Consider the following 111,574-nt stretch of genomic DNA (forward strand, 5'->3'; position numbering starts at 1 on the left):
ATACATTGATGGGCCATTTGAGTCTGCACCCAATGCGCTCATATGTAGATAACGTTTTAGGCCGTGCAACTGCATAGCAGTGATAATATTTTTGGGAAGCTCTACATGCGCAGCTTCAAATACTTTTCCATAAGGCTGTGCAGGCTTGTCATGCAGTACGCCCACTAAATTAATGACTGCACCACCAGGCTTGATTCGCGAGCAAAGCTCTTGCAAAACATCAAACTCATGCACATCAGCATCTTCTAGATGCACTTTTGGCAGCATACGTAATTCACGTGCAGATACTAAGTGTCTAGTCGGCAATAAAACAGAATAGCCCTCAGATTGCAACTGAGCAGCCAAAACTCTACCGACAAAACCGTTACCGCCAATTAGCAGAATGTCATATTTCATAAAACTCCTATGCAGTTGAAATACTAAGGTAGCTCTGATGCGTTTGCTGCTTTAGGAGCGATTACCCCTAAACGCTGTTTTAAAGACTGTGTCTGACCGTGCATCACCGATGAATAATACGTTGCATTCGCCAAAACGTTTTTTACATAGGTGCGCGTCTCATTAAATGGAATCGTTTCTGCAAAGATCGCGCCTTCAGTCGGGCTAGTGAGTTTTTCCCGCCAAGTTTTAGATCGTGATGGTCCAGCGTTATAGGCGGCAGATGCGAGAACCCAAGATCCATCTAAATCTACCAAGACCATATTCAAATAATTACTGCCCAAAGTTAAATTAGTATTAGTGTCTGCCAGCTTGTCATTGGTATACGAAGTCATACCAATTTTCTTGGCAACATACTTCGCTGTATTTGGCATCACCTGCATTAATCCTGAGGCACCAACTGATGATGAGGCATTCATGATGAAGCGTGACTCTTGGCGAATCAAGCCATATGCCCACGCCAAGTTCAAATCAATTTGTTTGGCAATTGGTGATAGCTCATCGCGATAAGGGGTTGGGTAGCGTAAGCTAAAGTCATGCTCTTGCTTAGTACGATCAGCCGTATTCACAACGCGGTCGTACAAACCAATCCGCTTAGCGTATTCAGCGGCTGCAAGCAACTGCTTATCACTCATATTACGCAACTCCCAATTCCAGTCGCGATTACCTTCAAAGCGCAAATTCATGGCATAGAAGCGCTCACCCCTAATAAAGCCTTTGCGCTGAGACATGGATTCGATTTCTGCATCACTCACTTTGGTTCTTGCAGGCGCATGATTCGATTTACCCAAGTCTTCGCGAGCAAGCTGTCCATAAAAGTTGTACTGGTCAGCAATGAGTTCAAGGTTCTCCCGTGCTTTTTCATTTTGGCTATCAACTTTTAATGCACGTGCATACCAATAAGTCCAAGCGGGATCTCTACTACGAACGACAGGATTCATGCCTTCAATTGCGTTCTTTACCAGCACCCAGTCTTTTGCGCGTAGACCTGCTCGCACTTTCCACTCTTGCCCTTCAGTTGAAAGAAGGTCGTTATAGCCCAGTTCTTGTTGAAAACGATATGCATCATCCGCATTCGGATCTAATTTCTTTGCAAGGAACTGACCAATTACGCCCCAAGCTACGGCCTGGTTTTCTTTGCTATAGCGCGATGCATTTTGAGAAAAATCTCTAAATGCTTTTGCAGGGTCTGCTTTGGCTACCTTCACAATATCAGCAATCGGATCTTCACCACCCAGGCGGCGTGACATGGTGTCAAAACCCATTTCACTAGCAGCACGGCCAATTGCCTTAGCCTCACTCGGCGTCATTCCCCCAGTAACAACTAGGGCGGGTACCAATTCTTGGCAAGCCTGACCAAAATTACGTGGATCTAATAGTATTGCGCGGGCATCGATTGCGACTTTAGTTGGGTTCTCCCCCTGCGCCAATTTTGACTGCAGTGCATAGCACTTCACTTGCGTGTCGTCATCCAAAACAAACTTCGGATATTCAGCATCAAAACTTGACCAATCTTTTCGCTTACCTAAAACGAGTAGCCAATCATTACGCATCCGATCAGCCAGAGCAGTACCTTGATATTGATTTAGAAAAGCCACTACCTGTGAGTCCACATTACTATCGGCTCGCGCCACACCAGCACTATCAAATAGCTGAGGTTTGATACGGAAATAGCTTACATAGTCTTCATATGGGTAATTGGAGAGGCTAGCAGCTAAGGTTTGCGCACGGACCGCATCATTTCTTTTGGCCGCTTCACGCAACTCAATAAAGGTGCGATCACCCTCAGTAACTTCAAAGGCTGAAATTCTGCTCACTTTAGCGGGAACGGTTTTCTTCACCTTCTCAGCAAAAATACTGGGCGAACTGCTCAATAGAGCCAGAAATAGAATTCCGCCCGCAGCTTTTTGCCAAATACTAAAAACATCAAACCTCTTTTTCACCGTCTAGCCTTATCGATTTACTATATCCCTCAATTTTCGCCTGATAATGGTCGATATGCACGGCAATTCTCCAAAATCGCTACGGCAGGACTTACTTGCCCAAAGGAAACAGTTTGCGGCTAGCGCAAGCTATCCCATGGCACGAGAAGCTATTTTGACTGGCTTAGCTGGTTTTCTGGCCGACCATGACACTCAAGTTCAATCTCTTGCCTTGTATTGCCCCATACAAGATGAACTGGATCTTCGGCCGACACTATTAGCTTGGGCCGAGGGCAATAAAGCTAGAACGCTAGCACTCCCTTTTGCGCGCCCCGATAAACATTTAGATTTTTATGCCTGGCAAGCGGGTGACTTACTAATTCCAAGTCGCCACGGCGTGCCGGAGCCAGACCCGAATAACCCTCGTAGACATCAAGTCACTCCAGACTGCATCTTGATTCCCTGTGTAGGCTGGTCAGAATCCAGCGTGGGTAATAAAACGCGTTATTGGCGACTTGGGTATGGGGGTGGATACTTTGACCGCACCTTAGCCCAACTACGTAAAGCTAAACCAAGCCTACTGTGCGTAGGCATTGGCTTTGATTGGCAAAAATTAGATGATGCTCAATGGCAGGCTCAAACACATGATGAGCCTTTGGATGCCATGCTGACTGAGTCAGGCCTATTAATTACTTATTGAGACTGAGATTGTCTGCAATCGCCAAAACAGCATCTGCTTGATTCAAGGAATAGAAATGCAATCCTGGTGCGCCAGCAGTTAAAAGTTGATCGCAAAGATCAGTCACCACTTCCTCACCAAACGCACGAATCGAAGCGGTGTCATCGCCATAAGACTGCAAACGCAAACGAATCCAGCGCGGAATTTCTGCGCCACAAGCATCTGAAAAACGCAGTAACTGGGTGCTATTGGTAATCGGCATAATTCCAGCAATGACTGGCTCAGTAACGCCCAAGTCATAAGCCTCATCCACAAAGCGGAAGTAAGCATCGCTGTTGTAGAAATACTGAGTTACTGCTGAATTAGCGCCAGCCTTCATCTTCTGCACAAAGAAGTCAACATCTGTTGCAGGCGACTTAGCTTGAGGGTGTGTCTCTGGATAAGCTGCAACATCAATGTGAAACCAATCACCCGTTTCTGCACGAATAAATTCCACTAACTCGTTAGCGTGATGAAACTCGCCATACTGACCCATGCCAGATGGCAAGTCACCACGTAAAGCTACGATACGTTTAACGCCTAAAGCCTGATATTGCTTCAACATCTCGCGCACGCTTTCACGTGAGCTACCAACACAAGATAAGTGGGGAGCAACTGCTGCACCAGCAGCATGAATATCGCTCACTACTTTTAGTGTGCCAGATTGAGTAGAGCCACCGGCACCAAAAGTCACAGAATAAAAAGCGGGCTTCAGCGTTTCACTAAAACGCTCGCGCACTAGATGCAACTTGCTCTCACCTTCAGGTGTTTTTGGAGGAAAGAATTCAACGCTTAATTCCATGATCTTGGGCCTGTATCTCTATTTCTCTATTGAACAATATCTAGCAATGTGCAGATTAATAACGGTAGTGGTCAGCCTTATAAGGGCCTTCCTTCGTTACGCCAATGTAAGAGGCTTGCTGATCTGACAGTACAGTTAGCTGTGCATTCAATGTCTTGAGCTGCAAACGAGCAACCTTCTCATCCAAATGCTTAGGCAATGTGTAAACGCCGACTGGGTATTTATCTGTGCCAACTGCATTCCACAACTCGATCTGTGCAATCACTTGGTTCGCAAATGAAGAGCTCATGACATAAGATGGGTGACCTGTACCGCAACCAAGGTTAACCAAACGGCCTTTAGCCAAGATGATGATGCGCTTCTCAGGGTTTCCATTGGCTGCTGGGAAAATTACGTGATCAACTTGTGGCTTAATTTCTTCCCACTTGTATTTCTCGATACCAGCCACATCAATCTCGTTATCGAAGTGTCCAATGTTACAAACGATAGCTTGGTTCTTCATCTTCACCATGTGGTCATGTGTAATCACATGATAGTTACCAGTTGCTGAAACAAAGATGTCTGCCTTATCTGCAGCGTAGTCCATTGTCACTACGCGATAGCCTTCCATCGCTGCTTGTAATGCACAGATTGGATCCACTTCAGTAACCCAAACTTGAGCAGACAAAGCACGTAGAGCTTGAGCTGAACCTTTACCTACATCGCCGTAACCACAAACCACGGCAACCTTACCGGCAACCATTACGTCAGTAGCACGCTTGATCGCATCAACCAAAGATTCGCGGCAACCATAGAGGTTATCGAACTTACTCTTAGTAACAGAATCATTCACGTTAATTGCTGGGAACTTCAAGTCACCTTTTGCGAACATCTGATAGAGACGATGTACACCAGTAGTAGTTTCTTCAGTTACGCCTTTTACTTTTTCTAAGCGTGTGGAATACCAAGTTGGGTCTTGTGCTAATTTCTTTTTAATGGCAGAAAACAAAATGGTTTCTTCTTCGCTTGTTGGGTGATTCAAGCAAGCCTGATCTTTTTCAGCACGTGCGCCAAGGTGCAGTAGCAAGGTTGCATCGCCGCCGTCATCCAAAATCATATTGGTGAAGCCGCCATCAGCCCACTCAAAAATACGGTGGGTGTAATCCCAATACTGCTCAAGAGTCTCGCCCTTGATGGCAAACACTGGTGTGCCATTTGCAGCAATTGCTGCAGCAGCGTGATCTTGTGTGGAGAAAATATTGCAAGAGGCCCACTGCACTTCAGCGCCGAGCGCTTCAAGCGTCTCGATCAATACTGCCGTTTGAATGGTCATGTGCAATGAACCAGTGATGCGTGCACCACGCAATGGCTGCTGCGATGCAAACTCGTCGCGAATTGCGATGAGACCTGGCATTTCAGTTTCAGCAATGGCAATTTCTTTACGACCAAAATCAGCCAAAGAAATATCAGCAATAGCGCAGCGGGTTGCTACAAAGTTGTTTAAATCGGAAACGGTACTCATGAATGCTCCAGCTAAAGACGATCCAATGCTGGAGTAGGAACTCGCTAGCCATTGAATCATGGGTTAGCGAGCGCAGTTGCAATTAGCAAACTCTGGGGTTACCTAGGAGTCCACTCCCTTCAAGCCTGGGGAAACACTGGTTCTCAGTATTCCTTGCAACGCTCCTTGAAGGTATGACGAAATTGTAATCAATTTCGCCATATTTCGCCTCAATACCACTACATACTGCAAATTTACTGCCTAGAAAGCAGATTACAAGCCGGCTGCTGCACGTAAGGCAGGCGCCTTATCGCACTGCTCCCAAGTAAATTCTGGCTCTTCACGACCAAAGTGACCATAAGCAGCAGTCTTACGATAAATCGGACGTAATAGGTTCAGCATCTTGACGATGCCCTTTGGACGCAAGTCAAAGTGCTCAGAAACCAGCTGTGCAATCTTCTCGTCAGAAATCTTGCCAGTACCGAAAGTACTCACCATTACTGAAGTTGGTTTAGCCACACCAATCGCGTAAGAGATCTGAATCAAGCACTTGCTTGCCAAACCAGCAGCAACGACGTTCTTTGCCACATAGCGACCAGCATACGCAGCGGAACGGTCAACCTTGGAAGGATCCTTCCCAGAGAAGGCGCCACCACCGTGAGGAGCTGCACCGCCGTAGGTATCCACAATGATCTTGCGACCTGTCAAACCACAATCGCCTTGCGGGCCGCCGATCACAAATCGACCTGTTGGGTTTACTAAGAAATTAATCGCGCCTTTGATCAAATGCTTTGGCAACACTGGTTTGATGATTTCTTCGATCACTGCTTCGCGCAATTTCTCGAGAGAGATTTCTTCATCATGTTGTGTGGAGAGAACTACTGTATCGATTGAGTCAGGCTTGCCATCCACATAGCGCAAGGTCACTTGAGACTTCGCATCTGGACGCAACCAGTTCAAACGGCCGTCACGGCGAAGTTGAGACTGACGCTCTACCAAGCGGTGGGACAAGTGAATTGGCAAAGGCATGAGCTCTGCAGTTTCATCACAGGCGTAACCAAACATCAAACCTTGGTCACCAGCACCTTGGTCTAAGCCGTCATCATGAGCCTTGTCTACACCCTGTGCGATATCAGGACTTTGCTTGTCATAAGCAACCAACACGGCACAACCTTTGTAATCAATACCGTAGTCAGTATTGTCGTAACCAATTTCACGCAAAGTATTACGAGCTACTTGAATGTAATCCACATTGGCATTCGTTGTAATCTCACCAGCCAACACTACTAAGCCGGTATTACACAAAGTTTCTGCAGCAACGCGCGCAGTTGGGTCCTGAGCCAGGATCGAATCCAAGATGGCATCAGAGATTTGGTCTGCTACTTTATCGGGGTGACCTTCAGAAACCGATTCTGAGGTAAAGAAGTAATCATTTGCCATTGCATATTCCTTTAAAAATTAACACGATCATTGGGACAACTCGACGTGCCAGGAATTTCAACGGCGACGCTTTAGCAGAATTTATGAATCGCCCTGCAAGTTGCCTTAACTCAGCGATGGTGCAATTTTATCCGAAAAATGCTTTATTTATCAAGCTAGATCGGAAATTTGGCCCTAGCGCTGGCATTGAATATCATTAGAGGGTGCGCAAATTCCTTCTTAAGCTAACCCTCGCTGCAATAGCGGTATTACCCTTATTCCTAGTTCAGGTAATTGGGGCTGCTTTAGGGGTTCTGGCTTATGTGGGCTCCAAGCAATATCGATCACTTTTTCGTCCTCAATACGAGGCCGTTATTAAAAGTCATCATTTGCCCCTGCAAATCTGGCGTGCGACTGCTGCATCTGGGCAACTCTTCTCTGACAGTTTGTGGATTTGGCGAAATCCCAAAAAAGCACTTTCCCTTGTTGAAGTACAAGACTGGGATCTCGTTGAAGCAGCTATCAATGAAGGACATGGCTTAGTCATGCTCACACCCCACCTTGGCGGCTTTGAAATTATTCCTCGGGTACTTGCGCAGCACTTCCCCGCCACCATTCTTTATCGTCCGTCCCGCCAAGAATGGCTTAACGAAGTGGTGGAAGAGGGTCGCGCTTACCCCAATATGCATTTCGTACCAACGAACCTTAATGGCGTTCGTCAAATGACGCGAGCGCTGACACGTGGTGAAGCAATTGGCATTCTTCCAGATCAAGTCCCGAGCGGTGGTGAAGGTGTGTGGGTTCCTTTTTTTGGACGCCCTGCCTACACAACTCCACTTCCTGCACGCCTAGCCAATCGCAATAACACACCGGTTGTGATGTTTACTGCCAAACGTAAAGGGCTTGGTAAAGGCTGGCTCATGCAAGCTAAGAGACTAGAGCCGCTTTCTGAAGACTCGACACTCGCAGCCACTGAACTCAACGTTGCCATTGAGAATGCAATCCTAGTTGCACCCAATCAATTCATCTGGGCCTATAACCGCTACAAACATCCCAGTGGAGCGGAATTACCACCGAGTAACTAGTTAATAAATTTATAATTTATTCAACATGACCTGGTTACAAAACGTTTTCAATTTTCTAGCACTCAGCTTACTGCGCCTGTTTGCTTTTTTGCCTTATGTTCTCACTATTTACATAGGTTATGGCCTTGGCTGGTTGGCGGCGCATATACCCAATGAGCGTGCCAAGGTTGTTAAAACAAACCTACGTCTTTGCTTTCCTAATCTGAGCGAAGATGAAATTCATTCGCTTGCATTAGAACATTGGAAGTTATTCGGACGCAGCGTCATCGAGAGAAGTCGTATTTGGCTTGGCAGCGGAAAGCAGATCACCAACATCGTCAGCATCAATTCTGAGATTACGCTGGGGGATCGCAAACCACGTCTACTAATCAACCCACACTTTGTTGGGCTTGAAGGTGGCTTCATGGCACTATCGGTATTAGCAAGTCAGCATGATTGGCCTCGTGGTGCTGGCCTCTACCAAAATATGAAGAATCCTTTTTTCAATCAAAAAATGATTGAATGGAGAAATCGTTTTGGGGGGAAATCAATCGAGAGACAAAGTCGCTTGCGCGATTTGATCCGGGAAATTCAAACCGGGAACTTTATTTTTATTGCGCCTGACATTGATCTCGGTCCACGTGACTCGGTTTTTGTTCCCTTCTTTCGAATTCAAACCAATACCATCACCTCAGTCTCACGCCTGGCTAGGCTCAGCGGTGCAGAAGTGTGCCTCATGACCACAACCTTAAATGCTGATCGGATGGGATATACCTGCAACATCAGCGCGCCCCTTCCCAATTTTCCAACAGATAATGTTGAGGCAGATACCGCACGCCTGAATAAATATATCGAAGACCTTGTTCGCGAAAGGCCTGCAGAGTACTATTGGGTACACAAGCGCTTTAAACATAGGCCGCCTGGCGAGCCTAGCCTTTACAACTAATTGGAATTCTTTTGAGCACGAATTTAAACCTGTCTTCACGCAAATTACGCTTCACCAAAATGCATGGTGCGGGCAATGATTTCATTGTGCTCAATGGGATTGATCAAGATCTCAGCGCTATCACTCGTGAACAATGGCAAAAGCTTGCCCATCGCCAGTTTGGTATTGGTGCGGATCAAATCCTGCTGGTTGAAAAAGCCACGCGCCCTGATGCCGATTTTCGTTATCGTATTTTTAATTCTGACGGTGGCGAGGTAGAGCAATGCGGTAATGGCTCGCGTTGCTTTGTTCGCTTTGTTCTCGACCAAGGTCTATCAACTAAAAATCCTTTGCGCGTTGAAGTTGCGCATACAGTGCTTACACTTAAATCTCATGAAGATAGCCAGGTGGAAGTGGATATGGGCGCGCCGATTTTTGAGCACAGCCAAATTCCATTTAATGCGAGTGGCCTAGCAAGTAAGCAAGAGTTTCATGAAATGCTCTATGCATTACCTATTGCTACGCCTGCTGCACACGATAGCTGGATAGGTGTTTTGTCGATGGGTAATCCCCATGCAGTTCAAGTGGTGGGTGATGTTGACAGCGCACCCGTTCTCGAAGAAGGTCCGTCAATCGAGAGAGATCCGGTATTTCCAAAAAGAGTGAATGCTGGCTACATGCAAGTGATCAATCGCAATGAAATTAAATTGCGCGTCTATGAGCGGGGCGCTGGTGAGACTCTTGCTTGTGGCACTGGCGCATGCGCTGCAGTAGTCTCCGGCATTCGTCGAGGCTTACTTGACTCCCCCGTCAAAGTGCACACCCGTGGCGGTGATTTGCAAATTGCCTGGGGCGGAATGTTTAATGAAGTGGCCCAGAGCGTCATCATGACTGGGCCAGCCATCACCGTGTTCGAGGGTGAAACACAAATCTAAAGGGTAGAACTGCAGAAACTACTGCTACTGCTCTTTAAATTAAATTCCGTATTTCTCGCGATAGGCTTTCACTGCTGGAAGATACTTTGTTAACTCGGCATTGCTCGAGGCAGTTAAGAAGGCCATCAGGTCTGCCAGGTTTGCAATTGCTACAACCGGCAAACCAAACTCTTGCTCCACTGCTTGCACTGCTGACTTATCGCCAATCTCTGTAGCCGTACCGGACTTCTCCATACGATCCAAAGCAATCAATACCGCCGCCGGCTCAGCACCCGCATCCCGAATCAACTTCACAGACTCGCGTACAGATGTCCCGGCTGAGATCACATCATCAATGATGACCACCTTGCCTTTAACTGGAGCACCCACCAGTGAGCCTCCCTCGCCATGATCTTTGGCTTCTTTACGGTTGTAGGCATATGGAACATTGCGGCCAGCATCGGCTAAAGCAATTGCAGTGGCAGCAGCCAAAGTGATGCCTTTATAAGCTGGGCCGTACAGCATGTCATATTGAAGACCAGACTCTTGCAAAGCCTTGGCGTAATACTTTCCTAGCGCACTTAGGCGGGTACCATCATTGAATCCGCCCGCATTAAAGAAATAAGGAGAAAGGCGCCCCGCTTTAGTTTTAAACTCCCCAAACGACAAAACATTTGCCTCCAAAGCAAATTGAATAAAGTTATCTTGATTAGAATTTTTTGAGCTCATAGGCCTATATGTTACGCATCATTTCTGCCAACCTCAACGGTATCCGCTCCGCGGTCAAAAAAGGCTTTATGCCATGGGTGGTGAAGCAAAAGGCGGACTTTGTCTGTATGCAGGAGCTCAAGGCTCAGCAAGACGATTTAGAAGATGCCATTCTGAATCCGGATGGGCTACACGGCTTTTTTCATCATGCCGAGAAAAAAGGCTATAGCGGGTGCGGCATCTATACCCCCCATAAGCCAGATGAGGTCCTATATGGCTATGGCAATGAGGAGTTCGATGCTGAAGGTCGCTATGTCGAGGCTCGATTCAAAAAGCTCTCTGTCATCTCGGTATACATGCCCTCAGGCTCAAGCTCGCCAGAAAGGCAGGAAGCAAAATATCGTTATCTAGACTCTTTCTTGCCACACTTGGTTGAACTCAAAAAGTCAGGGCGCGAAATTGTGCTGTGTGGGGACGTCAATATTGCCCACAACGAGATTGACCTTAAAAACTGGAAAGGCAATCTGAAGAACTCAGGATTTTTACCCGAAGAGCGCGCTTGGCTGACAAACCTATTTGGCAAAATTGGCTACGTAGATGTCTATAGAAAACTAGAGCCCGAAGCGACTGACGCCTGCTACACCTGGTGGAGTAATCGGGGTCAAGCTTATGCAAAGAACGTGGGCTGGCGCATCGACTATCACATCACTACCCCAGGAATTGCGGGGAGCGCTAAAAATACTGCGGTGTATAAAGAAGAGCGTTTCTCAGATCATGCACCACTCACAGTAGATTACGACTGGTCTATTTAGCGACTTGTGAATCGTGTTTTTTGAATTCCACTACTTTGAAGTGGATGGTGAGCCAAATCAGAATTAAGACCGGCGCTCCAATAATTGCGGTACTGATAAAAAAACTTGCATAGCCAAAGTTATTTACAAAAACGCCAGAAAATCCAGCCAGCCACTTTGGCAATAAGAGCATCATGGAGCTAAATAATGCGTACTGCGTTGCGGAGTACTGGATATTCGTCAAGGCCGATAAGAATGCGATGAACGCTGCCGAAGCTATTCCGGAACTCAGGTTATCCGCAGAGATCACCCAAACCAAGCCATGCAAATCGTGGCCCTGTGTCGCAAGCCAAGCAAATAATAAATTGCTGACGGCCGATAAAATTGCACCCAGCAACAAAATGCGCATCACACCAAAACGTAAAGTGAGTACACCCCCAAGGAAGGCTCCAACTAATGTCATCACTACTCCAAAGACTTTACTAACAGCTGCGACCTCATCTTTGGTGTATCCCATATCTACATAAAATGGGTTAGCCATAATTCCCATCACCACATCACTAATACGATAGATGGCAATTAAAGACAAAATCAAAATAGCGTGCCAACCGTAACGCTTAATAAAGTCGGCAAATGGTTCAATCAAGGTTTGATGTAGCCATGCCTTTGCATTGCGCGCTTTTGCAAGCTCAATACGAACCGGCTCTTTACTAAATAAGGTAGTAATGACCCCCACCCCAATCGAGAGCGCCATACAAAGATAGGCAAATTGCCAGGCAGCCGGATCATATCCAGCAAGCCCAGATTCAGCACGGGCAGCCAACCAGAGAACACCTGCACCAGACCAAATCAATGCGAGGCGATAGCCCGTTTGATAGGTAGCGGCTAATGCTGCTTGATGATCACTATCTGCAGACTCAATCCGAAAAGCATCTAAAGCAATATCTTGCGTTGCAGAACCAAAGGCAACCAGAAGAGCGCACCACACAATTGGTGTGAGTTGAGCTTTGGGATCAATGCTGGCCATGCCGACCAAGCCAAGAATAATGAGCAACTGCGCAAAAAGCAGCCAGCTACGTCTTCTACCAAATAATGTTGATAACAAAGGGATGGGCAATCGATCTACTAAAGGGGCCCACATCCACTTAAACGCGTAGATCAAACCAACCCAAGTCAGATAACCAATCGTGCTGCGATCAATACCAGCCTCTCTTAGCCAAAAGCTCAAGGTTCCTAAAATAAGCAGCAAAGGTAGACCGGCGGAGAAGCCCAAGAAGAGCATTCGGAGGCATGGCCATTCGAGATAAACCCGAAAATCTTTCAGCCAGGACTGAAGGGCACTAAGCACGTCGAACGCGGAACAGCGCTAGGCTTCCAAAAAGATTCGGCATCAAAGTAACCTGACGACCCTCATGCAAGATGCATTGATCCAGAATTTGGAGACCCAAGCTTGAGGCTAATTTTTCAAAATCAGCAACGGTAAGAACGCGCACATTAGGCGTGTTGTACCACTGGTAAGGCAAGCTTTTAGAAACTGGCATACGGCCAAAGCCAACTGCTAGGCGGTGTGACCAATGGCCAAAATTTGGGAAAGAAACAACTGACTCCTTGCCAACGCGCACCACTTCACGCAAGATCTTTTCAGTTTCGTGAATGGTTTGTAGTGTTTGAGAGAGTACAACCGTATCAAAACTATTGTTCTCAAAAAGTGCCAAACCGCCTTCAAGATTTTGCTGAATGACATTCAAACCTTTTTGCACACATGAGAGTACACGGGCATCATCAATCTCAACGCCATAAGCATGGACTGGCTTTTGTTTCTGCAAATACTCCAAGAAACTACCATCGCCGCAACCCAGGTCTAGCACTTCACTATTGGGCGCAATCCAGTTCGCTATCGCGGCAAAGTCAGCGCGCTTCATGATTTAGCCTCAAGCATTTGTTTGAAATAAGCACGAATCAGATTGTGATAACGCGAGTCATCTAATAAGAAAGCATCATGCCCATGTGGTGCATCAATCTCTGCATAACTCACTTCACTCTTATTACTGAGTAAAGATTCCACAATTTCGCGGCTGCGATTAGGGGGGAAGCGCCAATCAGTAGAAAAACTCACGACCAAAAACTTAGCTTGCACTTCTGCTAGAGCGCGATTGAGACTTCCTTCATAACGACGAGAAGGGTCAAAATAATCTAGCGCCCTGGTAATGAGTAAATAAGTATTGGCATCAAAGTAAGTAGAAAACTTATCGCCTTGATGGCGCAAATAACTCTCTACCTCAAATTCCACATCAAAGCTAAAGCGGTAGTCTTGAGATTCGCCGTGAGGTCGTTGTAATTCGCGCCCAAACTTTTCTGCCATATCATCGTCAGATAAGTAGGTAATATGTCCAACCATACGAGCCAACTTTAGACCACGCTTTGGCACCACGCCATGCTCGTAATAATTACCACCATGAAAATCTGGGTCAGACAAAATAGCATTACGCGCTACTTCATTGAACGCGATGTTTTGCGCACTCAGTTTTGGCGTCGAGGCAATAACCAAACAATGCCCAAGGCGTTTTGGAAATTGGATAGACCATGCTAATGCCTGCATTCCACCCAAGCTTCCACCCATGACTGCAGCAAAACGACGTATACCCAATTTATCAGCCAAACGCGCCTGAGTATTGACCCAATCCTCAACCGTGATGACAGGGAATTCTGCGCCATAAGGCTTTTTAGTGGCAGGATTGATGCTCATTGGCCCGGTCGATCCGAAGCAAGAGCCTAAGTTATTAACCCCAATAACAAAGAAATGATTTGTATCTACTGGCTTGCCTGGCCCAATCATGTTGTCCCACCAGCCGATATCTTTTGCATCATCGGGATTGGGTCCTGCTACATGGTGTGATGCATTGAGCGCATGACAAACCAGCACGGCATTACTTTTATCGGCATTCAGCTTGCCGTAAGTTTCAATAACTAAATCGTAGCTCGATAAGATGGCGCCACTTTGCAAAGGCAAGGGCTCGGCAAAGTGGATAGTGTTTCTAGAGAGATGTAACTCGCTCATTCGGACAGAAGAATGCGAAGGCTAATATCAGATGCTTCGGTTGGCAGCTTCTTAAAGCCGCTTCGAGCAAATCGATGCCAGCGACCTAGGACGCAACTCATCAACATAGCTGCTCGGACACTAACCTCATCTTGACTTACATTCGCCCAAGCACCGCCTTGGGTTTGAGCAATGCGTAAGGACTGCTTGAGAGATGCCTCCACGCGATCCAGTACCTGTGTAATACGCTCTTGCAGGCGATCATCCTCTTGCAACAAAGCATCACCCAAAAGTACGCGAGTCATGCCAGGATTCTTTTCTGCGAAGAACAACAGCATCTGCAAAATCCCGCGAGCTTGTGCAAGCCCAGATTCTTCTTTTTGATTAATCTGATTAATCAAACCAAAAACTGTTTGCTCAATAAATGAAATCAAGCCCTCAAACATCTGCGCCTTACTAGCGAAATGCCGATAGAGCGCCGCTTCTGATACCTGAATTTTTGCCGCTAATGCTGCAGTAGTGACTCGCTCACCCTTTGGGTTTTGCAACATCTCTGCCAGCACCTGCAAGATCTGTAGACGACGTTCACCAGGACGCGGGCGCTTGCGTGTCTTACCCTCTTCGGCAACCGTCGCTTCGATCTCTGATGCAGTAGGGTCTAAGGAATCACGCATATCTATATCTCTTATCCACTCTCAGCGGGAGCGAATCATTGTTCCAAAAGCTTGTTCAGTCAGAATCTCAAGCAACAGTGAGTGCTCAATTCGACCATCAATGATGTGAACAGAATTCACACCACTCTTTGCCGCATCTAATGCAGAGGAAATCTTTGGCAACATTCCACCAGAAATCGTTCCGTCAGCAAACAAACCATCAATTTCACGTGCAGTCAGATCGGTTAAGAGTGTGCCGGCCTTATCCATCACGCCCGGAATATTGGTCATCATGACCAATTTCTCTGCATGCAAAATTTCTGCCATCTTGCCAGCGACTAAGTCAGCATTGATGTTGTATGCCTGACCTTCTTCGCTAAATCCAATCGGAGAGATCACTGGAATAAATGCGTCATCTTGCAATGCTTTAACAACTGCCGGATTAATGGCTTCAATCTCACCAACAAACCCTAAATCAATAGTGCCGCCTGCTTTCTTTTCATCGGCAACCAACATCTTCTTCGCACGAATCAAGCCACCATCTTTACCAGTCAAACCAACCGCCTGGCCACCGAAGTGGTTAATCAACATCACAATATCTTGCTGTACTTCACCGCCGAGAACCCACTCCACCACTTCCATGGTTTCTTCATCGGTTACGCGCATACCTTGAATAAAGGTGCCGGTCTTACCAATCTTCTTGAGGGCTTCATCAATTTGCGGACCGCCACCATGCACCACTACTGGGTTCATACCAACCAGCTTAAGCAAAATGACATCGCGCGCAAAACTTTCTTTCAGGCGCTCTTCGACCATCGCATTCCCGCCGTACTTAATCACAATAGTCTTACCGTGATAAGCGCGAATGTAAGGCAAAGCCTCGGCCAAAATCTCCGCCTTAAGTAAGGGTGGGATTTCGCTAATAGATGGGGATTGCTTAGTCATTGCTACTTGTGTATTCAGTCTAGTAATTAATCGCCAAACAATTTTTGACGAAGTTCACGACGCTCTTGCGCCTCCAGTGAGAGATTGGCTGTTGGACGTGCAATTAAACGGTTCAAGCCAATCGGCTCGCCTGTCTCCTCACACCAACCATAATCACCAGACTCAATGCGGGCCAAAGCCTGCTCAACTTTTTTCAAGAGCTTGCGCTCACGATCACGTGTGCGCAGCTCAAGTGCATGCTCTTCCTCGATCGTTGCACGGTCAGCAGGATCAGGAACCAAAATGTTTTCACGCAAATGCTCTGTAGTTTCAGAAGCATTTTTCAAAATATCGTCTTTTAAAGTCAAGAGCTTTTGACGGAAAAAATCTAGCTGAGCCGCATTCATATAGTCCTTTTCGGACATCTTGAGCAATTCAACTTCTGTTAAAGGGGCACCCTTAGCAGCCTTTGCACTTGCAGCCTTAGTGGGCGCTTTTGCTGTAGCCGTAGCTTTCGTTGGTGTTTTTACCGTCATTTCGTTCTTTCCATGGATCTAAACCATTATTACTTCATTCTGCCAAACTTTTACCGCCCTTTTGCCAATATTTATCAATATTGACCGTGGCGCCGGATTGTACTTGATATTTCTTAGGCCAAACACCCTTCAAGCCCAGCCAGCAGGGTGTCTTTAGGCAAATCAATGCCGATAAAAACCATCCGCGTTTGCTTTGGCTCAGCACCCCAAACACCCGCTAAATCACTTCCCATCATCTGATGAACCCCCTGGAACACGACTTTTCGGTTGCTACCCTTCACATAGAGGACGCCTTTATAGCGCAACATCTTCTCTCCGAAGACCTCCAAAATACCCCCCAGGAAGTCCTCTAATTTTTTATGATCAAAGGGTTTATCACTACGAAAAACGAAGGATTGAATGCGGTCTGTATGGCCTGCATGGCCATGATGGTCGTGACTATGGTCATGCCCACAAGTGCTGTGATCATGGTGGTCATGGCTATGATCGTGGCCACAAGTAGCGTGATCATGATCGTCTTGCTCTAGGAAATGAGGGTCAATATCGAGCTTGGCATTCAAATTAAAGCCCTTAAGATCCAAAACAGCGTCTAAGGGCACTACCCCTTTAGATATACCCTGAATTGGGGCGCGGGGATTCATATGCATTAAACGATTGCGTAAAGCATCCACTTCAGCCGGCGTTACCAAATCCGTCTTAGTAATGAAGATCTGATCGGCAAAGCCTACTTGGCGCTGCGCCTCTTCATGCTCTGTGAGCTGCTGTGGGCCATGCTTGGCATCCACAAGAGTGACCACCGCATCCAATACGTAATGATCCGCAACATCATCGTCCATAAAGAATGTTTGGGCTACCGGGCCTGGATTAGCCACACCAGTAGTCTCAATGACTACGCGATCAAAACTAATCTTTTTATCTTTACGCTGCTCCCAGAGTGAATTGAGGGCCTCCACTAAATCGCCGCGGATCGTGCAACAAATACAGCCATTACTCATTTGCACAATGTTCTCTTGATTGTCTTGAACCAAGATGTCGTTATCAATATTCTCTTCGCCGAACTCGTTTTCAATCACGGCAATTTTTTTGCCATGCTCTTCAGTCAAGATGTGTTTGAGCAAAGTCGTTTTGCCGCTACCTAAAAAGCCTGTAAGAATTGTTACTGGAATTAACGCCATGATCGATCCATTCAAAATCTATAAATACATTCCCTAAATAGGAAACCTTCTATCTTACCGAGTTCCTCACGCTTTGCCAGCCTTTGCGCGTGGATGGGCTTTATCGTATGCCTGCGCTAGGTGCTGGAAGTCTAAAGAGGTATAAATCTGCGTGCTGGCGATACTGGCATGCCCCAGCATCTCCTGCACCGCCCGCAAATCTTGGGACGATTGCAATACATGACTTGCGAAGCTATGGCGCATCATGTGCGGATGCACATGGGTCGGCAGGCCGGCACGCATCGCCAAGGTGCGCAGACGAGCCTGCACAGTCCGAGGGGATAGGCGCGCACCTGTAGCAGAAATAAACAAAGCCATTGATACATCTGCTTGCTCCAGTTGATCGCGGACCGCACGCCAGACTTTGAGGGATTGCATTGCAGGTCCACCAATCGGGACTGAGCGACGCTTGCCACCTTTACCCAACACCGTGACTTCTGCAGCATCCCAATCCAACCAGCCGGCTGACTCCTGTTGGCGATCTTTGCTTTGCATCACATCAATGCCCAACAGCTCTGATAAACGTAAGCCTGATGAATACAGCAAATCAATGATCGCTGCGTCACGTACAGTCTCGAGATCTTTTTTTTCTTCGGCTTCTTTAACGGCTTGGTTTACTAGAGAGAGTGCCTGCTCAACCGAGAGCGCCTTAGGCAAAGACTTCAGACGTTTGGGCGCCTTCACATCATCGACAGGATTAGCGACTAGATTGGCGGTTACCTTTCCTGCCTGCGCATCGCGACGTGCATCTTTCTCGGTCAACCAGTCATACCAGCCGCGCCATGCAGAAAGCGCTCTAGCAATCGTACGGGATGATTTTCCTTTGGAATGTAAGCGACCCGCCCAGCGACGCACATACGCATTTGTGACTTTTAATAACTCAATGGAATCATCTGCTGCCAATTCCTGCAGCTCACCCAGATCCATGCGGTACGCTTTGAGCGTATGGGGTGAGAGCTGCCTTAAAACATGCAGCTCGTGCAAATACTCTTGCACTAAGGGGTGAAGATCAGCTGGTGCTTGGCTCATAAGCCTGGATACGATCCAAAGCTGCAGCAGTGAGTTCGGCAATTTGACGTAAATAAAATGCGCCCATATCCGCAGTAAAGCGAGTTTCATCTTTGCTGGCCAACAAAAGCACTGCTGGTGATTGCGCCGCACCAATACTCTTGCCTAATGGCAGGCCAATAGCCACCATACTTTGCCACTCAGGATCAATGCTCACTTGAGTTGCCAGCAAATCTACGCTCGCTGCAGCCAGCTCTTTAGCAGAGCCACAAAGCGGCGTATCGATCCAAGGACCAAATGCTGTATTGGGTGACAAGAGTTGTGCAGCTTCCACCTCAAATACCTCTGCCAAACCCGCAGTCACTGCAGACTCTACATCTGCCTTCGTGTTGGCACCTATCAGGCGTAACAACCAGGCTACTAGGCTCTGTTGAGTTTTGTCATTGCGGCTACCGAAGTGCAACATCTCACTCAGGCGGCGGTTCAGCTCTTGGTTTTGTGTGCGCAACAAAGTCATCTGGCGCTCTTGCAATGAAATGGCGCGATCTTCATGTGGATGCTTCAAGCGGATTTCATTTAAGAGATTGGCATAGCGCTCAAAAAAACCTGGGGTAGCGCGTAACCACTCTGCCACCAATTCTTCTTGCTCGGCCTGCTTGGGATCGATTGCGCTCATCTATGTCTTTCTTGCATATTTTTTATTTAACTTTTTAGCCCAGCTTTTTACGCAACAGCTCATTCACTTGCCCTGGGTTGGCTTTACCTTGTGAGGCTTTCATAATCTGGCCCACCAAAGCATTAAATGCTTTTTCCTTGCCAGAGCGGAACTCCTCAACAGACTTTTCATTAGTTGCCAACACTTTATCGATCATGGCTTCCAACTCACCGCTGTCACTAATTTGCTTTAAACCTTTAGCTTCAATCACTTCATCAACAGTGCTAATGGCTTTACCAGCAACTGCCTCCTCCCACAAAATCGCAAAGATATCCTTAGCAATCTTGTTAGAGATAGTGCCATCTGCTACGCGAGTTAATAGCGGTGCTAAATGCCCTGCTTTCAAGGGGGCATCTGCGGTAGCAATACCAGCACGATTCAATGATGAAGCAAACTCACCCGCAATTAAGTTGGCCGCAGCTTTTGCCAAAGGCTTACCAACAATGGCGAGCAGCTCTTCAAATACTTTTGCAGTGTCGCGATCTTGTGTGAGTAATTGCGTATCGTATGCACTTAAACCAAACTCACTTTGCCACTGCTCACGAAGCTGTGCTGGCAAAGGGGGCATCTTGCTGCGCACATCTGCAATCCATGCATCATCAATCACTACCGGCAATAAATCTGGGTCTGGGAAGTAGCGATAGTCATTCGCATCCTCTTTGCTTCGCATGCTGCGAGTTTCTTGACGATCGGGATCGTACAAGCGGGTTTCTTGCACGACTGTGCCACCATCTTCAATTAATTCAATTTGGCGACGCACTTCATATTGAATCGCTTCCTCTAAAAAGCGGAACGAGTTCAGATTCTTAATTTCGCAACGGGTACCAAATTCTTTTTGGCCTACTGGTCGAACGGATACGTTGGCATCACAACGGAAAGAGCCTTCTTGCATATTGCCATCACACACCCCCAACCAAACTACGAGTGTATGTAGCGCTTTTGCATAAGCGACTGCTTCAGCAGCACTGCGCATCACCGGCTCTGTCACAATTTCTAACAATGGTGTGCCGGCACGATTCAGGTCAATGCCGCTAGAGGCTTCGCCATGTGGGCCTAAGAAGCCCTCTTCGTGAACCGACTTACCAGCATCTTCTTCCATATGGGCGCGTGTGAGCTCAACTACTTTGACTTGATCGCCGACCAATATCTCTAAATGACCACCTACAACTACTGGGAGATCCATCTGACTAATCTGGTATCCCTTTGGCAAGTCAGGGTAGAAATAATTCTTGCGCGCAAAGATACTTGCTGGAGAAATCTTTGCGTTTACTGCCAAACCAAAGCGAATGGCATGCTCAACTGCCTGACGATTCAATACTGGCAAAACGCCAGGTAAAGCCAAGTCAACTGCACAAGCCTGGGTATTGGGGCCCGCACCAAAGCGCGTACTTGCACCACTAAAGATTTTTGATTGCGTTTGAAGCTGTGCGTGAGTCTCTAGACCAATCACGATTTCCCATTGCATCATGCCACCTCGCTTGCTTGACGCAAATGCCAGTCAGTACTTTGCTGATATTGATGAGCCACCTGAAGTAAGCGCGCCTCAGAAAAATAATTGCCAATGAGCTGCATACCGATAGGTAGCTTGCTTGAATTAAATCCACAAGGAACGCTCATCGCCGGTAACCCGGCTAAGTTCGTTGAGAGCGTATAAATATCCTCTAAATACATTTGCACTGGATCTTTTGATTTTTCACCTAGGCGCCATGCAACATCGGGCGCAACTGGCCCCAAGATCACATCGCACTTCTCAAATGCTGCCTGAAAATCTGCGGCAATAATGCGACGAATTTTTTGGGCCTGTAAATAATAGGCGTCGTAATAGCCATGACAGAGCACATAAGTGCCAACTAAGATACGCCGCCTCACTTCTGCTCCAAATCCTTCGGTGCGTGATTTCTTATACATGTCAGATAAATCACGATATTCATTTGCGCGGTGTCCGTAACGCACACCATCAAAGCGACTCAAATTACTTGAGGCTTCAGCTGGGGCTAAAACGTAATACACCGGAATGGACAACTTAGTCTTTGGAAGGCTTACTTCTAGCAACTCTGCACCCAAATCTTGCAATGCTTTTGCTGCTGCATTGACAGCATTAGCCACTTCAGGCGCAAGCCCTTCTGCAAAGAATTCTTTTGGCAAGCCAACCCGCAAACCTTCTAAAGGTTTTATAGAGTTTGCATTACCCTCTTTCCAATTTTGTGTGAGGTAGCGGCTGTAATCTTCTCCAGAATCGGCAAGCGAAGTAGAGTCGCGCGAGTCATGGGAAGACATTGCTGTAAGCAATAATGCGCAATCTTCAGCCGTTTTACCCATCGGGCCGGCTTGATCCAATGAAGAGGCGTAGGCAATCATCCCGTAACGAGATACGCGCCCGTAACTTGGCTTGATTCCGGTTAATCCACAAAAAGCAGCTGGCTGACGTATCGATCCACCCGTATCTGTGCCCGTTGCAATTGGCGCCAATCCTGCGGCCACTGCGGCTGCTGAGCCTCCAGAGGAGCCGCCGGCTACGTAATCTGAGTTCCACGGATTTAGAACTGGGCCATAAGCTGAATTTTCATTTGAGGAGCCCATTGCAAACTCATCCATATTGGTCTTGCCAAGGCAAACCATGCCGGCACCATTTGGATTCAACTCATCTGGGATTCCAAGATTTGAGACTACGGTGGCATCAAATGGACTGAGGTAACCCTCGAGCATTTTGGATGCTGCAGTGGACTTCCAGCCGCGCGTCACAAAGACGTCCTTATGCGCAACTGGGATACCCGTTAATTTTCCGGATTTACCTGAGGCAATGATTTTATCTGCTTTAGATGCTTGCTCTAAACTTAAGTGAGTGCTTACATCAAGGTATGCATTGAAGCGCTTTCCAGCCTCAATACGATCTAAAAAATACTTTGTCAGCTCGGTACTAGAGACCTCTTTTGCTGCCAACGCTTTGGCCATTAAGGCTATGGGTGTTTGGTGCCAGCTCATTCGATCACCCGTGGGACTAAGAAGTAGCCATCTTGCACGGCTGGGGCGGATTGCATATTTTCTGCACGATGGTCAGTTTCAGTAACGCCATCTTTGCGCAAAGGTTGCGCCAAATCACGCAGAAAGAGGATGGGGTGAGCTAAGGGGGCAAGACCGGTTGTATCGACAGCTTGCATTTCTTCAACTAAGGCAAAAACTGCCTGTAATTGGGGCAAGACTGCTTCGGCTTCTGCCTGACTTAACTCAAGGCTGGAAAGGTGCGCAATGCGCTGGACATCATCAAGTTTCATGGTGCTCTAGAGTATCATCGCTATATATATTTTTTAACACTTAATTATTTTCCCACTACATCATGTTTGGTTTTTTCCGCAGCTACTTTTCCAATGACCTAGCCATCGACCTAGGTACCGCCAACACCCTAATTTACATGCGTGAACGGGGTATTGTGCTTGATGAACCATCGGTCGTAGCAATTCGTACTGAAGGCGGTCCAAATGGCAAAAAAACCATTTTGGCAGTTGGAAAAGAAGCTAAAGCGATGTTGGGACGCGTTCCCGGAAATATTGAGGCGATTCGCCCGATGAAAGACGGCGTTATTGCCGATTTCACGATTACCGAGCAAATGCTCAAGCAATTTATCAAAATGGTGCATGAGAGCAAGCTGCTAAAGCCAAGCCCACGCATCATTATTTGCGTACCGTGTGGCTCTACTCAAGTTGAGCGTCGCGCTATTCGCGAATCGGCTTTGGGCGCAGGCGCGTCACAAGTATTTTTAATTGAAGAGCCAATGGCTGCTGCGATTGGTGCAGGCTTACCAGTTTCCGAAGCCGCCGGCTCCATGGTTGTTGACATTGGTGGCGGCACAACGGAAGTGGGCGTGATGTCATTGGGCGGAATGGTTTACAAAGGCTCTGTTCGTGTTGGAGGCGATAAGTTTGATGAAGCCATCACCAATTACATCCGCCGTAATTACGGAATGTTGATCGGCGAACAAACTGCCGAGTTGATTAAGAAAACAATTGGGTCTGCATTCCCCGGCGCTGAAGTGCGCGAGATGGAAGTAAAGGGTCGCAATCTTTCTGAAGGTATTCCACGCAGCTTCACTGTGACTAGTAATGAGATTTTGGAAGCCTTAACTGACCCATTGAATCAGATCGTGACAGCAGTAAAAGCTGCTTTAGAACAAATACCTCCTGAGCTAGCATCTGACATTGCCGAGCGGGGCATGATGCTTACTGGTGGTGGCGCACTATTGCGTGACCTCGATCGCTTGCTCTTAGAAGAAACTGGCCTTCCTATCCATGTTGCAGAAGATCCCCTCACTTGCGTCGCACGTGGTTGCGGCATCGCCTTAGAGCGCATGGACAAGTTGGGCGGCGTGTTCTCTCAAGAGTAATTGACCTAAGCGTCGATTAGGGAATTGCAACATAGCGCTCCTCCTCTTTTCAGACAAGGCGTTCCGGCTTTAGTCAAACTGATTGTCTGCCTGTCGATCAGCATCGCATTGATGTTGATCGATTTTCGCTATAAGGCACTCGATCCAATTCGCAACAATGTCAACTGGCTGTTGCGCCCACTAGAGTATGTGATGATGATGCCGCGCAATGTTTATGAAGTGACATCAGAATATTTCACTAGTCGCGGAACACTCGATAAAGAAAACCAAGAGATGAAAGTCCGCCAAGCTGAACTTTCTCTGCTTGCGAATCAATCTGAATTTCTTTTAATAGAAAATCAAAATTTGCGTCAGCTCATCGACTTACAAAATCAAGTTCCCTATAAAACATTGTCGGTGGAAATTTTATTCAATCCACCCAATCCAATTTCTCAACGGATTGTGATTAATCGGGGAAGTGCCGACGGACTAAAGCAAGGCAGTCCAATAGCCAACGACTCCGGTATCTTGGGTCAAGTAGTGCGTCTCTACAATAACTCTGCCGAGGTTTCATTATTAGAGGATCGTGACTTTGCAGTTCCTGTACAGGTGGCTCGCAATGGCTTGAGAGCAGCGGTATTTGGAGCTGGGCGTGGCAACCCCTTAGAGCTTCGCTATTTACCCGTGGCCAGTGATTTAGAAGTAGGTGACGTACTCATTACCTCTGGTATCGACGGCGTTTATCCGCCAGGTTTTGCCGTTGCAGTCATTAGTCGCATTGAGCGTAATGCGGATAAAAACTCATCGAATGTATTTTGTGTGCCAATTGCCCCCGTCAATCGCTATCGCCAGGCTTTAGCCCTTCTTTATGATCCCCAGTGGGATGCCAATGCTTCTACTGGCAGCAATAAATTAGGCGCACCGATAGTTAACGCTCCAGGCCGCCGTCAAACTCGTGCGCGAGGCATGCAATGATCGATTTTCAAAGCGGCTATATTCTGCGACCGGTTAATCCAGTCTTTATTTATTTCAGCTTACTTTGTGCGCTGTTGCTTTCACTGCTGCCAATTGGTAATTACAGCTGGGTTCCCGACTGGCTCATTATTTGTATCGTCTTTTGGAATATCCATCAACATCGCTATATTGGGGTGGGCACCGCATTCTTTCTTGGGCTCTTGATGGATGTGCATAACTCTGATCTGCTGGGCTTGCATGCTTTTAGCTACTCATTGGTCGCCTACCTTGCGATCTCTTGGCATAGACGAATCATTGTTTTGAATGTTCTCACCCAGGCGATGCACTTACTGCCGATTTTCTTACTAGTTTCATTATTCCCTGTAATCACTCACTGGCTATTGAGTGGTGAAGTCTATTGGTGGGCATTAACCGGTGCTGTCCAAGCAATGATTGAGACATTGCTATGGCCTGTAGCAACGCAAATTTTGCTTTCGCCCCAACGTCGACCCATTGATGTTGACCACAATCGTCCGCTTTAAAGCGCTGCATGGTTTCATTTAAAAAACCAAACCTCGATTCATTTCAAGAGCGCATTCATATTGCGACCTTGTTTGTTACCTTTTGCTTCCTCCTACTCATCACTCGATTGGTATGGCTACAACTGGTAAGCCATGGCAAATATGCTCTGCTAGCAGAAAGTAATCGTATTGCCCTTGTTCCTGCCCCCGCAAATCGTGGTCTATTGATCGATCGAAATGGGATTGTTATTGGCCGAAACTATTCAGCATTGACTTTGGATGTGAATGCTGAAGAGCTAAAAGGTAATGTTGATGAGCTCATTGATGAGCTCTCCCAAATCGTATTGATTTCCCCTAGGGATCGTCGGAATTTCAAGCGCTCACTTGAAGATTCTAGAAAAATGGGCACCTTTCCCCTGAGATCGATGCTTACTGAATCCGAAACAGCGCGATTTATGGCTAATCGCTATCGCTTTCCAGGTGTTGAAATACGTGCACGAAGCTTTCGCGAGTACCCTTACAACGAACTAGCCTCGCATCTGATTGGTTATATTGGGCGTGCTTCCAAACGCGATATCGAGCGCATGCAAGTTGAAATCGATAATTCCAAAGCCGGTGATCCTGACGCGCTCCAAACTTCATTTCTACCAGGGATTCAATATGTCGGGAAGATTGGCATAGAGCAAAGTTACGAAACAGTATTACGTGGCACACCAGGGTACGATGAGGTTGAAATTACTGCAGGGGGCAAACCAGTACGCACCCTCGCAAGTTCACCATCGGTTCCAGGAAAAAACGTCGTGCTATCGGTTGATATCAAGCTGCAATATTTAGTTGAACAACTCTATGGAAATTTCCGCGGTGCATTTGTGGCAATTGAGCCAGAGACTGGCGATATATTGGCCTTTGTATCAAAGCCCAACTTTAATCCTAATGATTTTGTAGAGGGCATTGATTCAGTGACCTGGAAGGAGTTGAATGACTCCCCACAAAAGCCACTCTACAACCGCCCACTTAAAGGGATCTACCCGCCAGGATCAACATACAAACCCTTTATGGCTCTTGCCGCTTTGGAAACCAAAAAACGCACCCCGACTCAAACGATCTCAGACCCAGGCTATTTTGAATTTGGTAATCATACTTTTCGAGATGACAAAAAAGGGGGTCACGGTTTGGTAGACATGCAAAAGTCTATTGTTGAATCTTGCGACACTTACTACTACCTTTTGGCGCGTGATATGGGCGTCAACTTGATGCATGACTTTCTGAAGCCATTTGGCTTTGGTCAAATTACTGGCATCGACCTACAGGGTGAATCAAAAGGCGTATTGCCATCAACCGAATGGAAGAAAAATACTTTCAAAAAACCAGAACAGCAAAAATGGTACGAAGGGGAAACGATTTCTTTAGGCATTGGTCAGGGCTACAACGCATTTACGATTTTGCAGTTGGCGCATGCGATGGCCAATCTCGCAAATAACGGTATTGTGATGAAGCCGCACTTGGTTAAGGCAATTGAAGATCCCTTCACTAGACATCGCACTCTCACGACCCCAAAAGAAAGTTATCGCATTGATCTTGTTCCTGAGAATATTGAGACCATCAAGAAAGCGATGGTTGAGGTAAATAATTCGGGAACTTCTGCCTCCGTTTTTAAAGGTACAACTTATCAAGCAGGAGGCAAGACTGGAACGGCACAAGTATTTAGCTTGAACTCGAAAGAATATCACCATGGTTCCACGGCAGAATTCTTACGAGACCATGCTTTGTATGTTGCTTTTGCTCCCGCTGAAAAACCAACAATCGCCATTGCAATGGTTGTTGAGAATGCTGGTTTTGGGGCTCAGCATGCCGCTCCAATTGCACGTAAAGCGCTTGATTTTTATCTTGAAGGCAAATGGCCAAAGGAGATTCCTGAATGGAAAAGAGCGCCATAGAAAAAATAAAAAATATTTTTCTGAGTATTTTTAGCGGACTTGACCGCCAGCTAGGCCTTATTCTACTTGGCTTAGCAGGAATTGGATTTATTATATTTTTATCCGCCAGTCAAAATACCCCCGTTCGTTTTGAAGATGAGCTGCGCAATCTAACACTGTCCTTTGTTGTCATGTGGATAGTTTCCCGTATCCCACCAAAATGGCTGGAAATGGCAGCAGTATGGATTTATGGCATTGGAGTTGCACTGCTGATTGCCGTTGCTGTATTTGGGCTAATCAAAAAAGGTGCAAGACGATGGCTCAATATTGGGTTTGTCATTCAACCTTCTGAGTTAATGAAGATTGCTATGCCCCTGATGTTAGCTTGGTATTTTCAAAAGCGAGAGGGGGTACAAAAATCTTGGGACTATGGAGTAGCCGCCATCATTCTTGGAATTCCAGTATTCCTTATTGCGCGCCAACCCGATTTAGGAACTTCATTATTAGTTTTTGCTGCAGGCATGTATGTGATTATTCTTGCCGGATTACCTTGGAAGTGGATCTTGCCATTTATAGGAATTGGTGCGCTGGGAATTCTTCTCATCGTTATTTTTGGTGGCACTATTTGCGCCCAAGATGTTGTTTGGCCATTTGTCCACACATACCAAAAGCATCGCGTATGCACCCTGCTTGACCCCAGCAGTGACCCTTTAGGAAAAGGCTTTCATACGATTCAGGCCATGATTGCAATTGGTTCTGGTGGATTTTTTGGCAAGGGTTGGTTTCAAGGCACTCAAGCCCATCTGGAATTTATTCCAGAAAAACATACCGATTTTGTCTTTGCTGTTTTCTCTGAAGAGTTTGGCTTGCTTGGTAACTTAATCTTATTAGGACTTTTCTTTGCCTTAATTAAGCGTGGTCTAGCTATCTCTGCAAGTGGGCCAAATTTGTTTACACGCCTCCTCGGCGCATCAGTAACGTTGATCTTTTTTACCTACGCGTTTGTGAATATTGGCATGGTAAGCGGCCTATTGCCGGTCGTAGGAGTTCCGCTACCCTTTATTAGTTACGGAGGTACCGCACTGGTGACGCTAGGTTTTGGTGCCGGTATTTTGATGAGCATTCATCGTCATCGGAGATTAGTACAAAGCTAGCAATTCATGTTGGGGCCCAGGACAATTGCCCACTCTTCAGAAACAAAAAAACCCGGCAAGCCGGGCTTTTTCATCAACAAAGTCAGAATTACTTCTTACGCTTGTTAACTGAATCTTTAAATGCTTTACCAGCAGAAAACTTAACAGTTTTAGCAGCAGCAATTTTGAGTGGCTCGCCAGTTTTTGGGTTACGGCCCATGCGTGCAGCGCGCTTACCAGAAGCAAAAGTACCGAAACCGATCAGTTGTACTGAGTCGCCTTTAGTAACAGCTTTAATGATTTGCTCAATAGCAGAATTCAATGCAAATTCAGCTTTGGCTTTTGAGATCTCAGCGTCGTCAGCAATTGCTGCGATTAGTTCTGCTTTGTTCAAGTGAAGCTCCTTATAGATATTGATGTCAGCGCACCTTGCGCTTACATGATTTTAACCACAAAAAATTACAAAAATAAAGCTGCGTCACAGCAAATTTTCTATTGAGTACTTTTTAATCCTCTAAAACAGTGACATCTGACACAAAATACTCGGTATCACCAAAGCAAGTGGTTGGCAATCCAATGTGCTGATCGTACTTAAGTGCAACTTTTTTGCCCAAATTGGCATTAATTTTTTGCGCCACAGCATCTTGGTGAACTGTAAAGAGAAATTTTTCAGACATAGTTCCCGGCATAGAAACCATCGCTAGCTCACCCTCCCAAGTTTTACAAATATAGCCCCGATTGGAAAATTTCTGAACATAGCCTGCGCGCTCACCACTGCCATAACTCCAATTCAGCATAATCCAAGTGTAGGCTGCCAAACCAGCTAAGCCAATTAACGCAAGGCTTAAAAGCCATTTTGCGAATCCATTCATACGGTTTTCCTTAATAAATCATCTTTGCAGCGCCAATTAGGTGCATTTTTTGCAGCCTCTTTTGATCATAGTTAACATTTGAGCATATTCGTTACAAAAATAGGGATGAAATGACACTCCATCCAAATTAAAATAAGAGTGTTAACGCTAATTGGTAAACCTCATGGAATTTCGTCACCTTGTTTTTTTGATCTTTGTTGTCTCAGCTATTTATGTTTATTTCAGAGGTAAGGTGAGATTTGGTTTGGTTCGCTCTTTAACAGACTATCAAGTACTTTTAGCACCAATTAATAGCCTACTCTATTTATTTTCAAAAACTAAGGCGGGGGCATTTATTCCAGTTGCTGATTTTCCTGAAATGAAAGCGCTTCAAGATCATTGGCAGATCATCCGCGATGAGGCTCTTGCATTAAATGCAGATGGTGCTATTGCAGCAGCCACAGGCTATAACGATATTGGCTTTAATTCCTTCTTTCGGACGGGCTGGAAGCGCTTTCATCTCTATTGGTATGGCAAGGAAATGCCATCTGCGCAGCTAAATTGCCCAAAGACTGTCGCCCTCCTGAAATCCATACCCTCAATCAAGGCGGCAATGTTTGCTTCGCTACCCCCAGGAGCAACGCTGGTTCGCCACAGAGACCCTTATGCGGGCTCGCTGCGCTATCACATTGGCCTGGTTACCCCGAATGACCCCAAATGCTTTATTGACGTGGATGGGGAGCGTTATTTTTGGAAAGACGGCGAACCAGTGATGTTTGATGAAACCTATATCCACTATGCAGCCAACGAAACCGATCACCAACGCATTGTCTTATTTTGTGATGTTGAGCGACCAGTTCACACTAAATTGGTGCAATTACTCAATCGCTGGTTTGGGCGCCATGTGATGAGTGCCGCATCTTCCCAAAACGTTGAGGGCGAGAAAGTTGGATTTGTAAACATTCTCTTTAAGTATTTTTATCACCTCAGGGCGCAAGCAAAAAAACTAAAAGCCAAGCACCGCAGCGTTTATTACATCGGAAAATGGGTGCTGATATTAGGGATTCTTTGGGCGATATTTTGGTAGGCATCAGGGACTCAGCACTTCAATAATTTGCTCTGGGGTAATTGAACCCCAGATCTCAACCCTCTTAATGCGGCTACTTTGCCCCGATAAGAGTTGAATTTGCTTTTGTGGCACCCTCAACTGCTTTGAAAGCCAAGATAACAACATCTCATTTGCCCTATTTTCAAGTGCAGGGGCCTGTAGAGATATCTTAAGACAACCATCATGAAGGCCAACTACCTTGGTCAGCTTTGCACCTGGTTGACAATGCAAATTAAGAACAATGCCAGTGGGGGTTTGTTTTAACCAAATGGGCATCATAAGAATACTTTAAACTCAAATCATGATTATGAAGAACTCCAACGCCTTAGACCAGCTATTTTCTAATAATCGCGAGTGGGCAGAAGCCATGGTTGCCAAAGATTCCAACTTCTTTAAGCGCCTCGTTTCTCAGCAGGCGCCAGAATATCTTTGGATTGGCTGCTCAGATAGCCGCGTACCCGCTAATGAAATTGTGAATCTTCTTCCAGGCGAATTATTCGTTCATCGAAATGTTGCTAACGTAGTGGTGCATACCGACCTCAATTGTTTATCTGTAATTCAGTTTGCAATTGATCTTTTAAAGGTCAAACACATTTTGGTTGTTGGGCATTACGGCTGCTCTGGTGTGCATACTGCAATGACGGATAGGCGGGTAGGCTTAGCTGACAATTGGTTGCGTCATGTGAAAGACGTACATCAAAAGCATGAGCGCTATCTTGGTGATGCTATTCCAAGCCCTAAACGTCAAGATCGTTTATGTGAATTAAATGTGATTGAACAAGTTGTCAACGTTTGTGAAACCACCATTGTTCAAGATGCTTGGTCTAGAGGACAAGATCTCACGGTGCATGGCTGGGCATACCGCCTTGAAACTGGCTTAGTAAATGATTTGGGTATGTCTATTAGCTCCGATGAAGAAATGCATAGGCGTTACGCCACATCCTTGTCTCGCTACGATTCCAATTAAATTGAGTTTTGTTTAAAAACTTTTCAAACTACTCAGGACTAGCGCTCCTCAGGTTTCTGGCATCGCTTCCTTACAAGACCCTTGTCTCTATCGGCTATGGCTTAGGTTATTTGGCAGCGCATATTCCTAGCGATCGAAATCGCGTAGTTCAGAAAAATTTAGAACTCTGTTTTCCTGAGCTTAGCGCACAGGAAATTGATCTGCTCAGGAAAAAACATTGGAGACTACTTGGTCGCAGCTTAGTAGAGAAAAGTATTATTTGGCTTGGAAGTAAAGAACAGCTTGCCGACATGATTGAAGTTCGATCAGAGGTTGATTTAAATGATCGACAACCGCGCATCTTAGTCAATATGCATTTCATTGGAATTGAAGGCAGCATTATTTTGAGCGCACTTGCAAAAGATAAAGGCTGGCCTCGTACCTCTGGATTTTTCCAGAGAATGAAAAGTCCCTTCTTCAATAAAAAAATTATTGAGTGGCGCAATCGCTTTGGTGGGAACTCGATTGATCGCCAGGGCAACACTATTGAGCTGATTAGAGAAATCCGCAAGGGTAGCTTCATTATAATTGCACCCGATATTGACTTGGGCCTGAAAGACTCTACTTTTGTTCCCTTCTTCAATATTCAAACCAATACCATTACTGCTGTATCCCGTCTCGCTAAAATTACTGGGGCACAGGTCTGCATGATGATTACGACTCTCAAAAATAATGAAGCTGGATATGTTTGCTCTATCAGCAAACCATTGGAAAATTTTCCAACTGAGAATCCAGAAGCAGATACCGCACGCTTAAACCAAATTTTTGAACAAGAAATTAGGCTCAGGCCCGCTGAATACTATTGGGTACATAAACGTTTTAAAAATAGGCCGTTTAATGAGAGTAGCCCCTATTAAGCCCTCTTATGTATTCATATATTTAGATCCTGGTCTTTATTAAAGTAATTACCGGATAATGTAGCCATGGAAGAAAAAATTCGTGTCTCCAAGTTACTCTCTGAGCTAGGTCTATGCTCCCGTCGCGAGGCCGACTCTTATATTGAGCAAGGCCTAGTAACCGTAGATGGCGAGGTTGTTAATGAGCTAGGCTCTCGCGCTTTTCGTCATCAGAAAATTGAGTTGCAATCTGGAGCTAAAGCACAGCAGGCCTCCCGAATTACTGTCATTCTCAATAAGCCAGTGGGCTTCATCTCACACTTCGATGATGAGCAAGAGTATCAACCGGCTGCCTCACTCATCACCCCAGATAATTACTTTGCCAGCCCGCTGGATAAGGGGCGCAATCCACGCTTTAATACTCGTGGTTTAGCGCCTGCTGGTCGACTCGATATCGACTCCACTGGCATGCTCGTTTTAACGCAAGATGGTCGCGTAGCTAAACTCCTAATTGGCGAAAACAGTCCTATTGAGAAAGAATATCTAGTCCGAGTTGAAGGCGCCCTCTCTTTTGAAGATTTGGATAGGCTAAAACATGGCCTAGAATTAGATGGGGTTGTTTTAAAGCCAGCCCAAGTGAGCTGGCAGAATGAAGACCAGCTTCGCTTTGTTCTACGAGAGGGTCGCAAGCGTCAAATTCGGCGCATGTGCGAAATGGTTGGCCTCCGAGTGTTAGGTCTGAAACGTGTCCGTATGGGCAGAATTTCTCTGGGCGCCCTACCGCCAGGAAAATGGCGCTTTGTGAGGCCTGAAGAGCAATTCTAAGAAGTCCCTCCCGCTTATAATTCTGTCAATTAGATTAAGCGCAGAATTACCATCGATACCATCACCTCCAGCACTCCCGGCGCAGAAGTTTTAAGACGCCGTAGCTTTGCCATCATCTCCCACCCAGATGCAGGTAAGACCACCCTTACTGAAAAACTCTTGTTATATGCGGGAGCCATTCAGATTGCCGGTAGTGTCAAAGCTCGCAAAGCAAGTCGGCACGCAACCTCTGACTGGATGGAGATCGAAAAACAGCGTGGTATTTCTGTCGCCAGCTCGGTCATGCAAATGGAGTATCGCGATTGCATTATTAACCTGTTAGACACGCCGGGTCACCAGGACTTCTCGGAAGATACCTATCGTGTTTTAACTGCGGTTGATTCTGCCCTCATGGTGATTGATGCTGCGAATGGCGTGGAATCACAAACCTTGCGCTTGCTTGAAGTCTGTCGTGCACGCAACACGCCAATTGTTACTTTCATCAACAAGATGGATCGTGAAGTGAAGCCGCCCATGGAACTGATGGACGAGATTGAAACCGCACTAGGAATAGAAGTAGTTCCTTTTACATGGCCAGTAGGCATGGGTAAATCATTTGCCGGTGTAATTGATATTGCCAACTCTCAAATGCGCATGTTCAAAGCAGGTGAAGATCGTGTAACCGAGGACTCCCATGCAATTGTTGACATCAATGATCCAGCATTGAAGGAGCGCCTAGGCACTGATCTTGAAAATGCACTGGCTGAAGTGGACCTCATTAAAAATGCGATGCCCGCATTTGATCGCGAAGCTTTTTTAGCGGGTCGTCAATCACCAGTGTTCTTTGGCTCTGCCATTAATAATTTTGGCGTGCGTGAAATTCTGAACACCCTAGTTGAGCTTGCGCCATCACCAGGCTCACGTAAGGCCTTGCAACGTGAGGTGAGCCCCGCTGAAAATAAATTCTCTGCAGTAGTTTTCAAGATTCAAGCCAACATGGATCCAGCCCATCGAGATCGCGTTGCCTTCTTGCGCATCTGCTCGGGACATTTTCAACGCGGCATGAAACTCAAGATTTGTCGCAATGGAAAAGAAGTGCGCACCAATAATGCCCTTTCCTTTCTGTCACAACGCCGCGACATCCTAGATGAAGCCTTTCCTGGTGACATCATTGGATTACCAAACCACGGTCTTCTCAGGCTAGGCGATACACTCACTGAAGGTGAGCAATTGCAATTCACAGGCTTGCCATTTTTTGCCCCTGAAATTTTCCGCATGGTCGAATCTGCTGATCCATTGCGCTCCAAACAACTACGCACAGGTTTAATGCAACTTGGCGAAGAGGGTGCGATTCAAGTTTTTCGCCCAATGACTGGCGGCACGATGTTACTTGGTGCTTTTGGACAGCTACAGTTTGAAGTCGTAAGCCATCGTCTGCAAACTGAGTATGGCGCTGAAGTACGCTTGCTGCCTGCACGCTACAACTTGGCTCGCTGGGTCAGCTCAGATGATCCTGTAGCACTCAAGAAATTCATCCAGGAAAATATTCACCGCATGGCAGAGGATGTTGTAGGAGCTTCAGTATTTTTGGCCAGCCATAAATCCGAATTAGATGTAGCTCAGCAGCGTTGGGAGTCTATTCAATTCCACGCACTAAGAGAACATGCAGGCCTCATCTACCAATCAGACCTTGCTGGCTAAATCTAGCGCGGACTAGATTTTGGCCAGTTGCAGTCAAATACCGCAACCAGCTGAGTATCACTCTTTCTAAACGACGCAGTCTTGCCGTATTGAGCACAATACGAATTGGCCTTTGGTGTTAGCGACTCCACAGACTCGCCATCACTAATTAGAAAGGTGACGTGATTTGCATCTGATGCATCTGTATATACCGCAGCACAGGCCATTAAACTAAACACGCTCAGTAACAAAATATATTTGAGATATGACATTCGAGCCCTCATATTCAATAATGGTATTGGTGCTAATTTCAAATTAAGCGTATTCATCATGATGTAATCATAGCGCCTAGACCGCTTAACTGTTATTCTGGTTTGTGATCACTATTCCGCGCCCTACTTAGGGGAGTCTGCTGAGCAAGCTCAGAGGTTCATCATTCCAAGACTCTAGGAAAAAATATGGCTGTTGGCCAAAATCAAAGAAATAGAAAAAACGACCCCATGGTTAGTAAAACGGGTAAAGCTAAATTGGGTCCACTCACTACAGCCCAACTAAGTAAATTGCTTGACTCGAGTACCAAACCTAAAGAGAAGGCAAAGATTCAGAGGGCTATCAATAAGCGACCCCCCGTCGCGGCACCCTCCGCTGAACCTGTTGCAGCATAAGTACTAAGCCCCGAAATTGCCGGGGCTTTTTCTTATGTAATATGCTCTCATCATGACAGCATCTCCGCAAATTTATTCAATTCAAATTGCCTCTCGAGCAGGCGAATCGATGATTCAGCTGACACAAGCCAATATCATTGCCGGCAAAGGAATTGAGGGTGATCGTTACGCACTGGGCATAGGTGCATTCTCCAAAACCAAACCTAAGATTCGACATATTTCTCTTATTGCACTTTCTGGTATTGATCATGCCAATCAAGAACTCCTTGCCCGGCAACAAGCAGTTTTTAGCGAGGGTGATACTCGCAGAAATCTTGTGATTAGCGGCATTTCTACAAATGAACTTAATGCTCTAGTTGGAAAGATTTTCTATTTAGGGGGCCTTATGTTTAGGGGTACAGAATTATGTGCGCCCTGCCAAAGACCAGCCAATCTACTCAAAAGGCCCGATTTTATGAATGCATTTGAGAATAGGGGCGGACTGAGAGCAGAGGCGCTCGAGTCCGGATGCCTTATCCCTGGAGATCCCCTCGACTTTTCAGAATCTGATAGAAATTAACTCGACTTAATATTGTTATATGACAACTACAAAACTCTGCCTGATTCGCCATGGAGAAACTGCCTGGAATGCCGAAAGACGGTTGCAAGGCCACACCGATACGCCCCTTAATCCCAAAGGTGTATTACAGGCACGCCAAATGGCTCAAGCGCTTAAAGACATTAATCTTGGGTTTGATGTCTTATATACCAGCGACCTGAAAAGAGCTGCTGATACTGCAAATGCTGTCGTTGAATTATTTGGAGTAGAAGCGCAGGTCGATAGCGCTTTACGAGAGCGCAATTTTGGCGTACTTCAAGGGCTCTCAATTACTGAAGCCCCTCTGTTACGGCCTGATATTTGGCAAGCGCATATCGCCCGCGACTTAGATCATGATCTCGAGGGTGGTGAAAGTATTCAGCAGTTTTCATTACGCGTACGAAATGCGCTAGACAGCATCCAAAAGCGTCATGCCGGTAAAACTATATTAGTAGTTAGTCATGGTGGCACACTCGACATGATGTATCGCATAGCAAGCAATCAATCTCTGAGCGCACAGCGAATTGTCTCGGTACCAAATGCATCATTAAATTGGATTAGCCATGAAGAATCGAGTGGCTGGGCAGTAGATCAATGGGCAGATACTCGGCACTTAAAAGGCTCTGCTCTTGAAAACGTTGACCTCTAAGTAAAAAGTCACCATCAGGTGACTTTTTACTTTTCAGAAAGGATTTATTTTCTGATGTGTGCGTGACGGGCAGCATCTTGTGACATGCCCTCACCTTTTGGCTTACCTTCAAGCGCCTCTTTTTCAGCAGTAATTTCTTTGCGACGCTCTTTGCAAGAACCGGCAATCTCTTGCAAAGCTTTACGAGCTCTGGCAGCGGAAGCTTTGATTCCTTTACCATGGAACTTTTCATTCTCTGATTGGTATGTTTCGAAAGCGGCAATTAATTTGTCATGATGAGACATATTTTTCCTTATGAATAATTGAAATAATCAGCTTAAGAGCACTTTAACCCAATATACCAAAGTCACTGCAATTTATTTCGTCCACTGATTAATAATTGCCTTTAATTTTTCTGGTCCCAACTCAGAAAGGTATAAATTAAAGTCGTCCCTCAATTTGGAGCCTTTTTTAAAGGCAAATCCTAGGTTATCAAAACCCACCACTTGGTAGCTACTGCTCACTGGGAGATTTAACGATTTTTGATAACTTCGCAGCATCACACTATCCACAAATACCAAGTCTACATTGCCATTTTGCAAAGCAATTAAGGCCTCTGTGGGTGAAGGATAAAGCTTCACTCGGTCCAAGGAGTAATACCCTTTTGGCTGCAACACGTCTTTTACATAATCATCAAAGACGCTGCCGGTTGGATAAGCAATAGTATATTTTTGTAACTGGGATAAATCGGCAATCTTAATATTACGATTTTGTAGGCTAATTAAATCCCAAGTACTTGTGAAGTATGGCTTGGAAAAATCTATCACTTCTTTGCGTTTATCTGTAATAGAGATACCCGAGAACGCAACATCAGCCTGCCCGCTAGTCACCGCGCCCAACATACCTAGCCAATCGTAAGCAGTCATTTTGAATGTACAACCCCGTGACTTGCAGTAACCCTCAAATATTTCCAAATCTACGCCCGTGTATTTGCCATCTTTCTCAAAAAGCATTGGGGGGATGGCAGGCGATACAGCAACCTTAATCACATTAGATTGCTCTTCCTTGGAGCATGCGCCAAGTACAAATAGGCTTGCTAACAATATCGATATTATTTTCAATAGTCTCATGATGTATTTAGCATTCAATTAGATGAACGATCTTATCAAGAATTGAATGTAAAAAACCACCCGAAGGTGGCTTTTACTTTCTAATGGCTACTTTTATCTCTTGCTAGCCAACGTTTACTTTCTTGGTGGGTACGTGACTCGCTTTACAGAAATCCACAATAGCATCTGCAAATTTGAGATAGCGTGCGTTCACCAACCTCAGTTCGCTTAACTCTGATACGGTTTTTGATACTTCGCGTTTAAACGATACGTCCTCATAGCCTGGATGATATGGGGCTTCCTTAGTGTAGATATTGCTCATAATTTGCCTATTTCAGTAAGATTGTTAATGGTCCCAATGCGGGAAATAGCTAATGCGCTCTTACTGATTTAGCTTGGGGTGGTATTCATACAGGGCTCCTAACTTGCGCGTGCGCATTCAATGCGTCACTCGCTTGCCGCTCCCCCTGTCCTTGATACCTGAGAGATTCACACTAAGACCTAGCTTAGTGCTTGCTCCTTCGGTGCACCATCAATATGGTGACTCTCCAGACGGCAGTTTAGGATAAGCAGTACCTTCCTGTTGGGTACCTGAGCGTTCATGGGAGTTTGCGCCTTCGGTGGAGGCCTATGGCCTCACTCTCCTGCTTAGCATTAGTATATCTTGAGATGTTACTTTTGTAATCCTAGCTAATACCTAGCCCCAGGAATGCCAATAATTTAATTGACCTTTTTAATTTCTTTAATGGTATTGCCTTCACCCAACAACACAATCTTAGGAACATGCTTTGCAACTGCATCGTTGCTAACTTGTCCGTATGTGCAAATAATCAGATGGTCGCCAACATGTGCTTTACGTGCAGCAGCGCCATTCAGAGAAATAATGCCGGACCCACGCTTTGCTTTAATGATGTATGTTGAGAAACGCTCGCCATTATTGATGTTGTAAAGCTCGATCTTTTCAAATTCACGCATATCCGCAGCATCGAGTAAGTCTTCATCGATTCCACAAGAGCCTTCGTAATGCAAATCCGCCTCTGTAACGGTTGCTCTGTGAATTTTTCCCAACAACATAATGCGATTCATACGATTTCCTCAAGAATTAAAAGCATGCCTCTTCCAGCATTTTTAGCAGCTATCTCGCTATTTTCTCAAATTTTTTTGATATTACGCCAGCAAAAAACCCCGCTTACACGGGGCTTTTTGTTTAACCATTATCTACTACTTACTTGGCGCGACTTTTTCCTGCCTTAGGAGCCTGACCAAATTGACCTTCTGCACTCTTCATTGCTGTTTCAACACTTTTCTCAAAGTTTGCAAAGGCATCTTGAGTGGTTGATCGTACTTGATCAAAATTTTGCATTGCTGTGTTGAATGCCGATGTAAAGGCACTTACATATGCTTCTGAGCCTGCTGGCGCCTTTGAGGTAGCGGCTGCGACAAAGCTCTTTAAGTCATCTTGTGATTGATCAATGGCGGCTTCTACAGCCTCAACTAATTCTTGATTTCCACGACGCAATACTGCGGCCACTTTTTTCTGATAAGCGGCAACTTCAGCAACCGCCTCTTGCACTTCTGGGCTTTGCAGGAGGTCTAAGGCTGCTTTGGCATCTTTACCCTTTAACAATTCAGCGGCCTTAGCTTGCGCACTGGCTACGGCTTGTTGAGCTGCTTGGTAATTGATTTCTGCTAGTTCTTGAGCGTTCTCGAGAGCAGTTTGACCCAATGCACGGGCGCTTTCAACGGATTTGGCTTGATTTTCTGCAAATTGATTTTTGAACATGATATTTCCTTTAAAGGGTTATTTGTTGCACTGCATCATATTAATGGCTTATTTTGGGCTTAGCAAGGAAATATTGCTGCAAAGCAACATATAATTCTGTCAGTTCACGTAGTTTGTTACAAAAAGCATCGCTAAACCTTGCCTAGGAGGCGCTTTGCTTCATCTAGTTTAGAAATGATTGGTTATGCGCCGTAGATTTATCGTGCTTTTGCTTCTTTGCATGCCATTGGCAAGCTCACACGCAGAAAGCGCTTCAGAGTGGTTTCAAAACACAACAAATCATCTGGAATCCATTTGGGATAAAGGCAAAAACGAGCTCTATATTCCGCTCTACACGTATCACATGCCTTATGCGTATTCCCAAGACAAAATCAATCAATACACCGAATATCCGATGGGTATTGGTTTTGGCAGGGGCCTAATGAATGAGAGCGGTAACTGGGAGGGCATTTATGGGATGACCTTCAAAGACTCGCACGGAATTTATCAGTACATGGTTGGCTATGGCTGGATCCCCATGTGGAATATCGGCAATAGTCCTGACTGGAAGTACGGCGTTGGAGCAACTGCATTCATCATGTCGCGCCAAGACATCATGAACTACACTCCCTTCCCTGGTTTACTGCCCATTGCCTCAATCAGCTACAAAGAGCTCAGCATTCAGACTGCGTATGTGCCTGGCAGTCAAAATGTCGGCAACGTCTTGTTCGCTTGGGCTAAATACAGTTTGCCCTAAATACAATTAAGCAGGATTATTTTTTAAATAGTCGATCACCCAAACTGGATCACTATCGCTCGGAAAAATTGGGTAGTGCACAGCCTCGATCACACCGTTATTCACAATCAAAGTAATGCGCTTGAGCAAAGTCATTCCAGCGGCAACAAAGGTAGGTAGCTGCAATGACTTCTGAAGTTGATAATCTGCATCACTTAATACCGGAAATGGTAAATGCAAGCGATCAGCCATCTCTTTTTGGTATTCGGTTGATTGCACGCTCAAACCAAATACCTCCACACCTAAGGTGCGCAACTCTTGATAGTGATCTCTAAACGAACAGCTTTGAGGCGTACACCCTCTTGCTCCCGGTATCTGATCCCAGCCTTCTGGCAAAGCAACATTGGGCTGCCCAGTCATTGGATAGCAGTAAATCACTAAGCGCCCTTTACTCTCGCCAAGATTAAAGCGGCTAGCGGTGGTGGCATTCAAAGTGAGGGAAGGTAAGTGCATGCCAACCAAATGATCGGCAGCCCCATCATCCTGGGGAATAGGTAAGTTGCTAGGCAATTGATTGAAATTGGTCATAGTGAGATTTAATTAAACTAAGCTACACATTACAAGATGCTGCAATTAGATACAGCAGAGAGATCCGCTGAATGCTCATCACAAAGGAGGAATGCTTACTCGGCTGCTGAACGCATTAGTCTCAAGAGTTCAACATCATGCTCGGGTAGGCCATCCAATACGCTAGTGAGGCTTGGCATCTTAGCAATAATTTCCTTTGCCAAGAAGAAGCGCATTGACCAGGCGGGAAAACTTCTTTCTTGAATGTCCTCCAGCTTCAATAAGCGTACTTGCTGATGGCGAGGATCTCGCTGAATTTTTTCCCATATTTTCATGACCTCCGTACGAGGCCCTTCTAATATTTGGCCAAAATGTTGGTTCTCGTAAAAAAGCACTCCCGATAAGCCTAATTTTTGATTGAGTTGCGCCGCTTGATCGGTGAGGCGCATCAACGCCAAGACACCCATATCCTGCGTTGCCTTGCTGATATAGCTCACAGAAATTAATTGGGACTTACTCATCTTGTTATCTTAGGGTTGAATCTGGCGAATTATAGATATTAGCTTTTGATATAGCCTCAATCAATGCTGATTTACCCGAAAGGCCCAGCAATGCGCGCAACAATCCCCCTGGGAATGGCGCCATGATTAATCCAGCCCCATTCTTTGGCAATTTTTAATGGGGCCGATCTTGCAAAGATTCAGAGTATTCCCTAAATAACTTCTAGCACTTTACTCAAGGAATTACCTTCATAGTTTGGGTTCTCACCGATTTCTTCAAAAGGGTGTCCAAGACGATTAACCCAAAATACATCAAAGCCAAACCACTTTGCGCCTAACGCATCCCAAGCATTACTTGAAACAAATAACACTTCTTCTTTTTTGACTGGAAATGCTTTTAATAAAAGCTCATAGGATTGTGGGGCAGTCTTAAATAGTCGTATATCTTCAACCGTGATAACTTGATCTAGATAGGGCATCAAACCATTACTCTTGACCACTGTTGCTAGCATCTCTCTGCTGCCATTAGACAAAATGGCCGTTGACAATCCTTTACTTTTTATTGTCTTGAGGACAGTGAAGCTATCCTCAAAACCAGTGAGCTTTGCATACTGATCCATCAAGCGCTTCTCATTTTCCGAAGTGAGATTTAAGTTCATGCGCTTGCAAACGTAATGCAAGGAACGAACCGTTAACTCCCAAAAGGGAAGGTAATGCTTGCTGCCACCAGGGTTCGGGTCACTCATGGTGACTAGGCGAGTGTATTCAATTTGGCGGTCACGCCACATTAAAGCCAAAGCTTGGCCATTACCCGGAAATAAGGCTTCCGCCAACTCTCCCATGGAATAAACATCAAACAATGTGCCGTAAGCATCAAATGCTATGAGCTTATACATGCAGTCTCCTCATGATGGATATTTTTATAATTTTGTTTTAAACAATATTGGCTAAAGATGTCTTACCCAAGTTCTGATTCATTAAAAGCATCTCTTAAATAGACAGGGAGGTCTATAGATGGCGGCCTAAAACCTGACTGATAAAACATATCTCCAATATGGCCGCGATGAAATGTTTTGTGATTACAGACATGAATCAGAATATCGCCTCTTGTCATTTCTCCAGCACCGCCATCAACAAACAAAAAGCTAAGCTTTTCATTGAGTAGTGGTTCAGTCATGGAGTCAGCATATTGAATATACCAATCGCCTGTTTCATTTAACTTTTCAGTTAGGGCCGCCAAAGAATCGGGTGACTCCGTGGTGCGAGACTTAAACCCATGATCTTTCCCAAGTAAATGAGCTTGCCAGATTTGATCAACAATAGCTACGTGGGCCAAGGCAAATGACATTCCACCAAATGCGGCAGCGCGCTTTTTAATTACCTCATCAAGCGGCAACGCAGCAATCGCATCCAAAAGCATATTGTTTGCCCACTTGTTATAGCGTGCAAGCATGCGAATATTGCGAACGGCAGACATATAGCGCCCTTTAGGTAAGTAAGCACATTCTAGTTATCTAGGGCGCCAAATCCTATGCCCAGAATTTTTTAATTTTTGCTGCTTCGATTTTTGAACGATCATAGCCCGTTCGCAATGCGCCAGCAATTTGCTTTGGGTCAAGCAAATCGACCCCTTTAGGTGTACCAGCTACTATCCACATTACTTTTGTGCCGGTCGCCTTAATGTCTTCAATATTTTGAGCAATGGGGTGTGGGATTGTTGTCAGTATTGCTCCCGTTACGCCATCAGTTAATGTAATGATTAAGGCCCTTTTAGATCCAGCCACTAAATCCACATGAGCTGGATTAGAACAAATTCCTCCATCCATGACATAACGCTGACCCAATAATGTTGGCCCAACAACACCCGGCAATGAGCTACTTGCTGCTGTACCGTGCGCCAAGGGAATCTTATTTTTTCTGGCAGCTTGCTGACCAACAACAATGCGCTCACCCGTGTAGCAATCTATTCCCGTTGTGAACATCCGGCTGGTCGGCCAATCTTTTTTACTATCGCCCGTCAATAATGCAGCCACCTTTTCAACGCGCTCACCGTTTAATTTATTGTCAGCAGCTAATGCGGCATGGCCAATTACTCTGCGAGTTTCAATGCTTCCATCCGTTGCACTCATATTAATTTGATCGGCCCTCATTTGACTGATATTGGGCTTAGTTACTGGAGCAATCTTGGCAAAAATCTCCGGGAACTTTCCAAAAAAATCAAACTCCGTCCGCAAACGGGCGAACTCGCCAGAGAGCAACGACGAACCCATATAAGAACCAGCAGAAGTGCCAACCACCATCTCAGGAAGCTGTGCCATATCCAGCCCCGCTTCAATCAGGCCATGAAAAAAACCGCAATACCAAGCAATGTAGTACTCTCCACCACCACCGAGCACCATGGCTCGATCAAGTCCTTTTGCCAATTTTGAAACCGTGGGTTTAGTAGCAATAGGCATTGCCAAACCATCATCGGCAAATAGTCTTTGAGAAATCTCATGCGTCTTTAGCTCGATATTGGATTTTGGCGGCTTTGACTGAGCGTAGGCAGTATCAATACTGGAACCAGTGGCAGCACCAATCGCAACGGCACTAACAGCAGAGGTTTTTAGGAAATTACGACGTGATTGTTGTTTCATATCAGATCCCTGTTTGTTTCACTAATTTATATCAGATCTCTAAATCAAAAAACCGCTAGCAGCTAGTTTTAGTATTAATTGGTGGGCCGGGGCGCAGTGAGCCAGAACCCATGGCGCCCAACCCCAGCAAAACTACTTTTACTTACCTTGCAGGGAGCAAGTCTGCCGATCCAATGTATTCTTTAAATTGCTTGCACCAAATCAGCATACTACTTACATCTTCTGGATTTTCTGTTTTTAAAAGATAGAATGCGGCGCCATTGGGTTTTTTGATCCGACTCACTTCAATTTGTTGAGAACTAAACCCATCATTGTCTTTAATGGCAGGCTTGCTGCTGATATAGATATGATAGTCTGGCCCAGGGCTTGATCTAAAGTCCTCGCTTGATTGTAAAAATAATTGATTGCCTACCTTGACTAAGGACCATTCACCAGAGGAGTTGTGAATCAAGTCCTGCCCTTTTGCATTTTTGTCAATTTGTCCTCGCTTTAAGATGATGCCTTCAATCTTTTGATGCTCTTCCGTGCGCGCTCTCAGATCCTGAACGTGGCCACGGATTGCATCGAGGATCTGCGCATTTGCAGTTGGCATGAGCCCAACAAATAGAAAGCTGAGGAGTAATTTTTTCATATTGCCGGCATTACAAAATTGAGCGCATATCTAGATGTGAGCGTACTTAGTCTTTGGGTCCATATTGCATCTCACCATGACCAAACGACCAATTTTCTTTATTGACTTCCACTAAGTTAATAACAATATCTTCTGGTCGAATGTTAAGTTTCTCTACCACCCCATCACAGATGGCTCTATAGAATTTTTTCTTCAGCCCGGTGGTGCGGCCCTCATTCAAGGTTACCTGAATGAAAATAATGCCCTGCGAATATTCAATACCAAGATAGCTTTTTGGAACCACCAGTTCATCGGCATCATGCTTAGTAATGACCTGAAACTTATCGTCAGCAGGTACATTAATATGTTTCACCATCACCTCGTAAACAATATCTCCAATTTTCTGGGCCACTCCATCGGGATATTGCTTACCCAAATCTATTCGTACAAATGGCATCTTGAGATCTCCGTTTTTTTACATTGCCTAAGCAATCATTGCTTATACAGAACCAGTGTATTCACCACGCGCTGGATAATCCTTAGCCAAGGCAAAATCAATCGCGCCCAATAGGTCAGTAAAATTAGGGCGTGCAAAAGGCATAGTTTGGACAGCGCCGTAATAAAGCGTGGTGTCCGGTCTAAGGATAAAGACTGCTGGCTCCGAGAATAAAGCGGGCTCTTCTATGCCAATCGATGTTAGACCGCGTGAGGTGCTGATGTACATACCCCATTGACGCGCAACATCCAAGCTTAATCCATAGCCCATTCGTAATTCAGGGGCGTTGAGTTTTTCAGTCATTTGCTCTGTGCGTTCCTTAGTATCACTTGAAATAGCAATGACCTTAACTCCACGCTTTTCAAACTCGGGAACTAAACGCGCTAACTCCAAGAGATACTTCATACATATTGGGCAATGAAGACCGCGATAAAACACTATTAATGTGAAATTCTCGGCAGCATCAATGGATGTATCAAAAGTGCCGTGATGCAAGGTGGGGACGCTTAATGCAGGAGTAGTTTGGCGGGGTATCAGCACAGAAAGCCTCTTCTTAAAAAGTTATGAGTTTTGATTATTACTGATTAAATGCAACAATGTGTCCATATTTATTTGCTTTTAGTACAAATATGCCCGCCCAAAATCTAGATCGACTGTCCGCCCTTCTGCAAGGGCTTGCCCCGCGAGTGTCACTTAATGATCAGCTCGTCGGATTTGGCTTACATATCCTGGTTGATATAAATCCACAAAAACTAGGCTCTTCTTTAGAGAATATGGTGCTACTCGTATGCCCAGCCCTTGATGACATGGTTTTGCCACCGCATGCAAAGAAGTGGATGAGCTTTGAGGTTGAACTAGATGGGCCATTGGCACCCATGTTTTTATCGGAGTTTTCAGAACAGCTCTTAATTAACTTAGAAAATGCAGATGCTTCACTTACTCAAATCGTGCGTTTAATTTCAAGTGAAATGGCAGCCACCAGATGTGGACAACCTTTATTAATTAATCGGGCTGGAGATATTTTGCTGATTGGCTTGCTCAGGCATTTGGTTGCTCGGCCACAAAAAACTACTGGCCTATTTAGCGCTTTAGCCAATCCAAGAATTGCCAAAACCCTTGTTGCTATCCATGAGGACGCATCCAAGAACTGGTCTCTAGATGCCCTTGCTCTAGAAGCAGGTATGTCGCGTACATCGTATGCCCATCAATTTAAGAAATTGATGCAAATAACGCCCGGCAAATACATAGAAAGAATTCGGCTGAATTTAGCTCATAGACTCATTGTCGATGGCATAGGTTTAAAGCAGGCGGCACGTCATACAGGTTATTCAAGTGCATCTACCCTCTCGCGCGCAATGAGCCGCCTATCAATTAGAGAAAAATGCGCTAAAACCTAGAAGCAATTAGATTTGCAGGAATTTACTAAGCTCAAATAGCCCCTTAGTAAAAGGGAGGCGAGAATACTTGGGGGCCCTAGATAAGCTATTCGCCAACAGTGGATTGAACTTGACCAGTTTTAATCCACTGAATAACTGCTTTTGTAGCGGCCTCTTCCCTGCCCCCCATCGAATGTAAGTGCGTTCCACCACATATGTCCCCCATACCCTCACCGCCTTTTACTGTTATCAAATTATTTTTAGAATATGCCACAACAGTTGCATAAGGGGTATGGGAGCACTGATCATCGCCATGATGAATATTCAACACGGGCGCCCTCAATGCTGACATATCAAATGACTCCACTGAAGAGCCATAGCTTCTGTTGTAGTTATTAGCCACCGTCATAGATGCAGAATGAATACTGCCCTTTATTTCAGTACCCAGATTTTTAGCAAGCCACTTTGATGAGATTGTTCCGTAGCTATGGCCCATCACATAAAAATTTTTGATCCCATACTTTTCTTTCAGTAGAGTCATAATTTTTCTTACGTCATCGGCATGCTTCACAGAAGATCGATAGTCATCATTACACCCCAATGGCTTATTACCTGGTGCAACGCTATTTTCATCACTAGGGCAATCCATGACAACAAGCGCTATGCCAGACTGAGCAAACAACTCAGTATTGTTTTGTAAATAATTTAAGTTTCTTTTCCAATCATTTTCCGTCTTAATGTTGGCAATTCCAGACCAACCACGATAAAAGAGCAAAGCCGTATCTGTTTGCATGGAAGGCTTAAGCAATATTGCCCTTTGAACAACTGGAGATTTCGAAAAAACTCCCGACTCTCTTCCAACATCAGCTTCAAGAAGAATGGGGCTCATTGTTTGAGCGGTCACAGAGCCAAAACAAAAGAAAGCGCAGACGCTTAACAGCCATTTCATTTTTTATCCCTAGACTTGCATATAAATAGATTTAACTAACCGTGACACTCTATCCTATTTTTGAGGCATATCCTAAACCCTATAAATGAAAAAACCACCCGGAGGTGGTTTTGGCGTTTCTTTATGGCCTGGGGCGGAATCGACCAGAACTTAAGATGTCCAATGCTATTCAACCAGCTTATACAGAGTCCATCCCAAGTTGAAAATAACTAATGTAATCAACGTACCGAATGTGAACTTCATTCCCAAAATGCGTTTACTGAAATCTGGTGGCGGCTCATTGATGCCTACAGCGTGAATTAAGCGTCCAACAACTAAAGTGATGCCTGGCATTGCAACCAACCACCAAGGCGCACCATTTAATTCTAGACAAGCAATTAATATGATTCCGAAAGGTACATATTCGGCAAAGTTTCCTTGGGCACGAATCGCCCTCTCAAGATCATCATGACCCCCATTTCCCAGTCCACACTTGTTTTTTCTTCTCAGTCCAATGACGGCAAACGAGAGTTTGATAAAGATGATAGTTAAGATACAGGCAATGATTGAGGTGACTAATAACATTTAGAGCTCCCAAAAGAATTCCTAGATATTAATCAGAAAAAGAAAAGATACCCAGAGGTGGCTTGTGAAATCTTGCTAGCTCTAGGCAGGATTAACTTGGGCATCGGAACTCTGATCATTGTGGAAAATGCTCAATATGCACTTCGCCCTGCCGCCCGAAATAACTCACATGCCTTCCAGCTATCCAAACAATGTATCCGATGCAGCCAGCAGCCATCGTTAACTTAAGAAACTCAGGATATCTCACCACATCACTTTGAGCGCCGCGAATTGCTGAAACGACTCTATCTTTATTAAATGAATTTGGGATCTCCACCAGAGGCATATCCATAGGAACAGCACAAACCTGATGGCTTGACAAATAATATGTGGTTGATTGATTGCGATAGTCAGCGAAGTAAGACTCAACACCAACCTCAATTAAGCGACCCAATGCCTCTGGGAAGGTTAGAAGACCAGCATGAGATTGATGGGCACATTTTTCAATAACATCTTTTGTATTCAGATTCATAAGCAACCTTAAATTAATAACTTGAATTATCACGCCTCATAAATGAAAAAACCACCTTCAGGTGGTTTTGGTGTTTATTGGGTGCCCGGCTAAGGATGCCTTACTCTGTTGGAGGCAATTCTGCTCCCACCGGTCTTTTGTAGCGGTTGTAAGACCACATATATTGGTGTGGCTTTGAAAGTATCATTTTCTCAAAAGACTGATTCATTTCTGTGCAGGCATCAACTAGGCAATCTGGAAAGGTCTCTGTCATCAAGCGACTCTTAATTAGCCAACCTCCTCCTAACCCCAGTCTTTCTGCGCCAACAAAAAGGATTGCTACATTTGCTTGGCGAGCTAATTTAATTGGAAATGATGTTGTGTAGGCATATTGATTAAAAAATTTAGCCCATACTCCATCGCCCACGCTAGGCACCTGATCCGCCAATAGGCCAACTACCTCACCTTTTACTAAAGCTCGTTTAATCTGACGAACCCCACTAATATTTGCTTCAACAAAATCAATTTCAGAGTGTTTACGTGACTTAAGCATAAGCTCATTCACCCATTTTTTTCTAGCTGGTCTATACATTACTGTTGCTCTTGTATGTTCAGCAAAGATACGTGGCACTATCTCAAAGCCTCCGAAATGTGAGGCAAGAACAATTAAGCCTTTTCCATTTTTGGATAGTTCAATAACTTGATCTAAGTGCTCTATGCTAACTTTCTCAATGGACGATTTCGGATGTCGCCAAATCCATAATGTGTCTGCAAACATCATTCCAGATTCAGCCGCCACCCTCCACGGGGTCAATTTGAATCCAGAATAATGGGCTGCGCTCTGATGATTTTTATATAGGCGCCGTCTGTACCTAGGAGAAAACAAGTAAATCAATACACCTATGCCAGCGCCAATAATTTGAATGGCTGCCAATGGAAGAGAGCTAAATAGCCTCAATGTGAAATACAACATTGGTCATTCTAGACGCTATTAATAAAAAACCACCCGAAGGTGGTTTTGGTGTTTCTTGGTGGCCCGGAGTGCAATCGAGCCACCGACACAAGGGTTATCTACCCTGACAAGCAAGCGGCATCTCCCATAAAGGCTTTTCTTGACTAAAGTCACAATTCACACCCACGGGCGATGTTGTGCTCGCAAGACAGCCGCTCAACACCAGAATGAGTAGAGTCGAGCTGAAGGCTTTAAGCAATTTTTTCATTTGTATCATCAGTAATTAATTTATAAATCTTAATAGAAAAAACCACCCGAAGGTGGTTTTGGTGTTTCTTGGTGGCCCGGGGCGGAATCGACCAGGGCCGAGGATGTCTTACTCTATCCAATTGGATAAGACCCGCATCAAAAACTATTTCATACAAGAAATTAAGTACGCCCTTAAACGAATTAAACCAGGGTATGGTTGACCATCATTAAACCAACCGACTTTTACATTTGGGGCCATAAACTCTCGCTCCACTCCACCTATATCAGCAAAAAAACAATGCCAGGGCTTTTCATCGTCTCCTTTAAAGGCAACCAATTTTGTGACGCTGGTAATGGATTCATTATCTATTACAGTACCCCAACCAAATTCACTCAAATCTTTTTTTGCCATATATGCCCTTTTTTCAAATTATTGACTAAACCTAGGCTTATAAATAGTAATTATAAAAAATTTTATAGTCAATTTGAGTTAAGCAATGCTTAAAAGAGAAATGTATTCTCCAAATGAAAAAACCACCCGAAGGTGGTTTATAGAATCTTGGTGGCCCGGGGCGGAATCGAACCAGGGCCGAGGATGCCTGATCCTATTCTGGGTAATATCGGCTAAGCTCCTAGATTGATGAGAAAAAATCTACTCGGGCTCCTTTTTGCGCTCTCTCTATCCGTTATCCTCCACCTAGGTCTATTTCTGCTGTGGACATCATATGAAAGTTTCACCTACTTAAAACCCAGAGATAAAAGTCCAGACATCATTGAGGTTCAACTCGAAGAGTCTTTTGCCAAAAACAATAGCGACTTAAATACCAGTCTAAATAGTAATAGGCAACCAGCATCATTGGCGGCGCCATCAGCCCCAACTGCTGAAGAGTGGGCTTTCGCATCTAAGTACACACTAAAAAATAGTAAAGGCTATCGCCACTCCTTTGGCCAACAAGTGCGAAGCATGATGGGGGCTGCTGTTGAGGGACCAGACCAAGGACATGTGAGATTCAGCATTGAAATTGCTCCAAATGGAACTGTTACTAAAGTAGAAACGCTTTGGAAAACTTCCGATAAAGCGGAGCAATTAGCTAGAAAGGCAATGAAGTCTATGCCAGCTCTGCCACCCACACCAACAGGCAAGCCACTTATTTTTGAGAGAACCATTTCATTTACGCCATTTGCTACAAATGATGCGCCAGTCTATAGAGATGATTGCCTGCCCGATACACCAGCGTTTGGCAATCCATTTGCTTGGGATGGCAAATCGCCGCAAGAAATTAAGAAGGGCAAGCCTGCTGAAAAACCCAGCCCTGAAGCCTTGGCTGAATGCCTAAAGCAATTACCTCAGGACTCTATTGATGGCATCACTGCTGAAGCTCAACGGCAACTAGACATATGGAGCTCGGGCAAACTTAATCAAAGAAAGTAGGGTTTCTATACATACGTATATGCGTATATATGTGTAATGTCGCTTTAAACGATATTGACTGACGCAGGGATGAATAATTGAAGTGTCCTTTAAAAGGACGATTCTTGATGGGGACATCCTAGACTAATGGCGATTAACCCTGTGAATCCTTAAAAGAAAATAGCCCAACAAGTGGGCTATTGAGATTCTTGGTGGCCCGGGGCGGAATTGATCAAGACCAAAGATGTGTAATCCTGCCAAAACTAGGGTTTTATCCAAAACTTCCACCAGGGCTTTCTATTTTGAGAAGTAATTTCTTTCTCATCTTCCTGAAGCTTAAAGAATGGCAGCAATAAATCTTCCATAGAATAAAAACCTTTTGGTTTTCCATGCAACTGTTCTACGGCAAATAAGATACCGTTTCCAAATGCTTCTCGTGAAATAGATTCATGCTTCAGTCGCACAGTTTGGTACGGAAAGCCGAATAAAATTTCATGTGTGCCAATAATGCCGCCAGCCCTTATAGTCTTAATCGCATCTTCTGATAGATTCAGCTCTCTTGCTATAACTTTCGCGGTACCAGAAACTTCAGGCTTTTTCTTAAAGTGCTCCTCTATGATTTCAATATCAGTATAGGGCGCTATGTTTTTTAATATTTTTGCGGCAATCAATAAAAAATTAATCCCCAAAGTGATGTTCGGTGAATGCATCACCACAGTTCTATCTTGAAAGCTCTTTAATCTTGCGAGAACAGCCGGCTCATATTGAGAAACTGCGCTAACGATAATCACCCCGCGTTTTGCCGCAGCCTCGGCATAGTAATCAATACCCGATTCATTTGAAAAATCAATGATGGCGTCAACTGGCATATGATCTAGCAACTGATCTGCAGTAAATTCATCTTTCGAATGTATTAGGCCCGGCTCATCAGACTTGATGCCTAAAAATTCAGGTACTGAGCGATGCTCAAGGGTTGTTGATTGCCTCACAACCCACTGTAGGTTTGTAAATTTAGACTCAAGTAAAACCGTTGCAACAGAGCGTCCTGTTTTGCCAAAACCAATAAGACCTACTTTCATACTTTGCCCCTACAGATCTAGTGGAAAGAAAGGCGCATACTTTTGATATCAATGCCGATTAGCTGGCATATACACGCAAGGACAATTAACTGAAGAGTTAAAAGAATATTTTCTAGACCTACTTTACCATATGAAAGTTATGAATCTAATTTAGTCACTTAAGCCGTTGACCCACAAACAAAAAACCACCCGAAGGTGGTTTTGATGTTTCTTGGTGGCCCGGGGCGGAATCAACCTGGGCCACAGGATGCCTTATCCAAGCTCTGATTCATTAAAAGCATCTCTTATATACACAGGCAAATCTATTGATGGCGGCCTATAGCCTGACTGATAAAACATATCTCCAATATGGCCGCGATGAAATGCTTTGTGATTACAGACGTGAATCAGAATGTCGCCTCTTGTCATTTCTCCGGCACCACCATCAACGAAGCAAAAATGAACCTTTTCATTGAGTAGCGGCTCACTCATCGTGTCGGCATACCGAATATACCAATCACCCATTTCATTTAATTTCTCCGTCAGTAACTCCAAAGAATCTGGCGACTCAGTGGTGCGCGACTTAAATCCGTGATCCATTCCAAGTAAATGGGCTCGCCATATTTGGTCAACAATAGCGATATGAGCCAAAGCGAATGACATTCCGCCAAATGCCGCGGCACGCTGTTTCGTGACCTCTTCAGGAGGCAAGGTGGCAATGGCGTCCAAAAGCATATTGTTTGCCCATTTGTTATAGCGTGTGAGCATTCGGATATTTCGAACAGCAGACATATGGCCTCTTTTGGATAAGTCAGCACAGTCTAACAAATGAAAAAACCACCCGAAGGTGGTTTTGGTGTTTCTTGGAGGCCCGGGGCGGAATCGACCAGGGCCGAGGATGCCTGATCCTTAAGGCATTAGTGATTGTGGCCTTGATTATTCTTTGGCATCTGACCATTCATCATTTTCTGATGTTGTTTCATCATCTTTTCATGCTCCTCTGGATGGCAAAACTCGTGATCCAAGTTACCACCCATTTGATGAGCATTCGCACCCTTATAACCAAGAATACTTGGATCAAGCATGCCGGCAATCATAGCGATGTGTCCAAATACCAAGAACAAGGCAACACATATCGCATGAATCTTTAACTTACCCATTTGATCTAGTGCTCGATTAACCAAACCGAACTCTTGTAGGGCAATCCAGATCAGCGGCAATCCTGCGATGACATAAGTGCCAACAGCGATTACATCAATCACCGTTCTCCACTCGCCTGCCTGTGTAATAGGAATGATGGCATTCATCACAATGTAGTAAATGATGCCGACAAAGTAAATGCCTACAGCAATTCCAGAAAAGCGATTGAGGTAATAAACAGCACCATCGAACTTGCGAGTAAAGAGTAGATATAACTCAGTAATAGCTAAGGTTTCGGCCAAAACAATTGGTATGGCCATAAAGATAATTAAATTCCAAGGCTGATTAACAGCCAATAACTCCATGTAGTGAGTCATGTTCATAAGATTTCTCCAATAGATTACGGTGGCTAGATGCCACAAAAATTAGTTAATGCCTAGTTAACTAATCAGTCTTGGAGGTTTGAATATATGACTTGGAACTGCCTCAACAATGAGTTGGGGCACTTGAGAAACAAAGTGATTTGAGAAATCTGGCTGGATATATTGGCTGGTAGATAAGTTTGCTACCACGCCCAAACAGCATTGATGCTGTGCTTGATGGTTGGTTGATTGCGACTTCTCAACATTCACATCACTTTTTGTATGGCAATCATGCTGAACTACATGCCCAGAATGAGCTTGTGATATGGAGTCGGCAGATACGGGCATGCTACCTGCGTGAATCAAGCTGGCAAATAGACTAAAGCAAAGGGCGATACATATCCTTCTCATATTTCCATTCTATGCCCATTTGCTAGATTTGTCGTTTTAAACGACATTCCTATAATGGGATAAGCAAAAACACTTAAGGCTCAAATGGCTTGGATCATCACCAAATACTTACTAACAGCAGGAATGGTTGTATTCATTTCTGAAGTTGCCAAACGCAGTGATAGATTAGGTGGCTTTATTGCGGCATTGCCATTAATGACCCTTTTAACTTTGGTATGGCTTTATGTAGAAAACCAGCCCGAAGAAAAGATTGCCAATCACGCCTATTACACCTTTTGGTATGTGATTCCAACGCTACCTATGTTTCTATTATTTCCATATCTACTTCCTAAGCTCGGATTCTGGATAACCATGGGGGCTTGCGTGGTGACAACTGTTATCTGCTTTGGTTTATTTGTCTTGGTGATGAAAGGCTTTGGAATTAATCTGCTCTAAATGAAAAAACCACCCGGAGGTGGTTTTAGTATTTCTTGGTGGCCCGGGCCGAAATCGACCAGGGCTGGGGATGCCTGACTCTATTCCATCCTACAAAAGCAATATAAGAATTGTTGGGTGGTGCCCATTGGTGTTTTATGGGTTTCAGTTGAACTATTAATGAGCTTAAAAGTCTTGCCAAACTGCCCATGGAGATTCTCTGAGTCATAGCGAACGACATCCAACCCACTACATTTCTCAGGGCCATCTGGACCAAAAGTGGACATAATCACATAACCACCATGCTTAACAGAGCGCATCACTTGCTCTACATATCTGGCTCGCTGAGCTTCTTCCGTTAAAAAGTGGAATACAGCTCTGTCGTGCCAAACATCAAAATAATTCTGAGGAAGCGTTGCCTGAGTAATATCAGCACAATACCAATGTACTTCTTCTGCTGACTTTCCCAGCCTTTCTCTAGCGACATCAATTGCTTTCTGAGAAATATCTAAAACACTGATGTCTTGGTAACCCTCAAATAAAAGGTCGTCAACTAAAGTAGCTTCGCCGCCACCGATGTCAATAATCGCGGCATCTTTATTGGCTGTTGCTTGATGAATGAGATTTAAAGAAGTTTCAAGATGGGGCGTATACCAACTGACAGCATCTGGTGCCTTAGTGTCGTAGACTTTTTCCCAGTGTTCTTTGTTATCCATAATTACCTTTCACATAATTATTTGATTCATTCTATGCTCATTAGATCAGTTTGTCGCTTTAAACGACGTCTACTGACGCAGGGATGTCTATTTGATTTGTCTTTTTAAAGGACGCTTCTTAATCGGGATATCTGATACCAATGGCGATTAACCCTGCCAAGCAGAATGAAAAAACCACCCGCAGGTGGTTTTGGTGTTTCTTGGTGGCCCGGGGCGGAATCGACCAGGGCTGAGGATACCTGACTCTATTTCAACCTTAATATCCGAATAGCGCCACTCAATACCAAGAATCCAATAGCTAAACCGATAATCCAATCGGGAATCGGACTGTTAAGCCAATCAACTAATACGCCAGCAATAATCACGCCTATGTTAGCCAAAACATCATTGGCAGAGAAGATATAACTGGCTCGCATATGAACGCCATCATTTTTGCGTTTAGATATTAGATATAGACAGGTGACATTAACCGCCAAAGCAAGTAACGAAATCCAAATCATGGCATTTGCCTGAGGCATTGCCCCAATGTAAGTTTGATAACCTGTACGCCAAAAAGCAAGAGTGGCCAAAAGTAATTCAACAACACCAGCCAACTTAGCGGCTTTGAGCTTGTGCTGTGCGGCTTTACCAACGGCATATAAAGCTACCATATAGACTGCGGCATCAGCAAACATATCTAAAGCATCAGCGATAAGTCCTGCTGATTGAGCAATCCAGCCCACAATGATCTCAACGAAGAACATTAATCCGTTTAATGCTAAGAGCCAAATTAGGACTTTTCGCTCTTGAGCATCTTTGGCGGCATCTAATTGAGCTAGCTTAATTTCAAAGTCCTCTAACGCTTGGCTGCTTTCAATCTTTGCCCCAAAACCCAAGGGAACTAATTTATCGAGAACTACATTAGGCTCTTCGCTATGACAAATGATTAATTTGCGATTGGGAATATCAAAATCCATGGCGTGTATCGCCAAAGAACCCAATGCCATACGAATCATCTGCTCTTCCGATGGACAATCCATAGCAGGCACGATGAATATGGTTTTAGTTACAGAAGATTTTTGATGGGTTTCCATGTATTTACAAATGTAACTGAAAGTGGGCTTGTCGTTTAAAACGACAGCGCAGGCAAAGTCCAAAAGCGTCGAATACTGTGAATGTGGAGAGTAAAAATGAAAAAACCACCCGAAGGTGGTTTTGGTGTTTCTTGGTGGCCCGGGGCGGAATCGACCAGAGCCGAGGATGTCTGACTCTAGACCGTCGTTTTAAACGACGTCGACTGACGCAGGGATAAATAATTGACGCATCCTTCTCAGGGAACTATTTAAGATGTAGTTTTGTACTTGAGATGATTCAATGAACTTTGATATTCGCCGCGATAATCTGAGTGGGGCTGATGTTCAAGCACTCGTTCAAGAGCATATTACTGAGATGTTGAGTAATTCACCGATTGAAAGTGTTCATGCCTTACCCCTCGACAGTTTGCGAAAACCAGAGATTACATTCTGGTCTGTATGGCGCCAGGGAGAAATAAGTGGCTGCGGTGCATTGATGGAGCTTGACGGCACTCATGGTGAGATAAAGTCGATGCGAACTAAAGCTAAGTTTCTGAGAATGGGTGTTGGACAAGCGATGTTGAATAGAATAATTTCTGAAGCAAACATGCGTGGCTACACTAGACTCAGCCTTGAAACTGGATCTGCAGAAGCATTTAAGCCGGCGCTTACCTTATATAAACAAAATGGCTTTGAAGTGTGCGGTCCATTCGGCGACTACAAACACGATCCGCATAGCGTTTTTATGACGAAGATCCTTTGAAGGCAATCAGCTAACCCCCTAAGGCACCCGATACACAATCGCACAAATGAAAAAACCACCCGAAGGTGGTTTTGATGTTTCTTGGTGGCCCGGGGCGGAATCGAACCACCGACACAAGGATTTTCAATCCTCTGCTCTACCGACTGAGCTACCAGGCCAAGAGTTAGGATTATAAATGAAACTGGGATTGGGCTTGCTAAATGTGCCTACTGTGGCTAACTCTTGTAAAAAACTACTGATCCTGCGGCTTGGTGGGGATGGTAGATCCTGCTGGACGGTAGAGCAACTTCGCTACAATTTGCACCCTATGAGAATCAAAGTAATTCATGGCTTTAATGCCCGTAAAAGATTAAGTGATGGCACTGATGGCGGTTTTGCTCCACTGGCCATTGGCACCTATCAAGCAAAGCCTACACAAGATGGGTACTTGGCCATTGAAAAAAGTGATGGCAACTTGGTTTATTTGTCTCTTACCGCGCTGGAAGAAAAGATTTACAGCAGAGATCTAGTGTTGTTCTAAATGACAAAGAAAAAGCCCGCAAACATCTGCGGGCAAAAGGTGTTTAGTCTATGGAGAACTGCACTAGACCAAAGCCAGTTTAGCAAGCATGCAGCATATTCAAATACGGATAAACACTAATCCTACACGCCTTCAACTACGCGGCAACTTAGGATGACAAATCCTATTTAACGGTACAGCAACTGGGCGGATATGGCGGAGGATTGCCTTTAGACCGCCTATGACTTAGGCGCAAGGAGATGCACATACTTTAACGGCGTAAATTTAGAAGTTATGGCGCCAGTAACAATTCGAGCAAATATATCCTCTCGTAAGGATTCATGTGATATGAACGTTCCCTGCGCTACGGCCTTAAGCAATTTACTTGTCTCCTCATGCCTCATCTTTGCATAGAATACAAAACTATCGTGCCTAATAAAATCATGATCCCCTTTTGAAAGCTCACAAGTTAAATCTTGCATTCTTAAGTGATCTCGAGTGCTAATTGGTACAAGTAAATTGCATTGCAGAGATTCGATGTTTAATGGATCGCTAAGCAGAATAAACAAATGTTTCCGATCTGGATCATCATCTGGCCCTGAAGGTATCAGGAGCGCCGCCCTTTTGTAAGGGAGAAAAAGCTTCATATTGAAGCAAATAAATTATCTATATCCTGAGCTGACTTATGTGAGACGATGATTTGAGCTGCCGTCTCTTTATCAAATTTTTTGCTTTTCTCTAGTGCCTTGACAATGTCATCAAACTCCAGAGAATAAGAAGACCCATTTGGGTCGTGCCACTCCGGACAATTAATATGGGTCCAATCCCGAATTGTCCACTTATCCATCCCACCAAAATTACCCCACACAATCTCCAAAACCTCGAGCTCAGCCCTACTTAATTCATCAAGTTCTCGGTGCGCCACTGAAGAACGAACAGCTACTTCATGATTTTCTTTGTCAGAAATCCAAGACTCCCAACCACCATCCTGAGATTCAATGTCGCCGTCCATCAGATTTAGGGTTTTTGAAAGCACGGGACCATGAGGCATTGATACATAAAGATCTCCGGAAATTGGCATTCCAAAAGATTTGATGGCCTCTCTATCTGAAAGATAGAGTAATTTCATCAATTTAAGATGTGACATGCGGGCATTACTTTCTTTTCTCAAAAAGAAAGTAGCCATTTGGGCCACTTTGCGCTCATTAAACATAGTAGGTCGATTTTACTCTTTAGCAATAAGCACTGTTGCCGCCTTATCAATATTTTGTATTATAAAAACAACGAACCTTTATCTGGCTAATTTAAATGAGCAGCCTTCCCAAGCTCAACTTGGCCAGACTTAATCTTCTGCCTGGCTCGCTCGGCTTTAACAGCTTGCTGATCTTGCTTCACTCGATCTTTCATTGATTTAAGTCTGGCTTGCTCTGGGCTTAATGGCTTTTGAGGGGCTATTTCATTGAATCGCATAGCTAACCAATCTGCAATGGTTGATGTGGAACATTACTGCTCCCGAATATAGCCTGGAATAATTTATATGCTTGAGCTTGATTTTGGGCATAGAGAATAGTTTCCACCCACATTCCAGCGGCATTAACAGTTGCCTTGTATCTTTTCATATAGATATTTAGTCGAACCATGATCGGGCCACCCCGCAAGTTTGCGAAGATGGCGCTGCCTTAAAGCTCTTTCATACCCAATATATGCGTTGCTCCCCAACTGCGAGCTAAAGCTTTTACTTGCTGCTCATTTAACGCTTGAATTGTTGTTGTTACTTCTATGCCGCCGATTTTTAGGATTACTAGATATGTTTTCATAGAGATATTTAGGCACGCTGTTAAGTGTTTAAATATTTCCTAGATCCCTGGATGGCCACGAACGATATCGTGGCCATTAACAACATCACTGTCGCTTAAACCCACTCCTCAAGCTGGCGCTTGCAGTTTCTATCTGAGCATCTAATTCTCCCGCCTCTACTGCCGACTTAATCGACTCCAATGCCTTTACTAGCTCAAGGCCACTAGCCACCTCAACACTGGGCTTGCCCTTTGCCAATTCTATGGTCCAGCTTCCATACTTCACAGAGACGCAAACCTTGCCTTGTTCTGATTGGAACCACCAGGGCTTAATTCTTTTTGGAACCTCCACTTGCTTACGCAATCCAGTTTGAGGGTCTTTAATTGAGCGGTATTTCATCACTACAAACGGCGTGCCATCCATTTGACTTTTGGCCAACTGAATCTGCTCCCAAAGTTTTGATCCAAGTTTGTTTCTGCGAATCACGACGGCAGGCATATGGGTTGGTTTTTTAACTGCTACTAGTTTTAAGTTACTTAATGCGCTCATTGTTTTCTCCTTTTGGTTAATGGGCACAAGCAGTTTGTTTTCAATCATCCAGATAGGTCGACCTCTTTTTGGCAATTCTTCTATTTCGACTCATTTTGGATAGAAAAAATGCGGGTTTTATTGAGCTGTCATAAATATTTTTGCGAGTTGCTTGGTTACACAGTAGATGTCGCAAGAAGAAAAAGAAGTTGCATAGTTGAGTTTGAGTAGTTGCTAGTAAGTTACTCGTAGTGGCAAATGAGTAACTGTGACCAAGTAACACAACTTCGTAACTCCTCTTTTGAGATCTGCGACTTTTACTGCAACTGATCTCTTCTGATCTCTCTTGTAACCAACCAAGGAACTAGCAACAAGAACTCAATTAAGAACACAAGGAGAAAATAAATGAGAGAAATCGCAATCAGAGGCTTTATCAACGAGAAGTACAACACCCTATTTGGCAAGGGATTATTTAGACGAGCCATCTATAACGGATCGGTGGAGCTTCATAATCCAAACCAAAAGTATCTAGTAGATTTTTATGAATATGAACAATTCCAACATACCGCCAAGACAGATCAACAAATCGCTACTCTCAAAAAGTTTGAAGCCTGCGGGGTAGCGAATACGCCCGATCTTGTGATGTCATGGATTGTGCATTACGAACCCCTAACTAAATCTAAAGAGCTGGTCGATGGCTATTGCATTTACCTACAAACTACGGGTGAAGTGCATATTGAAATTGATGATGTTCTAAATGGAACAAATGATGAGTGGGACTTAAAAGCACATCACTGTAAAGCCATGGGCGCCAACAAGCCTGTATTTGTTGCCACGAACGTGGACTTGAACATAAAACAATAAAAACCCCTCAAAAAAGCTCTACACGCAACGATTTTGGGGCATCACACGCCTTGTTGCTGGGCGCATATCAAATAGCGTGCAGGGTTGATTTGAGCTATTGCTGTATGAAGCACTCAGATCGTCGTCTAAAGACGACAGGCACTAGGGATTTGGCATAAATATTTAAAGCAAATATAGGTTAAGAAAACTCTACTTTTCTTAACCTGATTTTGTAACTCATTGATTCTTGGAAGATCTTTGCTTAAAAGCTCTCGGTCGCTTTATTTGTAATAAGAAAACACACTTGTATGTGCTTTTTTATTTATGAAAGGATTTACAAATGGCTCAAGCTAAAACCCTTACCCAAGCAGAAATTGATCAAGTTCTGCGTTACGCAAGCACTAGAAAATATCCCGAGCGCAATCGCGCTCTCATCCTCACCAGCTTTTTGACCGGGATGCGGGTCGCCGAGATCGCCTCCATAAAGTTAGGCGACATTGTCAATGACGATGGCACGATCAAAAACGAAGTAAGACTATCTGCCGCGCAAACCAAAGGCGGTCATCCTCGCACCGTCTTTATCGCTAGTAAACTCAAAGCGGAATTAGAAGTATATTTGAAGACTAGGCATATCAAAGATCCCACAATTGCTTTTTTTCACACTGATAGAAGACTTAAATTCACACCCAACGGTTTATGCGTATGGTTCTTTTCACTTTATCGAGGTGCGGGCATTAGTGGCGCAAGCAGCCATTCGGGAAGACGCTCGATGATTACCTCGCTCGCCCAAAAAGGAATTGGTGTGCGAGTCTTAGCCGAAATCGCAGGTCATCGGTCGATTGCGGTAACCCAAAAATATATCGATGCCAATCCTGAAATGTGTCGCAATGCGATGGAATTAATTTGATAGTCGGCTAAGAATTTAATCACTACATTTTCTTAATCACAAAAAAGTAGTGATTTTTCTCAAAAAGAAAATCACCCTACAAGCCCCTGTTCATGGGGCTTTAATTTTTCGGAATTTTCTGTCAAGGAAATAAAACAACGCGGTGATTTGTTTGAAAAATCCCAAAAATGTAGAGTTGCCCTTATCAACAAAGCACACAGGCACTTTCGCCATTACCGCCTAGTTGATTTTTAAGGAGCTTTAAAAATGGAAAATGTAATTGAAGTAACTAACCAAGCAGTAAACCCATCAGCAGCACAATCAACCACTCCTTCTGTGGATATTCGCAATATGAATGCCAATGTCATCACTGAGGATTCATCGACTTTTGATGAAGTATTTGAGGTGGAAGGTGAAGTCAAACCCTCATCAAAACCTGTAGCATCATCTGAACCCAAAGAATCGGACAAAGATAAAGCGCAGCGTATGCAGGCAGGCTTGGACAAAGCTAAAGCATCAAAATCTGCCAGCACAAGCCTTGTTCAGTACGAACGTAGGCTCAGCGTAGAGGCTGCCACAGCAGATACATCAGCAATCATCCCAAAAGAGCGCAAAGAGTATGTAACTGCGTTTAAAGCTGGTGTTGAGAAAACTGCTCGTAGCACTTTAGAGATGTGCCGCGTGGTTTATGAGGCAGAGCAATCGCTAGATAAGTTTCAATTTAAAACTTTTTGCGAAGAAGTCGGACTTAAGGACTACAGCAGTACTGTTCGCAAGTTCTCTGCAATTGGTCGGGTATATCCACGCTTTATTCAATATGTGGATCAACTGCCAGCAAGTTGGACCAATATCTACTTGATTACTCAAATTCCAGCAGATGCATTTGAGGAATGCCTGACTAAGGGGTATGCGTTAAATAAGCTAACAGGTGCAAAGCTTGATGAACTGGTCAAAAGCACAAAGGACATCAATAAGATTGAAGAGCCTTTAAGCTTTGATAGCAAAAACTCTGGCTATGTATTTGCCAAGCTCTTGTTTACCAAAAAACCTGATGATACGGATTGGCGTGCAATGGAAAAGGCATTGGCTGAAATCTCTGCCCGATTACCCATCAAGTTTGTTATCAACAAAGAAGCTGGAGAGTTTGTGCAAGCTCGTCGTGAACAACGCTATGAGCAGATCAAGCAAAGCAGCAAAAATGTCGATCTCAAGCCTGATTTATGGGATTTGGGCGCAGAAGCGAATGCAGTCTTTAAAGTCGCGGAACGTATAGCTAACCCGACTGATAAGGCAGTCATTACTGTTTAAGACGACCGCTACCACTGCAGGGGTAGCTGTTGTTTTAATACGTTGTTCCATTTAGAACAGGTTTTAAGCCAACTTCTCGGCATTCATCATAGGAGTTAACTTGGAATAATGTCGCTCAATCATGCCAACACTAGTACCCATTTGCCTAGCCAGAGTGTGAATATCAACCCCTCTTGCTAGGGCGAATGTGGCATAGGTATGACGTAGGCTATATAAGGTTCTGTTCTGACCTCCGCCATCAACCCTCATGTTGCTACGAACCATTAAGTTACGAAAGATATTTTCCATGTTGCTAATTTGCTCGCCTGTTGGCAAACGGAATACCACCGCATCAACCTTAGCCTCAATCACTGCGTTGAGCCCCGAGTAAGGCAACTTCTGCCACTTCATTACTCGCTCTAATACCTTCACCACAGCAGTTCTTGCTATCAAATACCTAGGACCCGTCTTACCTGATACCCAAATCCTTAAGTATTTCTTTTCCCCAATCCAATGCCATTGCAAATGCTTCCACCTCAGTGGCAGCGCCTCCGTTCCATGTCGAATGCCTGTATTCACTAGAAACTCTATGTAATAGGCGCATAGCGTTCTCATCAATGCTGTTCTGTCCGTATAGCTACTCTTTTGCCAAGTCTCTGTATAGCTCAATAAGTCTTTAATTTCTTCTGCTGTAAAAGCAGGGCGGGGTTGGCTCTTTTTACCTTTGCTATCCAATAATGGGACCGCTTGATTAAGTCCAATATAGCCACGATCTCTGGCCAGATTAATAACGCGGATATAGGCGCTTGCGTGATTACGTTTAGTGCTTGCCATAGGAGTCTTGCCCATTTGTGAGATGCGCCAAGACTCAAAGTCGCCTAGTAGTTCATTAGTAATTTGACTAATCTCATATTGCCCAAAGAAAGGAATGAGATATTTGTTAATGGCAAAGGCATAGTCACGATAGATGCGCTTACCTAGCTTGTTATGTAAAGCCTGAGCCATATTGGCTAACTCGTCTAAAGCAATCTGCTTAAAGGTTTTGGTGACAACGGCTAAGCCAGCGCCAACTTTGACTTTGACTGTTTCGTAAATGGCTAGGGCTTGGGTTTGAGCTAAGTCAGAATCTTCTGTATTGGTAGAGGCAGCATGCCATTGCCCATTGGGTAACTTAAAGCGGCATTGCCATTGACGACTATTTGGTCGCTTAAATAAGGTCAGCTCACCCTGCAACAATCTAATTGTTTTGGGTGAACCTAGTTTTTTATTTTCAGGAAATAAATATTGAATATTTTGCAAGTCGGGCGTCTAGTTACGGGACGCTTACAAGCTTAATTTCAGATTAGGATTTGGGCGACCTAATTACGTGAAACAAGTTGTCTTAGCTTGCCATAACTGTCAACTACGTCATAGCGTACCTTATCTGCATCGATTCGCTTATTGATCTCTTCAAAGAACTTTCTAGCGCATTTAATTTTGGACTTTTCAATCTCACTCAACTGCATAGAAGACATAGAGCCTTTTGTCTCAGCCACAAAGTAAATGTGCTTCACGTCACCATGTCTGAAAGAAATCGCCCAGTCAGGGTTGTATGAACCAACTGGCGTGGGTATTTGAAATCCTCGTGGTAGCTTAGCGTACACGACTACTTCTTCACTGGTATCAAGCTCTTTTACGAAGTTTCGTTCTACGTTGGAATCTGTCACTACGTAGTCATAGATATGGCGTTTCAACTTATCCCCAGCTTTGGAAAAGTCCTGCTTAGACTGAGTGCTTGTGAAAATATCAATGTCGTGCGTTTCAGCAATAGGGTCATAAGCCAAATGCTCAATGATGCAGGTAGCCTTTTGTTCATTAATTAGACGGCTACTTTCAGAAATGAAGCTCTCGGGATTAGTCCTGAACTGAGCAAATACAGGCTTAGTTACCCCGCCAAAGATTGACACGATAGTTGCGCGAGTAAGCTGTGTAGCCTCAGCAATATTGCCAACTAGATCGTATTTGACTGAAGAATGGGCTGAGACACGCTCACTTGCAGTCTCAGTTTCAACTAGTTTGAACGCATCACCACTTTTCACATCGTCATACGTGGCAGTATCCGCTTGCTCGCCACGATGTACTGTGTACTGCAAAGGCGTAACCCGCATCTCAGCATCCAACGTTGCTATGCACTTTGCAATCAACTCTTCACTGTCAAAGTGGACGCTGTATGCAGCTTTACGATTAATGCGATTCCAAAGCTCCTTGAACTCTTTTTTCTCAAAATTAGCGTTCAATGGATTAATCTTCGCGCCACGATCATTCTCAGGCATCGGCAACTGTGCATCATTAAATACCGTTTCAATGAGTGCGAAAACTTGTTCTGCATATGGCTCTAATTCAGGAGGCAACTCAGCTACTGCGCCAGTTCGCTTATCTTCGTGGTACTTCTCGGCAATCCTATCCAAATCATCCGTGTAGTCGTTCTTGACTAGGTACTTGTAGATTTGCTTTGCAATCTGCGGTGTCACAGCAACATCGCCAGCATCTGTCTTGAGGACTTTTCCAGAGAAATACGATTCACTGGCAACTCTTGGCCGCTCTGAAAGAGATTCGCTAATGTCACGTTGTAATGCTGTTACAAAATCTTTGTAACTTTCGCTCGCAACAACCGTAAGCACATTCACCTGATGAACCGTTGCAGGATTGTCCATGCGATCACCAAGTTGATTCACTGACAGACGCAAGCCACGTCCAACTTCTTGTCTGCGTGAAATTGTGTTGTCACTATGTTTAAGTGTGCAAATCACAAATACGTTTGGATTGTCCCAGCCTTCACGTAACGCTGAGTGTGAAAAGATAAAGCGTACTGGTTCTGCAAACGAGAGCAAACGCTCCTTGTCTTTCAGGATCAAGTCATACGCATCTACATCATCTGTTTCAGTGGATTTTTTTCCAGTTTCAGGATCAACAAGGCGCTTGGTCTTCTTATCAATTGAGAAGTACCCGCTGTGCGTCTGATTAGCCTGTATGCCACGCAAGTACTTGTTGTAAGCAGAATCTTCTAGAGTGAGGACTTCGTTTAGCGCGTTGTTGTACTCTTCCTCAAAAATACGTGCGTATTCACCTTGCTCATCATCTTGGCTGTAATCACGATACTTCACAACCTCGTCAATGAAGAAGAGGCTGAGCACTTTGATGCCCTGATTGAACAAAGCCTGTTCTTTTTCAAAGTGTGCTTTGATTGCTTCACGGATTTGGATGCGGCGCAATGACAACTCATTCACATCACCAACTGCTTCACCAGCCACAAGCTCAATGCCATTTGTAAAGCTAACAGTGTCTGTGTTTGCATTTATGTCAGCAATGACGTAACCATCACGGTACTGCTCCATACCATTTGATTCGTCATACAGGTTTTGACCTTTTGAGAGTTTGCGAACAACACGCTTGTTGCCATTGTTTTGTTTAATCTCAAATTCAATACGAGCTTCAGGTGGCTTAGTGGCACTAACTTGAATTCCTTCAAGGTAAAGATAGCTGTTAGTGCCTGACAAGCCTTTAACTGAAATGCCACGCACTGCAATCTTCTTCACTAGCTTTTGGTTGTACGCGTCCAGTGCATCAAGGCGATGAATCTTGTTATGGGTAGTCTTGTGTGTTGCTGAGTAGCGCAACATAAACAAAGGATTGAACTCCTTCAATGAGTCCAGTGTCTTTGCGCCTTCCATCTTTTGAGGTTCATCCAAGATCATGATGGGCTTGTTGCCCTTGATCACATCAATTGGTCTTCGTGACTGAAAGTCATCCAGCTCTTCATAAATCCTGCGCGCATCCTTACCAGTTGCATTGAAAGCTTGGACGTTGATTACCATGATATTGATTCCTGCATCTGAGGAATAGCTTTCAAGGTTATGCAACTGCTTTGAGTTGTAGATAAAGAAACGAGCCTTCTTCCCATAAATTTCTAAGAAGTGATCAGCCGTGATCTGAAGGGACTTGTAAACACCTTCGCGGATCGCAATACTTGGCACAACAATAATGAACTTGCTCCACCCATACAGCTTGTTAAGCTCAAACATTGTCTTGATGTAGCAGTACGTTTTACCTGTACCCGTTTCCATCTCAACATCAAGGTTTACTTGACAAACCTTAGTGCTGACTAAGTTTGCTGAAACAGGTAGGTTTTGACCACGCTGTACTTGTGCAATGTTTTCAAAAATCTTGCTATTACTGATAGTGAAATCTGAATTCCTAAAACCAGCATCAAACATGGCTTCAGTAGTATTGTTTACCTTGCCAGGATCAACGCGATACTGAACAGCACTTGTAGGTGACTGACCTGCAAAGCAGTCCGTAACAGCTTGTACTGCTTGCGATTGGTATTGCTGAACTTTGAACTTGAGCTTCATAGTCAGGCCTTAGATGCACTTCACTTCAGTGCTTGGTGAAACAAGCTTGAAAATTTGCTCTACGTTAATCTTCACGCTATCTGACTTGAAACCTGCATCACGAAATACAACGCGCAATGGCTGTTTTTTTGCTAGCTCTTTCACAAACTCTTCATCAACACCACCATTGCTATCAAAACAAGCTGCTAATGCGTTTTGATCTACGAGATAAACAGCCCTACCTTGAATGATTTCCTCATGAATAGGCAATGACAAATCAACACCCCAATCAAGAAGCACTTGAAATAGTAAATCTTCAGGCGTTCTGCCTGCTTTAACGTTATCTGCTTGATCGCTAAGTAAATCCTGAGATACAGCATCAGGGTTGTAATAAACATCAGTTAGATTAGAAGAGTCAACCTTCAAAACTCTAAAACCAGTATCAACACTATGATCACCTAGATTTGCATTAAACAATTTTCCCGCTCTAACAATGCGATCAATACTTAGGCAAGATATTGTTTTATAACCCAATTTATATGCAACAGAATCAGCCTTAAATTCATTTGTTCCCTTTTGTATCTCTTGATCAAGCTGCACCAAAATGAATTTTCGATTGCCGCCATCCAAAGCATTTTGTGCCATAACAGCATGAGCTGTCGTGGCAGATCCTGCAAAAAAATCCAGGACAATATCCTCACTCTTAGCATTAGTGGCTAAATGAACGATTCGCTGTATTAATCTAGTTGGCTTTGGATTATCGAAAACTAAATTTCCATCAAATAAGTTTTTCAATTCTTGACTTGATTCTTGGTTATGCCCTACTGATTTGTTATCCCACCATGTCCAAGGTCTAATGCCCTCAGATTCTGAAATAAATTTTTTCAAACGAGGGCGGTTAGAACCATTTGCTCCAAACCAAATTCTATTGTCACGCTGTAACTCAAGAAACGTACTCTCTGCCAAAGCCCAACATCTACCTTCTGGGGGAGGCATTTCAAGACCAGAAGGAGTTTTGATGCTATAAAACTGGGACTTTGGCGCTCTACCTGTTTGCCCAGTTAAATCAACTGAAGCCCAGTCGCCGCGAGGGTCTGAGTCAGGATTTGAAAAGCTTTTTCTCCTCTCCTCATCAATTGGCAAATAAGACAACGACATAAGTTCAGCATTTTTAGCGTACAGCAAAATATGATCATGAGCTGCACTAATCGCCATTCTTGCATCTGGCGATGTTTTCTTCTGCCAAACAATATTTGCAATAAAGTTTTGTTCACCAAAAATTTCGTCGCAAACTTTACGCAAATTGTGAACCTCACCATCATCAATACTAATGAATATAAGGCCATCATTTGCTAGTAGATTTTTTGCTAGCTTAATTCTTGGATATATCATGCTTAGCCAATCTGAATGAAATCTACCATTTGACTCAGTATTGGCAATTAAGCGGCCGCCAATGTCATCTTTTTGACTAGACTGTTTCAGATAGTCATCATTAGCTATTGAAAAGTCGTCATCATAGATAAGATCACTACCAGTGTTATAGGGTGGATCAATATAAATTAACTTAACCTTACCTAAATATGTCTCTTGGAGTAACTTTAGAGCATCAAGATTATCGCCCTCTATGAATAAATTTTTAGTTGAGTCAAAATTGATGCTTCTATCTTTTAATGGCCTCATAGTTTTGAAAATAGGGGAATTTGCTAGAAGCAGGGATTCACGTTTTCCAGGCCAGTTAATCTGATATCTTTCTTGCTGTCCATCAACCAATTGTTCAGATAACTCTTGACGAAATAATTCAAAGTCAAATACTTGTACTAGCTGACCATTAGGATCCTTCGCCTCTGTAACAAAATTAGGAAATAAAGTCTTTAACTTCTCCAAATTTATTTTTACAGATTCAGGTGTTTGCATCTTTAATTTTTCCATTATTGACCTTTTAACCAATCAGATGGTTGAGTTCTTCAACCATAATACGCAGCTTTGAATTCAACTCTACTTTTTTATTGAATTGCTTTTCTGCCATAACTTTATTCTTTAACCCATCAATCAAAATCGACTTTGTCTTTATTGCAGATCTACGCTCCACAAACTCTTCCAGAGTTTCATCTTGTCTCATCTGCGCATCACAAACAGCGAGAATAATTTGCTTGTAAATTAAATTTAAATTAAGGCCAATATCTAACTTTGCCCGTTCAATTTCATTAGAGCAAATGTTCGAGTGCATATAGCGGCTAATTTTCCAGCCATCAGTATTTGATTTTGTTTTTAACGCACAAACTGTTTTTACTCCTGTCTTTGATTTAATTTCGAAGACGATTGGAAATTTGACGGCCTTATCTATGCAAAGCAAAATATCTTCGCTTAAATCATCATCTTTTAGTGCAATTTCAAAAACTTGGATTTCAGGAATGTCTTTTGTGGCCTGAACATTAATAGTTTCAGGAGCTAGCTTGTATAGCCACGTAATCTGCTCAACCTGCTTAACGAAAAGCTCTTTGAGCTTGTTTGACACGTTCCCATGCTCATAAAATTTGGTCTTTGGTATAGTCTTTCCAAAAAATCCGTTTTGAGGGTATTCAAACAAGGCTATGCCCATCCTTTATCCTTGAACCACAATAAATGCGACTAGCTCAAACTCATCAATCCCTGCAATAGCATTTACAAGAGCAGTGGTTTTCCCTGATGTAAATAGACTATCTAAGTCCTTTTCCTCTTTCACTTCAATCATGCTCTTTATTGCCAAACTCAATAGCTCTGAGTAAACACCCATCTTTCTTCCATCAGCAGTTTCCTTGTTGAATTGTTTGCACATTTCAAGCAATGGCTCTGACTGACCCTTACAATTCGCTCGTACAAGATCCAGCAAAGGCTTCACCTCAGTGTGATTTGCAACAACATTGCCAACCACATCAACATAGACAAGATAGTACGGATGCAATCTGTTGTGCTGATTAACATTCACGCCATCATTTCGATTTCGCAGAGTAAATATTGCTCCGGCTGGCAATCCCTGTTCAGGCTTGGCTGGAATAACGGCATGCATTCCATTTGGCAAGGATGCAAGATCGCCATTTAGCTTGACGTAATTTAGCAAATCCATTCTGAAGTCATTCAAACCAAGGTCTGTGATGGATATGCCAGTTTTAAGATCCTCAAGCTCAATTACTTCTTCCTGCAATTTGCGTAATTGCTCTTTGCGGTAAGCAACATCGTTGGCTTGAGAGCTAAGAACGTTGTCATCACCTGTAGCTGTAACGTCTGCAATCATCATGCGACTTTCTACACGCTCTTTCAGATTGATATATTCATCCAGTGAAATATCAGGCCAATAATTCACTAGCTGAATTGAAGTATTTTGAGATCCTATGCGATCAACACGACCAAATCTCTGAATGATACGAACAGGATTCCAGTGAATATCGTAATTAACTAGGTAATCGCAATCCTGCAGGTTTTGCCCTTCAGATATGCAGTCCGTTCCAATCAACACATCAATTTCAGAAGATTCGTTTGGAAGAATTAGCGCCTTCTCTTTTGATCTTGGCGAAAAGAGTGTTAATAACTCTTGAAAGTCATATCCCTTACCTACTGTTGATTTTGGCGCATCCTTCCCCGTAACCCGTCCAGAATGCAACCCACAGTGTTTAAGCAGATCGTCAGCCAGGTTTGCATATAGGTAATTAGCCGTATCTGCGAATGCAGTAAAGATCAAGATCTTTTTATTGCCAACATTAATTGGATTTTTAATCTTGTCAGCAATTAACTTTTTGAGATGCTGTAACTTTGCGTCATCATCAGGAGTAATTTTTTGCATTGATTCAATCAATGCATTAATGATCTCTAGATCGCTGCTAAGCTCATGAGACCAAGATGGTAAATCCATATCCGCAAGATTGATCTTTACCTTGCCGCCAATTTCATTTTCATCTGATAAAGGAATATCTTCCTCGTCAACCTCTAAATCCTCAACCCCTTCCGTCCAATCAGTAACAGAAACTATGTTGCCATTTTTATTGAATTCTTCAATTTTTTTCAACGTTCTTTCATTGCTGTCACGCAGGCTGGCAAGAGTTAAACGAAATGCTTCAACTGAACTTTCTAGACGCTTCAATAAATTTGTCGTCATTAAAGCTTGCAGACTTTTTTCACGATCCAGCTGTCTTAACTTGCCCTTTCCACCATCTACTTCTGTGTCATATAGATCTTCATACTTCTTCATGCGACTTGGAAGTATGTAGCTAATAGGCGCATACACAGCAAGCTTTAATAGTGATAGCTGCTCAAATATTTGATTAAAGCTCATCACATCTATGCGATCTGTAAGCTGGCAATGGAAGGACAATGGCTTTAAGCGATCTGGGAATCTGCCAATATCCGTAGTGTCGTAAAAGTTTTGAATGTGCTTTCTTGATCTTGCAATCGTGACACTATCTAACAACTCAAAGAAATCAAAATCTAAGGAGTCTAGAATGGCGCGAGCAGTTCGCTGCTCAGGAGGTAACTTTGCCCAATTGTTAAAAGCTAACTGGGCATTGCGGAATATTTCTTCAATAGATTTAGTTGTCCGTAATTTTTTTGTAAGGCTCTCTGAGTCACCTTCATATGCCAAAGCTAGCTGGTTACGTAAATCATTGAAGCGATTATTTACTGGTGTGGCTGACAGCATTAATACCTTAGTCTTTACGCCTTCGCGTATGACCTGGTTCATCAGCTTTTGATAACGAGTTTCTTTACCCTTATATGCGTCGTTGTTTCTGAAGTTGTGTGACTCATCAATCACCACAAGATCATAGTTACCCCAGTTAATACGATTAAGTGGCGTTCCAAATGATTCGCCTGATGTTCTACTTAAGTCAGTCTGTGCAAGCACGTCGTAATTAAAACGATCGCTAGCAAAAATATTGGTCTTGAGGTTGCGACTGTAATTTAACCAGTTATCAGCTAGCTTCTTTGGGCAAAGTACAAGGACAGACTTATTTCTTAGCTCGTAATACTTAACTACAGCCAGTGCAGTAAAGGTTTTACCCAAACCTACGCTGTCAGCGAGAATGCAGCCGTTATATGTTTCTAGCTTATTAATAATCCCTGTAGCCGCATCTTTTTGATAGTTAAAAAGCTTTTTCCAAATTAATGTCTCTTGGTAGCCTGTCCTATCGTTTGGCAAAACATCTTCATCCAGATCTTCTAAAAATTCGTTAAAGATGTTGTAGAGCATTAAAAAGTAAATACGCTCTGGAGAATTTTCTTGATATACAGAAGCTATGTGCTCACAAATCTGCTCTGTAACATCCACAACCTTTTCTTGATCATTCCAAATTTGCTCAAAAAGAGTCAAATAAGTATTGGTGAATGCGGCGTCATCCATCTTGTTAACTAGATTTGAGACTGCATTACCTTGCTGATAGCCAAGATCAACTGCTGTAAAGCCATGTAAAGGCATATAGGCAGTGTCTACTGAGCCTGTTTGAACGCAGGCAAACTGCTGCATTGGCGCTTTAGACTTATTGGATTTGAATATTGCTTTACGTCGCAACCATTCAGCACACTCCTTAGCAATCGCACGCTGATTTAACTTGTTTCGCAACTGAATTTCAAACTCAGTACCGTAAAGGCTTTTTTCGCGATCTAACTTTGGAATGTGAAACTCTCTACGCTCCTTTGTTACCTTGTCCGTAACTTCATCAGGCACAAATGTTGGTGCAGTAAAAATGAACTGAAGACTATCCACCATCTCTAGTTCCTGCTTTAAGGCTTCATAAGCGTATATAGAAAAGCAGGATGCAGCAATCTTTAGCTTTGAAGCTGGCTTGATGGACTGCCTCAAATCATCGCCAAGTAGGCGATTGATGTTATCTAGTAGCTCCATGCTTCCTCTTTTGAGTTGGCTTACCAGTCTCGTCTACTTTACTCACGACTGCTTTCATATGCTCACGAAGCACTTGAGCTGCTGGCACATCTAATTTTTGACAAGCCGCTACAAAAGCATCTCTAAGCTCCTGCTCTACTCTTATTCGCATTCCAGCGTCTTTCATACCGCCTCCGTGTCTCCAATGTGTATCCACTGTACTACACGAGCGTCCAGTCTTTAGACGCTAGCGAAATTAAGTAAATGATTTTTCATAGGCTCACTCTATGAGCCTATGAACCTCTAATCTCAACCCATCCCTTCAAACCAGGAGATTAGCCATGAGATACCTACTCACCATATTTTTACTTGCTCAAGTAGCTTTATATGCGCAAAAGAGCTTTGCTCAAGTAACTAATTTAGACAATTCACCCTACAACATGCAAAACAGCCAATACAACATGGAGAACTCACCCTACAACATGCGCAACAGTCCATACAACATGGACAACAGCGCATATAACGCCAGCGCCAAGAATGGGGTTTACGACAATACGGGCAATCGAATTGGGTATGAAGTTAAAGCCCCAAGCGGGGTAACCAACTACTTTGACAACTCTGGCAATCGAATTGGGTATACCCCATCCAAACGGTAGCGCCATGATTTCCAGCGCAATCATCCTAAGCATCTTGGTTCCATTGCAAATTTCGCTTAAAGACCCAAGATTTGAACCATTTATTGTCAAGGCAACCATTGATGCTGCAATTATTGCTGGTTTGCCAGCATCGAAAGCAGCTAAAAAATATGCTCTTATCAGCCAAACTTCTGAATCCTTAGCAAAGGCATCAAATCAAGCGCCTGAGATCGTAAGCGGAAGAAAACTATTTTTTAGACGATATTTTTAGTTTCTAGTATTAATTTTTACATAAGAATGGTTAAATCAATTCTTAACTTTTAACCTCACAATAATGACATTAGTTCTAATTATCTTATCTCTCATCGTGGTCATACTAAGACTTCTCATGTAAGGCCTCTATGGGTGACATGGAGCGACTCCACAAAATCAAGTACATGATTCAAGCACGTCAATGCGTTCCGCTGAATGACTTTCTTAACGAACTCGAAATATCAAAAGCGACATTCAAAAGAGATCTTGAATATCTACGAAGCAGAATGAATGCTTCCATTGTTTACGACCGATTCAAGGGTGGTTATTGTTTTGATGGACAAGTTGTTGGCGAAAAGATTGAGCTTCCAGGGCTATGGTTTTCCGAGAAAGAAGCTACTGCACTAGTTCTCATGCAACACCTTCTATCGGGCTTAGATAAGGGAGGTTTAATTGAACCCCACATTGCTCCGCTTACCTCAATCATTGATGGCATTCTTGGACAGAGCAATACGCCAGCCAAAGAACTACGTAAAAGACTAAAAGTATTTGGGATGTCTGCCCGCAAAGGTTCAATTGAGAACTTCGAAGAAATAGGAAGCGCACTACTCAAGCGCAACCGATTGCAAATCACCTACTACGCCCGCGGTACTGATGAAACTACCGAGCGAGAAATATCACCACAACGCCTAATCTTTTATAGAGATAACTGGTATTTAGATGCTTATTGCCATTTGCGAAAAGACTTAAGAAGCTTTGCTCTTGATGGCATCAGCAAAGCAATCATTACGAATACAAAGTCAGAAGAGATTTCTGAAAAACAATTGCATGAACACTTTGCTGAAAGTTATGGAATCTTCTCGGGCAAAGCCAATCAAAGGGCTAAGCTCAAGTTCTCTCCCGAAAAAGCAAGGTGGGTTAGCAGTGAGACTTGGCATGGACAGCAAGTAGGCTCTTTTGACAAAGAAGGCAATTATCTTTTGGAGTTTGATTACAACCAAGATCCTGAGCTTGTCATGGATATATTGAAATATGGGGCGGGGGTTGAAGTCTTGGCGCCAGCAAGCTTACGCAAGCGAGTCAAGGATGAGCTAACCAAGGCTTTAAAGAATTACCAAGCGTCCCGTAACTAGACGCCGAATAAAGTTGTTCTATTTAGAACAGACAATTAACTATCCTCTATCTATCGAGGGCTAATAGATAGAGGTGCTTTAAGTTAATAGTCTTTATTGGTGATATCTATATTCCTGAGTTTTGCCACCATAGCCATAGGCCGTAGCTCGTACATCTGCCACATATACATAGCTTTCCTCGTGTAAGTTCCCTAGTATTTTCTCAAATCCTGCAAAAGCTTCTTTGATGTATTGAGCTTTTTCATCTTTGGTATTCGTTTCATCCGTAACCTTGATATCAAAATAAAAACTGTTTTTATTCTGCTCACTTAATAACTTACCGCCAACGATCCAGCAGTCCCTGTCTATATAGTCAATCGCAATAGCAGTAACTTCTCGCTTCTTTTTCAAGATTCGCGATGTTATGTCTAAAAGCAAATCAGTAACCTGCTTAGTTGTTTCAGCACTCTTTGTTCCGCTTATCTTTACATTCAATATGGGCATTTGTTTCTCCTAATTAGTTAGCTATACAACCATTCATTCAAAAAAAATGGGGGCACTACAAAATCTCGCTAATTCCCCTTAACTTACCTACGACATCTAAAAACTCATCTGAGCCCAAGAGCTTCTTAAACTTCTTGGTGACCTCGCCGCTAGCCGCATTCAAACCATCTTTCATGGCCTTTGCCTTTCTTGTGGGATGAACTTCAATCTCACGAGCATCGTCAGGCGATGGCCTTCTTTCAATTAGTCCTAGCTTCTCCAGTCCATCCAATCCTCTAGAGGCTGTAGGTTTGGTGATATTCATTTCCTTTGCCAAAGCATTTTGGTAGGACTGGGGCTTTTCTAATATCACCCTCAACATAAATGCCTGGGATGGCGTCAAACCAAATGGCTTAAACGCTATAGTCCATTCCCGCTCTAGCTTACGAGCCAATGAAGTGGTATTGAAATAGAGGCATTGTTCAAACATAGGCTCACTTTAACATGTTTTAGTTAGCTATGCAACTAATATTAAGGATTTATTCCATTTGGAACAAACTTGCTAGTAATCACTAAACCTGGGAAGATTCTAGTAATTAAAAGGAATTTAAATGGAAATGGTTCGAGTTGTGTCTAGTGCAATGGATGCCGTGGGCTACGATAAAGATAAACAACAACTGTTTATTACGTTCAAACAGGGTGATACCTATACTTTTTGCAGAGTTCCCGAAAGTATTCACCAAGGCCTACTGTCTGCAGGATCAAAAGGTAGTTACTACGATAACTTTATAAAAGATAAGTTTGACTGTTAATTAGCTCAAACATAAGATAGGTTAAAAATGCTCTACGCTTTTGTGCTTTGGCTCATTCTTATTGGTGGAGGTCATTTACTTGTCAGACTTGAAAATGCTCCCGAGCAAATCAAAGATTTAGCCAGCTGGCTTATTGGGGCTGGCTATATTGGCGCAGTAATATCCATTCCCTTATTTGCGATCAGCTCAGGACGCTAACCTCTGTCTATCTAACCCCGTAGAATCAAGGCATGAAAAAGGAAGATATTGGAACGATTTGCCCAGTTTGCGGAAGGGCTAACGACTGCCAAATAGGTGGTGACAAAAAATGCTGGTGTTTTGATATGTCCGTAAACAAGGCAAAACTTGAACAAGCACTCAAAGACAAATCAAAAGATCAATGCTTGTGTAGGAACTGCTTAAAGAAATTAAGCGTTCAGTAACTGGACGCTTAAGCCCACCTTTCTCATCATCCCCAAGGTTTAGCAGCACTTGTTGCTAGATTGAATAATACCTTATACAATACTATTAATCGTGTTATTTAGGGGGTGATTATGGGTGCTGTCGTAGCCAATGATTTAAAAACTAAAGGTATCAAAGCCATTGAAGACGCTTTACTAGGTCAACTAGAGGCGCCTGTAACTGTGCGCGGACAAGTTAAGTATGTGGTGATGAATCAGCAGCAGTATCAATATCTGCGTGAATGCGAGCTTGAAGCTGCTTTAGCTGAATCCAAAGCTGATTTAGCTGGTGGGCGCTTTGTTAAAGAAACTGTGGCGCAACATATTAAGCGTCTAAAGCAAATGAATAAGTCTGCCTAATGACCTGGCAGTTAATTTTTACCGAGCAATACAACAGGCGTGCCGCCAAGTTTTTAAAGCGTCATCCTGATGCTGAGGCTCAATACACCAAAGCCCTAGAACTATTAGAGCTCAATCCACATCATCCATCGCTTCGTCTTCATGGCTTGTCGGGGAAATTGGATGGCTTACAAAGTATTTCTATCAACTTGAAATATCGCATCGTCATTGAAATGATCATTACTGAAACTGAAATTGTTTTGATCAATGTTGGTGATCATGATGCTGTGTATTAAGACTAGGCATGGATACATTCAATATAATTACGGGGGTTGTTAGCTTACTAAGCTTTGCAATCCAAATGTTTGATCTATTTCCCTCATTGGGCAAAAACAGACAAACTTTTTCCATTTTAGTTCTTGGGCTGTTTTTTGGCGGTCTAGCAACCTCTTTCTCCTCCCATCAAATTCAGGTCAAGTTTGAAGTTACGGGATTGTCTTTGGTCCTTACTGCAATTGGTGTTGTAATTTTTGGGGCACTGATTGCGTCTGCATTTTCTAGCAATCAATCTAAGATAAGTGGCTATTACGCCATTGCTGGATGGGCAACGCCAATATTTTTACTTGTTTTACTTTTTGGCACACTAATTACCTCTGCGCCAGATAGTTTAAATAAAGAAAAGCAAAGGTTATCTATAAACGAATTAGATATATTAGCTACAAATGCGCTCAAGGTTGGCGACGAAGAAAAAAGCATTTCTTACCTTGAGTCAATCAAAGCAAGACTGTCTTCTAATGACGAGAGAAGAAAATTGCTTGATGAAAAAATTAAAGAAATAAAAAGTCAATCCCGTTTTGCCAAAACAAAATAAATTGAACGCTGTCGATGCCATTTGGGAAATATTCGAAACCGCTCGGAGCCAATGAATTCGGTGCTTGTAGGGCGGTGGGTCGCAACCAGCTTAGACCCAATGTGCAGAACTGTTTTAGTCCTCTATCCTACGTTTTCAATCCTCTGCTCTACCGACTGAGCTACCAGGCCAAGAGCTAAGATTATAGCGGAACTGTTTTTAAGCTACACAAAAATGTTCTCAACTGTACTGCATCGCCTTGTATTTACTTCATTCCACGCCACATTAGGATGTTTAATCCTGCTTAACGGTGTTCTGCTTTTCCTGCTTACGCAGACATTGCCTTCGTTAAATTCTGCTGTGCTTTTGTCACCTTCTGCCGCTTACGCTCCGTGTCTAACGCTCGGCTGACATTGTCTTTCTGCGTTTTTAATGCGTCTAAGCGTGCTTGCTGTGGTGTGCGAGGCTTGCTAGGATTGGGCACGTTGTAACTAATCCTCTATCTATCGAGGCTTGATGTGGCGAGACTTACGAAGGGCTGCTAACGACCTTAGCCGCCACTTAAGCAATTCTCAGGTTACTCATTGACCCGCCTAGATTCCTCAATGGTTTGCCCGTCTCGAATTGCATAAATGCGTTTAAATAGTGGGATAATTTTTTCATCATGGGTAACCACAATAATCGCAGTCTGATATTGACTGGCCATTTGATTTAAGATCCCCATCACCCCTAAGGCTCTTTCGCTATCCAACGGAGCTGTCGGTTCATCAGCCAAAATGACGGGCGGCTTATTAGCCAATGCTCTTGCAATAGAAACCCGTTGTTGCTCTCCACCGGATAATTCTGATGGGCTAGCATTAGCCCGATGTGCAACATCTAAAGCCTCTAGCAACTCTCTAGCGCGTGCTCTAGCAATATTGTTTGGCACTCCCGCAAGCATAGGTAAAAGAGCCACGTTATCAGTCACGTTCAGAAAGGGAATTAAATAAGGTGCCTGAAAAATAAAGCCGATTTTGTCCCTTCTGAGTGCTCTTAGGTCTTTAATTTTCCAGCCATTCTCGTAGATAACTTCGCCGCCCAGAGTCATGCGACCTGCAGTGGGCTCAATGACTGCTCCTAGACATTTCAGTAGCGTACTTTTTCCCGATCCAGATGGGCCAATAAGCCCCACCACTTCACCTGGAGCAATTTGCATATTGACATTTTTGAGGGCATCTACAGCAGCGTCACCATGTCCGTAAGTTTTTCTAAGCCCTTCTAATTGAATGCTGTAAGTACTCATATCAGCCTCCAATTGCTTGGGCGGGATCTACCAGCAAAGCAGCTCTAATCGCCAAGGTACTAGCTAAAGCGCATATGACCATCACTAAAATGAATCCGATGATTGCGTCTGCAGGCTCTAATAAAACATACTTTGGAAACAGCGGCGCCCAAAAAGTAGCAGAAGTTTTTCCCACAACAAAACCAATTAACCCCAAGCCAAGGGCTTGCTGCAGAATCATGCTGCCAATAGTACTATTTTGAGTGCCAATCAATTTCAACACGGCAATCTCCCTAATCTTTCCTAGGGTCATGGTGTAGATAATGAAGGCCACAATGGCAGCACTTACTACTGCCAAAATCACTAGAAACATACCAATTTGTTTCGCAGAATTTGCAATCAACTTGGCAACAAGGATTTCTTCCATCTGCGCCCTTGTATACACCTCAAGATGTTTCCAGCGACGGATTGGTTTGGCTACTTCCTCTGGACTACTGCCGGCTTGGATTTGAACAAGGATGGCATTAACGCTGTGATTAGTAGATTGCGATGCTGTAATGGCATCTAATAAGCCAGGAATAGGGCGATTCAAACTGGGATTGGCTACGTTTCTGGCGCGATCATTCAGAATCGCATCGTTGTCCTTTAGAAATTGCGCCTCTTGCGCGTCTTTAATCGGGATGAATACCATGGGATCGCCACCCGATGAGACCATACGGCGAGTTAAGCCCACTACCCGATACTGATGGCGCTTAATTTGAATGAGGTCGTTTAGCTCAAACCCCGTTTTAACATCCGCCAATGCTTCATAGTGTGACTGAACAATATGTCGACCGGAAATCAAATAGGCCGGCTCACCAAGCTGCCCACTTTCTACCCCAACCACCATGACTCGAGTATCACTTTGTCCTTTGCGAACCTGCATTGTGAGATAGGTAATGTTAGCTGCGCGTGCAACGCCTGGCATTCCCAGCACACCTCTTACATAGTCATCTCGAATGCTGGATGCTTCAGCATAAGGGCCTTGGGTATCTTTTTGTACTACCCAAAGATCTGCACCGCTATTGTTTAGTAGGGCCATGGCATCATCCACCATGCCTCGATATACCCCTGCCATTGTTAGAGTGACACCGATTAGCAGCCCAAGACCCAATCCCGTTAGAGCAAACTTACCCCAAGAATGCGCAATGTCACGACCCGCCAGGCTAATCACGGTGATTTCTTCAATAAAGAATCAACTACATTAATGCGCTGCCCTTCTTTAATTTCAGCATCGCTATAGAGAACAACTTCATCACCACTCTTAAGTCCACTCAGAATAACCACCTGACCATTTAAGCCGTTTTGTCCAATTTGTACCCGAGCAAAGTGGGGCTTGCCATCTTTGAGCACCCATACCCCAGTTTCATAACCCCTCTTTTTAATGCTTGCGTTAGGTAAGCTAAGGCCATATTCACTGGGGGCTAGTTGCAATGTCACCTCTGCCATCTCTCCAATTGAAACGGTCTTGGGCATATCTATCATTTCAATTTGGGCGATTCGTTCTTCTGCAACGCTATCACTAAGCATCTCAACGCGAACTACCTTGCCCGAGATTGGGTGATGTGGATTAGAGCGCAATATCACATTTGCATCTAAGCCAACAGCTAATCCCATTGACTTGCCTTGATCAAACCGTGTCTTAATCCATAGGCTCGTTGGGTCGATTAACTTTAAAACTGCCTGACCAGCAATAACAGTTGAGCCTGGCTCGGCATCCCTAGAAGTAATGATTCCATCTACTGGAGCCCTTAATTTAATATTGAGCTCTTGTTGTTTAAGACCATCCAAATCAGCAGTTGTTTTTTGAACAATCGCTTTTGCTGAATTGAGTTCCTGCAACTTTCCGTCCACTGCAATCGGGCTAATGAAATTTTTCTTTCCCAACTCTTCATATCGCTTGTGCGTTTCAGAAGCTAACAGCAAACGTGCCCTTGCATCAGTCACTTGTGCCTGAGCAGCAACCATTTTCTGACTTAAATCAATTGAATCCATCTCGGCAAGTAATTGCCCCTCTTTAACTGAATTACCCACATCCACGTACACGTTTAAAACGCGTCCAGCAACTACCGGCCCCATCAAGTAAGACCGCCTAGCTTCAATTGTTCCCACCCCAAATAGTGTTGGCGCAAGCGATTGGTCGCTGACTTTAATGGTCGTGACTTTAGTGGATGCTAAAGGCCCAGAATTTAGAACAACAAATCCAAATACGACTAATAAAAATGTAAGCGTGAGACCCATCAGTAATTGACGACGGGTAATGTCCAATTCACGCATTCGGAGCAGAAGCGAACTTAAGAGTTCTTTTAATTTAATGGTGCTATTCATTTTTTTGAGCCATTAATGCACTTGAATAAAAGATGCCTATCTTTTGATCATGCTCCCTTTAGTTGTTTATGGGGTAATTTAATTAGCTATTAATATTGAAATGAACGCAATCGTTATTAATCTCTAATATTGATCTTTTTGTACTACTTAAAGCTATCATACACTATATATTTTTATATAGTGTATGATAGCCTAAACAACAAACTTGTTACTTCGAACGATCCCTACTTGGGTAAAAAAATATCTAAGCTAAGTGCAGCCTATTCCATCCTACAAAAACAATACAAGAACTGCTGTGTAGTACCCATTGGGGTGTGGTGAAGCTCTGTTGAGCTATCAATGAGCTTGAATGTCTTACCGAACTGTCCATGAAGATTCTCTGAGTCATAGCGAACCACATCCAGTCCGCTACACTTCTCTGGGCCCTCGGGTCCAAAGGTGGACATAATCACATAGCCGCCATGCTTCACTGAGCGCATTACTTGCTCTACGTATCTGGCTCGCTGAGCTTCTTCAGTTAAAAAATGAAATACGGCTCTATCGTGCCAAACGTCAAAATAGCCTTGGGGTAATGTTGCTTGAGTAATATCAGCGCAGTACCAGTGAACCTTATCAGCCTGCTTACCAACACGATCCCTTGCTATATCAATTGCTTTTTGAGAAATATCTAAAACACTGATGTCCCCATAGCCCTCAGATAAAAGGTCGTCTACCAACGTGGCTTCGCCGCCGCCAATATCAATAATGGCAGTACTCTTATCAGCACTTGCTTGGCGAATAAGATTTAATGATGTCTCAAGATGAGGTGCATACCAACTCACCGCATCTGGCGCTTTGGTGCCGTAAACCTTTTCCCAGTGCTGCTTGTTGTCCATAATTACCTTTCACATAATTATTTTTTCAATTCTATGCTCTTTTAAGAAATAGTCTCGATATCCATGACATTATCTAGGCATTGCATGCCGTCGCCCCTCATAAGCAATTGAGTTTAATCCCCCGCCATTTCATGACACGAGCTCGGCTTAGCCACTTAATCGCTATTTGGGCATCGATTGTCATCCACCTTGGACTGATCTTGTTATGGGCAGCATATGAAGGATTTATCTTTGTTAAACCCAAAGAGAAAAATCCAGGCATTATTGAAGCTTATATTGAACAGCCTATTACTAAAAACAATAGTGACCTAAATGCCAGTCCAAATAGTGACAATCAACCAACCTCATTGGTAGCACCATCAGCCCCAACCGCAGAAGAGTGGGCTTTTGCATCTAAGTACACACTAAAAAATAGCAAGGGATATCGCCACTCTTTTGGCCAGCAAGTGCGAAGCATGATGGGTACTGCTGAAGAGGGACCAGACCAAGGACATGTGAGATTCAGCATTGAAATTGCTCCAAATGGAACTGTTACTAAAGTAGAGACACTTTGGAAGACTTCGGACAAAGCAGAGCAACTGGCAAGAAGGGCTATTCAAAATATGCCGAGCCTGCCGCCAACGCCAACAGGAAAGCCACTTATTTTTGAGAGAACAATTTCGTTCACACCATTTTCCTCAAATGACGCCCCAATCTACAGAGATGATTGCTTGCCTGATACGCCTTCGTTTAGCAATCCATTTGCTTGGGATGGCAAGTCGCCTCAAGAAATCAAGAAGAGCAAACCTGCTGAAAAACTCAGCCCTGAAGCCTTGGCTGAATGCCTAAAGCAATTACCTCAGGACTCTATTGATGGCATAACTGCTGAAGCTCAACGTCAACTAGACATATGGAGTTCAGGAATACTCAATCGAGGAAAGTAGCATTCATATTCATGCGTATATACGCATATATATACGCCATTGTTTTAGACGACATTCCTATAATGGGGTAGGCACACACAATAAAGGCTTCTATGACTTGGATTATTACCAAATATCTCCTAACAGCGGGCATGGTTGTATTCATTTCTGAGGTTGCCAAACGAAGCGATCGTTTGGGCGGCTTTATTGCGGCTTTGCCACTGATGACTCTATTAACTTTAGTGTGGCTGTATGTAGAAAACCAGCCTGAAGAGAAAATTGCCAATCATGCCTATTACACATTTTGGTACGTTATTCCAACGCTGCCGATGTTTTTACTGTTTCCTTACCTGCTTCCTAAGTTAGGCTTTTGGCTAACAATGGGGGCTTGCGTGGTGACAACAGTTATTTGCTTTAGCTTATTTGCTTTGCTGATGAAAGGTTTTGGAGTTAATCTGCTTTAGGCAATGGCAGTTATTGGCCGATAGCAGCCATTGAGCGTCCCGTAACTAGACGCCGAATAAACTTGTTCCATTTAGAACAGACAATTACATATCCTCTATCTATCGAGGCTTGATATGAGCTGCCGCCCAATGGCCCATAAAAGACTCTTAGTCAATCCTTTTTACCTGGCTGCCTTAAAAAATAAACGCATAAAAACTAAATTTATTTAAATTAAAAACCCTGATAGCAACCAAAGCATCATCAAAAGACCGCCAAAGAAAATCACATAACCAACCAATGAGGACATACACAAAAAGTAGCCAGGCGGAGTTTCTGCGTTAGATAGACTTTTTATAAATTTTTTATGCTGAATTGCAGATAACAATGAGAGGCTTGTCCCAAGCAAGATCAAAGACATTCCAACAAAGGCTGAAATAGCAGAATGCATTGGATTAATTTGGTTTGTTAAATTAAAGAATCTTACAAACAAACCAAATCTTTCCACCACAAAGCCCAGCGCAATGAATGCTAGGGCAGATCGTTGCCACGCCAATAAAGTTCTTTCAGCAGCAAAATATACCCTAGGATCATCCAAATAAGACATTTTTCTTCCCAAGAATCAGAGAATTAAACCTGCAAATCTACAGCCAAATCAAGCTTTTAATCGGGCTTGATATTTCTTTGTGCGACTAAGGTTTTCCACTTTTGAATATCGTCACGAATAAATTTTGCAAACTGGTCTGAAGTTCCTCCAACAGTTTCCATACCCATATCAGCAAAGCGCTGCCTTACCTCAGGCTGGGACAAAATTTCATTAACATCCTTATTCAGGCGATCTACTATTTTTACTGGTAGCTTAGCTGGGCCAACTAGGCCAAACCATGTATACACCTCTGTGTTTTTATAACCCAACTCACCCAAAGACGGTACATCAGGCAAAAGGCTTGAGCGTGTGGAGCCAAATACTGCTAACACACGTATCTTTCCACTCTTCACATGAGGCAATGGAGAAATTATTGGATGAATTCCAGCATCAACCCTCTCCCCTAACAAATCAGTCACTGCAGGGGCGTCCCCTTTATAAGGAATGTGGTTTAAATTAGATTTAGCAAGGTTGTTAAACAACTCCAAAGCAAGATGAGGTGCTGTTCCATTTCCAGGGCTTGAAATATTTAAACCAGTAGGCTGCTTTGCAGATGCAGCCAATAGCTCGGCAACGGTTTTAATTGGTGAGTTCGCTGGCACCATTAAAAATAAAGGGGCCCTAACTACTTGCACAACTGGCGTGAAGTCTTTTAAGGTGTCGTAAGGAAGCTGTCCATACAGCGCTGGATTGGTTGTATGAGGTGCAGCAACCATTACAAAGTTATAGCCATCCGGCTCAGCTCTAGCAATTATTTCTGATGCTATCCGAATATTTGCCCCTGGCTTATTTTCAACAATAATTGTCTGTTGGAGTTTTGTTGATAATTTTTCTGCGATTAATCTAGTAGCTATATCGTTAGAGCCACCGGGTGCAAATGGAGAAATAAATTTTATTGATCTATTAGGCCACTCTTGCGCATTGGCAACTCCAGATGCAACAGCGATTACGCACATCAAAAACATTAATATTTTTTTCATATAACCTCTTTTATTGATTATTTTAAAATTCGCTTAGCAATATTCAGTAAGTGAATTTGGCTAGTCCCCTCATACAACCTAAATAAACGCACATCTCTATACAGCATTTCTATTGGGCCACCTGTATCCGCACAATATCCAGCACCCCCAAAAATTTGTACTACGCGATCTGCCACCCTTCCGCACATTTCAGAGGCATAGTATTTGCAAATAGATGCTTGAGTGGCAATATCCTCGCCTCGATCTCTCGCCCTAGCAGTCTCCAGAACTAAACTTTTCGCAGCCTCTATCTCAACCTTACTTTCCGCCAACATAGCCTGGATCAGTTGAAATTCAGCGATAGGTTTTCCAAATTGCTCACGCTTTTTAACATGGGCAAGTGCTTCATCAAGCAGGCGTATTGCCGGGCCAATACACAAGGCAGCCAAATTGATTCGTTGCTTATTAAGAGCCTTCATGGCAGTCGTAAATCCGAGGCCCAACTCACCGCCTAGAACATCAGAACCCGTGGCACGTACATCTTTTAAAAATACTTCAGATACTGGGGAGCCAGCTTGCCCCATTTTTTTGTGCTCTGGGCCAGTGCTAATCCCGGGAGTATCTTTGGAAATTAAAAATGCACTAATTCCCTTGTAGGATCGATCATTTAAGTCTGTTCTAGCAAAGACGGTAAAAAGATCTGCAATTGGGGCATTCGTTATATAGCGCTTTGTGCCATTAATAAGAAACCCTCCATCCCCATCCAACAGGGCCATTGACTTTAATGCAGTAGCATCTGAACCCGCCTCTGGCTCTGTCAACGCAAGGCATCCCGTTATCTCCCCCGATGCCAGCTTAGGTAGCCACTTTTCTTTTTGAGCTTGCGTACCATCTTGTACAAGCCCCTCAGAGCCAATACCTGTATTTGTTCCAGCCCTTGCTCGAAATGTAGTTGCCGCCTGAGATATTTCCATATTGGCAAGTGCCAACTCTTCGGTAGTGAGGCCGCTACCACCAAACTCCTGAGGGATGCTCCAGCCAAAGTAACCGTTAGTGCGCATCAACTCAACAATAGATTCAGGAATTTGATTGGCCTCCACCACAGCAGCCTCTGCTGGAATCGCTACATCCTTAACAAATTCACGGATACCCCTCAGTCGCTTCAGATTTAACTCGTCATTGGTTATCACTTGATCATCCTCTATTTAGAAAGGCAGTACCGCCATCTCGCTCAATATTTCGTTTTGCTTCCAGTAAGAATGGCAGCACCTTTTTACTAATCTCTAATTGAGTTGGCTTTGATCCACTCATCGTGCAATTTAATGCGACAAGGGGATCATCATTGCTGCCTACCCTTAGCGGCACAGCCACTGCATAAACATCAGACTCCCAATCTCCGCGACTTAAGCAATAGCCATTTTTTTCATAAAACTCTTGATCCCGATGAAATATCTGAATGTCACGGCGGTGCTGGGTTGGATTTGCGACTTTTAATCGATTCAGGATGGATTTTTGCTCTAGATCACCTGATGCAAAAATTAAGGCACGACCAATCGAAGTGGTGAGCAATGGCCTACTACTTCCAATATCAGGCTTTAAAAAATTTCCACGATCTAGCCGCAGCGCATCAACATAAATGACTTCAAGTCGTCCCAACATCCCCAAATTTACGGTCCACCTTGTTTTGGTAGCCAATTTTTCCATATGCGGCCTTGCAAGATGTCGAATATCCATTCCCGCTAACATTGGATATCCCAACATGAGGACACCGGGGGCAAGTCTGTATTTTTGTAAGCGCTCCACCCTGGCCAAATAACCCAACTTTTCAAGGGTATAAGTCAAGCGAGAAACCGTTGCTTTAGGCAAGGAAGTCTTTTCACATAGCTCACGATTACCCAGCAATTGATCGGTCGGGGTAAATGCACGCAACACATCTAACCCCCTGCTAAGGTTAATAGCAAATTGGCGATCAATCATGATTAGAGACAAATTTCAACATAATCAGATCCTCTTACTTTCTAATTGAATACACAATCTATTCCAGCCACTGTTTCGCTCTGCGAAACATTAACCCAAACAATATCAAATTTGATTCAATAGGGTTTTAGCTCACAAATTAGACAAATGATCTCTCGCCCACCATTGCTTCAAGATGTTCGGATTTTGGATTTATCCACAGTCATTGCGGCACCCTTTGCTGCCACTTTATGCGCTGATCTAGGCGCTACAGTCACGAAAATAGAATTGCCAGATGGATCAGATGCCTTGAGGGGTCTGGCCCCGACAACCCCCGAGTATGCGCTTTATTGGAAAGCGGTAAATCGCGGAAAAACAGGTATTACGCTTGATGTGCGAACAGCTAAAGGTAAAGAACTGTTTCTAAAGATACTCAAAAATACTGATGTATTGGTAGAAAACTTTCGCACCGGAACTATGGATCGATGGGGCTTAGATCTAAAAACGCTACTCGAAGCCAACCCCAAATTATTAGTTTTACGACTAACGGGATTCGGACAAACTGGCCCCTATGCAGCAAGGCCTGGATTTGCTCGCATTTTTGAAGCTATGAGCGGCTTAACCAATTTAATCGGAACTCCCACTAGTGGGCCACAACACCCCAATTTGCCTATAGGAGACTTAGTAGCCGGTTTATTTGGTGCACTGAGTATTTCTGCTGCGATTGCTTCCATCAGAAGAGATCCATCGCAGTCTGGTTTTGAAATTGATCTCTCTGCAACTGAAGCCGTATTTCGATTATTAGATCCGCTGGCTGTTGAGTATGAGGTTCTGGGAGTTAATAGAACACACAAAGGAAACCGTGCCAGCTATACAGCACCCTCAAACATGTATCAAACCAAAGATGGGCTCTGGGTTACGTTAGTAGCCTCCTCAGATGCGATATTTAAACGCTTATGTACGGCCATTGGTAAAAGTGAATGGGTTGATGACCCTAGATTTTCATCAAACCCCAATCGATGTATCAATGTAGTGGAGCTAGATACTGGAATAGCAAATTGGTTTGCGCACAATAGGTATCTCGAAATTGAAAAATTATTGAATGAAGCTGGCATCCCCTATACCAAAGTTTATGACATCAAAGATGTTCTAGATGATCCCCAGGTGAAAGCTAGAAATGGAATTATCCGACTGGTAGATACGGATCTTGGAAGCATTCCTGCACCATGTGTGGTGCCTCGAGTGTCAGATATTAAAATGGCGACCATCAAATCCGGGCCTAAGACCGGGGAAGATAATTCATCCTTTTACAAAACTCTTGGGCTATCTGATCAAGAAATAAATACCCTGGAGAAAGATGGGATTATTTAAACGCCGTCTTTAGAATGACTTTGTTAAAAAACGATGCTTAACATACGCCGATCAATACTCTTTGTAAGAACTTGAATCGCTTAATGAAATTAACGACACAATCTATTGCCAGCCCGATAAAAATAAAAGCCATCCGAGGAAGTTTTTAGCGTTACTTGGTGACTCAGGCTAGACTCGAGAACGGATAAAAGAGTTTCAATCTTTTACTCTACTCTCCGCTATTGGCTGATAATAGCCATTGAGCGTCCCGTAACTAGACGCCGAATAAACTTATCCCATTTAGAACAGGCAAAAACAAATCCTCTATCTATCGAGGCTTGATGGAATGATGATTTAAGAAGCATCTCCAGCATTAATAGATTTTGGTTTTGGGCATGTAGATCTCAGCCCATCTATATGCTCCAGTAAGTTTGGCAAAATTCGTCCCCACATAGGGTCAACAATAAAATCAATGCCTTCTCGTCTGGCCATTTTTGCAGCAGGCACAAAATCAGCATCACCAGCCATTAATACAATCTGGCTCACTTGATGCTTCATTGCCAAGGACGAAATATCGACTGCGATACGCATATCAACGCCTTTTTGCCTCACATTGGGCATAACATCATGCTCTGTTAACTGCTCAAACTTAACTTTCCCTTTAAGCATTAATTCTATTTTTTCAGGCTTAATGGTCCAAGGGGTTTCATTAGATAAATGCCCCAATCGAAGAGCTGTCTTGCGCTTAGCCTTTAGGTATTCATGAAGCTCATTTCTAAAAATAGCCTCCTGAGACTTTGAAAAATCAACCGCGCTTTTAGTTATGGGATTGTGTAATTTTTTATTTAAGGGAGTGCAATCATAGAAAAAAATTCTATACAACTCATGCTTTCTGCGTTCCTTGCCTTTTACGCCCTCAACCAAATGGGCTAGCGCACATCTGAACAAGAATTCAGATGCCCTCTTGGCATCATAAGAATTATGTGGCTCGATTTTCCGAAATCGCTTAATAAAATAAGCGCCATCTATCAGTATGGCTGTAGACATAACTTTGGCTCTTCAACAAAATAAAAAAGCCCAGGGGTTCGGCAAATCCTAGATGTTTGGATCGCTTACTGCCAAGGGCGGGATGAGTGAATAATACTCCCTAACAATTACACATTGCTAGTAAGGTTTACCCAAATACAACAAACATGCTTTAAAAAGCTTTAAAACGATGTTTCTGGGTAATAAATTAATTCCAAGATGAGATTGTTATCGCCAACACGACGCTGTCGATGCCATTCGGGAAATATTCGAAATCGCTGAGAGCCAACAGATTCGGTGCTTGTAGGGCGGTGGGTCGCAACCAGCTTAGACCCAATGTGCAGAACTGTTTTAGTCCTCTATCCTAGCTTTTCAATCCTCTGCTCTACCGACTGAGCTACCAGGCCAAGAGTTAGGATTATAAATGAAACTAATTTGTAGGATTAAAAACTGGGTTTACGATGGCAATTTACTCAATTGACTTATCAATCGGCATCCAAGAGGGCCGTATTTAAAGGGTCTTATGGAGTGTTTAGTAGTTCCCAGCAATCTGACTAGCTAATTGCTCGGCTTGCTTGGCAATAGCGCTTGCAGCAATGACATCACCCAAGCTTCCCATGGTTGCCGGTCCAATCATCCATAAACTATTCCACCGATCAGATGGTGAACGAATCACTCGGAAGCTTTCATCAACCGCGATAGCATGCCCAAGCGGGTCCCTGATCGCCAATCGGTTTTCAATGAGTTGATTTAGTAAGGGATCAGATGCAACGCCTGTGCAATTGATGATTCGATCTCCCTCAACATTAATTCCATTACCCAAGAGCACTCTCACCTTAGAGTCAGTACATTTGATTTCTATTGCACGCCCCAATACAAATTGAATTTGATTATTTGACTTCAGCTTTTCATATGCAGCTATCGTTTGTGGTGAGGCTCGAAAACGATATAAATTCCATAGCCAACCTACCCTCTTAAATAAAGTTCGCTTTTGATGCACGGAGAATTGTTGCCAAATGATATTAATATTTGTCCTCAACTCTTCCCATGCGCTCTGCCACTCTGTGCTCGTAGTGGATGTTGATGGCAAATAATCCCGTATGAAACGAATGAATTTAGCTGGACTTAAATTCTGCGGCCAAACGGGCTGAATCTTTCTTTCCCAATTCGCCTGGGCTGGAGGAAAAATGGCTCTCGGACTAATCACATATATTTGTCCAAGATGCTTACGCTCTACCAAATTATTAATGGCATCTAATGCTGTCAATCCTCCGCCAAGCAAAATAATGCTCTCATGGGCTTCGACCCCGACTAATCCATGTCCCGTCCAAGGGTTCTCGACAAGACATGATGCAGATAGATCAGGATAAGGATTAGTGACTACGCAAGGCCAAGTGGGTGGGGGATTGCCAGTAGCGATAATGACTCGCTTTGCACTTAATACCGCTTGGTTATCAAGAACAAGATTCCAAGAATTATCGGCCGAACTTAAGCTGACAACTTTAGCTTTAATTTGTTCAATGTCATCCGATTTAGTTTCGGCAGAAATCAGTTCAGAAACATACCGACCAAAATCTTGGCGACGATAAAAATATCCTGCATCTGTCTTTGCTTCTGGATCATTTACATGCTCTTTAGCCCACCTTGAAAAATGCAAGGGGTCATCTGAAAAAATGATTGGCAAATCCTCACGGATGTTTAGTCGAAAATGTAGATTGTCACAACCATATGCATTTCCCTTGCCTAGAGCGCCTGATCCAATCACCGTTATAGCGGTGGGTGCAATGCCCCTGCGCAAGAGATGCGCCACCATTACAGCTGCAGCAAAGCCGTCTCCAATAATCGCCAATTCTTTAATGTTCGACATGGGTCAGCCTAAATAGTAATTAGCCCCTATCTAGAGGACCGGGCCAAATGTAATTTTTTATAACTGTCGATTAAACGATGGTGCCTCTCTAAGCCCTCTAACTTCGTGCTTGTTGGAGTTAATCCAAAGAAGCGCACACTACCACTTACTGATCCCAAAACCGCATCGATTCTTTCCTTGCTAAACATACGTCGTAGATTTTGCAGATAGTCATTTAGCTCTAAATTCTCATCAAGCTCAATCTCAAGCACCGTATTTAAGGCCTGATAAAACAGTTTGCGTTCGACCGTATTGTCGTTGTATTGCAGAAAAGCGCCAACAAGTTCATGCGCCTCTTCAAATTGTTTCAATGCCAGATTAATTAAGAGCTTCAACTCAAGAACCGTTAATTGACCCCAGGGCGTATTCTCGTCAAACTCAATGCCAATCAATGTGGCGATATCACCATACTCATCAAGTTCATTATTTTCTAGATTTTCTAGTAGCTTCCTTAGATTGGCATTATCTAGTTTGTGTAGATTCAAAATATCAGCACGGAATAACAGGGCCTTGTTCGTGTTATCCCAAACCAAGTCTTCTATCGGGTACACCTCGGAATACCCTGGCACCAGGATTCTGCAAGCAATCGCTCCCAGCTCGTCATACACTGCTACATAAGCTTCTTTACCCATATCTTTAAGAATGCCAAACAGGGTTGCCGCTTCATCTCTATTGGAGTGCTCGCCATGACCTGAAAAGTCCCACTCAACAAAATCGTAATTTGATTTAGCGCTGAAGAATCGCCACGACACAATGCCGCTAGAGTCGATAAAGTGCTCAACAAAATTATTTGGCTCAGTCACTGCCTCACTAGCGAAAGTAGGCGGCGGTAAATCATTCAAGCCTTCTAGACTACGGCCTTGCAGAAGTTCAGTTAGGCTCCGCTCCAGGGCGACTTCCAATCTTGGATGTGCCCCAAAGGATGCAAATACTCCGCCCGTTCTTGGGTTCATAAGAGTAACGCACATAACAGGATAGATGCCGCCTAATGATGCGTCTTTTACCAACACCGGAAAGCCCTGCTCTTCAAGACTCTGAATGCCCGCCAGAATACCGGGGTATTTTGCAAGCACTTCTTGTGGCACGTCTGGCAAAGCAATTTCTTCTTCAATAATTTGACGTTTAACTGCTCGTTCAAAAATCTCTGACAAGCATTGCACCTGCGCTTCAGCAAGCGTGTTGCCAGCGCTCATGCCATTACTGACATACAAATTTTCAATTAAGTTGGATGGGAAATACACAGTCTTACCGTCTGACTGACGCACATATGGCAAAGAACAAATTCCCCGCTCTACATTGCCAGAATTGGTATCGATTAAATGTGAGGCTCGCAGTTCACCATCGGCATTAAAAATCTCTAGGCAATACTCATCCAGAATTTCTTTAGGTAGCGCATCTTTTGGTCCTGGCTTAAACCAACGCTCATTTGGATAATGAACAAAATTGCTATTGGCTATATCCTCACCCCAAAATGCACCAGCATAAAAATGGTTATTGCTGAGTCGCTCGATATACTCGCCCAAGGCTGAGGCTAGCGCGCTTTCTTTTGTGGAGCCTTTGCCATTGGTAAAGCACATTGGCGAGTGTGCATCGCGAATATGTAAAGACCATACATTAGGAATCAGGTTACGCCATGAGGCAATTTCAATCTTAATTCCTAGATTGGCGAGCACACCAGACATATTCGCAATGGTTTGCTCTAGCGGCAAATCCTTACCTGGAATAATGGTGCTTACATCTGAGGCCGAGTTCAAAGTTAAAAGGCTCTGCGCATCAGCATCGAGATTCTTAACCTCTTCAATGACAAACTCCGGGCCCGCCTGCACGACTTTCTTGACCGTACAGCGCTCGATGGATCGCAAGATACCCTGGCGATCATTGGCAGAAATATCTTCTGGCAATTCAACCTGAATTTTGAATATCTGTTGGTAACGATTTTCTGGGTCGACAATATTATTTTGCGAAAGGCGAATGTTCTCGGTTGAGATATTGCGTGTGTCGCAATACAGCTTTACAAAATAGGCGGCACATAAAGCGGAGGAAGCCAAAAAGTAGTCAAAAGGTCCCGGGGCTGAACCATCCCCTTTATATCGAATGGGCTGATCAGCAATTACCGTAAAGTCATCGAACTTGGCTTCGAGACGCAACTTATCGAGAAAGTTAACCTTTATTTCCATGGGAATAATTCCGAAATGATGTGAACGCAATGATCCGTCGCAATGTCAATGCTGTGCGCCACACCAATAGTCCCAAAGAACATTACAAGGGACTCATACTTGGTGTTTACTGCTCGGCTTTATTGCGTGACGTGTCGATTCCTAAAGCTTTTAACTTGCGGTAGAGGTGTGTGCGCTCTAAACCAGTGTATTCAGAAATCTTAGTCATGCTACCACCCATGATGATCATTTGATGCTCGAAGTAGGCTTTTTCGAATAAGTCTCTGGCCTCACGAAGCGGCAAATCAAAGTAAGTTTTTGCAATCCCACTAATGTACTCACCCTCTTGTACTTGAGTGACTTTCTCACTGGCTGCCACTCTGGGGGTGGGGCTAGATGAGGACGCAGAAGACGATCTTTCCTCAACAGGCTCAATAAACTTAGGCGCACTCTCAAGAGCCTTGTTAACAGTTTTGAGTAATTTTTGAAGCGCGATGGGCTTTTCCAAGAAGTTAAGTGCGCCAATGCGGGTAGCTTCAACTGCGGTATCAATCGTGGCATGGCCAGACATCATGACTACTGGCATCGTGAGTTGACCCGTCTTGGACCACTCTTTTAATAGGGTAATGCCATCAACTTCAGGCATCCAAATATCAAGCAAGACAAGGTCTGGACGCATTTGTTCGCGGATTGTGCGAGCCTGCATAGCGCTCTCAGCCGCATAAACAGTGTGGCCTTCATCCGTCAGAATCTCATTAAGAAGCTCTCGGATTCCCATCTCATCATCGACCACCAAAATACTTGCCATACTTATGCTGCCTCTTTTGCCAGATTCATAAACAAAATTGATACTTGTGCGCCGATCACTTCATCCCCTCGAATACGGTTCCGAACCTCAATTTTGGCGCCGTGGTCATCTACGATTTTCTTCACTACTGCCAGACCCAATCCAGTGCCCTTACTCTTTGTTGTTACGTACGGCTCAAAAGCCCTTGCCAATATCTTAGCTGGAAATCCTGAACCGCTATCACTTATCGTTAGGCGCACCGCATTCTGTGACACATCATTGACTTCGCCGTAAGGCACTATTTCAGTTTTGACTTCGACTGGCTCAGCTTGATGCTCACCCTCAAGAGTAGCATCTTGTGCGTTCTGCAAAAGATTATGAATAATCTGTCTAAGTTGCGTAGGATCACCCATAATATTTGGGATGCGCTCATCAAGCTGAGTTTTTATGGGGCTTCCCTCATATAAACCCAAAATCTCCTGTATCAAGGCGTTGATTGAGACTGACTTTAGTTGTGGGCTTGGCGTTTTTGCAAAATCCCTAAAATCATTCACCATCTCTTTCATTGCCTGGACTTGTCCGATGATCGTTTCAGTACTACGGTTCATCATCTCTTCTTGCTCGGGGCTCAACTTCCCTGCTAACTTATGCTGCAATCTCTCTGCTGAGAGCTGTATTGGGGTTAGCGGATTCTTAATCTCGTGCGCCAGGCGCCTAGCTACCTCACTCCAGACAATTGAGCGCTGAGCGCTTACTACATCAGTAATATCATCAAACACCACCATACATAAATCCGCAGTTAACTCGGTTCCGCGAATAAATAAAGTAACGCCAGGTTCATTCTCAAACTCGTTTGTACTATGGAGCTGAATCTGCTTTTGCCACACTGCCGCTGGTTTCTTGGTATCTAATTGAGGCTGACTACTCTCTACCCCGACTGCTAGCTTCATGGTGGCAAAGCCCTCTTTAATTGCCTGATCAAACTCAACAAGACTTGGGCTTTCACTTAAAGGGCGTCCATCCATTTGCGTTAAGTCTTGCCCAAAAATGCGATCAGCCCCTGCATTGCTTGAAACCACATTGAAGTTTTTATCGAAAATACAAACGCCAGCAGTTAAATTGCCTAATACTGTTTCTAAGAATGATTTGGATTCCTGGAGAGATGTCCTGGTATCGGCCAGCTGACGAGTCATCACATTAAATTGACGAGTTAACATTCCCAGCTCATCGCCAGTATCCAACTCTGGTTTGGGAGATAAGTCACCCTGAGCAACAGCCTGCGTCCCCCGTAACAACATCAACAAAGGCCTTGCAAGCTGACGGCCCAAGGTCAAAGCCAAAGTAACTGCAACAAATAATGCAAAAAATAGAGTTAATGTAAGCGTACCTACAAACATTTTTCTTAGGCCAGTTCGGCCCAAGGACTTCTCTTGATAATCGCTATAGGCTGACTCAACTGCAACAATATTTTTAGCCAATGGTCCGGGAATAAAACGCACTAACTGCAAAAAATATTTATCTTCTACCTCTTTAGCAGAGCCTGATTTACCGGAGAGCTGTTTTTTACGAATAATCGGCACAATTGCTCTCACTCGATAAGCACGCTGTCCACCTTCTACTTCAATTTGCTCTACAGAGGTGATGCCCTTCTTTTTAAATGCCTCAGTAATGGTATCGGGGGCAGGTGCAGGCAGATATTTCTTAGGCCGCGATTCACTGGTTAAGATCAAGTTACGCTGGATACCAAAAAGGCTTACCTCTTGAATGCCAAATTGATTGCGAATCTTCATCACCATGGAGCCAACTTGCTCAGAACTTGTGCCCGATGGAACTTGGGTAATTTGCTCAGCAATGTAATTGCCTTCAGCCAAAATCTCCTCCTGAGCAACGCGCAGAGTAACGCGCCCCAGCTCAAGCCCAGCATCTAATGCTGACTCTACCTGCACATCAAACCATGTTTCAATACTGCGAGAAACGAACTGCAAAGAGACGCCATACAAAATTAAGCCTGGAACGACGCCAACCAAAGCAAAAATCATGGCTAGCTTGGCAACTAAGCGGGTACCAAACCGTCCCTTACGCCAACGAATGGCAATGACTATCACCAAGGTCAAAATGACTAGCGTCAAACAAATGCCAATGATGACGTTGGCCGCATAGAGCCAAATAAAATAGTTATCAAAGAACTCGGTGTTGGATGTTGCAATGGATAGCAAGACTAGCAATAGGAGCGCAAAAGTACCAATTACTGCCATTGCTATCGGCAGTGCGCGTCTTTTCCAAGCATCCTTCTCAAACGCATTTGATCCAATGAAGTCTAAAGAAATCTTCATCGTTTAATCAGGTTGGGGCCGGTTGGTAAAAATGGAAAGCGAACCCAATCACTTGTGACATTCCAGTCTCGATTGTTTAGTGCATTTACCTGGAATGGCTTGGGTAGCCTACTCAAATCTAGAGTCATTTTGAGCGCTGCAGTGTAAGACTTGCTTGCGTCAATTTGGCTGCCATCAATTACCCGCCAACCCCCAATGCTCCCTACTGCCTGTAAGGCCTCAAATATAGTTTTTGCAGAAAAGGTAAAGCCTTCAGAGGCTATGCGATATTGCTGAGTCATGGGCTGATAAGACAAGCGTGTTAGTCGCTGAGCCATCGCAGGCTTTTCATCAAACCAATACCAACGCGAACGAGTTACATCAAACTCAGTCTGAAAATATAAGACAACCCCTTTTTGAACTGCGTCTTCTAGACCCGGGCTCAATTCAATCTTAAATGTAGCATTTAATAGCCAGTCGTTATCCACCCGCTCTAGCTCAGCAGATTTAAGCTTGATCCCCTCTGCATTTGCAACTGCTGAAAATAGACTCAGCGCTATCAAAACACAAAGGGTGAATTGTTTAATGCATTGGCTCATGGCCCTTTTTTCTTAAACAAGGCATAGAAAAAACCATCATTTAGCTCGGCGGGCAAAATTTGTCCGGGAGCGCTCAATCGTAACGCATCGGGATGCTCATTCGCAAACCAAGCGGCCTGCTCCTCGCCCTCTTCCGGAAATACGGAGCAAGTCACATACAAAAGCGTGCCGCCCATTTTGAGCATCTTCCACGCTTGCTCCAAAATAGCGCGTTGCCTCAACTGTAGCGCTTTAATATCTGCCTCACGACGCAAGAAGGGGATATCGGGGTGTCTTGCAACAATGCCAGATGCTGAGCAAGGCGCATCCAATAAGATTTTGTCAAACGGCTTACCATCCCACCAGGCTGACTTTGAGGCGTCGCCACGCACCACCTGAACGTCGTCAGATTGCAATCGCAAGCGATCTAAATTACCGCCAATTTTTCCAAGACGCTGACCATCCAACTCCAATGCAATCATCTCGCATTGCGCCAACTCCAATAAGTGAGCGGTTTTTCCACCAGGCGCAGCACAAGCATCCAATACGCGCTCTCCCAGTTTTGGGTCAAGCAATACCGCCGCAATTTGAGCCCCTGCATCTTGAACAGAAACAGCGCCACTATAAAATCCCGGCAAATCGGATACCGGCACAGGCTCACGCAAGACCAAAGCAGAATTCAATGGGATTCCAGCAATGCTATCAATGGGCTCAGAAACGATGCCGGCCTGATGCAATAACTCTTGATATTCCTGACGCGTATGCTGCTTGAGATTCACCCGCAAAATTAAGGGTGCACGTTGGGCCTGCTGAATCAGCATAGCCTGCCAAGACTTCGAATAGTTACGTTTCAAACTAGCCCGCCACCAGGGCGGAAAAAACATAGGAATGGGGTCTGGCGGATAAGGTTTCTCATTCTCAGCCTGCACTGCCAGACTAACCTTGCGCAGTACAGCATTCACTAAGCCCTTGGCATACATTGTTGGCTCATATTCACTGCAAGCCTTTACTGCCTGATCAACGATCGTATGAGCCGCATAGCCTTTACCCTCCGCACCACTTTGTAAGAACAAGGCGATTGCTACGCTTAATAAGTACTCTACTTCTACTGGTGGAGTCTTTGGAATGAATTCCTTAATGAACTCATGAGATCTCACCCACTTACGCAAAGCGTCAAATGTAAGGCTTTGAACGATAGGGCGTTCGTGCGCATCCAGCTGATCCAAAACTTCTGTAAGTGATCGACCCGCCATCACCTCACCAATTGCTTGCGCAGAAATAGTGATCGCCTCGGATAGAGGAAGACTGCGTGGTGTTTTTTGATCAGTCAAATTATTCCGCTCCGGGGTAAACCCCGTTTTTAGACATGCTAATTAATCGAGCTACCCGCTCCTCCATTGGGGGATGGGTAGAAAAAAGTTGTGAGAGGCCACCAGCGGTAAGAGGGTTAATGATCATCATTTGCGCCGTCTCAGGATGCCGCTCAATGGCTTGAAATGGGATACCTTGAGCATAGGCATGAATTTTTTGCAGGGCCTGTGCGAGCGACTCAGGATCAGAGCTCATTTCCGCTCCGCCACGATCGGCTTCATATTCGCGCGCCCGAGAGATGCTCATTTGAATTAGGCTTGCTGCCAGAGGCGCCAAAATCATTACCGCCAATGCCGCAATGGGATTGCCTTGCCGACCCTCTGAATTTCGACCACCAGCAAACATCGCTAAATTTGCCAACGCAGAAATGGCGCCGGCCATAGTTGCTGCGACAGTAGAAATCAAAATATCTCGGTGCTTTACGTGTGCAAGCTCATGCGCCATTACACCGCGCAATTCACGGGGCGAAAGAACTCTGAGGATGCCGGTGGTTGCTGCAACAGCAGCATTCTCCGGATTGCGACCGGTTGCAAATGCATTGGGCGCATCCTCATCAATTAAAAATACTTTAGGCATGGGGAGTCCAGCCTTTTCAGCCAGCTCTTTAACCATGGCATAAAGCTGCGGAGCAGAATGCTCATCCACTTGCTGTGCATTTGTCATCCTGAGGACCATCGTATCTGAGAACCAGTAGCTAAAAAAGTTCATTCCGATTGCGATCAGCAGCGCAATCAACATCCCCTCTTCACCACCAAGCATGCCACCAACCACTATGAAGAGCGCAGTAATTGCCGCCATCAAAATCGCGGTCTTTGCTAAATTAAACATTTACGTCTCCTTGCTTGTTTGCCGCCTTTTCAAACCTCATTAAATTAGGTGCACTTATTCCACCAGGAATGCACAGACTTGCAGAAATCTTTTTCCCGCCTGGTTTTTGCATTTCTAAAATCTCAATCACGCCCTCACCACATTGAACATACACGCCATCAGCACTACAGCCTACAATTTGTCCAGGCTTGGCATCTGGATCTATTTGCACTTGCTTGGGCAAACAAGAGTTCCAAAACTTGAATTGCTCGCCTTGAAGGCTGCTCGTCGATCCGGGAAATGGATTGAAAGCTCGAATGCGTCGATCAATTTCAACTGCACTTAACTGCCAATCAATTTCTGCCTCGTTCTTTAATATTTTTTCTGCATAGGTAATGCCGATACTTGGCTGTGGAGTTCTTGCAATGACAACATCCTTATCTAGATCATTCAGAACCTTCACCATCAACTCAGCACCCAGCTTAGCAAGCCGATCGTGAAGTGTTGCGCTAGTTTCGTCAGATGCGATTTTCAAATCACCCACCAAAACGGTATCGCCAGTATCTAGACCCGCATCCATTTGCATGATGCTCACACCGGTGCAGGCGTCACCACTCTCAATAGCGCGCTGGATTGGGGCTGCGCCGCGCCATCTTGGTAACAAAGATGCGTGAATATTAAAGCAGCCATACCTACCATTGCGAGACGCGATGTCCAGAACGTCTTGAGGAAGAATTAATCCGTATGCAACCACTACCATTGCATCAAAATCAATGCCAGATAAATATTGATATGCTTCAAGCGCTGCCGCTTGTTTCTGCAAGTCAGGATGACTCTGTTTAAGAGATGCCGGTTGCAATACAGGAATATTTTTTTCTTGCGCAAATAGTTTTACGGGGCTCGCCTGCAGATGCATGCCGCGACCAGCACGACGGTCTGGCTGGGTAAGCGCTAAAACAATTTGATGCCCAGCCTTTTCTATTGCACGCATTGCTTGCGCAGCAAACTCTGGGGTACCAGCAAAAACAATTTTCATTGGGCGCTTAGCGCTCGCCTACTAATTCTTTTGCGCGCTTTTTCATTTTGAGAGAAATACGATTGCGCTTCAACATCGAGAGATACTCAACAAACACCTTGCCCTGCAAGTGATCCATCTCGTGTTGCAAGCAGACTGATAACAAGCCATCTGCCTCTACTTCAAATTCTTTTCCATTGATGTCGAGCGCTTTTACTCGAACTACCGCTGGGCGATCAACTTCATCGTAATACTCTGGCACAGAAAGACATCCTTCGCGCCATGATTTTTTTTCTGGGCTTGCCCAAACTAATTCTGGATTGATGAATACCATTAACTCGTCTTGATTATCTGAAATATCAATCACCACAATCCGCTCATGAATATCAACCTGTGTTGCAGCCAAACCAACCCCCGGCGCTTCGTACATTGTCTCGGCCATATCGGCCACAATTTTTTTGATGCGTGCATCTACCTGCGCCACGGGTTTAGCAACCTTAAGTAGGCGTGGATCTGGATAGCAAAGGACAGTTAATAAAGCCATATCGGAATTATCCAACAGAGTAATAAAGCTGTCCTGATAGTTCTCTATACGCCCATGCTGAAAATTGCTTTATGAACAAGCCGAAAAATTCAGACATCATCCAAATTCACCAAAACTCCGCTGGCTATCCAGCTCGCCTATTAAATTTATACGATCCTCCCAACTCAATCTATATATATGGTGATATTCGCTTGCTGGATTTGCCGATGGTTGCCATTGTTGGATCCCGCAAGGCCAGCCAAGAGGGAATCAAAAATGCCCACTATTTTGCGCAAGCCCTATCTGCAAAGGGCTATCTCATTATTTCGGGCTTAGCCAGGGGTATTGATGGTGCCGCCCACTTGGGCGCCCTTGGACAGAAGCAGGACCGACCAACCATCGCAGTATGCGGAACGGGGCTGGACATTGTGTACCCCAAAGAGCATCAAAGATTGGCCCAAGCCATTGGTAGCAGCGGCTTACTTGTGTCTGAATTAGAGCCAGGATTGGGGCCAAAAGCCTGGCACTTCCCACGCAGGAACCGCATTATTGCCGCTCTAGCCCTAGGTATCCTGGTAATCGAAGCAGCTGAGCGCTCTGGCTCACTGATTACAGCCAAAATAGGGCTGGAGCTTGGCCGTGAGATCTTTGCAATTCCCGGGTCAATACATCACCCCCTATCAAGGGGCTGTCACCAGCTACTTCAGCAAGGGGCCAAACTCGTCCAATCCCCAAAAGATATCCTGGAAGAGCTAGAAAATTGGTGAAAAGGGCATTTAAACCCTTTTAAAGGCCTATTTTGGGAAAATTTAAGGCATTACAAGCGCATTCCAAAACCCCAAAATATGAGGATTTTGGACTTTTGTTAATTTATCGGTTAATAATAAAAAAGGGGTGTGGGAAAGATTGGCTCAAAAATGGGCTTAATTTGGCATCCTATTTGCACCCAATAAAACATGATTTCAAGCTCAAATTTAGGCAAAACGCGTGGCAACTAAAGCAACTACCAAAAAAAGCAGCTCAAAAACTTCAAGCGTGGATCACCCTAAGGCGCTCATCATTGCGGAGAAACCTTCTGTTGCGAATGACATTGCCAAGGCTTTAGGAGGCTTCACTAAATATGAGGACTATTTCGAGAGCGATGACTTTGTCATCTCTTCTGCAGTGGGCCACTTATTAGAAATTGCTGCCCCGGAAGAATTTGATGTCAAACGTGGCAAATGGTCGTTTGCAAACCTACCGGTTGTGCCGCCCTATTTTGATTTACGCCCGATCGCCAAAACTGAATCGCGCCTCAAGGTATTGCAAAAGCTGATTAAGCGCAAAGATATCAATCAGCTTATAAATGCATGTGACGCGGGGCGTGAAGGTGAATTAATTTTCCGCTTGATTGCACAGCATGCGAAAGCGCCACAGGCCATTAAGCGTCTTTGGCTGCAATCTATGACCCCGGCAGCGATTCGTGATGGCTTTGCTTCGCTGCGTAGTGATGCCGACATGCAGCCTCTAGCAGATGCAGCACGCTGCCGCTCTGAGGCAGATTGGATGGTTGGCATTAACGGCACACGTGCCATGACAGCATTCAACAGTAAAAGTGGTGGATTCTTTTTAACGACAGTTGGTCGAGTACAAACGCCAACCTTATCAATCGTTGTAGAGCGCGAAGAACTAATTCGTAAATTTGTCTCTAAAGACTATTGGGAAGTTAAGGCCGAATTTATTGCTGCAGCTGGCGTATATGAAGGCCGCTGGTTTGATCCGAAGTTTAAAAAGGATGTTGCTGCTCCAGATGCGCGCGAGAATCGCCTCTGGAGTGAAGCTGCTGCACAAAGCATTGTGGCTGCGTGTCGCGATAAAAAAGCGAGCGTCAAAGAAGAGGCCAAGCCAGCAACTCAGCTAGCGCCACAACTTTTTGACTTAACTAGTTTGCAACGCGAGGCCAATGCACGCTTTGGCTTCTCCGCCAAAAATACCTTGGGTCTGGCTCAAGCACTTTACGAGCGTCATAAGGTGCTTACTTATCCGCGTACGGATGCTAAAGCCTTACCCGAAGATTATTTGGATACCGTTAAGCAGACCATGGAGAACCTGGCTGATAACTCATCAGAATATCGTCCATTTGCTAAACAAATTTTGCAAGGCGATCCTAAAGATCCAAAGGCAAAAGCTGGATATGGCTGGATCAAACCAAACAAACGTATTTTTGACAACTCAAAAATATCTGATCACTTTGCGATCATCCCAACCTTAGAGTCTCCAAAGAGTCTGAGCGAGCCAGAGCAAAAGTTGTATGACTTGGTAGTCCGTCGTTTCTTGGCGGTGTTTTACCCTGCTGCCGAGTTCCGCGTCACCACTCGCATTACCGAAGCGTCAGGTCATCACTTTAAAACCGAGGGCCGTGTTCTAGTATCCCCAGGTTGGCTAACTGTCTATGGCAGATCCAACCAAGCAGATGATGAGCTGGTGGCCGTACAAGAAGGCGAAACCGTACAAACTGAATCTATCTCCGCCATCCCATTAAAAACCAAACCCCCTGCTCGCTATACCGAGGCAACCTTGCTATCCGCCATGGAAAGTGCGGGCAAATGGGTCGACGATGATGAGATGCGTGAAGCCATGGCTGAAAAGGGTTTAGGGACACCTGCAACCCGTGCGGCGATTATTGAAGGCTTGCTAGCAGAGAAGTATATGGTTCGCGAAGCACGTGAGCTGATTCCTACGGCCAAAGCATTCCAATTAATGACGCTACTACGCGGCTTGGATGTAGAAGAATTAACGCGCCCTGATCTCACGGGCAGCTGGGAAAATAAACTTTCCTTGATTGAGCGTGGCGAAATGAATCGCGATACCTTCATGCAAGAAATTGCACAGATGACGCAACGCATCGTCAAGCGCGCCAAGGAGTATGACAGCGACACCATTCCTGGTGACTATGCCACTATGTCTACACCGTGCCCACACTGTAAGGGCGCAGTTAAAGAAAACTATCGTCGCTTTGCATGTGAGAAATGCGGATTTACGATTAGCAAAACTCCGGGTGGGCGTGCGTTTGAATATCCAGAGGTAGAAGAGCTTCTTCGCGAAAAAACTATTGGACCACTGCAAGGTTTCCGCAGCAAGATGGGTAGGCCATTTGCCGCAATTATTAAGTTAAGCGAAATTCCTGAAGAGGATGCCGATTATCCAAATGCAGGCTTTAAGCTTGAGTTTGATTTTGGCAACACGCAAGAGGATGAATCTGAAGCAATCGACTTTACCGGCCGTCAGGCTTTGGGTGTTTGTCCAAAGTGCTCTGGTGCTGTGTATGAGGATGGCATGCGCTATCTTTGTGAGAACAACACAGGGCCAAATAAATCATGTGATTTCAAAACGGGCAAGGTCGTTTTGCAACAAGAAATTTCTGCGGAGCAAGTTCAAAAATTGCTAGCAGAGGGCAAAACAGATTTGCTAACCAATTTCAAATCCAACCGTACTGGTCGCGGCTTTAAGGCTTATCTTGCTTTAGGCGCAGATGGCAAAATTGGTTTTGAGTTTGAAGCCAAAGCACCCAAGGCTGGTGCTGCCGACAAAGCACCAGCGAAGAAACGTGCAGGCGCCAGTGCAGCCACTAAGTCTGCAGCAAAACCTAAGCGTGCCAGCAAAACAAAGTCGTCCTCAAGCACTTGAGCAGTAATGAGCTTGGCAGCTAAGGCCGACCACAAAATACCTCTTGACCCTAGGGCTGTTGCTAAAAATATCCCCGGGCGTTGAGCGAGTGCCCCAATAATCGGCAAGCGATCACCTGCAACACAGCGCACACCGACAAAACTTCCTGACTTGTGAAGATGACTAACATCACCTTCTTCATAATCCAATAAACCCTTTGCCTGCTCGCGATTAAAGTCATCACTTGTATCCCAATCATGTAGCTCCGACTCTCCTTCATCAAAGCTAGAGCCCACTATCCACTGGTAACTTCCATCGGGTAATTTCTTGGATGGCAAACAATAGCCATCGCCTGAGATAGCGGTACGAGGTAGTTTTGGGGCCCACGCACTTTTTTCGTCAATCGAAAAAATGCTCAGCTGTCCACGCACCGGCCTCAAGGGAAGTCGCACGTCGATACTTGCAGCTAAATTTTTGGTTTCTATTGCTGCTGCAATAATGACTTTATCGGCGGTCATGATGGTGATGCCCTGGGGGTCGACCAATCGCCAGCCCGCAGGGGCTTTCTCTAATCGGGCTACTGAAGTATTCCAGCGGCAGGTCAACCTTGGGTTGGGGGTCAACGCATCTTGCGTTGCTTCGAATAAATTCAACGATGCTCCGCGAGGGAGCCAAATTCCATCTTGAGAAATTCCACAAGCATCCATTGCCTCATTTGCATAAAGAGCTTGCGCTAAACCTTCGTCAAGATTGAGTGATTGCAAATAGCCTGCAACATCATCCCGATTAAAAACTTTATCTTTTTTATTTGGTTGAAAGATGCCATGTTGATTCCAGCACTTACCCCAGCGGGCTTCGGCCATTAGAAATGCAATGCGAGTTAAGCGCAATAAACGGGGTGCGCCTCGACCAACATGTGGATGAGCAATAGCGTAAGCGTGACTAGAACATGCTGATGCAGGGTGGGGGGCTGAGTCAAGGATACAAACCGTTTGACCGCGTTCAAGCAGTTCATTTGCAATGCTAGATCCAGCAATACCTGCCCCAATCACCACGATGTCATGGTGTTGGGGTGAGGTCATTAAATGCGGATGTTTTGAAAAGACTTCTTAAGTTCCTAGGGATGACTAGGCGTTTAAGCGCTTCTCAATTTTGCTGCGTGCTTCGATTAGCTCTTTAGGCAAGCGCTCACCTAGATGCTCAAATAATTCTGAATGGAGTTTGAGCTCATTCTTCCAATCGTCAACAGCAACGGTAATGGCCTTCTCAAATTTGTCTGCTGAATAATCGAGGCCATTCCAATGCATGTCAGCATGCTCTGGGCAAATACCAAACACCGTCTCTTTACCTTTAGCTGTGCCTTCAGCACGGCCTAAGATCCAAGAGAGCACGCGCATGTTTTCACCGAAACCAGGCCATACAAACTTGCCGTTTTCATCTTTGCGGAACCAGTTCACACAATAGATCTTTGGTAGCACAGCACCTTCGGCAGCAAGCTTGCTACCAATGTTCAACCAATGCTGGAAGTAATCGCTCATGTTGTAACCAGCAAATGCAATCATCGCAAATGGGTCGCGACGTACAACGCCTACTTGGCCAGTAATCGCAGCGGTGGTTTCAGAGCCCATTGTGGCGGCCATGTAAACACCTTCTACCCAGTCACGTGCTTCACTTACCAATGGCACTGTGTTTGAGCGACGACCGCCAAACAAGAATGCATCAATCGCAACGCCCTCAGGATTGTCCCAATTTGGATCAACTGCAGGGTTATTTGTAGCAGCTACAGTGAAGCGTGAATTTGGATGCGCAGCTTTACGACCGGCGGCACCATCAGCAGGCGTCCAGTCTTTACCTTGCCAGTCAATCAAATGTGCAGGAGGAGTATCAGTTAAACCTTCCCACCAAACATCACCATCATCAGTTAAACCAACGTTAGTGAAGATCACATCTTGGTTTAATGAATCGAGACAGTTTGGATTGGTTTGACGATTTGTACCTGGAGCAACACCAAAGTAACCAGACTCTGGGTTAATCGCAAACAAACGTGTCTTTCCTGTAACAGGGTCCTTGCGTGGCTTGATCCATGCAATGTCATCACCAACCGTAGTGACCTTCCAACCCTCGAAGCCTTTTGGAGGAATCATCATAGAGAAGTTGGTTTTTCCGCAGGCAGATGGGAAAGCTGCGGCAATATGGTATTTCTTGCCCTCGGGTGAAGTCACACCCAAGATCAACATGTGTTCAGCTAACCAGCCTTGATCGCGACCCATATTGGATGCAATGCGTAATGCAAAACATTTTTTACCTAGTAAAGCATTGCCGCCGTAACCAGATCCAAAAGACCAAATCTCGCGAGTTTCTGGATAGTGAACGATGTACTTAGTTTTATTGTTAGGCCAAGCAACGTCTTTTTCGCCCGCAGCCAATGGCTTACCAACAGTGTGAATGCAAGGAACGAATTCGCCGGTGGCGCCAAGCTGATCAATCACAGCTTTGCCCATGCGGGTCATTAAGCGCATGTTGATAGCAACATAAGGGCTGTCAGACAACTCAACGCCAATATGGGCGATTGGGGAGCCAATTGGGCCCATGGAGAATGGCACTACGTACATTGTTCTACCGCGCATACAGCCGTCAAACAATGGCTGGAGAGTGGCACGCATTTCACTTGGCTCTACCCAGTTATTGGTTGGGCCAGCATCTTCTTTTTTTGCAGAGCAGATAAATGTGCGGTCCTCAACACGGGCCACATCATCTGGGTCTGATAGTGCTAAAAAAGCATTTTTACGCTTTGCTGGGTTGAGGCGCTTGAATACACCCGCATTTACCAATAGCTCACAAAATTCATCATATTCAGCCTGAGAGCCGTCGCACCAGCGAATCTTGTCTGGCTTAGTTAGAGCGGCAACATCTGCAACCCATTGAATGAGTTTTTGATTTTTTACGTACTCAGGTGCATTGGTATTAATAGTCATGAGAGTCCTATGAAATGTAATATTTTTGATCGCACTATTTTAACATTTTGGGCGTATTTTTAGGTGCCGACCCACCAAGAGCAAACCCTTTACTTGCCAATGCAAAACTGGCTAAAAATCTTGCCCAAAAGATCATCTGGAAGCAGTTTTCCAGTGATGTGTCCAAGCTGATCTTGTGCTAAACGGAGCTCTTCTGCAAATAACTCCAGCGATATGTTGCCATCTGCGGCGAATTGTTGAGATTTATCCAAATGGGTCGCTGCCCTATCCAGACAATCAAGGTGTCTTCTACGGGCCACAATGGCGCCCTCTTGAGAGCCGCCCCAACCAACCGATTCTAGGATTTTTTGTTTTAGAGTCTCAACCCCGTCGCCAGTCTTGGCCGAAATAAGTAGGGATGGACCTTCACTTTGGTAGGATGCTTCATTAGGAAGCAAGTCAGACTTATTAATGATCTCTAAAACGGGGCACTTTGGTGGGAGGGCCTTCAATATTTGAGCTTTTAAGTCCAAAACCGCCGCGCCATCGATCGCATTAATTGAATTTGGATCTTGCAGAAAAATAACTAGGTCTGCGGCTTGTATTGCCTCCCAAGATCGTTCAATTCCCTTTGCCTCAACTAGATCGCTGGTCTCGCGAAGACCGGCTGTATCAATAATGTGCATTGGAATACCACTTATGGTGATGCTTTCCTTAACGCGATCCCTTGTGGTTCCCGCGATAGGAGTAACAATTGCAACCTCTTCGCCAGCCAAGCGATTAAGAAGTGAGCTCTTTCCAACGTTAGGGGCGCCAGCCAAAACCAGCTGAATACCGTCGCGCAAAATCTTGCCCTGTTTTGCACCCTCTCTCAGCTTATGCAACTTTTCCATCACCGCGCTGAGGCGCTGGCGAGCTTGGGCATTCTCCAAAAATTCAATCTCTTCTTCAGGAAAGTCCAGAGTGGACTCAACCAAAATGCGTAATTGGGTAATTTCTTCAATCAAGCTATTAATGTCGTTTGAGAAGACCCCTTGCAATGAGCGCGCCGCCCCACGAACTGCTGCCTCACTTTGAGCATCAATTAAATCTGCGATAGCCTCTGCTTGAGCTAAATCGATTTTGTTATTGAGATACGCGCGTAAGGAAAATTCGCCCGGCTCTGCAATAACCAAACCCTGATCTTCTCCAAGCTCGAGACACCGCTTCATGACCAACTCTAAAAGCTGGGGTCCTCCGTGGCATTGCAGCTCCAGGACATCTTCACCGGTAAAGGAGGCGGGGGCAGCAAAGTAAATTGCAATCAGCTGGTCAATCGTCTCGCCGCGCGCATCACGAAGGGTAAGGAGATTGGTTTGACGCGGCGTAAGCGCCTTGTGAAAAAGAGCTTCGGCTATTGGCAAAAGCTGTGGGCCGCTAATACGAATAACGCCAACCCCAGCCTTGCCCGGCGCAGTGGCAACCGCAATGATGGGCAGCTTTCTCGTCATCATTGCAGGCACCCTTTGTTTATTTGTTATCGGCCAAAGACTTTAAGCCGGCTTTTTTCCAAACATTTGATTGATTTGCCACTGCTGAGCAATTGATAGTAAGTTGTTCACCACCCAATACAAGACCAAGCCTGCTGGGAAGAAGAAGAACATTACAGAGAATACAAGCGGCATATACATCATCACCTTAGCCTGAATTGGATCTGGTGGCGTTGGGTTCAGCTTGGTTTGCACAAACATGGAGGCAGCCATAATGATTGGCAAAATGTAGTATGGGTCTGGAACTGATAAATCATGAATCCACCCAATCCATGGGGCGTTGCGCATTTCTACTGAAGATAATAGAACCCAGTACAAGGCAATAAATACTGGAATCTGAATCACCACGGGCAAACAACCACCAAGAGGATTAATTTTTTCCTTGCGGTACATCTCCATCATGGCTTGATTTAATTTTTGTGGATCACCCTTGTACTGCTCTCTCATGGTGAGTAAGCGTGGTTGCACCTCTTTCATGCGGGCCATAGACTTATAGCTTGCAGCTGAAAGCGGGAAAAACACCAACTTAATTAAGATGGTCAATAAAATAATTGACCAGCCCCAGTTGCCCACATAAGAATGAATGTTGTCCAAGAGCCAGAAAATGGGTTTAGCCAAAATGGTTAAGTAGCCGTAATCTTTTAGCAACTCAAAGCCCGGAGCAATTGTTTCCAATACGCGCTCTTCTTGTGGCCCCACAAATAGTTTGGCTTTTTCCACAACTGTTGTGCCTGGTGCAACTACGCCCAGTGGTACTTGCATACCGATTCGATAGAGGTTGTTATCAATCTTTCCGGCATAAATATCTCGTGCTGCTTTATCGCTAGGAATCCAGGCGCTAGCAAAGTAATGCTGAACCATAGCAATCCAAGCGGGGTCGCCAGCTGGAACCTGTGTAGGAATAGTAATTTTGTTTTTATCAATCGCCGTGAACTCCAGCTTGTTGAATTTTTCTTTATCAGTGTATGTGGCGGGACCAGTGAAGGTGCTTGCTGAGAACGCGCCGTCAAAGGGGCCAATCTTTTGCTCTTGCGAGGCGTCGCGAACAATCTCTGTGTACAGGACTAAGGGTGCTGCGTTTGCATTACTTTGTGTAACACGGTGTCCAACGTCAACCACATAACTGCCCGCACTTAAGATAAAAGTCTTCTCTAGTTTTACGCCGTTACGCTCGCTTACTAAAACAATGAAGGGGTTCCCTGAGCCGTCTTTACCAGACTGCGATAACTTAAATGTGCTGGTGTGATTCGGCAAATCCACGTTGCCCAAGGCAATTAAGCCAGAGCGTGCAAAATATTTATGGTTCGGTGTGTATTGAAACAACTCAACTTGTTTTTTTTCTGGTGTGAGCTGCTTAGGCAGCATTGCATCAATAATGGTGCCGCCGTTTGCACTAATCTCCAAAATCAATACGTCATTTTTCAACACAAACTTTTCGGCTGTTTCTATTGCACCAGCAACAACCATAGGTGTTTGGTTTGGGGCTGGAATATTTGGATTTTGTACGGGCGATGGAATATCGATTTTGTTCGCTGATGTCTTATCGGCCACAACGGCAGTATTAACAGGGCTCCCACCAAACATCGATGGCTTTCCTTCATGAACTTGCCAGTTGTTGAACAACAAGATGCCCGACATGGAAAAGATTGCCCAAAGAATTGTTTTTTTATAGTCCATTTGCATTCACTTAATGATGATGAGATGTTGGTTTTACTGCTGGGTCGTAACCGCCCTGTGACCATGGATTACAGCGCAAAATACGCCATACCGATAGCCCAATACTTTTAAAAAACCCGTAGTTTGTAAAGCAGTCACATGCGTATTGAGAGCAGGAAGGTGCAAACTTACAATGCATACCAATATAAGGACTAAGCGCTACTTGATAGAGCCGCACAAATTTAATGGCTACCTTGTTTATTGGGTGCACGTTAAATTAGCCCCGCAATTTGTGTTCGCAGAATATCTTTTTCTTTGCTTCTGAGTCTGCCGCGGGTTTCGCGACCAATTGGTTTTTTCAGCTTCACCACAACATCACTGTTGAGGTTTGTAGCTTGAGCGCCCCTGACTAGTTCTCGGATCATGCGCTTTAATTGGTTCCGGTCTACTGCGCGTTTGGCTAGTTTTTTAGCCACCGCAATACCTAAATCTGGTTTAGCGCCTTGATCGGAAGATACCAAATACAAACCCCAATACAAACTTGTCTTGGGGCGTGTTTTTAGTAACTCAGAAATCCTGGCGCTATTCAACTGCTAAATTAAACGGCCAGACGTTTACGACCTTTAGCACGACGTGCGTTTAATACTGCGCGTCCGCTCTTGGTTTTCATACGAATACGAAATCCGTGGGTGCGTTTGCGACGTGTTACTGAGGGTTGGTATGTTCTTTTCATGATTCATCCTGCAAAACCCAGTATTTTCCTTGTTGCCAAGCAAAAGGTCAACCGCTGCGGAAGAATATATAGGTATTTTTCTCTATTTAATTCGTGATAATTTAATAAACCATTGATTTTTATCGGTTTTCTTTTTTTATTCACAAGTTATCCACAGGTTTTCCACGTTTTTTCAGCTTGTGGATAACTTTATGGGCTGGCTACAATGGATCCT

Annotated in this window: 124 protein-coding genes, 1 tRNA gene, 1 pseudogene and 3 riboswitches (1 of these 129 only partly in view); of the genes and pseudogenes, 41 read left to right on the plus strand and 85 right to left on the minus strand. The window is 44.3% G+C overall.

Annotated features, from left to right (window positions below; all coding sequences use genetic code 11):
• Together FD975_RS09815 and FD975_RS09820 are read right to left on the minus strand one after the other, a co-directional pair.
• A protein-coding gene (locus tag FD975_RS09815; protein WP_215302205.1) for a complex I NDUFA9 subunit family protein crosses the window boundary here: on the minus strand, positions 1-396 show its start. The gene continues 513 nt to the left of window position 1, outside the view; 396 of the gene's 909 nt are visible here — the first part of the coding sequence; the start codon lies at positions 394-396; its stop codon lies beyond the left edge, outside the window.
• A gap of 23 nt (positions 397-419) precedes the next feature.
• The gene (locus tag FD975_RS09820; RefSeq protein WP_251371196.1) at positions 420-2,378 is read right to left on the minus strand and encodes a lytic transglycosylase domain-containing protein; all 1,959 of its coding nucleotides are present in this window, start codon (positions 2,376-2,378) and stop codon (positions 420-422) included.
• A gap of 55 nt (positions 2,379-2,433) precedes the next feature.
• Here FD975_RS09820 and FD975_RS09825 point away from each other — a divergent pair, with 55 nt between their 5' ends.
• On the plus strand, positions 2,434-3,057 hold the full coding sequence (locus tag FD975_RS09825; protein WP_251371197.1) for a 5-formyltetrahydrofolate cyclo-ligase: 624 nt from the start codon (positions 2,434-2,436) through the stop codon (positions 3,055-3,057).
• Here FD975_RS09825 and metF read toward each other — a convergent pair.
• The 3 genes from metF to metK all read right to left on the minus strand — a co-directional run bounded on the left by metF (position 3,047) and on the right by metK (position 6,797).
• A complete protein-coding gene (metF, locus tag FD975_RS09830; RefSeq protein WP_215302207.1) occupies positions 3,047-3,877 on the minus strand; it encodes a methylenetetrahydrofolate reductase [NAD(P)H] in 831 nt (276 codons plus the stop codon). The genes FD975_RS09825 and metF overlap by 11 nt on opposite strands.
• Before the next feature lie 55 nt (positions 3,878-3,932).
• Positions 3,933-5,378 (minus strand): adenosylhomocysteinase, encoded by a 1,446-nt coding sequence (gene ahcY, locus FD975_RS09835; protein WP_215302208.1) that lies wholly within the window; start codon positions 5,376-5,378, stop codon positions 3,933-3,935.
• 61 nt (positions 5,379-5,439) lie between these two features.
• A riboswitch (S-adenosyl-L-homocysteine riboswitch) is annotated at positions 5,440-5,551 on the minus strand.
• 79 nt (positions 5,552-5,630) lie between these two features.
• A complete protein-coding gene (gene metK, locus FD975_RS09840; RefSeq protein WP_215302209.1) occupies positions 5,631-6,797 on the minus strand; it encodes a methionine adenosyltransferase in 1,167 nt (388 codons plus the stop codon).
• A gap of 203 nt (positions 6,798-7,000) precedes the next feature.
• Here metK and FD975_RS09845 point away from each other — a divergent pair, with 203 nt between their 5' ends.
• Genes FD975_RS09845 through dapF form a run of 3 tightly spaced genes read left to right on the plus strand, consistent with a single transcriptional unit; the run spans position 7,001 to position 9,700 of the window.
• Positions 7,001-7,861, plus strand: coding sequence for a lysophospholipid acyltransferase family protein (locus tag FD975_RS09845; protein WP_215302210.1), 861 nt, complete (start codon positions 7,001-7,003; stop codon positions 7,859-7,861).
• Between the two features lie 25 nt (positions 7,862-7,886).
• A complete protein-coding gene (locus FD975_RS09850; protein WP_215302211.1) occupies positions 7,887-8,786 on the plus strand; it encodes a lipid A biosynthesis acyltransferase in 900 nt (299 codons plus the stop codon).
• Between the two features lie 59 nt (positions 8,787-8,845).
• Entirely contained in the window at positions 8,846-9,700 is an 855-nt protein-coding gene (gene dapF / locus FD975_RS09855; RefSeq protein WP_215303993.1) for a diaminopimelate epimerase, read from the plus strand.
• 39 nt (positions 9,701-9,739) lie between these two features.
• Here the strand turns inward: dapF and pyrE are convergent, their stop codons facing one another.
• A complete protein-coding gene (gene pyrE / locus FD975_RS09860) occupies positions 9,740-10,408 on the minus strand; it encodes an orotate phosphoribosyltransferase (RefSeq protein ID WP_215302212.1) in 669 nt (222 codons plus the stop codon).
• Between the two features lie 8 nt (positions 10,409-10,416).
• Here pyrE and FD975_RS09865 point away from each other — a divergent pair, with 8 nt between their 5' ends.
• Positions 10,417-11,199, plus strand: coding sequence for an exodeoxyribonuclease III (locus tag FD975_RS09865; protein WP_215302213.1), 783 nt, complete (start codon positions 10,417-10,419; stop codon positions 11,197-11,199).
• Here FD975_RS09865 and FD975_RS09870 read toward each other — a convergent pair.
• The 12 genes from FD975_RS09870 to gatC all read right to left on the minus strand — a co-directional run bounded on the left by FD975_RS09870 (position 11,192) and on the right by gatC (position 22,537).
• Positions 11,192-12,526: an MFS transporter gene (locus FD975_RS09870; RefSeq protein ID WP_305848965.1), complete on the minus strand. Its 1,335-nt coding sequence runs from the start codon at positions 12,524-12,526 to the stop codon at positions 11,192-11,194. The two genes, FD975_RS09865 and FD975_RS09870, sit on opposite strands and share 8 nt — an antisense overlap.
• Positions 12,519-13,100 (minus strand): methionine biosynthesis protein MetW, encoded by a 582-nt coding sequence (gene metW, locus FD975_RS09875; protein ID WP_215302215.1) that lies wholly within the window; start codon positions 13,098-13,100, stop codon positions 12,519-12,521. Before metW ends, FD975_RS09870 begins: the two co-directional genes overlap by 8 nt.
• Positions 13,097-14,236, minus strand: a complete 1,140-nt coding sequence (locus tag FD975_RS09880; protein WP_215302216.1) for a homoserine O-acetyltransferase — start codon at positions 14,234-14,236, stop codon at positions 13,097-13,099. Before FD975_RS09880 ends, metW begins: the two co-directional genes overlap by 4 nt.
• Entirely contained in the window at positions 14,233-14,889 is a 657-nt protein-coding gene (slmA, locus tag FD975_RS09885) for a nucleoid occlusion factor SlmA (protein WP_114654129.1), read from the minus strand. Before slmA ends, FD975_RS09880 begins: the two co-directional genes overlap by 4 nt.
• 21 nt (positions 14,890-14,910) lie before the next feature.
• Positions 14,911-15,813, minus strand: a complete 903-nt coding sequence (argB, locus tag FD975_RS09890) for an acetylglutamate kinase (RefSeq protein ID WP_114654130.1) — start codon at positions 15,811-15,813, stop codon at positions 14,911-14,913.
• Between the two features lie 26 nt (positions 15,814-15,839).
• On the minus strand, positions 15,840-16,217 hold the full coding sequence (dksA, locus tag FD975_RS09895) for an RNA polymerase-binding protein DksA (RefSeq protein WP_062307316.1): 378 nt from the start codon (positions 16,215-16,217) through the stop codon (positions 15,840-15,842).
• Positions 16,218-16,441: 224 nt separating this feature from the next.
• Positions 16,442-17,506: a GTP-binding protein gene (locus FD975_RS09900; RefSeq protein ID WP_215303995.1), complete on the minus strand. Its 1,065-nt coding sequence runs from the start codon at positions 17,504-17,506 to the stop codon at positions 16,442-16,444.
• Between the two features lie 63 nt (positions 17,507-17,569).
• A complete protein-coding gene (locus FD975_RS09905) occupies positions 17,570-18,571 on the minus strand; it encodes a tyrosine recombinase XerC (RefSeq protein ID WP_215302217.1) in 1,002 nt (333 codons plus the stop codon).
• On the minus strand, positions 18,552-19,226 hold the full coding sequence (locus FD975_RS09910) for a DUF484 family protein (protein WP_215302218.1): 675 nt from the start codon (positions 19,224-19,226) through the stop codon (positions 18,552-18,554). The genes FD975_RS09905 and FD975_RS09910 overlap by 20 nt, the downstream gene beginning before the upstream one ends.
• 34 nt (positions 19,227-19,260) lie before the next feature.
• A complete protein-coding gene (gene gatB / locus FD975_RS09915; protein WP_215303997.1) occupies positions 19,261-20,730 on the minus strand; it encodes an Asp-tRNA(Asn)/Glu-tRNA(Gln) amidotransferase subunit GatB in 1,470 nt (489 codons plus the stop codon).
• Positions 20,730-22,247: an Asp-tRNA(Asn)/Glu-tRNA(Gln) amidotransferase subunit GatA gene (gatA, locus tag FD975_RS09920; protein ID WP_215302219.1), complete on the minus strand. Its 1,518-nt coding sequence runs from the start codon at positions 22,245-22,247 to the stop codon at positions 20,730-20,732. The genes gatB and gatA overlap by 1 nt, the downstream gene beginning before the upstream one ends.
• Positions 22,244-22,537 carry an Asp-tRNA(Asn)/Glu-tRNA(Gln) amidotransferase subunit GatC gene (gene gatC / locus FD975_RS09925; protein WP_215302220.1) on the minus strand — a complete coding sequence of 98 codons (294 nt, stop codon included), beginning with the start codon at positions 22,535-22,537 and terminating at the stop codon, positions 22,244-22,246. Before gatC ends, gatA begins: the two co-directional genes overlap by 4 nt.
• A 62-nt stretch (positions 22,538-22,599) precedes the next feature.
• On the opposite strand from gatC, the gene FD975_RS09930 reads away from it, so the two are divergent.
• The 5 genes from FD975_RS09930 to rodA are packed head-to-tail and all read left to right on the plus strand — an operon-like array spanning position 22,600 to position 28,167.
• Entirely contained in the window at positions 22,600-23,643 is a 1,044-nt protein-coding gene (locus FD975_RS09930) for a rod shape-determining protein (protein WP_046330974.1), read from the plus strand.
• Between the two features lie 24 nt (positions 23,644-23,667).
• Positions 23,668-24,597 (plus strand): rod shape-determining protein MreC, encoded by a 930-nt coding sequence (gene mreC / locus FD975_RS09935; protein ID WP_215302222.1) that lies wholly within the window; start codon positions 23,668-23,670, stop codon positions 24,595-24,597.
• Positions 24,594-25,118 carry a rod shape-determining protein MreD gene (gene mreD, locus FD975_RS09940; protein WP_215302223.1) on the plus strand — a complete coding sequence of 175 codons (525 nt, stop codon included), beginning with the start codon at positions 24,594-24,596 and terminating at the stop codon, positions 25,116-25,118. The genes mreC and mreD overlap by 4 nt, the downstream gene beginning before the upstream one ends.
• Before the next feature lie 8 nt (positions 25,119-25,126).
• Positions 25,127-27,034 carry a penicillin-binding protein 2 gene (gene mrdA, locus FD975_RS09945; RefSeq protein ID WP_215302225.1) on the plus strand — a complete coding sequence of 636 codons (1,908 nt, stop codon included), beginning with the start codon at positions 25,127-25,129 and terminating at the stop codon, positions 27,032-27,034.
• On the plus strand, positions 27,016-28,167 hold the full coding sequence (rodA, locus tag FD975_RS09950; RefSeq protein ID WP_215302227.1) for a rod shape-determining protein RodA: 1,152 nt from the start codon (positions 27,016-27,018) through the stop codon (positions 28,165-28,167). Before mrdA ends, rodA begins: the two co-directional genes overlap by 19 nt.
• Positions 28,168-28,255: 88 nt before the next feature.
• Here rodA and FD975_RS09955 read toward each other — a convergent pair whose 3' ends face one another.
• The gene (locus tag FD975_RS09955) at positions 28,256-28,558 is read right to left on the minus strand and encodes an HU family DNA-binding protein (protein ID WP_353055748.1); all 303 of its coding nucleotides are present in this window, start codon (positions 28,556-28,558) and stop codon (positions 28,256-28,258) included.
• 94 nt (positions 28,559-28,652) lie between these two features.
• Positions 28,653-29,018 carry a hypothetical protein gene (locus FD975_RS09960; RefSeq protein WP_215302229.1) on the minus strand — a complete coding sequence of 122 codons (366 nt, stop codon included), beginning with the start codon at positions 29,016-29,018 and terminating at the stop codon, positions 28,653-28,655.
• A 163-nt stretch (positions 29,019-29,181) separates the two neighbouring features.
• Between FD975_RS09960 and FD975_RS09965 the strand changes: the two genes are divergently transcribed.
• Entirely contained in the window at positions 29,182-30,084 is a 903-nt protein-coding gene (locus tag FD975_RS09965; RefSeq protein ID WP_215302230.1) for an aspartyl/asparaginyl beta-hydroxylase domain-containing protein, read from the plus strand.
• Between the two features lie 3 nt (positions 30,085-30,087).
• Here the strand turns inward: FD975_RS09965 and FD975_RS09970 are convergent, their stop codons facing one another.
• The gene (locus tag FD975_RS09970; protein WP_215302232.1) at positions 30,088-30,384 is read right to left on the minus strand and encodes a DUF167 domain-containing protein; all 297 of its coding nucleotides are present in this window, start codon (positions 30,382-30,384) and stop codon (positions 30,088-30,090) included.
• 22 nt (positions 30,385-30,406) lie between these two features.
• Between FD975_RS09970 and can the strand changes: the two genes are divergently transcribed.
• The 4 genes from can (at position 30,407) to FD975_RS09990 (ending at position 34,452) form a co-directional block, all read left to right on the plus strand.
• Positions 30,407-31,072 (plus strand): carbonate dehydratase, encoded by a 666-nt coding sequence (can, locus tag FD975_RS09975; RefSeq protein WP_215302233.1) that lies wholly within the window; start codon positions 30,407-30,409, stop codon positions 31,070-31,072.
• Positions 31,073-31,080: 8 nt separating this feature from the next.
• A complete protein-coding gene (locus FD975_RS09980; protein ID WP_215302234.1) occupies positions 31,081-31,968 on the plus strand; it encodes a lipid A biosynthesis acyltransferase in 888 nt (295 codons plus the stop codon).
• Between the two features lie 66 nt (positions 31,969-32,034).
• Entirely contained in the window at positions 32,035-32,772 is a 738-nt protein-coding gene (locus FD975_RS09985; protein ID WP_215302235.1) for a pseudouridine synthase, read from the plus strand.
• 60 nt (positions 32,773-32,832) lie between these two features.
• Positions 32,833-34,452, plus strand: a complete 1,620-nt coding sequence (locus FD975_RS09990) for a peptide chain release factor 3 (RefSeq protein WP_370624829.1) — start codon at positions 32,833-32,835, stop codon at positions 34,450-34,452.
• A 2-nt stretch (positions 34,453-34,454) separates the two neighbouring features.
• Here the strand turns inward: FD975_RS09990 and FD975_RS09995 are convergent, their stop codons facing one another.
• A complete protein-coding gene (locus tag FD975_RS09995; RefSeq protein WP_215302236.1) occupies positions 34,455-34,703 on the minus strand; it encodes a hypothetical protein in 249 nt (82 codons plus the stop codon).
• A 186-nt stretch (positions 34,704-34,889) separates the two neighbouring features.
• Between FD975_RS09995 and FD975_RS10000 the strand changes: the two genes are divergently transcribed.
• From FD975_RS10000 to FD975_RS10010, 3 genes are read left to right on the plus strand one after another with little or no spacing between them, the layout of a single operon-like run.
• A complete protein-coding gene (locus FD975_RS10000; protein ID WP_215302237.1) occupies positions 34,890-35,096 on the plus strand; it encodes a hypothetical protein in 207 nt (68 codons plus the stop codon).
• 52 nt (positions 35,097-35,148) lie between these two features.
• Positions 35,149-35,655, plus strand: coding sequence for an MOSC domain-containing protein (locus tag FD975_RS10005; protein WP_251371198.1), 507 nt, complete (start codon positions 35,149-35,151; stop codon positions 35,653-35,655).
• Between the two features lie 19 nt (positions 35,656-35,674).
• Complete coding sequence (locus FD975_RS10010; protein ID WP_215302238.1) at positions 35,675-36,322, plus strand: histidine phosphatase family protein; 648 nt, start codon at positions 35,675-35,677, stop codon at positions 36,320-36,322.
• 44 nt (positions 36,323-36,366) lie between these two features.
• On the opposite strand, the gene FD975_RS10015 is transcribed toward FD975_RS10010, so the two are convergent.
• From FD975_RS10015 to FD975_RS10035, 5 genes are all read right to left on the minus strand, one after another.
• Complete coding sequence (locus tag FD975_RS10015) at positions 36,367-36,606, minus strand: hypothetical protein (protein ID WP_015422196.1); 240 nt, start codon at positions 36,604-36,606, stop codon at positions 36,367-36,369.
• A gap of 72 nt (positions 36,607-36,678) precedes the next feature.
• Positions 36,679-37,431: a transporter substrate-binding domain-containing protein gene (locus FD975_RS10020; RefSeq protein WP_215302239.1), complete on the minus strand. Its 753-nt coding sequence runs from the start codon at positions 37,429-37,431 to the stop codon at positions 36,679-36,681.
• Between the two features lie 103 nt (positions 37,432-37,534).
• The gene (locus FD975_RS10025) at positions 37,535-37,732 is read right to left on the minus strand and encodes a hypothetical protein (RefSeq protein WP_215302240.1); all 198 of its coding nucleotides are present in this window, start codon (positions 37,730-37,732) and stop codon (positions 37,535-37,537) included.
• A 135-nt stretch (positions 37,733-37,867) separates the two neighbouring features.
• Positions 37,868-37,972: riboswitch (glycine riboswitch) on the minus strand.
• Positions 37,973-37,978: 6 nt separating this feature from the next.
• Positions 37,979-38,059, minus strand: a riboswitch (glycine riboswitch).
• Positions 38,060-38,130: 71 nt separating this feature from the next.
• A complete protein-coding gene (gene panD / locus FD975_RS10030; RefSeq protein ID WP_215302241.1) occupies positions 38,131-38,496 on the minus strand; it encodes an aspartate 1-decarboxylase in 366 nt (121 codons plus the stop codon).
• Between the two features lie 139 nt (positions 38,497-38,635).
• On the minus strand, positions 38,636-39,193 hold the full coding sequence (locus FD975_RS10035; RefSeq protein WP_215302242.1) for a phasin family protein: 558 nt from the start codon (positions 39,191-39,193) through the stop codon (positions 38,636-38,638).
• A gap of 184 nt (positions 39,194-39,377) precedes the next feature.
• Here FD975_RS10035 and pagP point away from each other — a divergent pair, with 184 nt between their 5' ends.
• Positions 39,378-39,929, plus strand: coding sequence for a lipid IV(A) palmitoyltransferase PagP (gene pagP, locus FD975_RS10040; protein ID WP_215302243.1), 552 nt, complete (start codon positions 39,378-39,380; stop codon positions 39,927-39,929).
• Positions 39,930-39,935: 6 nt separating this feature from the next.
• On the opposite strand, the gene FD975_RS10045 is transcribed toward pagP, so the two are convergent.
• The 8 genes from FD975_RS10045 to FD975_RS10080 form a co-directional block, all read right to left on the minus strand.
• Positions 39,936-40,496, minus strand: coding sequence for a peroxiredoxin (locus FD975_RS10045; protein WP_215302244.1), 561 nt, complete (start codon positions 40,494-40,496; stop codon positions 39,936-39,938).
• A 95-nt stretch (positions 40,497-40,591) separates the two neighbouring features.
• Positions 40,592-40,996 carry a BLUF domain-containing protein gene (locus FD975_RS10050; RefSeq protein WP_215302245.1) on the minus strand — a complete coding sequence of 135 codons (405 nt, stop codon included), beginning with the start codon at positions 40,994-40,996 and terminating at the stop codon, positions 40,592-40,594.
• Between the two features lie 191 nt (positions 40,997-41,187).
• Complete coding sequence (locus FD975_RS10055; protein ID WP_215302246.1) at positions 41,188-41,871, minus strand: haloacid dehalogenase type II; 684 nt, start codon at positions 41,869-41,871, stop codon at positions 41,188-41,190.
• 62 nt (positions 41,872-41,933) lie between these two features.
• Positions 41,934-42,452, minus strand: coding sequence for a DinB family protein (locus FD975_RS10060; RefSeq protein ID WP_215302247.1), 519 nt, complete (start codon positions 42,450-42,452; stop codon positions 41,934-41,936).
• Between the two features lie 52 nt (positions 42,453-42,504).
• A complete protein-coding gene (locus FD975_RS10065) occupies positions 42,505-43,611 on the minus strand; it encodes a patatin-like phospholipase family protein (protein WP_215304003.1) in 1,107 nt (368 codons plus the stop codon).
• 142 nt (positions 43,612-43,753) lie between these two features.
• Positions 43,754-44,242, minus strand: a complete 489-nt coding sequence (locus tag FD975_RS10070) for a DM13 domain-containing protein (RefSeq protein WP_215302248.1) — start codon at positions 44,240-44,242, stop codon at positions 43,754-43,756.
• Between the two features lie 46 nt (positions 44,243-44,288).
• Entirely contained in the window at positions 44,289-44,678 is a 390-nt protein-coding gene (locus FD975_RS10075) for a tautomerase family protein (protein ID WP_215302249.1), read from the minus strand.
• Positions 44,679-44,720: 42 nt separating this feature from the next.
• Entirely contained in the window at positions 44,721-45,257 is a 537-nt protein-coding gene (locus tag FD975_RS10080) for a peroxiredoxin-like family protein (RefSeq protein WP_215302250.1), read from the minus strand.
• A gap of 89 nt (positions 45,258-45,346) precedes the next feature.
• Here FD975_RS10080 and FD975_RS10085 point away from each other — a divergent pair, with 89 nt between their 5' ends.
• Positions 45,347-46,114 (plus strand): AraC family transcriptional regulator, encoded by a 768-nt coding sequence (locus FD975_RS10085; protein ID WP_215302251.1) that lies wholly within the window; start codon positions 45,347-45,349, stop codon positions 46,112-46,114.
• An 85-nt stretch (positions 46,115-46,199) separates the two neighbouring features.
• Here FD975_RS10085 and FD975_RS10090 read toward each other — a convergent pair whose 3' ends face one another.
• The 5 genes from FD975_RS10090 to FD975_RS10110 all read right to left on the minus strand — a co-directional run bounded on the left by FD975_RS10090 (position 46,200) and on the right by FD975_RS10110 (position 49,709).
• The gene (locus FD975_RS10090) at positions 46,200-47,042 is read right to left on the minus strand and encodes an alpha/beta hydrolase (protein ID WP_215302252.1); all 843 of its coding nucleotides are present in this window, start codon (positions 47,040-47,042) and stop codon (positions 46,200-46,202) included.
• A 165-nt stretch (positions 47,043-47,207) separates the two neighbouring features.
• A complete protein-coding gene (locus tag FD975_RS10095) occupies positions 47,208-47,606 on the minus strand; it encodes an MAPEG family protein (protein WP_215302253.1) in 399 nt (132 codons plus the stop codon).
• Between the two features lie 115 nt (positions 47,607-47,721).
• On the minus strand, positions 47,722-48,117 hold the full coding sequence (locus FD975_RS10100; RefSeq protein ID WP_215302254.1) for a DUF1398 family protein: 396 nt from the start codon (positions 48,115-48,117) through the stop codon (positions 47,722-47,724).
• A gap of 100 nt (positions 48,118-48,217) precedes the next feature.
• Entirely contained in the window at positions 48,218-49,030 is an 813-nt protein-coding gene (locus tag FD975_RS10105) for a lipid A biosynthesis acyltransferase (protein WP_215302255.1), read from the minus strand.
• Between the two features lie 430 nt (positions 49,031-49,460).
• Positions 49,461-49,709, minus strand: a complete 249-nt coding sequence (locus tag FD975_RS10110; RefSeq protein WP_215302256.1) for a hypothetical protein — start codon at positions 49,707-49,709, stop codon at positions 49,461-49,463.
• A 228-nt stretch (positions 49,710-49,937) separates the two neighbouring features.
• Here FD975_RS10110 and FD975_RS10115 point away from each other — a divergent pair, with 228 nt between their 5' ends.
• Positions 49,938-50,729 (plus strand): energy transducer TonB, encoded by a 792-nt coding sequence (locus tag FD975_RS10115; protein WP_215302257.1) that lies wholly within the window; start codon positions 49,938-49,940, stop codon positions 50,727-50,729.
• A gap of 242 nt (positions 50,730-50,971) precedes the next feature.
• On the opposite strand, the gene FD975_RS10120 is transcribed toward FD975_RS10115, so the two are convergent.
• The 4 genes from FD975_RS10120 to FD975_RS10135 all read right to left on the minus strand — a co-directional run bounded on the left by FD975_RS10120 (position 50,972) and on the right by FD975_RS10135 (position 53,679).
• A complete protein-coding gene (locus FD975_RS10120; protein ID WP_215302258.1) occupies positions 50,972-51,787 on the minus strand; it encodes a 4-hydroxy-tetrahydrodipicolinate reductase in 816 nt (271 codons plus the stop codon).
• A 252-nt stretch (positions 51,788-52,039) separates the two neighbouring features.
• Positions 52,040-52,558 carry a DinB family protein gene (locus FD975_RS10125; protein WP_215302259.1) on the minus strand — a complete coding sequence of 173 codons (519 nt, stop codon included), beginning with the start codon at positions 52,556-52,558 and terminating at the stop codon, positions 52,040-52,042.
• Between the two features lie 125 nt (positions 52,559-52,683).
• The gene (locus FD975_RS10130; protein ID WP_215302260.1) at positions 52,684-53,289 is read right to left on the minus strand and encodes a DUF6803 family protein; all 606 of its coding nucleotides are present in this window, start codon (positions 53,287-53,289) and stop codon (positions 52,684-52,686) included.
• Between the two features lie 57 nt (positions 53,290-53,346).
• Positions 53,347-53,679: a hypothetical protein gene (locus tag FD975_RS10135; RefSeq protein WP_215302261.1), complete on the minus strand. Its 333-nt coding sequence runs from the start codon at positions 53,677-53,679 to the stop codon at positions 53,347-53,349.
• A gap of 84 nt (positions 53,680-53,763) precedes the next feature.
• On the opposite strand from FD975_RS10135, the gene FD975_RS10140 reads away from it, so the two are divergent.
• On the plus strand, positions 53,764-54,114 hold the full coding sequence (locus FD975_RS10140) for a DUF3147 family protein (protein ID WP_215302262.1): 351 nt from the start codon (positions 53,764-53,766) through the stop codon (positions 54,112-54,114).
• A gap of 80 nt (positions 54,115-54,194) precedes the next feature.
• Here the strand turns inward: FD975_RS10140 and FD975_RS10145 are convergent, their stop codons facing one another.
• Both FD975_RS10145 and FD975_RS10150 read right to left on the minus strand, forming a co-directional pair.
• Positions 54,195-54,809 (minus strand): class I SAM-dependent methyltransferase, encoded by a 615-nt coding sequence (locus FD975_RS10145; protein ID WP_215284971.1) that lies wholly within the window; start codon positions 54,807-54,809, stop codon positions 54,195-54,197.
• A gap of 245 nt (positions 54,810-55,054) precedes the next feature.
• Positions 55,055-55,882, minus strand: coding sequence for a cation transporter (locus FD975_RS10150; RefSeq protein ID WP_215302263.1), 828 nt, complete (start codon positions 55,880-55,882; stop codon positions 55,055-55,057).
• Positions 55,883-56,162: 280 nt separating this feature from the next.
• Between FD975_RS10150 and FD975_RS10155 the strand changes: the two genes are divergently transcribed.
• Positions 56,163-56,624 (plus strand): GNAT family N-acetyltransferase, encoded by a 462-nt coding sequence (locus FD975_RS10155; RefSeq protein WP_215302264.1) that lies wholly within the window; start codon positions 56,163-56,165, stop codon positions 56,622-56,624.
• Between the two features lie 82 nt (positions 56,625-56,706).
• Here the strand turns inward: FD975_RS10155 and FD975_RS10160 are convergent.
• Positions 56,707-56,782 (minus strand) — tRNA-Phe (locus FD975_RS10160).
• A gap of 17 nt (positions 56,783-56,799) precedes the next feature.
• On the opposite strand from FD975_RS10160, the gene FD975_RS10165 reads away from it, so the two are divergent.
• Positions 56,800-57,144: a hypothetical protein gene (locus FD975_RS10165; protein WP_215302265.1), complete on the plus strand. Its 345-nt coding sequence runs from the start codon at positions 56,800-56,802 to the stop codon at positions 57,142-57,144.
• Positions 57,145-57,766: 622 nt separating this feature from the next.
• On the opposite strand, the gene FD975_RS10170 is transcribed toward FD975_RS10165, so the two are convergent.
• The 5 genes from FD975_RS10170 to FD975_RS10190 all read right to left on the minus strand — a co-directional run bounded on the left by FD975_RS10170 (position 57,767) and on the right by FD975_RS10190 (position 59,517).
• Positions 57,767-58,336, minus strand: a complete 570-nt coding sequence (locus FD975_RS10170) for a Panacea domain-containing protein (RefSeq protein ID WP_215302266.1) — start codon at positions 58,334-58,336, stop codon at positions 57,767-57,769.
• Between the two features lie 86 nt (positions 58,337-58,422).
• A complete protein-coding gene (locus tag FD975_RS10175) occupies positions 58,423-58,593 on the minus strand; it encodes a hypothetical protein (RefSeq protein WP_215302267.1) in 171 nt (56 codons plus the stop codon).
• A gap of 2 nt (positions 58,594-58,595) precedes the next feature.
• The gene (locus FD975_RS10180) at positions 58,596-58,742 is read right to left on the minus strand and encodes a hypothetical protein (RefSeq protein WP_215302268.1); all 147 of its coding nucleotides are present in this window, start codon (positions 58,740-58,742) and stop codon (positions 58,596-58,598) included.
• A 60-nt stretch (positions 58,743-58,802) separates the two neighbouring features.
• Positions 58,803-58,940, minus strand: a complete 138-nt coding sequence (locus tag FD975_RS10185) for a hypothetical protein (RefSeq protein WP_215302269.1) — start codon at positions 58,938-58,940, stop codon at positions 58,803-58,805.
• Positions 58,941-59,025: 85 nt separating this feature from the next.
• On the minus strand, positions 59,026-59,517 hold the full coding sequence (locus FD975_RS10190; protein ID WP_371743379.1) for a DUF6641 family protein: 492 nt from the start codon (positions 59,515-59,517) through the stop codon (positions 59,026-59,028).
• Positions 59,518-59,853: 336 nt separating this feature from the next.
• Here FD975_RS10190 and FD975_RS10195 point away from each other — a divergent pair, with 336 nt between their 5' ends.
• The 3 genes from FD975_RS10195 (at position 59,854) to FD975_RS10205 (ending at position 62,485) form a co-directional block, all read left to right on the plus strand.
• Positions 59,854-60,312, plus strand: a complete 459-nt coding sequence (locus tag FD975_RS10195) for a hypothetical protein (protein WP_015422232.1) — start codon at positions 59,854-59,856, stop codon at positions 60,310-60,312.
• Positions 60,313-60,631: 319 nt separating this feature from the next.
• Positions 60,632-61,198 (plus strand): site-specific integrase, encoded by a 567-nt coding sequence (locus FD975_RS10200; protein WP_015422233.1) that lies wholly within the window; start codon positions 60,632-60,634, stop codon positions 61,196-61,198.
• A gap of 246 nt (positions 61,199-61,444) precedes the next feature.
• Positions 61,445-62,485 carry a hypothetical protein gene (locus tag FD975_RS10205; protein ID WP_215302271.1) on the plus strand — a complete coding sequence of 347 codons (1,041 nt, stop codon included), beginning with the start codon at positions 61,445-61,447 and terminating at the stop codon, positions 62,483-62,485.
• 63 nt (positions 62,486-62,548) lie between these two features.
• Here the strand turns inward: FD975_RS10205 and FD975_RS10210 are convergent, their stop codons facing one another.
• Genes FD975_RS10210 through FD975_RS10235 form a run of 6 tightly spaced genes read right to left on the minus strand, consistent with a single transcriptional unit; the run spans position 62,549 to position 72,869 of the window.
• Entirely contained in the window at positions 62,549-63,763 is a 1,215-nt protein-coding gene (locus tag FD975_RS10210; RefSeq protein ID WP_215302272.1) for a tyrosine-type recombinase/integrase, read from the minus strand.
• Positions 63,764-63,822: 59 nt separating this feature from the next.
• A complete protein-coding gene (locus tag FD975_RS10215; protein WP_215302273.1) occupies positions 63,823-66,855 on the minus strand; it encodes a type III restriction-modification system endonuclease in 3,033 nt (1,010 codons plus the stop codon).
• Positions 66,856-66,864: 9 nt separating this feature from the next.
• A complete protein-coding gene (locus tag FD975_RS10220) occupies positions 66,865-68,748 on the minus strand; it encodes a site-specific DNA-methyltransferase (RefSeq protein WP_215302274.1) in 1,884 nt (627 codons plus the stop codon).
• A gap of 25 nt (positions 68,749-68,773) precedes the next feature.
• Positions 68,774-69,433: a DUF4391 domain-containing protein gene (locus FD975_RS10225; protein WP_215302275.1), complete on the minus strand. Its 660-nt coding sequence runs from the start codon at positions 69,431-69,433 to the stop codon at positions 68,774-68,776.
• 3 nt (positions 69,434-69,436) lie between these two features.
• On the minus strand, positions 69,437-72,703 hold the full coding sequence (locus FD975_RS10230) for a helicase-related protein (RefSeq protein WP_215302276.1): 3,267 nt from the start codon (positions 72,701-72,703) through the stop codon (positions 69,437-69,439).
• Positions 72,687-72,869 carry a hypothetical protein gene (locus tag FD975_RS10235; RefSeq protein ID WP_215302277.1) on the minus strand — a complete coding sequence of 61 codons (183 nt, stop codon included), beginning with the start codon at positions 72,867-72,869 and terminating at the stop codon, positions 72,687-72,689. The genes FD975_RS10230 and FD975_RS10235 overlap by 17 nt, the downstream gene beginning before the upstream one ends.
• Before the next feature lie 154 nt (positions 72,870-73,023).
• Here FD975_RS10235 and FD975_RS10240 point away from each other — a divergent pair, with 154 nt between their 5' ends.
• The 3 genes from FD975_RS10240 to FD975_RS10250 all read left to right on the plus strand — a co-directional run bounded on the left by FD975_RS10240 (position 73,024) and on the right by FD975_RS10250 (position 74,702).
• Positions 73,024-73,338: a hypothetical protein gene (locus FD975_RS10240; protein WP_215302278.1), complete on the plus strand. Its 315-nt coding sequence runs from the start codon at positions 73,024-73,026 to the stop codon at positions 73,336-73,338.
• A 34-nt stretch (positions 73,339-73,372) separates the two neighbouring features.
• On the plus strand, positions 73,373-73,588 hold the full coding sequence (locus FD975_RS10245; RefSeq protein WP_215302279.1) for a hypothetical protein: 216 nt from the start codon (positions 73,373-73,375) through the stop codon (positions 73,586-73,588).
• Between the two features lie 166 nt (positions 73,589-73,754).
• Positions 73,755-74,702, plus strand: a complete 948-nt coding sequence (locus FD975_RS10250; protein ID WP_215302280.1) for a YafY family protein — start codon at positions 73,755-73,757, stop codon at positions 74,700-74,702.
• A gap of 93 nt (positions 74,703-74,795) precedes the next feature.
• Here the strand turns inward: FD975_RS10250 and FD975_RS10255 are convergent, their stop codons facing one another.
• Together FD975_RS10255 and FD975_RS10260 are read right to left on the minus strand one after the other, a co-directional pair.
• A complete protein-coding gene (locus tag FD975_RS10255) occupies positions 74,796-75,185 on the minus strand; it encodes a 4-oxalocrotonate tautomerase family protein (protein ID WP_215302281.1) in 390 nt (129 codons plus the stop codon).
• 55 nt (positions 75,186-75,240) lie between these two features.
• On the minus strand, positions 75,241-75,654 hold the full coding sequence (locus FD975_RS10260) for a MarR family winged helix-turn-helix transcriptional regulator (protein WP_215302282.1): 414 nt from the start codon (positions 75,652-75,654) through the stop codon (positions 75,241-75,243).
• 121 nt (positions 75,655-75,775) lie between these two features.
• Here FD975_RS10260 and FD975_RS10265 point away from each other — a divergent pair, with 121 nt between their 5' ends.
• From FD975_RS10265 to FD975_RS10290, 6 genes are all read left to right on the plus strand, one after another.
• The gene (locus FD975_RS10265; RefSeq protein WP_215302283.1) at positions 75,776-75,976 is read left to right on the plus strand and encodes a KTSC domain-containing protein; all 201 of its coding nucleotides are present in this window, start codon (positions 75,776-75,778) and stop codon (positions 75,974-75,976) included.
• Positions 75,977-76,003: 27 nt separating this feature from the next.
• Positions 76,004-76,174, plus strand: a complete 171-nt coding sequence (locus FD975_RS10270) for a hypothetical protein (RefSeq protein ID WP_215302284.1) — start codon at positions 76,004-76,006, stop codon at positions 76,172-76,174.
• 32 nt (positions 76,175-76,206) lie between these two features.
• A complete protein-coding gene (locus FD975_RS10275) occupies positions 76,207-76,398 on the plus strand; it encodes a cysteine-rich CWC family protein (protein WP_215302285.1) in 192 nt (63 codons plus the stop codon).
• A 111-nt stretch (positions 76,399-76,509) separates the two neighbouring features.
• Complete coding sequence (locus FD975_RS10280) at positions 76,510-76,776, plus strand: hypothetical protein (RefSeq protein WP_215302286.1); 267 nt, start codon at positions 76,510-76,512, stop codon at positions 76,774-76,776.
• Positions 76,776-77,051 (plus strand): hypothetical protein, encoded by a 276-nt coding sequence (locus FD975_RS10285; protein WP_062306863.1) that lies wholly within the window; start codon positions 76,776-76,778, stop codon positions 77,049-77,051. Before FD975_RS10280 ends, FD975_RS10285 begins: the two co-directional genes overlap by 1 nt.
• Positions 77,052-77,059: 8 nt before the next feature.
• Positions 77,060-77,626 carry a hypothetical protein gene (locus tag FD975_RS10290; protein ID WP_215302287.1) on the plus strand — a complete coding sequence of 189 codons (567 nt, stop codon included), beginning with the start codon at positions 77,060-77,062 and terminating at the stop codon, positions 77,624-77,626.
• A 556-nt stretch (positions 77,627-78,182) separates the two neighbouring features.
• On the opposite strand, the gene FD975_RS10295 is transcribed toward FD975_RS10290, so the two are convergent.
• The 4 genes from FD975_RS10295 to FD975_RS10310 all read right to left on the minus strand — a co-directional run bounded on the left by FD975_RS10295 (position 78,183) and on the right by FD975_RS10310 (position 82,108).
• Positions 78,183-78,887: an ABC transporter ATP-binding protein gene (locus tag FD975_RS10295; RefSeq protein WP_215302288.1), complete on the minus strand. Its 705-nt coding sequence runs from the start codon at positions 78,885-78,887 to the stop codon at positions 78,183-78,185.
• A gap of 1 nt (position 78,888) precedes the next feature.
• Entirely contained in the window at positions 78,889-80,079 is a 1,191-nt protein-coding gene (locus FD975_RS10300; RefSeq protein WP_215302289.1) for an ABC transporter permease, read from the minus strand.
• Positions 80,076-81,233 carry an efflux RND transporter periplasmic adaptor subunit gene (locus tag FD975_RS10305; protein ID WP_251371199.1) on the minus strand — a complete coding sequence of 386 codons (1,158 nt, stop codon included), beginning with the start codon at positions 81,231-81,233 and terminating at the stop codon, positions 80,076-80,078. Before FD975_RS10305 ends, FD975_RS10300 begins: the two co-directional genes overlap by 4 nt.
• A gap of 260 nt (positions 81,234-81,493) precedes the next feature.
• Positions 81,494-82,108 carry a class I SAM-dependent methyltransferase gene (locus FD975_RS10310; RefSeq protein WP_215302290.1) on the minus strand — a complete coding sequence of 205 codons (615 nt, stop codon included), beginning with the start codon at positions 82,106-82,108 and terminating at the stop codon, positions 81,494-81,496.
• Between the two features lie 131 nt (positions 82,109-82,239).
• Between FD975_RS10310 and FD975_RS10315 the strand changes: the two genes are divergently transcribed.
• Positions 82,240-83,031 (plus strand): energy transducer TonB, encoded by a 792-nt coding sequence (locus FD975_RS10315; protein WP_215302291.1) that lies wholly within the window; start codon positions 82,240-82,242, stop codon positions 83,029-83,031.
• A 92-nt stretch (positions 83,032-83,123) separates the two neighbouring features.
• Positions 83,124-83,474: a DUF3147 family protein gene (locus tag FD975_RS10320; RefSeq protein WP_215302292.1), complete on the plus strand. Its 351-nt coding sequence runs from the start codon at positions 83,124-83,126 to the stop codon at positions 83,472-83,474.
• Between the two features lie 206 nt (positions 83,475-83,680).
• On the opposite strand, the gene FD975_RS10325 is transcribed toward FD975_RS10320, so the two are convergent.
• From FD975_RS10325 to FD975_RS10340, 4 genes are read right to left on the minus strand one after another with little or no spacing between them, the layout of a single operon-like run.
• Positions 83,681-84,058 carry a YidH family protein gene (locus FD975_RS10325; protein ID WP_215302293.1) on the minus strand — a complete coding sequence of 126 codons (378 nt, stop codon included), beginning with the start codon at positions 84,056-84,058 and terminating at the stop codon, positions 83,681-83,683.
• A gap of 56 nt (positions 84,059-84,114) precedes the next feature.
• Positions 84,115-85,077, minus strand: a complete 963-nt coding sequence (locus tag FD975_RS10330; RefSeq protein ID WP_215302294.1) for a tripartite tricarboxylate transporter substrate binding protein — start codon at positions 85,075-85,077, stop codon at positions 84,115-84,117.
• Positions 85,078-85,094: 17 nt separating this feature from the next.
• Positions 85,095-86,246 (minus strand): acyl-CoA dehydrogenase family protein, encoded by a 1,152-nt coding sequence (locus FD975_RS10335; protein WP_251371200.1) that lies wholly within the window; start codon positions 86,244-86,246, stop codon positions 85,095-85,097.
• 4 nt (positions 86,247-86,250) lie between these two features.
• Entirely contained in the window at positions 86,251-87,033 is a 783-nt protein-coding gene (locus FD975_RS10340; RefSeq protein ID WP_215302295.1) for an IclR family transcriptional regulator, read from the minus strand.
• A 147-nt stretch (positions 87,034-87,180) separates the two neighbouring features.
• Between FD975_RS10340 and FD975_RS10345 the strand changes: the two genes are divergently transcribed.
• Positions 87,181-88,383 (plus strand): CaiB/BaiF CoA-transferase family protein, encoded by a 1,203-nt coding sequence (locus tag FD975_RS10345; protein WP_215302296.1) that lies wholly within the window; start codon positions 87,181-87,183, stop codon positions 88,381-88,383.
• 333 nt (positions 88,384-88,716) lie between these two features.
• On the opposite strand, the gene FD975_RS10350 is transcribed toward FD975_RS10345, so the two are convergent.
• From FD975_RS10350 to def, 10 genes are all read right to left on the minus strand, one after another.
• Positions 88,717-89,409, minus strand: a complete 693-nt coding sequence (locus FD975_RS10350; protein WP_215302297.1) for an NYN domain-containing protein — start codon at positions 89,407-89,409, stop codon at positions 88,717-88,719.
• A 511-nt stretch (positions 89,410-89,920) separates the two neighbouring features.
• On the minus strand, positions 89,921-91,255 hold the full coding sequence (locus FD975_RS10355; protein ID WP_215302298.1) for an FAD/NAD(P)-binding protein: 1,335 nt from the start codon (positions 91,253-91,255) through the stop codon (positions 89,921-89,923).
• Between the two features lie 26 nt (positions 91,256-91,281).
• Positions 91,282-93,471: an OsmC domain/YcaO domain-containing protein gene (locus tag FD975_RS10360; protein ID WP_215302299.1), complete on the minus strand. Its 2,190-nt coding sequence runs from the start codon at positions 93,469-93,471 to the stop codon at positions 91,282-91,284.
• A 106-nt stretch (positions 93,472-93,577) separates the two neighbouring features.
• Positions 93,578-94,258 (minus strand): response regulator, encoded by a 681-nt coding sequence (locus FD975_RS10365; protein WP_215302300.1) that lies wholly within the window; start codon positions 94,256-94,258, stop codon positions 93,578-93,580.
• A gap of 2 nt (positions 94,259-94,260) precedes the next feature.
• A complete protein-coding gene (locus FD975_RS10370) occupies positions 94,261-96,492 on the minus strand; it encodes an ATP-binding protein (protein ID WP_371743410.1) in 2,232 nt (743 codons plus the stop codon).
• Positions 96,493-96,566: 74 nt separating this feature from the next.
• Positions 96,567-97,148, minus strand: coding sequence for a DUF4390 domain-containing protein (locus FD975_RS10375; RefSeq protein WP_215302302.1), 582 nt, complete (start codon positions 97,146-97,148; stop codon positions 96,567-96,569).
• On the minus strand, positions 97,145-98,458 hold the full coding sequence (rsmB, locus tag FD975_RS10380; protein ID WP_215302303.1) for a 16S rRNA (cytosine(967)-C(5))-methyltransferase RsmB: 1,314 nt from the start codon (positions 98,456-98,458) through the stop codon (positions 97,145-97,147). The genes FD975_RS10375 and rsmB overlap by 4 nt, the downstream gene beginning before the upstream one ends.
• 1 nt (position 98,459) lies before the next feature.
• A complete protein-coding gene (htpX, locus tag FD975_RS10385) occupies positions 98,460-99,326 on the minus strand; it encodes a zinc metalloprotease HtpX (protein ID WP_215302304.1) in 867 nt (288 codons plus the stop codon).
• Complete coding sequence (fmt, locus tag FD975_RS10390) at positions 99,319-100,341, minus strand: methionyl-tRNA formyltransferase (protein WP_215302305.1); 1,023 nt, start codon at positions 100,339-100,341, stop codon at positions 99,319-99,321. Before fmt ends, htpX begins: the two co-directional genes overlap by 8 nt.
• Before the next feature lie 7 nt (positions 100,342-100,348).
• Complete coding sequence (gene def, locus FD975_RS10395; RefSeq protein ID WP_215302306.1) at positions 100,349-100,864, minus strand: peptide deformylase; 516 nt, start codon at positions 100,862-100,864, stop codon at positions 100,349-100,351.
• A gap of 71 nt (positions 100,865-100,935) precedes the next feature.
• Here def and dprA point away from each other — a divergent pair, with 71 nt between their 5' ends.
• Together dprA and FD975_RS10405 are read left to right on the plus strand one after the other, a co-directional pair.
• The gene (gene dprA / locus FD975_RS10400) at positions 100,936-101,610 is read left to right on the plus strand and encodes a DNA-processing protein DprA (RefSeq protein WP_215302307.1); all 675 of its coding nucleotides are present in this window, start codon (positions 100,936-100,938) and stop codon (positions 101,608-101,610) included.
• A gap of 220 nt (positions 101,611-101,830) precedes the next feature.
• A complete protein-coding gene (locus FD975_RS10405) occupies positions 101,831-104,509 on the plus strand; it encodes a DNA topoisomerase III (RefSeq protein ID WP_251371201.1) in 2,679 nt (892 codons plus the stop codon).
• On the opposite strand, the pseudogene mnmC reads toward FD975_RS10405, so the two are convergent.
• The 7 genes and pseudogenes from mnmC to rpmH form a co-directional block, all read right to left on the minus strand.
• A pseudogene (mnmC, locus tag FD975_RS10490) lies at positions 104,479-105,570 on the minus strand (FAD-dependent 5-carboxymethylaminomethyl-2-thiouridine(34) oxidoreductase MnmC); the annotation flags it as partial. The gene FD975_RS10405 and the pseudogene mnmC overlap by 31 nt on opposite strands.
• A gap of 45 nt (positions 105,571-105,615) precedes the next feature.
• Positions 105,616-107,463, minus strand: coding sequence for a phosphoenolpyruvate carboxykinase (GTP) (locus FD975_RS10410; protein ID WP_215302308.1), 1,848 nt, complete (start codon positions 107,461-107,463; stop codon positions 105,616-105,618).
• 89 nt (positions 107,464-107,552) lie between these two features.
• A complete protein-coding gene (gene mnmE / locus FD975_RS10415) occupies positions 107,553-108,932 on the minus strand; it encodes a tRNA uridine-5-carboxymethylaminomethyl(34) synthesis GTPase MnmE (protein ID WP_215304011.1) in 1,380 nt (459 codons plus the stop codon).
• 42 nt (positions 108,933-108,974) lie between these two features.
• Complete coding sequence (gene yidC, locus FD975_RS10420) at positions 108,975-110,648, minus strand: membrane protein insertase YidC (protein ID WP_215302309.1); 1,674 nt, start codon at positions 110,646-110,648, stop codon at positions 108,975-108,977.
• 10 nt (positions 110,649-110,658) lie between these two features.
• On the minus strand, positions 110,659-110,898 hold the full coding sequence (gene yidD, locus FD975_RS10425) for a membrane protein insertion efficiency factor YidD (RefSeq protein WP_215302310.1): 240 nt from the start codon (positions 110,896-110,898) through the stop codon (positions 110,659-110,661).
• Between the two features lies 1 nt (position 110,899).
• Complete coding sequence (gene rnpA / locus FD975_RS10430) at positions 110,900-111,217, minus strand: ribonuclease P protein component (RefSeq protein ID WP_215302311.1); 318 nt, start codon at positions 111,215-111,217, stop codon at positions 110,900-110,902.
• Between the two features lie 8 nt (positions 111,218-111,225).
• Complete coding sequence (gene rpmH / locus FD975_RS10435; RefSeq protein ID WP_011903922.1) at positions 111,226-111,360, minus strand: 50S ribosomal protein L34; 135 nt, start codon at positions 111,358-111,360, stop codon at positions 111,226-111,228.
• Between the last annotated feature and the right edge of the window lie 214 nt (positions 111,361-111,574).

Source organism: Polynucleobacter sp. AP-Jannik-300A-C4, assembly GCF_018688335.1.
Lineage (GTDB): Bacteria > Pseudomonadota > Gammaproteobacteria > Burkholderiales > Burkholderiaceae > Polynucleobacter.

Excerpts from the sequence above, each read along its gene's own strand:
- FD975_RS09825 (WP_251371197.1), top strand. The coding sequence starts at position 2,434 with ATGCACGGCAATTCTCCAAAATCGCTACGGCAGGACTTACTTGCCCAA.
- metF (WP_215302207.1), bottom strand. The coding sequence starts at position 3,877 with ATGGAATTAAGCGTTGAATTCTTTCCTCCAAAAACACCTGAAGGTGAG.
- ahcY (WP_215302208.1), bottom strand. The coding sequence starts at position 5,378 with ATGAGTACCGTTTCCGATTTAAACAACTTTGTAGCAACCCGCTGCGCT.
- metK (WP_215302209.1), bottom strand. The coding sequence starts at position 6,797 with ATGGCAAATGATTACTTCTTTACCTCAGAATCGGTTTCTGAAGGTCAC.
- FD975_RS09850 (WP_215302211.1), top strand. The coding sequence starts at position 7,887 with ATGACCTGGTTACAAAACGTTTTCAATTTTCTAGCACTCAGCTTACTG.
- dapF (WP_215303993.1), top strand. The coding sequence starts at position 8,846 with ATGCATGGTGCGGGCAATGATTTCATTGTGCTCAATGGGATTGATCAA.
- pyrE (WP_215302212.1), bottom strand. The coding sequence starts at position 10,408 with ATGAGCTCAAAAAATTCTAATCAAGATAACTTTATTCAATTTGCTTTG.
- FD975_RS09865 (WP_215302213.1), top strand. The coding sequence starts at position 10,417 with ATGTTACGCATCATTTCTGCCAACCTCAACGGTATCCGCTCCGCGGTC.
- metW (WP_215302215.1), bottom strand. The coding sequence starts at position 13,100 with ATGAAGCGCGCTGACTTTGCCGCGATAGCGAACTGGATTGCGCCCAAT.
- FD975_RS09880 (WP_215302216.1), bottom strand. The coding sequence starts at position 14,236 with ATGAGCGAGTTACATCTCTCTAGAAACACTATCCACTTTGCCGAGCCC.
- slmA (WP_114654129.1), bottom strand. The coding sequence starts at position 14,889 with ATGCGTGATTCCTTAGACCCTACTGCATCAGAGATCGAAGCGACGGTT.
- argB (WP_114654130.1), bottom strand. The coding sequence starts at position 15,813 with ATGACTAAGCAATCCCCATCTATTAGCGAAATCCCACCCTTACTTAAG.
- dksA (WP_062307316.1), bottom strand. The coding sequence starts at position 16,217 with ATGTCCGAAAAGGACTATATGAATGCGGCTCAGCTAGATTTTTTCCGT.
- FD975_RS09905 (WP_215302217.1), bottom strand. The coding sequence starts at position 18,571 with ATGAGCCAAGCACCAGCTGATCTTCACCCCTTAGTGCAAGAGTATTTG.
- FD975_RS09910 (WP_215302218.1), bottom strand. The coding sequence starts at position 19,226 with ATGAGCGCAATCGATCCCAAGCAGGCCGAGCAAGAAGAATTGGTGGCA.
- gatB (WP_215303997.1), bottom strand. The coding sequence starts at position 20,730 with ATGCAATGGGAAATCGTGATTGGTCTAGAGACTCACGCACAGCTTCAA.
- gatA (WP_215302219.1), bottom strand. The coding sequence starts at position 22,247 with ATGAGCTGGCACCAAACACCCATAGCCTTAATGGCCAAAGCGTTGGCA.
- gatC (WP_215302220.1), bottom strand. The coding sequence starts at position 22,537 with ATGAAACTTGATGATGTCCAGCGCATTGCGCACCTTTCCAGCCTTGAG.
- FD975_RS09930 (WP_046330974.1), top strand. The coding sequence starts at position 22,600 with ATGTTTGGTTTTTTCCGCAGCTACTTTTCCAATGACCTAGCCATCGAC.
- mreD (WP_215302223.1), top strand. The coding sequence starts at position 24,594 with ATGATCGATTTTCAAAGCGGCTATATTCTGCGACCGGTTAATCCAGTC.
- mrdA (WP_215302225.1), top strand. The coding sequence starts at position 25,127 with ATGGTTTCATTTAAAAAACCAAACCTCGATTCATTTCAAGAGCGCATT.
- rodA (WP_215302227.1), top strand. The coding sequence starts at position 27,016 with ATGGAAAAGAGCGCCATAGAAAAAATAAAAAATATTTTTCTGAGTATT.
- FD975_RS09960 (WP_215302229.1), bottom strand. The coding sequence starts at position 29,018 with ATGAATGGATTCGCAAAATGGCTTTTAAGCCTTGCGTTAATTGGCTTA.
- FD975_RS09965 (WP_215302230.1), top strand. The coding sequence starts at position 29,182 with ATGGAATTTCGTCACCTTGTTTTTTTGATCTTTGTTGTCTCAGCTATT.
- FD975_RS09970 (WP_215302232.1), bottom strand. The coding sequence starts at position 30,384 with ATGATGCCCATTTGGTTAAAACAAACCCCCACTGGCATTGTTCTTAAT.
- can (WP_215302233.1), top strand. The coding sequence starts at position 30,407 with ATGATTATGAAGAACTCCAACGCCTTAGACCAGCTATTTTCTAATAAT.
- FD975_RS09985 (WP_215302235.1), top strand. The coding sequence starts at position 32,035 with ATGGAAGAAAAAATTCGTGTCTCCAAGTTACTCTCTGAGCTAGGTCTA.
- FD975_RS09995 (WP_215302236.1), bottom strand. The coding sequence starts at position 34,703 with ATGTCATATCTCAAATATATTTTGTTACTGAGCGTGTTTAGTTTAATG.
- FD975_RS10000 (WP_215302237.1), top strand. The coding sequence starts at position 34,890 with ATGGCTGTTGGCCAAAATCAAAGAAATAGAAAAAACGACCCCATGGTT.
- FD975_RS10005 (WP_251371198.1), top strand. The coding sequence starts at position 35,149 with ATGACAGCATCTCCGCAAATTTATTCAATTCAAATTGCCTCTCGAGCA.
- FD975_RS10010 (WP_215302238.1), top strand. The coding sequence starts at position 35,675 with ATGACAACTACAAAACTCTGCCTGATTCGCCATGGAGAAACTGCCTGG.
- FD975_RS10015 (WP_015422196.1), bottom strand. The coding sequence starts at position 36,606 with ATGTCTCATCATGACAAATTAATTGCCGCTTTCGAAACATACCAATCA.
- FD975_RS10020 (WP_215302239.1), bottom strand. The coding sequence starts at position 37,431 with ATGAGACTATTGAAAATAATATCGATATTGTTAGCAAGCCTATTTGTA.
- FD975_RS10025 (WP_215302240.1), bottom strand. The coding sequence starts at position 37,732 with ATGAGCAATATCTACACTAAGGAAGCCCCATATCATCCAGGCTATGAG.
- panD (WP_215302241.1), bottom strand. The coding sequence starts at position 38,496 with ATGAATCGCATTATGTTGTTGGGAAAAATTCACAGAGCAACCGTTACA.
- FD975_RS10035 (WP_215302242.1), bottom strand. The coding sequence starts at position 39,193 with ATGTTCAAAAATCAATTTGCAGAAAATCAAGCCAAATCCGTTGAAAGC.
- pagP (WP_215302243.1), top strand. The coding sequence starts at position 39,378 with ATGCGCCGTAGATTTATCGTGCTTTTGCTTCTTTGCATGCCATTGGCA.
- FD975_RS10045 (WP_215302244.1), bottom strand. The coding sequence starts at position 40,496 with ATGACCAATTTCAATCAATTGCCTAGCAACTTACCTATTCCCCAGGAT.
- FD975_RS10050 (WP_215302245.1), bottom strand. The coding sequence starts at position 40,996 with ATGAGTAAGTCCCAATTAATTTCTGTGAGCTATATCAGCAAGGCAACG.
- FD975_RS10055 (WP_215302246.1), bottom strand. The coding sequence starts at position 41,871 with ATGTATAAGCTCATAGCATTTGATGCTTACGGCACATTGTTTGATGTT.
- FD975_RS10060 (WP_215302247.1), bottom strand. The coding sequence starts at position 42,452 with ATGTCTGCCGTTCGCAATATTCGCATGCTTGCACGCTATAACAAGTGG.
- FD975_RS10065 (WP_215304003.1), bottom strand. The coding sequence starts at position 43,611 with ATGAAACAACAATCACGTCGTAATTTCCTAAAAACCTCTGCTGTTAGT.
- FD975_RS10070 (WP_215302248.1), bottom strand. The coding sequence starts at position 44,242 with ATGAAAAAATTACTCCTCAGCTTTCTATTTGTTGGGCTCATGCCAACT.
- FD975_RS10075 (WP_215302249.1), bottom strand. The coding sequence starts at position 44,678 with ATGCCATTTGTACGAATAGATTTGGGTAAGCAATATCCCGATGGAGTG.
- FD975_RS10085 (WP_215302251.1), top strand. The coding sequence starts at position 45,347 with ATGCCCGCCCAAAATCTAGATCGACTGTCCGCCCTTCTGCAAGGGCTT.
- FD975_RS10090 (WP_215302252.1), bottom strand. The coding sequence starts at position 47,042 with ATGAAATGGCTGTTAAGCGTCTGCGCTTTCTTTTGTTTTGGCTCTGTG.
- FD975_RS10095 (WP_215302253.1), bottom strand. The coding sequence starts at position 47,606 with ATGTTATTAGTCACCTCAATCATTGCCTGTATCTTAACTATCATCTTT.
- FD975_RS10100 (WP_215302254.1), bottom strand. The coding sequence starts at position 48,117 with ATGAATCTGAATACAAAAGATGTTATTGAAAAATGTGCCCATCAATCT.
- FD975_RS10110 (WP_215302256.1), bottom strand. The coding sequence starts at position 49,709 with ATGGCAAAAAAAGATTTGAGTGAATTTGGTTGGGGTACTGTAATAGAT.
- FD975_RS10115 (WP_215302257.1), top strand. The coding sequence starts at position 49,938 with ATGAGAAAAAATCTACTCGGGCTCCTTTTTGCGCTCTCTCTATCCGTT.
- FD975_RS10120 (WP_215302258.1), bottom strand. The coding sequence starts at position 51,787 with ATGAAAGTAGGTCTTATTGGTTTTGGCAAAACAGGACGCTCTGTTGCA.
- FD975_RS10125 (WP_215302259.1), bottom strand. The coding sequence starts at position 52,558 with ATGTCTGCTGTTCGAAATATCCGAATGCTCACACGCTATAACAAATGG.
- FD975_RS10130 (WP_215302260.1), bottom strand. The coding sequence starts at position 53,289 with ATGAACATGACTCACTACATGGAGTTATTGGCTGTTAATCAGCCTTGG.
- FD975_RS10135 (WP_215302261.1), bottom strand. The coding sequence starts at position 53,679 with ATGAGAAGGATATGTATCGCCCTTTGCTTTAGTCTATTTGCCAGCTTG.
- FD975_RS10140 (WP_215302262.1), top strand. The coding sequence starts at position 53,764 with ATGGCTTGGATCATCACCAAATACTTACTAACAGCAGGAATGGTTGTA.
- FD975_RS10145 (WP_215284971.1), bottom strand. The coding sequence starts at position 54,809 with ATGGATAACAAAGAACACTGGGAAAAAGTCTACGACACTAAGGCACCA.
- FD975_RS10150 (WP_215302263.1), bottom strand. The coding sequence starts at position 55,882 with ATGGAAACCCATCAAAAATCTTCTGTAACTAAAACCATATTCATCGTG.
- FD975_RS10155 (WP_215302264.1), top strand. The coding sequence starts at position 56,163 with ATGAACTTTGATATTCGCCGCGATAATCTGAGTGGGGCTGATGTTCAA.
- FD975_RS10165 (WP_215302265.1), top strand. The coding sequence starts at position 56,800 with ATGAAACTGGGATTGGGCTTGCTAAATGTGCCTACTGTGGCTAACTCT.
- FD975_RS10170 (WP_215302266.1), bottom strand. The coding sequence starts at position 58,336 with ATGTTTAATGAGCGCAAAGTGGCCCAAATGGCTACTTTCTTTTTGAGA.
- FD975_RS10175 (WP_215302267.1), bottom strand. The coding sequence starts at position 58,593 with ATGCGATTCAATGAAATAGCCCCTCAAAAGCCATTAAGCCCAGAGCAA.
- FD975_RS10180 (WP_215302268.1), bottom strand. The coding sequence starts at position 58,742 with ATGAAAAGATACAAGGCAACTGTTAATGCCGCTGGAATGTGGGTGGAA.
- FD975_RS10185 (WP_215302269.1), bottom strand. The coding sequence starts at position 58,940 with ATGAAAACATATCTAGTAATCCTAAAAATCGGCGGCATAGAAGTAACA.
- FD975_RS10190 (WP_371743379.1), bottom strand. The coding sequence starts at position 59,517 with ATGATTGAAAACAAACTGCTTGTGCCCATTAACCAAAAGGAGAAAACA.
- FD975_RS10195 (WP_015422232.1), top strand. The coding sequence starts at position 59,854 with ATGAGAGAAATCGCAATCAGAGGCTTTATCAACGAGAAGTACAACACC.
- FD975_RS10200 (WP_015422233.1), top strand. The coding sequence starts at position 60,632 with ATGGCTCAAGCTAAAACCCTTACCCAAGCAGAAATTGATCAAGTTCTG.
- FD975_RS10205 (WP_215302271.1), top strand. The coding sequence starts at position 61,445 with ATGGAAAATGTAATTGAAGTAACTAACCAAGCAGTAAACCCATCAGCA.
- FD975_RS10215 (WP_215302273.1), bottom strand. The coding sequence starts at position 66,855 with ATGAAGCTCAAGTTCAAAGTTCAGCAATACCAATCGCAAGCAGTACAA.
- FD975_RS10220 (WP_215302274.1), bottom strand. The coding sequence starts at position 68,748 with ATGCAAACACCTGAATCTGTAAAAATAAATTTGGAGAAGTTAAAGACT.
- FD975_RS10225 (WP_215302275.1), bottom strand. The coding sequence starts at position 69,433 with ATGGGCATAGCCTTGTTTGAATACCCTCAAAACGGATTTTTTGGAAAG.
- FD975_RS10230 (WP_215302276.1), bottom strand. The coding sequence starts at position 72,703 with ATGGAGCTACTAGATAACATCAATCGCCTACTTGGCGATGATTTGAGG.
- FD975_RS10235 (WP_215302277.1), bottom strand. The coding sequence starts at position 72,869 with ATGAAAGACGCTGGAATGCGAATAAGAGTAGAGCAGGAGCTTAGAGAT.
- FD975_RS10240 (WP_215302278.1), top strand. The coding sequence starts at position 73,024 with ATGAGATACCTACTCACCATATTTTTACTTGCTCAAGTAGCTTTATAT.
- FD975_RS10250 (WP_215302280.1), top strand. The coding sequence starts at position 73,755 with ATGATTCAAGCACGTCAATGCGTTCCGCTGAATGACTTTCTTAACGAA.
- FD975_RS10255 (WP_215302281.1), bottom strand. The coding sequence starts at position 75,185 with ATGCCCATATTGAATGTAAAGATAAGCGGAACAAAGAGTGCTGAAACA.
- FD975_RS10260 (WP_215302282.1), bottom strand. The coding sequence starts at position 75,654 with ATGTTTGAACAATGCCTCTATTTCAATACCACTTCATTGGCTCGTAAG.
- FD975_RS10265 (WP_215302283.1), top strand. The coding sequence starts at position 75,776 with ATGGAAATGGTTCGAGTTGTGTCTAGTGCAATGGATGCCGTGGGCTAC.
- FD975_RS10270 (WP_215302284.1), top strand. The coding sequence starts at position 76,004 with ATGCTCTACGCTTTTGTGCTTTGGCTCATTCTTATTGGTGGAGGTCAT.
- FD975_RS10275 (WP_215302285.1), top strand. The coding sequence starts at position 76,207 with ATGAAAAAGGAAGATATTGGAACGATTTGCCCAGTTTGCGGAAGGGCT.
- FD975_RS10280 (WP_215302286.1), top strand. The coding sequence starts at position 76,510 with ATGGGTGCTGTCGTAGCCAATGATTTAAAAACTAAAGGTATCAAAGCC.
- FD975_RS10285 (WP_062306863.1), top strand. The coding sequence starts at position 76,776 with ATGACCTGGCAGTTAATTTTTACCGAGCAATACAACAGGCGTGCCGCC.
- FD975_RS10290 (WP_215302287.1), top strand. The coding sequence starts at position 77,060 with ATGGATACATTCAATATAATTACGGGGGTTGTTAGCTTACTAAGCTTT.
- FD975_RS10295 (WP_215302288.1), bottom strand. The coding sequence starts at position 78,887 with ATGAGTACTTACAGCATTCAATTAGAAGGGCTTAGAAAAACTTACGGA.
- FD975_RS10305 (WP_251371199.1), bottom strand. The coding sequence starts at position 81,233 with ATGAATAGCACCATTAAATTAAAAGAACTCTTAAGTTCGCTTCTGCTC.
- FD975_RS10310 (WP_215302290.1), bottom strand. The coding sequence starts at position 82,108 with ATGGACAACAAGCAGCACTGGGAAAAGGTTTACGGCACCAAAGCGCCA.
- FD975_RS10315 (WP_215302291.1), top strand. The coding sequence starts at position 82,240 with ATGACACGAGCTCGGCTTAGCCACTTAATCGCTATTTGGGCATCGATT.
- FD975_RS10320 (WP_215302292.1), top strand. The coding sequence starts at position 83,124 with ATGACTTGGATTATTACCAAATATCTCCTAACAGCGGGCATGGTTGTA.
- FD975_RS10325 (WP_215302293.1), bottom strand. The coding sequence starts at position 84,058 with ATGTCTTATTTGGATGATCCTAGGGTATATTTTGCTGCTGAAAGAACT.
- FD975_RS10330 (WP_215302294.1), bottom strand. The coding sequence starts at position 85,077 with ATGAAAAAAATATTAATGTTTTTGATGTGCGTAATCGCTGTTGCATCT.
- FD975_RS10340 (WP_215302295.1), bottom strand. The coding sequence starts at position 87,033 with ATGATTGATCGCCAATTTGCTATTAACCTTAGCAGGGGGTTAGATGTG.
- FD975_RS10345 (WP_215302296.1), top strand. The coding sequence starts at position 87,181 with ATGATCTCTCGCCCACCATTGCTTCAAGATGTTCGGATTTTGGATTTA.
- FD975_RS10350 (WP_215302297.1), bottom strand. The coding sequence starts at position 89,409 with ATGTCTACAGCCATACTGATAGATGGCGCTTATTTTATTAAGCGATTT.
- FD975_RS10355 (WP_215302298.1), bottom strand. The coding sequence starts at position 91,255 with ATGTCGAACATTAAAGAATTGGCGATTATTGGAGACGGCTTTGCTGCA.
- FD975_RS10360 (WP_215302299.1), bottom strand. The coding sequence starts at position 93,471 with ATGGAAATAAAGGTTAACTTTCTCGATAAGTTGCGTCTCGAAGCCAAG.
- FD975_RS10365 (WP_215302300.1), bottom strand. The coding sequence starts at position 94,258 with ATGGCAAGTATTTTGGTGGTCGATGATGAGATGGGAATCCGAGAGCTT.
- FD975_RS10370 (WP_371743410.1), bottom strand. The coding sequence starts at position 96,492 with ATGGCAGTAATTGGTACTTTTGCGCTCCTATTGCTAGTCTTGCTATCC.
- FD975_RS10375 (WP_215302302.1), bottom strand. The coding sequence starts at position 97,148 with ATGAGCCAATGCATTAAACAATTCACCCTTTGTGTTTTGATAGCGCTG.
- htpX (WP_215302304.1), bottom strand. The coding sequence starts at position 99,326 with ATGTTTAATTTAGCAAAGACCGCGATTTTGATGGCGGCAATTACTGCG.
- fmt (WP_215302305.1), bottom strand. The coding sequence starts at position 100,341 with ATGAAAATTGTTTTTGCTGGTACCCCAGAGTTTGCTGCGCAAGCAATG.
- def (WP_215302306.1), bottom strand. The coding sequence starts at position 100,864 with ATGGCTTTATTAACTGTCCTTTGCTATCCAGATCCACGCCTACTTAAG.
- dprA (WP_215302307.1), top strand. The coding sequence starts at position 100,936 with ATGAACAAGCCGAAAAATTCAGACATCATCCAAATTCACCAAAACTCC.
- FD975_RS10410 (WP_215302308.1), bottom strand. The coding sequence starts at position 107,463 with ATGACTATTAATACCAATGCACCTGAGTACGTAAAAAATCAAAAACTC.
- mnmE (WP_215304011.1), bottom strand. The coding sequence starts at position 108,932 with ATGACGAGAAAGCTGCCCATCATTGCGGTTGCCACTGCGCCGGGCAAG.
- yidC (WP_215302309.1), bottom strand. The coding sequence starts at position 110,648 with ATGGACTATAAAAAAACAATTCTTTGGGCAATCTTTTCCATGTCGGGC.
- rpmH (WP_011903922.1), bottom strand. The coding sequence starts at position 111,360 with ATGAAAAGAACATACCAACCCTCAGTAACACGTCGCAAACGCACCCAC.